Origin of the sequence: Acetobacter sp. DmW_043, from assembly GCF_002153485.1 — a bacterium.
Taxonomy (GTDB): domain Bacteria; phylum Pseudomonadota; class Alphaproteobacteria; order Acetobacterales; family Acetobacteraceae; genus Acetobacter; species Acetobacter thailandicus.
The window spans coordinates 1-115343 of sequence record NZ_JOMN01000027.1 but is presented as its reverse complement, the minus strand read 5'-3'; the positions used below and the strand labels follow the sequence as shown (position 1 = coordinate 115343).

The following is a 115343-nucleotide window of genomic DNA, read 5'->3' as shown; positions in this document are numbered from 1 at the left end:
GGTTGAAGCCGTGACTGAAGCAGATATCTGCCGTGTTGCCACGCGTCTCTTTACACAGGCACCAACACTGGCAACTCTGGGGCCTATCTCGCACGTTCCCTCATTGCACAGCATTACGGAGGCCCTGGCCACATGAGTGCAAATACGCTTGATACCCTCTCCGACCTGGTCCGCCGGGCTATAGCAAAAGGAGCAGACGCTGCTGATGCTGTGTTTGCCTCAGGCACAGCCGTTGCGACAGGTGTACGTAACGGCGTAACAGAAGAGCTCGAACGCTCAGAAACAACTGACCTTGGGCTGCGGGTTTTTGTTGGTAATAAAGCCGCTATTGTCTCAGCCACCACTCTTGAACCTGCGCGCTTTGACAGCCTGGCAGAACAGGCACTGGCCATGGCGCGGGTTCTGCCAGAGGATCGCTTTGCGGGGCTGGCTGAAAACAGCCTCAGGGGTGTTTATAACACCAATACTCTTGACCTCGCTGACACAGCAGAGCCTGACACAAAGACCCTGCTTGAACGTGCGAGAGAAGGTGAAGAGGCTGCTCTGGCAATTAAGGGTGTAACAAACAGTGCCGGCAGCCAGGCGTCCTGGGGGCGCTCGCAAATTGCACTTGTTACCTCACGCGACTTTGCCGGCACTTATACCCGCACGAGCCACGGCACTTCTGTTTGCGTGCTGGCTGGTCAGGGCGAGGATATGCAGCGCGATTATGACTATCACGGCACTGCACATCTGACTGATCTTGAGAGCGCCGCTGCACTGGGCAAAAAAGCCGGAGAAAATGCCGTAGCAAGGCTGAACCCTGTGCGCCCGCGCACCGGGCATTACCCGGTTGTTTTTCACCCGCGGGTTGCCAGCAGCTTTCTGGGACATTTTATCGGAGCCGTGAATGGCTCCTCCATTGCACGCGGCACCTCTTTTCTGAAAGAAAAAATGGGCCAGCAGATCTTTGCTGATAATGTGACCATCACTGACGACCCCGCCCGCCCGCGCGGGCTGCGCTCACGCCCCTTTGACGGCGAAGGGCTGAATGCCGGGCTGCTGACACTGATCGAAAATGGTGTTCTGAAAAGCTGGGTGCTTGATTCACGCAGTGCCCGCCAGCTTGGCCTGAGCAGCAACGGGCGCGCGGCGCGCGGCACATCAGGGCCACCCTCACCCTCTGCGACGAACCTGGCTTTTGGCCCGGGGGAGGTCTCCCCTGCTGCACTGATTGCTGATATTAAAGAGGGCCTCTACATCACTGAAATGATGGGCTCTTCTGTTAATGCACTGACGGGGGACTACAGTCGCGGAGCATCAGGCTTTATGATCCGTGACGGGCAGATTGCCGAAGCTGCTGCAGGCTTCACTCTGGCAGGTAATCTGACGGATATTTTCGCCTCTCTGGTTCTTGCTGACGATCTGGTATTCCGTTTTGGTACCAACGCCCCCACATTAAGAACCGATGCTCTGAATATCGCAGGAGCCTGATTTGTGGAGACACGTGATACCGTGAAAAAGCGTTACCTTACTTCTGTTCTCACTGCCATTCTGACCGTGGGCCTGCTGGGAGGGCCGCTCGCATATCATGCTGATGCCCGCCCGGGTCAGGGCAGCTCGATGGGAAGCCGTGGGAGCCGCACCTGGAGCGCCCCGCCTTCAACCCGTACATCCCCTTACACCACGTCACCCATGGAGCGTTCGGTTACACCCCGCACCCCTGGCTATAACACACAGGCACCTTTTGGTGGCAGCGCTCCTTATCAGAGTATGCGCCCGCGCCACCCCTTTATGACAGGGCTGTTTGGCGGCTTCCTGGGTGCAGGACTGTTTGGCCTGCTAAGCGGCCATGGTTTCTTTGGTGGTATTCACAGCATATTCAGCATGTTTGGTCTGATTATTCAGATCATGATTGGTGTCTGGATTGTGCGCTGGCTATGGCGCAAATTCGCTGGCAACTCAAACAACAGACCTGTCAGCGGGTTTACACCTCCGTCATCAGGTGGTTTTCCCCCTGCCTCCGCAGCACCGCAATCAGCACCGCTCGACATTGCTGGCAGTGATTATGAGGCCTTTCAGCGTATTCTGCTCGATATCCAGCAGGCCTGGAACCAGCAGAACATTATTGCCATGCAGCAGATGGCAACGCCTGAAATGGTATCTTATTTTAATCAGCAGCTTTCTGCCCTGGCCTCTCAGGGGGCACGTAACGTTGTCTCTGACGTACGCTTTATCCAGGGTGACCTGTCAGAAGCGTGGCGTGAGAACGGCATGGACTATGCCACCGTTGCAATGCGCTATAGTCTGATTGATCTGACCACAAATGCTATGGGCCAGGTTATTGAGGGCAGCTCAACTGAGCCTGTCACTGTCACTGAAGTATGGACTTTCACACGTCCGTCTCGTGGTGGCAGCTGGCTGGTCTCTGCCATTCAGCAAACCGGGCAGCGCTGAGATAGCCAGACAGCTAATACGTAAAGAAAAGGCGCCTCCGGTTTTTACCAGAGGCGCCTTTTTTAATGCACTGTCTCTGAACAATATCTCAGAGATGAATAAGCGTCAGCCCATACATAATGCCTGTAATAACAGCCATAAAAATGAACATGCCTTTAAGGCGGCCTTTCTGACGGCGGTTTTTCTCAGCCTGTTCCTGCTGGTTCAGCGCAGCTGTATCATTATTCATAAGCCAGTCCATCCCGTTACAAAGTGATCAGCCAGCAGCCCACAGAACAGCAGAAATAAGTAGAGCAATGAAAAACGAAAAGAGATCCGTGCTGCTTTATCGCCTTTGAGGCTAACACCCTGCTCATCCTGAGGTTCGAGCAATACTCTGACAGCACAGGCAACAAACCCCAGCCCCAGAACCACTGCTGTCACGGTATAAACCACACCACACAAATGCATAAACGAAGGAATAAGTGAGATACTCAGCAACACCAGAGTATAAATAAATATCTGCCAGCGTGTATGGCGTGCGCCCTTAACCACCGGCAACATTGGAATACCAGCCCGCCCGTAATCTTTGCAGGCATAGAGCGAGAGCGACCAGAAGTGAGGTGGTGTCCAGAAGAAAACAATAGCAAACAGCACAACAGGCAGAACAGTCAGGTCCCCTGTTACCGCAGCCCAGCCGATCATGGGAGGGAATGCGCCTGCAGCACCACCGATAACGATATTCTGAGGTGTCGAGCGTTTCAGCCACATCGTGTAAATGACGGCGTAAAAGAAAATAGAGAATGCAAGAATACCAGCAGCAAGAGCGTTCGTTGCTATCCACATCAGGCAGACCGAAAAGCAGGAAAGGCCGATACCGTAACTCAGCACCTCCTGCTCAGGAATACGCCCGCCAGGAATGGGACGGGTAATTGTACGCTGCATAATCGCGTCAATGTCGCGGTCATACCACATATTAATTGCACCGGCAGCGCCAGCAGCAAGACAAATGCACAGGATGGCAACAGCAGCTTCAAAAAACGAAATTTTACCAGGAGCGACAATAATGCCCGTTGCACCGGTAAACACTACCAGAGAAATAACACGCGGTTTAAGCAGTTGTACCCAGTCTTTTGCCGTTGTCCCCACACGGTCAGCACGAAACCTTATACGCTCTGGTTTTGTCGCAGCCTGTACGATTGTCTCACTCATGAATAACAGCCTCCGCTTTTTTGCTGAACGCTGATGTCAGAAAAAAACTGCTCTCATCAGCCGGCCTATTACGAACAAAGCTCAGGCCCATACAGGCAAGAAAACACAAAGCAGAAAGTGTGAAGAAGACACCGCTCCAGAGCTGACTGGCTGCGAAAAAAGCCGGCACAGCCAGAGCCATCGCGACAGACATTGTCACAAAATGCATGACAGCCAGAGAGCGCGGATACCACCGCTGACACCCCTCACCCCGCCAGAGATAAATGCCACAAAACACAGCATATAATGCGCCAGCCTGAAGAGCGGGGTGGAGACCCTCTCCCTGCATAAACTGACTGACCCAGCCGGCACCAACCAGGAGCAGAAAGCCTAGTCCCCATAAAACAGGCACTTTCAGCTCAAGCCTTACACGCCATGCTGCAACTATCCATAACCCTGCGAGCAGGATCGAGCCCAGCGTTGCGATATTAAGAACCATATCTGAAAAAGGCAGCAGATGTGTCAGAGCAGAAACATAAGCCTGCCCGGGAAAAAGAACTGACCTTACCCACAAAACAGTACTGAACATGGCGGTACCAGCCATAACAATCACAACAGAACGCAATGGAAGGCTGACAGTGCGGGCCACGGCTTCAAACACGATACCAAAACCGGAAAGAAGAATGACGACACTTAATGGCGCAGCAAAACCTGCCAGAGCTGAAAGAGAGACATTCTGCCCTTCAGGCACATAATGGCTCAGCGTGGCGGCCAGCACAGGCACTGTAAAGAGTAAAACGACAGAGGCCAGCATCTGCCCCCAGACAAAGGGAGTAAACCGCCGGCTGCCTGAAGCATCGGCACAGCTGTCAAAAATAGTTGCAAGAAGCACCATGGCACTCAGCAATGCACCAGCACACCAGGTAATCATGGCCGCTACAGTCCACGATGTGCCCACCAGCATAAGACCGGCTGCCACCATACAAAGACAGGCCACGCCGTTTAAGCGCGGAGTAACAACCTGTTTCTGCCCCAGCGCGGCGGGGAGCCAGGCCGTACCAAAACCACCCACAAGGGCAGGCACCACGACAAAGAACAACATGAGCACAGCATGATAATGCTCAAGAACATTAAGGAAGCCTGACACGGGCAGCATACCAGCCAGCTGTAGTGACGACACCCCTCCGCCTGCCAGAGCGGCGCACGCGGCCAGGAAAAAATAAAAAACTGCAATTTTATCTACAGATGCCTTACGCTGCACCATGCTTCTGCGCCCTTTAAAACTCTGAAGTTCTGCCTCTCCTTTAATCACGTTCGCCGGTCTGCTGCAAAGCAACTCCGATATGCAAAATATCCGGGGAAAGAAATTTCACAGCCGAACGTGAAGAGATACAGAAGCTTCAGTCTTCAACTCAGATATTATCCAGTGACACAAGCGTAAACAAACCAGCGGGAGGAACAGGCTGTATGTGAGCACGTACAAGGTCTTCTGCCGGGAGAAGAGATTCCATAGCAAAATCAGGATGCCAGCCCAGAGAACGGGCAGCACGGGCCATGCCCCGCTCAACAGCACCACGCAGACCAGCAGGGGCAAGAAAGTGGTTTACGAACAAAATATAACCGCCCGGTTTAACAACCCGTTTCAGCTCACGCAGTAATTTACGCGGATGGGGCACGACGGAAGCAACAAACATAGCCACAGCAATATCAAACGAATCATCTTCAAAAGATGTTTCTTCTGCGTCCATTTCAAGCAATGCATTCACATTTGCCAGCTTATCGCGCTTTGTACGCTCGCGCGCTCTCTCCAGCATATCACTTGAGAGATCGATACCCGTGATCAGCTTCTCTTTATTGTAGTGAGGCAATGCGAGCCCGGTACCAACACCCACCTCAAGCACTCTGGTGCCAGGCAGACGATTAACAGCCTCAACGGCGCGGCGACGGCCAAAACCCGATACGCCCCCGAACACTGTGTCATAAACACCGGCCCAGCGCCGGTAAGCAAGCCTGACTGCATCAGCATCAAGCGAAGAACGAGATGGTGGCGGATCATCATTATGATGCTCTGTCACATACTGAGGCGTAACCTCTCTTACGCTGGCTTCACGCCCGCCGACGCCACTTTCTTCAAAAGACACTAGTCTGCTTCCTCTTTATGATTAAACATAAGACACTTTCATTGTGTCCTGAGCGTTAAATTTATATATCTTGTCCACGTCCAGTTTAGCTGGCGCTATTACCACAAGTCGAGAAACATGATAAAATTCATTCTAATTCTGGTCGCTGTTAGCAGCTGGTCATCTATTTTCATATACTTCTGGCGCGCGCAAATTTTCGCATGGCTCGATAACCGTTTTGGGAAAACCGTAACCCCGAACCATCATATTGAAGAAACAGACGAACCAGTCGACTATGATGCCCCCCTTTTTCCGACACAGAAAAAGCCTCAGCCAGAAACGGAAAATGAGAATGACAGCTCTGCCCCACCTCCGTCCCTGCATTCGTGATCTGTTAACGCTCCCCTGATTCTGCCCCCAGCTTTGTCTCAATGCAGTCCCATATCAGCGCGGCTGCATTCACACCGTCAAAACGTGCAAGTTCCTGCAGCCCTGTAGGGGATGTAACATTAATTTCGGTAAGATAGTTACCAATAACGTCAATACCCACAAACAACAGCCCGTGCTCTTTTAAAAAAGGACCTATGGTGGAGCATATCTCACGGTCTCTTTCTGTCAGACCAATTTTATGCGCCACACCACCAACATGCATATTAGAGCGATGATCCTCTGCTGATGGCACCCGGTTGATCGCACCCACCGGCTCACCATTAACGAGAATAATACGCTTATCACCCTCTTTAACAGCGGATTCATAACGCTGAATCATCAGAGGCTCACGCGAGCGCACAAAATGCATCTCCAGCAATGCATTGAGATTCTGATCATCTTCGCGAATACGGAAAATACCACTCCCGCCGTTACCAAACAGCGGCTTAACAATGATATCGCGCCACTTTGCCCTGAAGGCACGGATTTGCCCGATATCCCAGGTGACCAGAGTCGGAGGCATCAGCTGCGGAAAATGTGTCACAAGCAGTTTTTCGGGAGAGTCTCTGACCCAGCGCGGATCATTAACGACCAGTGCCCTGCCAGGACCGGTACCGTGAACATGATCAAGTAAGTGAGTGGCCGTAATATAGGCCATATCAAAGGGAGGGTCCTGACGCATCAGGATCACATCCATGTCTCCGAGATTTCGGCGAATCGCCTCACCAAAGCTGGCGTGATTACCTTTTTCGCGTCTGAGTGTAACAGGCCGGACGGAAGCACTGACCTGCATTGCTGCTGTCCCCCGGTCTGCAACACCCTCCTCAAGAGCGAGGGTGGGCACCTCATAGACAAACAGCCGGTGCCCGCGCGCCTGGGCCTCAAGCATCAGTGCAAATGTTGAATCCCCGTTGATATCAACATGCTCCAGAGGATCCATCTGGACTGCAACATCTAATGATAAAGCCATAATACGCTATATTCCCCGTTCGTAACAAAAGAACACTCTCAAGACTAACACCTTCTGACAACCTGTCACTCAGAGACCGGCAAAACAAAACTATCGCGGGCCAGAGCGCCCCCTTCACAGTTCAGCTTTACCTTATAGACAGAATACGTATCAGCAATAACACCCTGACGCGAACGGATGATGTCTGGCAGAGATGACAGGACTGAAAAATAAGCAGGGTCGGGCTGATCATGGCGCCTGTGACTGCGTACAAGATACCCTTCCCCGCACTGTGCCTGAGGCAAACCAAAAACTGACCAGCGCGGATCAACACCGATCACCACCCTGCTGTGCGGCAGATAAAAAGCCAGTTCGGCCGCGACACTATAGTCATCAGCGATGAGAGGAGCATCTGCCGGCACGTTTTTTGCAACATGCTGCCCCCACTCACGCCACCCGCCCATTTGCCTCAAGGTCACATCCGCGTGTGGTGACAGTCTGAAAGGCGAAAAAAAGGCCTGAAGCAGAATACAAAGCGTCAACGCTCCACCTGTTGCTGCCGCTGCTTTCCACCAGCGCCATACTGGCAACGTGCCGGCAAGACAGAAAAGAGGATAAAGCACGACAGGCCAGTTAGCCTGTACCCGTGCACCAAGCGCGTGCTGCACGAACACGCATAATGGCACCGCAAGCATAAAAACCCACAAACGCGACAGAGCATCTTTCTGCCTGATAAGCAGCCAGGCGCCATAAGCAAAAAAAAGAAAAATAAGAGGAGAAGCCAGCCCGACCTGCCCGCCAGCTAACTCACCTGAATAAGTCAGCATTTTTGCAGGCTGCCAGTCCCCGGTGCGTCCGCCCTGTCTTATGAAGCTTACCCAGTGATGGGTCATGTTCCACCACACAACAGGGCTGATTAATACAGCAGCAAACAGGCCACCAGCCCAGGGCCATACAGACCTGAGCCACTGACGCCCGGATTGTGTAACAAACAGCCAGATTACAAGCCCTGCAACAGGCAGTACCGCTGTGTATTTACTGTCAAAGCTTAACCCTGCACTAAGACCCGCAACGAGCCACCATCTCCCCTGCCCAGTGGCAAACAAGCGTGTCACAGACCAGATCATTACCGTAATAAAAAATAAAAGCGGCGTGTCGGGGGTCATCAGAATAGTGCCTACACCCAGAGCAACCGTCCCGTTTAGCAAACACGCAGCACACAAAGCTGCCCTGCAGGCCTGCTGCGGTGAACCACCCCGAAAATAAACCCATCCCTCAGCAGACCTAGCGAGCAGCACCGTACCAGCAGCGGCAGACACAGCCCCCATAAAACGCACACCACAGGCGTTATCACCCAGAAGCATCATACCCGCACGAATGAACAGGGCGACCATGGGCGGATGGTCAAAATACCCTGCGGCAGGAAGGAGAGCCCATAGCCTGTAATAGGATTCATCAGGTGTAAGCGGCAAAAAAGCTGCAATAACCAGACGAAACAACGTCAGGCATATGAGTGCCACAGCCCATTTATGCCACCAGATTCTGCTACGCACAGACCTTATGCTCCTTAGCAAAAATATTTATGAGGCATAGCCGCTACGCTTTTCCCGGGGCTGAGGCAAAAGGCACGCCGCATCTGTCAAGGCTCGTACGAATCGTTTGCAGAGTTTGCACACGAATAACATGCGGGGCTTCGGTCAGCCTGCCGGTCAGAACATTTTCATGAGCGGCATCACGAGCAATCAGACGCACCATAAAATCGCCACCGCCTCGTATCATGTGACACTCACGGACCTCTGGCCAGCTGGCCATTTCCTGCTCAAAAGCAGATAAAACCACTTCTTTCTGACTATCCAGACCTATCAGGGCAAAAAAAGTAATCGGCCAGCCCAGCATCACCAGGTCAGTCTGTGCGTGATAGCCACTGATAACACCCAGCTCCTCCAGACGTCTGACACGACGCAGACACGGGGGCGCTGAAATACCCACACGGCGGGCCAGATCAATATTTGTTATACGTCCATCCTGCTGCAATGCGGCAACGATGAGCAGATCAACCGGATCGAGTTCGACCACCTGGCCCCTTCCATTCTGTAACTGTTGTTTTTACAAACATCATCCAACCAAGACTATATCTCATGCGCTAAAACGATACCTGAACACAAGCGGCCTGTTTTACGACAAACTTTCACACACCATATTGTCTGAATGTTCTTTCTTCTTCAGAACCGTATCCACTCTGATTTTTTACCTGCTCACTGAAAGGTCTGCTTCCTTATGTCTGAAACAATAACCACTGATCTACTGGTAATTGGTGCTGGCCCTGCCGGTTATACCGCAGCCATTTATGCCGCACGCGCCAGCCTGAATCCTGTTCTGGTTGCTGGCCTTCAGCCAGGAGGTCAGCTCATGATTACAACTGATGTTGAAAACTACCCTGGCTTTGCTGAAGCTGTTCAGGGTCCATGGCTGATGCAGCAGATGGAAGCTCAGGCTGCAAATGTTGGCGTAAAGATTGAGCATGATCTGATTACATCTGTTGATTTTAAATCCGGCTCGCCTTTTCACATGGTCGGAGATTCAGGCACCCGTTACATTGCCCGCTCCGTTATCATTGCTACAGGCGCTCAGGCGAAATGGCTTGGTCTGCCCAGCGAGAAAAAATTACAGGGAGCCGGCGTTTCAGCCTGCGCAACCTGTGATGGCTTTTTCTATCGTGGCAAAAAAGTTGCTGTCGTAGGTGGTGGTAATACTGCCGTTGAAGAAGCACTCTATCTCACGCACCACGCTGCGCATGTCACTCTCATCCATCGTCGTGACACCCTGCGCGCCGAAAAAATTCTTCAGGATCGCCTGTTTAAGCACCCTAAAGTTTCCGTTCTGTGGAACTCTGAGGTTGAAGAAATTGAAGCCAGCGGCACACCTGCCGTCGTTTCAGCCGTCAAACTGCGTAATACACAGACAAATGCAACAGAAACACTTGCTGTAGACGGTGTATTTATTGCTATTGGTCATGCCCCGACGACGTCTGTATTTAAAGATCAGCTTAAACTGGATGCTGAAGGCTATATTGAAACGACTCCTGGCACGACCCGCACCTCGGTCCCCGGTGTTTTTGCCGCAGGCGATGTTCAGGATAAAGTGTACCGCCAGGCTGTTACTGCTGCGGGAACAGGCTGCATGGCCGCTCTGGATGCGGAACGTTATCTTGCAGAAATATCTGTTTTATAATTCAAACCTCTCTTGACCCGAAAGAGCAATTACTGCACCTAGAGACCCACGAGGTATGTATTTACCTCGTGTGTTTTTAATATCATTGCAGGAGGCATGCGTGGACTGGGATAAGCTCAGAATTTTCCATGCGGTAGCCGAAGCCGGTTCTTTCACCCATGCGGGTGATGTTCTGAACCTTAGTCAGTCAGCGGTTTCGCGCCAGATTTCAGCACTTGAAGACGTCCTGCAGGTTCCTCTTTTTCATCGCCATGCACGCGGCCTCATCCTGACAGAACAGGGTGAAACACTGCACAAAACAGTGCGAGATGTCTTTTCAAAACTTGAAATGACACAGGCTTTGCTAACAGAAAGCAAAGAAAAAGCCGCCGGACGCCTCCGAATTACGACGACAACAGGTTTTGGCACCTGCTGGCTTATGCCCAGACTGCAAAAATTTATGTCGGCAAACCCCGAGATAGATATCTGCCTGATACTGGAAGATAACGACCTCGACCTGGGCATGCGGGAAGCTGATGTGGCCGTGCGTATGCACGCTCCGCGACAGCCTGACCTGATACAGCGCCATCTTGCTGATTTTCATCTGCCTGTTTTTGCCGCTCCGGAATATATTGAAAAATACGGAGAGCCAAAAACGCTTGATGAGCTTGTTGATCATCAGATTGTTGCTTTTGGTGAGCACCATCCACCGGTTGCTGATATTAACTGGCTCACCACATATCTGGAAACAAAAGGGCTTAAAAAGTCAGCTCGCCTGGAAGTGAACAGCATGGCCACAATGGCCTCAGCCATTGCTTCTGGCCTGGGTATTGGATCTATTCCAACCTATGCTGCAAAAGAATTTCCAAATCTGGTACAAATTCTTAAAGACATTCCATCTCCGACGGCCAACGCTTATTTTGTCTATCCTGAAGAACTGAGAAGTTCAAAACGCGTCGCTGTATTTCGTGACTTTCTTATGAGTGAACTTGGCATTCGCTGATCTGAAAATAGTATTCCGCATCAGCTTTGCTTACAGCAACCGTGCGGAATACATCACATTTAAAAAATCCCATTGTCAGTAAAAATCCTGTTTTTTCTGAAGAAGAAAATTTTTCAGAAAAACTGCGCAATCGTGACGACAGGTTACGTTAAATACGTCCGTCTTTAAAATGTGTACCTGCGAAAACAGGCTACAAACTTATCATTAAGACGATGATACCATTATGGCAGCCAAATGCTCATGACGATCTGGCATGACCACCCGATAAAAGGCACCCATAAGTTCCGAATTTTCACGACATGGAAGATTAAATTCCCACAATAATAAAATTTTATTAATAAATACCTTTAAAAGGCATTTTTTATATAGTCTGCAACAAAGGAACGTAAAAAATTCTTTGTCAAACCATATGTATAATATAAAACAGATACAAATAAAAAAATAAAAATAAATTAAGTTTGCGGCTGCTTATACTTAAAATATACACAAAAGAAATATTAATATTTTTTTATTAAATTTTATTTATTCAAATAAAATATTCAAGAAAACTCCCCGGTTTTTGCTAAAAAAAAATGTATTCGCTGCTTCATCTTCTGATTTTTTCTATTCACAAGAAAAAATAGATTCGATATACACTCGTTTCTATATTCACCTCATACAGTATACGGATTGACCATGTCAGAAACTCAAACTTACCCGGTTATTCTTGACCTTGTTGCAGAGATTGTTTCTGCACAGCTTTCAAATAATCAGACAGATCCTGCGACCATCCCTGCTTTAATTAAAGATGTGTATCAGGCTCTGAAAACAGCTGACCAGCAGCAGCCTGAGCCAGAAAAGCTGCAGCCTGCAGTTCCTATCAAACGCTCTGTTTTCCCTGACTACATTGTTTGCCTGGAAGACGGTAAAAAACTGAAAATGCTCAAGCGCCACCTGCAGAGCGCCTACAACATGACACCAGAGCAGTACAGAGAGCGCTGGAACCTGCCAACAGACTACCCTATGGTTGCTCCTAATTACGCAGAGCGTCGTTCAACACTGGCTCGTGAAATTGGCCTTGGCCGTAAAATCCACGCGACGACAGAAGGCGAAGACAGCGCAGCACGTGCACGTCGCGCTAAAAAATAAAATCTTAAATCTGCCCGAAATATATCTTATTTTTTTATATATTTTGGGCAGACGTTTATTGTTCTTTTGATTTTATACAAAGAATACTGTAACAAAGCGCTGTAATGTGCAGCGCGAACACTAAGTAATGTTAAGTTTTTCTTTCATTTCTTTAGAATTCCCTGCTCATACGGCGCTTTTGCATAGGATTAAGTGAACTCCGAAGGTTAAATATGACAAGATCTGAACTAATTAACGCTCTGATGAGAAAAAATCCGCATCTGCCGGTCAAAAGTATTACTCTGATTGTTAATGCGGTCTTCGGGTCTATAGCGAAAAGCCTGTCTGAAGGTAATCGCGTTGAACTGCGCGGGTTCGGAACATTTTCCTTTAAAACACGCGCACCAAGAGTCGGAAGAAACCCAAAAACCGGCGCACAGGTGCAGGTCGCTGAAAAATCCATTCCCTTTTTCAAAACCGGGAAGGAACTTCATATCAGAATTAATAAGGATCGCTCCTGATACCCCTATCATCCGGCAGAGTAATTATCCTTTAATAAAGTAAAAATACTCTGCAAGATTCTCAAATAAAAGCCGGACTCTTACTATTCCCGACTTAATTAACTCTTCATACTGACTCTCCGACGTACAGATGTTAAAATACTGGCAAAATCAGCCAGTTTGAAGAAATGCAGAAATATCGCGTAAATAACAGACCCAAGGCTGACCATGCCACATAGCCAGATTACCCTGGTCAGAAACATTGATGGAAAATGCAACAAAGAAGACGCGCACACTAGCCCGGCAGCCATACCCGCAGCTGAAACGCAGGCAAGAAGCGACGTTCTCTTTGTCTGAAAATCCAGAGTCAGCGCACCACGTTTTTTAAGAAAAAAAGCCAGAAGAGATACATTGAGAAAAGCTGCAAGACTACTGGCGAGTGGCGGCCCCATATAAACAAGAGGTTTCATTAATAGCAGATTAAAAATTAAATTAATAACCAGGACCAGAACACCAATATACACAGGCGTTTTTGTATCGCCTCTCGCAAAAAATGCCGGAGACAATACTTTGACCATTACGAACGCAGGCAACCCGATAGCATAGGCACATAAGGCCCGTGCTGAGCGCAGGGCATCCTGATCGGTAAAAGCACCATGACTAAACAAAACGATCATAATAGGCCCAGACAACACCAGAAGCCCCGCCACGGAAGGTAATGTCAGCAACAAAACATAACTCAGCGAACGGTTTTGTGCATGATGCGCTTTAGCATGCTCTCCGGCAGCAAGATGTCGCGTCAGAACAGGCAGAAGCGTCGTACCCGCTGCCGCACCTAAAACACCAAGCGGCAGCTGATTGATACGATCTGCAAAATACATAAGCGAGACACTACCGGAAGGCAGAAGCGTCGCAATAATCGTATCAATTGTAAGATTAATCTGCCCGACACCACTTCCGACCAGGCCAGGCACCATACGCCTGATAAGCAGTCGCATACGCGCCGTCATACGGGGCATAAGTGGCCACAACCCGCACCCAGCCTTATGACAGGCCCACAACAGCAAACCAAGCTGCACGACACCAGAAGCTGTAACGCCCCAGGCCGCAGCATATGCAACATTTGGCATAAACGGCGATACAAAAATTATCGCGACAATACCTACGAGGTTGAATGTAACATAGGCTGCTGCGGCAACGCTAAATTTATGTAAACTATTGAGAACACCGGCAACCAGAGCCGCAGCACAAATAAGAACAAGATAAGGAAAAGTAATACGGCTCAGTGCAATACCAAGGTCGTAACGGTAGCCATCCGTCACGAAGCCGGGTGCTATAATACGCACCACTTCAGGCATAAAAATTTCGCCAAGAATACATAAAAAACATAACCAGACGAGCATACCCCCAAGTGCACGACGCGCGAATTCACGTGCCTCCACAGGGCCTTCTCGGGTCAGAACTGATGAGAAAAGCGGAACAAAGGCAGCATTAAAAGCCCCTTCACCAAAAAGTCGCCTGAACATATTCGGTAAGCGAAAAGCCACCTGATATGCATCCTGCAATGGGCCCACACCCATAAATGCAGCAAGCAGCTGATCCCGAACCAGACCAAGAATGCGACTTAGCATTGTCCAGCCACCAACAGTCAAAAGATTTTTCAGCATAAACCCTGTTTCTCAGACATCTTAAGGAGAGGCGATTAATTAATTTATTCTCTGTGAATAACGCCTGAGTGACATTATACACTCATTCTGGCACCGTGAAGGCCAGACAGAGGTCTATCGAAGCAAGACAGGGAGTTTCTTAGGTAATGTCCGACAACAAGCCCGGTGGTGCTCCGACAACAAGACTTCAAAGCTGTACTTTTAATAAACAAAGCCACCGGTCAAAAAGAGGGCAGGAAATTGCACGTGCCTGCCTGACATTGTTTATTATTGTTGCTGCGTTGTGTACAATTCAAAGTTTTCTGCCCTCACTGATATGGGGGAGCGTCTTTGCAATAGCAACGTGGCCTCTTTATACACGCGTCAGATCTTTATGTCCTCAAAGCCTTAGATCTGTCATTCTTCCCTTAGTCTTTACTATAGTTATTGCGCTTATTTTTATTATTCCTTTCCTGCTTATTACACTAAAAGCTGTCAAAGAAGCTCAAAGTGCTCTGGCATGGTTTGAAGCGGCAAGAAACTCAGGAATACCATTTCCTCAGGCACTGTCACATTTGCCCTATGGTGAGAAATACCTGGCACCATGGTGGCATAACCATCTGAGTGATCCGCAAAACGTTGCAGACTTTGCTTACTCTCTCAACAGTAAAGGAATGGCAGTAACCAAAGCGCTTGGTGCACAGGTAGCGCATCGTGGAACATTATTCTGCTTTTCTATTTTAACGCTGTTTTTTTTATATAAGGACGGCAATGCCGTCATTCATCAGTGCCGCATTGCTTCACGTCGTGCTTTTGGCCGGCGCGGTGAAATTATTGCCCGGCAGATTGTCGCCTCAGTTCATGGCACTGTTCAGGGGCTGGTGCTGGTTGGCATGGCTGAAGGTGCATTCATGGGCGTTATATATTATTTATGCGGCGCTCCACACTCTGCCCTCTTTGGTGTCATTACAGCCGTTGCTGCAATGCTACCCTTCTGCGCCGCTGTTGCAATCGGCTTAGTCTCTCTTATTCTGCTTAGCAAAGGGGCTGCACTGGCTGGTATTATCACCTTTTGTATGGGCTTACTGGTGATTTTTGTAGCGGACCACTTTGTCAGACCCTTCCTTATTGGAGGAACCACAAAACTACATTTCCTGTGGGTTCTTCTGGGAATCCTGGGAGGTGCCGAAACGTGGGGGCTGCTTGGTCTGTTTGCCGGTCCCGCAGTAATGGCAGCACTCGACCTGGTATGGAGGCGCTGGTCGATGAGCAGCTCTCGCTCAAAGAAACATAATCATTTTTAATAAAGAGAATTTAAGGTGCTTTTTACGCACCTTATAAACCGGGAAAACGGATATCGGGCAGGCGGGATTCGAACCCACGACCCCCAGTCCCCCAGACTGATGCGCTACCAGACTGCGCTACTGCCCGTTTCCCGGTGAAAGAGTGTTTAGCAGCCTCTGCACAGAGACACAAGCAACTACAGATACTTTTCCTGCAAAAAAATATCTCTCATCGCCTCAAGTTCGAAAAGCAAACTAGTCAGCTCATGTTTAACGCGCTCATTCACCCGACGTAGCTCTCTGTTTATGTCATCAGAATGATCAGAAACACTCGCATTATCTACATGTGAGAACGATTCACCTTCTGAAAACTGAGAGGCTCCAGCTTCATCAGACATATGATCTTCAGCAGCAAGCCCCTTATGCCAGACTGACACGCCGCCAGAGAGTGATGAATGTGCTGTGTGCTCTGCATCCGTCATGACAGGAGCTGTTCTGGCAACCTCAGAAACTTCTCTGGATACAGCAGCGGCTTGCTCTTTATCTGTTTTTTCTGTCGTTTCAGAAGAAACAATTGTTTCCTGCATTGCAGCATCAGAAGACGTAACAGGATCATTCTCTGCTGACTGAGAAATATTGCTGCCCGCAGCTTCAGGCTGGCTCTGAGCAGAGACCTTAGCCTCTTCCTCTGCCAGGATGCGCTGGACTGCTTTGACAGTATGGCCATCCCGATAAAGAAGCTGTGAAATATAACGCAGGAGCTCAAGATCCTGCTTACTGTAATAACGACGGCCACCAAGCCGTTTTAACGGCCTGACCTGCTCAAAACGAGTTTCCCAGAAACGAAGAACGTGCTGAGGCACATGAATTTCGTCAGCTACTTCACTGATAGTCGAAAACTCACCGCCTGCTTCAAATTCACTCTCTAAAAAATTTTCAGAATCCGATACAGAAGGCAGCTGGTTTTCGTCAGTCATGAGCATCTTCCGCAAAGTTCACCTCTGCCTCATGATTAACCTGAGCACGAAGAAGCTGACTGGACCGGAAAACAAGAACAGAGCGAGGAAGAATAGGCACCTCCTCCCCTGTCTTAGGATTACGTCCGCTTCTCTGGCCTTTTTGTCGCACAGAGAATGTACCGAATCCGCTAATTTTAACACTTTCGCCCTGCTCAAGTGCAGAGGCTACTGTTTCGAGAACATCTTCAAGCACGGCAGCTGAGTCTCTGCGAGACAAACCGGCTTCCTGACAAATGTTTTCAACAAGAGAGGCGCGTGTAATTGTTTCCATAAGTATAGATTAACATATTACCAGGAAACGTCAATTACTCTGTGGTATCTGCCTCTCTTTTTATCTGAAAATTACATACGCGCCAAAGCAGAGCCCCACGTTAAACCACCACCAAGGGCTTCCATCAGAACAAGTTCACCCTTTTTAATACGTCCGTCACGTACAGCCTCATTTAACGCAAGAGGAATCGACGCAGCAGAAGTATTAGCGTGCCTGTCAACTGTCACGACAACCTGTTCAGGATTTAGTCCTAATTTTTTGCCAACACCCTCAATAATGCGGATATTCGCCTGATGCGGAACTAACCATGCAACATCGCTGTAAGAAAGACCTTCGCTCTCAAGCGCTTCATCAACAGAAGAGGAGAGCTTAGCAACAGCATGCCTGAAAACATCCCGTCCGCTCATCTTCAGGTGCCCACTCATATGCGGCCGCCCTACAGCACCATCGACATAAAGAAGGTCACCCTCTGCACCATCTGAGTGAAGATGCGTCGACAGAATACCTGACTCGCCAGGCGCGTCAGTGCCGGAGACAAGCACCGCACCGGCACCATCACCAAACAGCACACAGGTTGTCCGGTCGGACCAGTCAACAATACGGGAATACACTTCGCTGCCAATAACGAGCACATTACGTGCCTGACCTGAGCGGATAAAAGAGTTTGCCATAGCAAGAGCGTAGACAAAGCCTGAACATGCTGCCGCTATATCAAAGGCGAAGCCCTGCTTCATGCCCAATGCAGCCTGAACCCTGACCGCAGTAGCAGGAAAAGCCTGATCTGGCGTTGACGTTGCCACAATTACAGCGTCAACCTCTGAAGCTGACATACCGGCATAGGCCAGTGCAGCCTCAGCAGCGCTGGTTGCCATGCTGGCCGCTGTATCATCAGGCCCGGCTATGTGACGGCGTTTAATACCAGTGCGTGTGGTAATCCACTCATCTGAAGTATTTAATTTTACAGCCAGTTCATCGTTAGTGAGGACACGTTCTGGAAGAAAGCCCCCAAAACCAACCAGGAGCGCGCGTTTTGCCATTTCTGCCTTCTACTCACCGGCACTGTTTTATTGTCTGCAACGACCGGGCTATATTCATTATCATTCAGGTGTCATTAAAATTAAAATAAACAGCCTTCTAAGACTCATGAGACTGTCGTTGTGCCATAAGAGCCGTCATATGCTCCAGGCGTTCACGAATACTTGCATTAAAATTATGCGTAACCATGTCCATCGCGACATCAACCGCACAGGCGAATCCTTCAGCATCTGTGCCGCCATGAGATTTAACGACAACGCCGTTAAGACCCACAAAAACTGCGCCGTTATAACGACGCGGATCGAGCCATTCTTTCATACGCTCAAGACCGGGCCTTACCAGAAGATACCCAAGCCTGGAAATAAGATTGCGGTTAAACACCTGGCGCAACAAAGCCGTTGCCATTTTCATGACACCTTCGCCGGCTTTCAGGGCAACATTACCGCTGAAGCCGTCGGTCACAACGACGTCAACTTTACCAGATGTAAAATCATACCCCTCAACAAAACCAGCGAACTGATCAGCGAGAGGGCTTTCACGCAGCACCTCAGAGGCAATACGAAGTTTCTCATCGCCCTTCTGATCTTCTGACCCTACGTTCAGAAGGCCTATACGCGGCGCGGGAAGACCGAGAACTGTTTTAGCAAAAATATCGCCCATTACGGCAAATTCGACCAGGTTACGCCAGTCACAGCTAACGTTGGCACCCAAATCAAGCGCGACAAGGTCACCCTTAACCGTCGGGCTCACAGCCGCCATTGCCGGACGGGAAACACCAGGCATCGTTTTTACAACAATTTTTGCCAGTGCAAGCATCGCACCACTGTTACCAGCGGAGACCACCCCTTTAGCCTGACCATTTGCGACTACATCCATCCCCAGACGGAGAGAAGATTGCCGCAGACGCAAAGCCGCAGTCGGCTTCATATCCATGGGCACAGACTGCTCTGTATGCAAAATCGTACAGATTGCCGCAGCCTTAGGGTTAGCAGCCAGTAAAGGAAGCAGCTTAGATTCGTCACCAATCAGCAATATCCGCATATTACGGTGACGATCGGCAGCGATATTGAGACCAGCAACCACGACTTCAGGACCTTTATCTCCCCCCATCCCGTCAATAGCCAGACTGTACACCTGACTGTCTTCGGGGGAATCAATCCCTGAATTTTCCTGTCCGCTCATACCGGTCCCTTTATCATAGTCGAGAAATCTACCCCCGCCATGTTTTGCTGCATCTCTTCGCACCAGAACAGGAAGGGGAAAAACACCTGACTAAAATCAGGCACGCACAGCAACTTTAAGTGCTTTTCCTGCTGCAATAACTTCACGACCATCGTAATGGCCACAATGACTGCAGATATTATGAGGGCGTTTCAGTTCGCCACAGTTTGAGCATTCTGCATGAGCTTCAACACGCAGTGCCTGATGACTACGACGCATACCACGACGTGATGGCGAGGTTTTTCTTTTAGGTACAGCCATTTCCCGGCTCTCTCCAGATATTTCTTTTTAAACACCTGCAACGGGGTTAACCGTGCAGCACACAAAGCAGGCCATTAGCCAGACCGATGGGGCGCTGTAGCAGACAGCTTGTCATTTCGCAAGCTTCAGCTGGCTTTCGCCTGTATATTCACTTCTTTTTCTGTCGCAATTCCTGTAACGCTGCGAACGGATTAATACGCTTCTCTGATACGGGTGCTGCCTGCACTTCCTCCTCCGGTATAATTTCTTCCGGAAGAACACTATCCGGCTTATGCGGATAAGCAGGAAGTTCAAGTGCAAACTGCTCTATAGTAGCCTCACCGAGGTCAATATTATTTCCTGTATAGGGAATTTCGTCTTCAACATCCAGTTCCAGCGCCGAACTTTCAGTAAAAAATTCTTCCGGAACAAATTTTATATTAAATGATGCTGTCAGTACATCTTCAAACGGTTCAAGTGTAACAACGCAGACATGCTGAAATTTAGCTGCCAGAGCACCCTGGGCCACAACATTGTTCTGGTCAGACGACACCAGGTTATACCTGCAGCGCAACATCGTTACATCAGGCAGGTTCAGACGTCTGGCTATAAGCCTGCATTCATCCGCCGTTGCTTCAACTGTAATTTTCAGCCCGTTACTACCGATTCGATTAACAGCGATATGCCGTGAAAATTCAGATTTTGGAGTCACAAAATAATCTCCTGCTTCCTTACCTGATCAGCCCCCTGCTGTTACAGCAACAGGCAGCACAACCAGAAATAGATCCCGATTATTTTATATTACTGCATTCCACCCGGCATATCAGCCTGACATCAGAATATTTTTTACACGGCTCTCTGATAAAGCTGCCTCACAGCACATCGCTGGTCAGGCTGCGTGATCCGGTCAGTTCAGGGAGACAGGCGCTTTTTTTCATGGTAGTAAATTCAGCACGATATATTTATATCATTACCATTGTAACAACGCACAGGATATCAGACTGAACCATGTTGCCGCAGCGCCCCTTCATCACGATGCGTCTTCGTAAGGCTGTCAGCCTTATCGCAGTTCTGTCTCTTGTATCCGGCTGCTCTATTTTTAGCCCCACACCTGTGCCTCGTGGTTCACTCGTTGAAGCTGATGATTATGACCAGCTTATACCAGGCAGCAGCACCCGTGCTGACGCTATCGACCTTATGGGGTCACCTACAACCCGGGGTGCCTTCGACGATAACACCTGGATTTATATCTCGATGACAACCTATCTGCGTCCGGCAAATTTTCCCGGAATTGATAAACAGCAGGTTGTTGTTCTGAACTTTGACAACGATGGTAAACTAAAAACTTTGCGTACTCTTAACCGCAAAGATGCCCGTCCTGTGTCTATGATCAGTCAGGTCACCCCCACTCCCGGCACAAGCATTAATATCCTGCAGCAAATTCTGGGGAATGTCGGACGATACAACCCCATGCAAAACCTTATGGGCACAGGCAGCGCCACAGGTCAGAGTCAGGGTCTGGGCAACAGCAACTCCGGCCCGGGACACTTCGGCTCAGGCAACACGCTCTGACATCGTAGTCTTTTTCGTTTTCTTTACCAGGGCAGGAGGATACTTACTCTCAGCCCTCCGCCCGGGGCGGTATCGAGCTCCATATCGCCGCCATGTGCACGTATTATGTCGCGCGATATCGTCAGCCCCAAGCCTGTACCGCCACCTTTTCCACTTTCAAATGCACGAAAAACGGTGTCACGAAGCTCCGGGTTAATGCCTTCTCCATCATCATCAGTCACAATGCAGGCGCCAGCGGGCGTTGCATAAGCTGTCAGAGTGACTGCCCCCCCATGCCGACGTGCATTATCGAGCAAATTCATCAAAGCCCGACGTATAGAATCAGGGCGTATGACTAAAAAGACCCCCTCCTCCACCTCCAGCCCCTGAAAATGCGTACCAGCCCGACGTGCTGCAGCGACAACATCTTCAAGATAGGGCCGTAACTCTGTACGCTGAGGTGTTTCAGCCCCCTCTCCCCGGGCAAAAGAGAGGTAGCTGTCAATCATATGCTCCATCTCATCAACATCACCGATCATATCATCAATATCCGGAGCGACCTGGGCAGCATCTACCTGACCGGAACGGGGCAGCATTGCGAGAGACAGGCGAATACGTGTAAGTGGCGTGCGCAAATCATGCGATACTCCGGCCAGAACACCGGTTCTTTGTGAAATGAAACGATAAATCCGGTCCTGCATCCGGTTAAACGCAACAGCGGCTTTTCGTACCTCCTGGGCGCCGTATGGCCTGATTGGCCCGACATCACGCCCGAGGCCAAACTGTTCAGCTGCATAAGCGAGACGACGAATAGCCCTGACCTGATTACGCAAAAACAGGCTGGCCAGCAAAAACAACAAAAACGAGCTACCTGCTGTCCATGACACAAACAGCCATAACTGCCCCATATCAAGACGCTTACGCGGCACCTGGACTTCTAAAATACCATCACTGAGCTGAATAAAAACAAATACTGTGTGCCGGTCCGTATGCCAGTCAATAAAAAGCGGATGGTCAACGCTGCTCTCAAGAGCATGGGCAAGATTTTCATCCATCGGGCCCATAATATGATTAGTACCAACGCGTGTCAGCTGAAATCCTGGCTTCCATATCTCTATCAGATGCAGCTGATCCTGTGCCTGATTAACAAACCACTGCTTGTCACTTTGAGAATGCAGCCTTTCCAGAGTTTTAAGAGAGAGAACGATTTCAGAGGCAACAGAATCTGACAAACGGCGTGAGGCAACGCCAAGAAAGTTACCATAAAACAGCCCCTGCGATATCACCTGCGTCACCAGAAGGGGTATCAGCACAATAAGCAAAGAGCGCCCCAGCATCGAGCGAGGCAAAATACGCCTGATGCTTTTTTCAACCCGGGGGGATCTGAGCCATTGCTTATATGTCACGCAACCTCTCTGAAAGATGCCACTCTATGAAAGACCAGGCTTAAGAACATACCCCCGCCCACGAATAGTGTGGAGAAAGCGTGGCTCACGCGGGTCTTTTTCTATACGACGCCGCAAACGTGTAATCTGCACATCAACAGCACGCTCACCTATATCTGGCATTTCAAGCGCCTGAGCAATTTCCTCACGGGAAAACACTCTGTTTGGCTGTCTGGCCAGAACAGCTAGGAGAGCGCCCTCCCCGCCTGTCAGATGAATATTACCCTCAGGACCACACAACAAAGCACGCACAGGGTCAAAATCCTTATCCCCCAGACGTACAATCCGCAACTCATCAGAAGCACTCTGCGGGAGATGACGGCGCAGATGTGCCCTGATACGCAGCAGCAGCTCCCTAGGCTCAAAAGGTTTGCCCATATAGTCATCTGCTCCGGCTTCAAGGCCGGTAATACGATCGGCGGGCTCACCCCGTGCTGTCAGCAAAATAATCGGAAAGGACAAACCCTGCTGACGAAGAGAGCGCGTCAGCTCAAGCCCGCTCTCACCAGGCATTGTGACGTCGAGCACCATAGCGTCAGGCTGAATACTCTCAAGGGCCTGGCGCGTTTCTGCCGCATTTGACGCAACACTGACACGCAGCCCATGCTCAGACAGATAACGCTGCAAAAGCCGCCTGAGGCGTGCATCATCATCAACCACGATAATGTGAGAGGCTTCCTCTCTCCCGGTAGAAAGATCAGAGAGACTATCCACTCACCGCACCCTTTTTACGTGTGATCTCATCATCTGACATTAAACTACGGCTACTTTCTGAAAGCATACCCCACATAACACGCCGAAACCCTTCAACCGCGGCTCCGCCCGCATCACGATAAGCCGCGACAAGCCGGCCTCTGGCAACTGAAAAAAGTTCCGCTTCCACCCTCTGCCCCTTTTTGCTCAGCGTTAACAGCTTTTGCCGTCTGTCACGCCGGGAGGCTGTCGTATCAACATAGTCCCGCTCATGCAGCTCGGTCAGCGTACGGGCAAGACTTTGTTTGGTGACACCAAGAATATCACGCAGCCGGCTGACAGTCACACCCGGACTAAAAGCAAGCACCTGCAGCACACGATAATGCGCACGCCCCAGGTCATATTCTTCAAGAAGAGGAGCAATCGCTTCAGCAGCATCACGGTTTGCCAGGAACATGATCGTCTGAGCATGTCTGATCTGCTCCTCCCTGAGAAACAGAAGACCCGAGCCTGCTTCATCAACCGGGCGATAACCATTCATACAGAGGCTGTCTCCCCATTTTCTGCCGGGGAGGCGCTGCGAGCCGTTTTACTGCCTTTTTTCATAAAAAACTCACTCAGACGCGCCTTTATCTGCCCTGTTTTCAGAACTGCTGCCAGACGGCGGTCAATAAATGCCACCATATCTGCGTCACTTCCGCCACGCGAGAGCCAGTATAATAAAGATACGGCATAAACATGGCTTAACGTCAGGCGTTTGGTGACAAATGTCAGGCCTGATGACATATCATCAGCCCCCTGCCAGATTGCATTCACTGTACGCATGAGAGAACGTCGCAAAACCTGAATCCCCCCCGGCGTAACCAGTAAAGATCGTAATGCGGCACGGGCTGCATTTCTGCGGCTCTCATCGCCCGGCAAACGACATAAAAGTAACTGCCTGACCCGGCGACTCAGACGCTCTTCCCGGATATCAAAGGCAGCATCAAGCATTTCCCGGTCACATAAATCAGACCAGGCTTCGATCATCTCAGTTACCCCACCGGGAAAAAGAAGATCGGCGTCATCTCCGGCCACGTCAGATAAAACAGACAGGCTCCACCCGCGCGTTCCGGCCTGCCGTGCAAGTTTACGCAATGCCTCATCCCGCAGGGGATCATGCTCAGGCAAAGAAGGGGTACTGGCTGACGCTATACCGGCAACAGCGAGTAAAACAGCCTGCCTGATCTGCGCAGAGGAAACAAAATTCATGTCCGCACTCCATATTTTACCATCTCGGCCTCATAACCAAACCGGCCTATATCCGTCATCCGCATTGGATACAGGATACCATCAAGATGATCCATTTCATGCTGCATGACATGGGCACGAAAACCTGATGCCACGCCTGCAACAGGCTGACCGTTGCGATCGTAGCCTGTATAGCGCACCCGTTTATAACGCGGCACCTCACCGCGCATACCGGGGATAGATAAACACCCTTCAAAACGCGGTATCATCTCATCATCAACAGGCTCAAGAGCCGGGTTAATAATTACCTGCACGGCCAGTGGCGGGTCTTCCTCCCCCTCGCTGCGTACTTCAGGCACCGAATAAAGAAACAACCTCTGCGAAACATGCACCTGGGGCGCCGCCAGGCCAACACCACCGGCATCAGCCAGAGTTTCTGTCATATCATCTATCAGTTTCTGTAACTCAGGGGCACCAGGATGAGCGACCTCATCAGCACGCCTGAGAAGTACCGGGTGGCCCATGCGGGCTATTTTGAGAATGGTCACGCTGTTCTGATCTCCCACCGGAAAATATTTTTTAAATGAATATGATTAAGAAGAAAGAACGATTTGTATTTTTACACAAGCCCATGCTATACGGTCTGCCAGTATCAGGAATCGGCGTGACGCCCTGCGTCTGCCTTCTTTTATTTATACACACTAAAGCCGGAAAAACCGGGTTTTTTGAAACAGGGGTTAGTCACCAAGTGCACGTTCTCGTCCGCGATAATAATGTCGACCAGGCTCTTAAAGCCCTCAAGAAGAAAATGCAGCGCGAAGGCATTTTCCGCGAAATGAAACTTCGTCGTCACTTCGAAAAGCCATCAGAGCGCAAAGCTCGTGAGTCTGCCGAAGCTGTACGTCGTGCACGCAAGATGGAGCGTAAGCGTCTGGAGCGTGAAGGCTTCTAAGCCTCCGCACAGATTACAGCGCAAAGCCGGGCCTTCCCTCAGGAAGCCCGGTTTTTTTTGTGCCTGCCCCCCCTGACTAAACAGGAACCCAGGCCCTGAGAAGCCAGGCTGACCCTATACCGATCAGCACCGTATAAAACAGGGAGAACCTTAAGGCTGCCAGCATGGTGACGCCAAGAGCCAGCAGATCAGCCACTCGCCCTGATGCAAAATCAGGCGCCAGTACCGAAATAAGAATACACCCCGGAGCAACCTCCATCATACGCGCCACACGTCGTGAAACAGGGTAACGGCTCAGAATAAGATACCCTCCGATACGCGTGCTGTATGTTGCCAGTGCCATGAATATTATTGTCAGAATAATCATGCCCGTGCCTGCCACCATGCCAGAGTTAAACCAGCAAGTGCACCACATGGTACATACCAGCCTTTTGGAAGATACAAATAAGCTGTTATCGCCACAGCAAGGCTAACGACCCAGGGCAGACCTGAAAACAGCAGGCCTTTCCACATACCCTTCAGCAATACAAAAAATACAGCCGGAAACGCCATATCAAACCCGTAGCGTGTAACATCACCCAAAACCGGCCCAAGGAGAGCCCCCGCAAAGGTTGATAACACCCAGTTAAAATAAAGCATGCCAGCCACACCAGTATAATATGGCAGACTAAAACCTCTTTTTTTACAGTCTGACAGACTCAGTGCCCAGGCTTCATCACACATAAAAAATAGACAAACCAGGGCCTTAAACCGTGATAATTTGTTCAGATAAGGCGCAAAAACAGCCCCCATAAGCAAATGCCGGCTGTTAATCAGAAATGTTACACTCACAATAAGCAGTATATGCGGTGGGGATGTCCATAACCCGATCGCTGCAAACTCTGAACCACCACCAAAATTAAGACCCGTCATCACCGGCACCTGCCAGGATGACAGATGTTGCATACGAGCCTGCGCGCCAAGCACCAGCCCAAAGGGAATAAAACTCATTGCAACCGGGAACGAAGTACGCACAGCCCGCCAGAACTCAGATGCGGCTCCCGGGGGGGCATCATCAGCACATGTATTCACACTCATCACCATAAAATAAAAGCAGCCGAATGTAGCGATAAAGACGTAAAATGTGCTTTCAAAAAATACTTATAAATCTTCTTAAATTAGAATATTAAACTCTTAATTCTTTTATAAAGAGCATAATATGCCATACTCTCCCGATGAGATAGACAGACGAATTTTAGTCGCCCTGCAACGTAACGGGCGTATCAGCAATATCGAGCTGGCCCGGGAAATTGGTTTAACCCCAACCCCCTGCCTGCGCCGTGTGCGCCAGCTTGAAGAAGCCGGTTTAATTGATGAGTATGTTGCTCTGCTAAACCCCGTAAAAATGGGATTTACGACCACGGTGTTTGTCCGCGTCTGGCTTGATGCGCAGGATGAAGATACTGTCAGCCACTTTGTAAAAGTCATTCAGGCCTCACCTGAGGTCGTTGAATGTCACTTAATGGCGGGAGACTGTGATTTTCTGCTGCGTGTTCTTGTTAAAAGTCTTGAGGCTTACAGGCATTTTCAGTCAGAATATCTGGCTCGCATTAAAGGCGTACGCAGTCTTAAAACAGATATTCCCATGCAAAAGGTCAAGCTTTCATGGAAACTGCCTTTATAAGCGGTAAAACCCCTCTCCCTCCGAAAGGGAGGAAAGAGGGGGAAATAAAATTTACGGCTGATCCATCAGAAACTGAGACAGATAAACAAATTCAAGCGCACGCTCCTGCGCAACTTCAGGCGCATTTACTGTGCCCGAGTGCCCGCCCTGAATATCTTCATAATAATAAAACTTTTTACCCATACTCTGTAGCTTCTCAGCGAAACGACGAGCATGTACCGGGCCAACACGATCATCACTGGTCGAGGTAAAAATAAAGGGCACGGGATAGGTCACATCAGCTTTCAGTGACTGCAACGGAGAAATTTTACGCAAAAACTCTGCTTCCGATGGCACTGACATAGAACCATATTCCCCAACCCATGAAGCACCGGCTGACATGGTTTCAAAATGCTCCATATCGAGCAGCGGCACACCAATGATCACAGCTTTCCATAAATCAGGATGCTGCACCATTTCAGCTCCGGCCAGCAGGCCGCCATTAGAGCGGCCACGAATACCAAGATGTTCTGTTGATGTAATGCCCCGGTGGATGAGATCTTTACCAACGGCCGCAAAATCATCATAGGCTTTCATCCGCCCTGATTTACGTGCCACCTCGTGCCATTTTGGCCCGAACTCACCACCGCCACGAATATTGGCAACGACATAAACACCACCACGTTCAAGCCATAGCAGGCCCGTTTCGGGTGCATAAACAGGCGTGTAAGAAACCTGGAAACCACCATAAGCCGTCATTAATGTCGGGTTTTGGCCATTCATTGGCATGTTACGACGATGAACAATGAAATACGGCACTTTCACACCATCTGTCGATGTTGCCCACAACTGCTCTGTTTCAAGGTCACTCGCATTAAACCGGGCGGGCGCTGCTTTCACCTGGCGTGGCTTTTCATCTCCCTGCACAAGCCAGAGTTCGCGTGGCTTAATATAGCTTTCCACACTCACAAAGGCTTCATCTGACTGCGTGCTGGTCGCAGCAACATGCACCGAAGCCATATCTGGCAGGTTAAGCTGTTCACTCTGCCATGGTTTACCGGCGCAGGCACTTTTGAATCGGGCAGCGCGACCGCGCACATTATCAAGGAAGCTGATCAGAACAGCATTTTTAGTAACACCGATATCCTCAACAGCCTGAGTGGCTGATGGGGTAAAAACAATTTCGGCGCTCTGAACGGTATTCTCCGGGTCAACAGAGACCACACTGCCGGCAGGTATAGTTGGAAGACCTTCGCGCTTCCAGTCTTCATTCACAGAGAAGATCAGACGACCATTCAGCAACCCCTGCACGTCAGCCTTTTCTGGTATGCTCAGCCAGTGCAGCGTATTACCGTCAAGCACAGCAAAACGCACTTCAAAGAAAGTCACCCGACGAGAAACAAGCACCAGGCGGTGCCCCTGGCCATCTGTCAGAGCAAGTGTTTCAACGCTGATATCAGAAGGCTGGCCACGATAAACCTCCTGCGCATGTGCCGGAGACTGCCCCCGCTCAACCTTTTTAACCACAAATGGATAGCCTGACGCTGTCAGGTCTGTTCCTTTTCCGTCCCAGTCACGTGCAAGCAGAATAGTATTATCATCAAGCCAGGTTGCATTCTGTTTTGAACGGGAAAATTCAAAACCATTCTCTTTAACAAACTGACCTGTCTTTGTATTAAACTCGCGCAGCGTTACGGCATCTTCACCACCATCTGACAGCGCAATCAGACATTTCTCATCTGCCGGGTTAAGACAGCTGGTTCCCTGAAAAACCCAGTTTTTATGGTCCTGCTTTGAAAGCGCATCAAAATCAATTTTTGTCTGCCATGACGGGTCAGAAGATAAATAAGACTCAAGTGTAGCCGCCCGCCATATACCGTGGGGGTGCTGCGCATCCTGCCAGAAATTCCAGATACCACCGGCAAAAAAATCAGGTGAAGGCAATCTGTCTGGTGCCTGTAAAACACTCAGTGTTTTATCGTAAAACTCCTGATAGCGTTTATCTTTTTCAAGCTCACTGGTCGTTTTATTATTCTGTGCCCTGACCCATTCAAGAGCTTTAGCACCGTGAATATCACTCAGAAAAGCTGTGTTATTTTGCTTATTTACAGCCTGTGTCGCAGCGCTGCATGGCACAGTAGCGGCAACCGCCAGAACAGACACGGCAGATGCCAGCAACCAACCTCTTAAATTCATAGAACACCCTTTTCTCTACACCGGCAATAAAGCCCTTATATGCAAAGGAAGAATGTAACAGCAGCAGAATGATTGCAATAACTATGTCTGCTCTGCGTTTAACGTCTCAAGGACGGAAATTTTAAAATTCATTTTAAATAAAAAAGCTGACTTCTGAAATAATGAATATTTTCAAAAGCCAGCTTTATCAAACACGTTAGATTTTATCAGGCCGCAGCATTAAGGGCTTCAATAATAGCTTTACCCATTTCTGATGTACTCACAGCTTTCTGCCCGGCACCAGCGATATCAGCCGTACGCAGGCCACTGGCCAGAACAGCGGAGACTGCGTTTTCAATCTCCTGCGCAGCATCCTGAAGGTTAAGTGAATAACGCAGCAGCATGGCAAAAGACAAAATTTGTGCAAGCGGGTTGGCAATACCTTTGCCTGCAATATCTGGCGCACTGCCATGAATAGGCTCATAAAGCGCCGGGAACTTCCCGCTTTCATCAGCAACACCCAGTGTCGCTGATGGCAACATCCCCAGGCTGCCTGTCAGCATAGAAGCAAGGTCTGACAACAGATCACCAAACAGATTACCCGTGACAATCACATCAAACTGGCGCGGATTTCTGACCAGCTGCATAGCACAGTTATCAGCCAGCATATGAGACAGCTCAACGTCCTGATATTCGCGGGCATGCAATTCGGTTACGACCTCTTTCCACAAAAGACCGCTTTCCATCACGTTGCATTTCTCAACTGAGCAGACACGACCCTGACGCTTCCGTGCCAGATCAAAAGCAACACGGGCAACACGCTCAATTTCAGATGTTGTATAAACTTCTGTATTGATTCCTTTTTTACTGCCGTCAGGCAAAGTCTCGATACCGCGCGGGCTGCCAAAATAAATACCGCCGACACTTTCACGTACAATCATGATGTCGAGACCCTGCACAACTTCAGGGCGGAGCGTGCTGGCATCAACCAGCGCGTCAAACACCTGAGCCGGACGCAGGTTAGCAAATAAAGCCAGCTCCTGACGCAGTTTAAGAATAGCCAGTTCAGGCCGCTTTTCAAACCCGACATGAGCCCAGCGCGGGTCACCAACTGAGCCGAACAAAACTGCATCAGCCGCCCATGCTTTCTCAATCACCTCATCACGGATCGGCACACCATATTTCTCAAGTGATGCCCCCCCAACCAGGTCTTCTGACACCTCGAAAGAAAGACCGCGCTTCTGTTCAAGCCACGTCATGATGTGGCGCACTTCCTGCATCACTTCGGGGCCAATTCCGTCACCAGGCAGCACAAGAAGCTTTTTAGGTGATTGAGCAGTCATGAACTTCTCCAGTCAGTAAGTCAGTCTATAGAAATTGTAGGAACCCAAGGGCGGTCGTGAGCAACCTGCTCTTCATAGGTGTCGATACGCTTTTCATGCAAAAGAGTCTGGCCAATATCATCAAGGCCCTCAATCAGCATGTGTTTACGGAACGGGTCGATCTCAAACGGAATTTCTTTACCATCCGGGCGAATAACAACCTGACGTGGCAAATCAACAGTCAGACGGGCGTTGCTGCCCATACGGGCATCTTCCATCAGGGCGTCGCACAGCTCACGCGGCAGGCATATCGGCAAGATGCCATTTTTAAAGCAGTTATTGAAAAAAATATCCGCAAAAGATGGCGCAATAACACAGCGAATACCGAAATCAAGCAGGGCCCAGGGCGCATGTTCACGTGAAGAGCCGCAGCCAAGGTTATCATGCGTTATCAGAATTTCTGCATGACGCCATGGCAGCTGATTGAGAACAAAGTCAGGGTTTTCTGTACCATCAGGATGATAGCGCATGCTGTCAAAGGCATGTTTACCAAGCCCGGTACGCTTTGTTGTTTTAAGAAAGCGGGCAGGAATAATTTTATCGGTGTCGATATTAGCTTCAGGCAGTGCTGCTGCTACTGCCGATAAAGATGTAAATTTTTCCATCAGATCAGCTCCCTCACATCAGTCAGGCATCCGGTCACAGCTGCTGCTGCTGCCATAGCCGGCGAGAGCAGATGTGTACGACCAGCCGGACCCTGACGTCCTTCAAAATTACGGTTCGAGGTTGAAGCACAACGCTGCTGCGGTGTCAGGCGATCAGGGTTCATGCCCAGGCACATTGAGCAGCCAGCCTCACGCCATTCAAACCCTGCATCAAGGAAAATTTTATCCAGCCCTTCCTGCTCAGCCTGCTGTTTCACCAGACCTGACCCGGGCACAATCATGGCACGAACACCCTCTGCCACCTTACGGCCGGCAGCGACATGAGCAACGGCACGCAAATCTTCAATACGGCTGTTAGTACATGAACCAATAAAGACAACATCGACAGGCACACCAGCTATAGTCTGCCCGGCTTCGAGCCCCATATACTCAAGCATACGACGACGCTGCACTTTCACAGCCTCATCTGTTTCCTGCTCGGGGTCCGGCACTGTGCCGGTAATAGAAACAACCGTTTCAGGGCTGGTACCCCATGTCAGGGACGGTGCGATATCCTCAGCGCGCAGCGTTATTTCTTTGTCAAAATGCGCACCTTCGTCAGAGGCAAGCGTGCGCCAGTATGCAACAGCCTTGTCGAAATCATCGCCTTTAGGAGCAAACGGACGGTTTCTGACATACTCAAATGTCACATCGTCAGGAGCAACCATGCCTGCACGTGCGCCCGCCTCAATCGACATGTTACAGATCGTCATACGACCGGCCATATCAAGACCACGGATGGCTGAACCAGCAAATTCAATAACGTGACCCGTGCCACCTGCTGTGCCGATATGCCCGATAATCGCAAGCATAATATCTTTAGCCGAAACGCCGTTGCCTGGTGTGCCTTCAACCGTCACACGCATATTTCTGGCCGGACGCTGCAAAATAGTCTGCGTTGCCATTACATGCTCAACTTCTGACGTACCAATACCAAAAGCAAGCGAACCCATAGCACCATGGGTGGAGGTGTGAGAATCACCACAGACAATAGTCATACCAGGCAGAGAAATGCCCTGCTCGGGGCCAACAACATGCACAATGCCCTGACTGGCAGAAAGCAGCGGAAAATAGGGAACACCGAACTCTTTAACATTACGTTCAAGCGTTTCGATCTGATTACGGCTGTCTTCTTCTTCAATCGGCTGGCTACGGTCAGAAGTCGGCACGTTATGGTCTACCACAGCGACCGTTTTTTCAGGGTGACGCAAACGGCGCCCGGCAAGACGCAAGCCCTCAAATGCCTGAGGGCTGGTCACTTCATGCACAAGGTGGCGGTCGATATAAAGAATAGAAGTACCATCGGGCAATGTCTCGACAACATGATGATCCCAGATTTTGTCGAACAGCGTACGCGGCGCCATGGTCCTTCCCCTTTTCGTATACCGGCCTGACTATTTCCGCAGCACCCGAGCTGCCCTGACCGGCCTTATCGTTCGTTTCTTATATGTGCCTTTTTATGTCCCGGCTACAGACAGAGCAGAGATAAAAAAGCGAATGTGAGCTGTCTGTCAGTTTTTTAATATGACCATAAAAAAACCCGGCTGCAAAACGCGGCCGGGCTTTCTCATGCAACGAAACTGACTGGTTACAGTCTGTTTCAGCTGGCAGCAGCAGGTGCCACCACGTCACGGGGACGTTCTGCAATACGAGCAGACTTACCGCTACGGCCACGCAGATAGTACAGTTTTGCACGACGCACTTTACCACGACGTACAACTTTAATTTCTGCAATGATGGGCCCATAAAGCGGGAAAATACGCTCTACGCCTTCACCGTTAGAAATTTTACGCACTGTGAAGTTGCTGTTCAGCCCGCGGTTAGAGCGTGCAATCACAACACCTTCGAATGCCTGAACGCGCTTACGCTCGCCTTCGACAACATGCACAGAAACGCGAACCGTATCACCGGCTGCAAATTCTGGCACAGGGCGTGCTGCTGTAAGACGTGCAATCTCGGCAGCTTCATACTGCTGAATAATATTCATATTCCGTAATCCTTCCTCAAACCCCGGTTTAGCCTGCCTGGCCGGACATTCCGGCAGCAGTCTCATTTTTTTCTCTGCGAGCCAGCCAGGCAGACCACAGGTCCGGCCTTCTTTCCCGCGTTGTCTCTTCAGCCTTTTTCTGCCGCCAGGCAGCAATGGCAGCATGATTACCAGAAAGCAGAACATCCGGCACTTTACGCCCCTGCCACTCAGCAGGACGTGTATAATGCGGATACTCCAGCAGACCGTCGGAAAAACTTTCCTCAACCCCGCTCTGGTCGCTGCCCATCACACCAGGCAGCAAACGCACACATGCATCCAGAAAGACCTGAGCCGCTGCTTCCCCACCCGACAGAACATAATCCCCGACAGAGACCTGTTCCACATTGTGGGCTTCAAGCACCCGCTCATCCACACCTTCAAAGCGGCCACACATCAGAACAACACCCGGAGCACCGGCATAACGGACAACATCTTTCTGACGCAGAGGTGTCCCTCTGGGTGTCAGAAAAACCCGGGGAACATCCGCCGGGGCGTCAACAGCCGAAAAAGCTGCATCAGCAACATCTGCCCGTATAACCATACCTGCACCACCACCAAACGGCGTATCATCCACCGCACGGTGCCGGCCAAGCCCACACTGACGCAAATCATATGTGCTGCATGACCAGGTTTTGTTCTCAAGCGCACGACCTGCAAGAGAGATACCCAGCACACCCGGAAACGCTTCAGGAAAAAGCGTCATAACCGTAGCCTGCCAGGTCATACCTGCTGCTCCGCTGACCGTCCCGAAACACCCTGCCCTTCTTCGCCTGAAACCTCAGCAGGACGAACAATACGAACTGCCCGCGCGGCAAGGTCAACCTCAGGCACACAGGCACGGGTGAAAGGGATAATCAGACCACCTTCAATCTCCAGGCTGGCACCACCACCGTAATCATGAACCATCAGGATACGCCCGAGAGAAACTGTACCTTCCCAGGCCTCCATTCCGATCAGATCTGAATGATAGAACTCTTCCTCTTCTGTCTCGGGCAAAAGATCCCGGGAGACATACAGGCGCGTATTAACCAGAGCCTGCGCTGCTGTGCGATCAGATATCAGGTTGCCGCGTGCATCACGCAGCTCCGCAACACCATCAGCACCACGCCAGCGCAAAGACCATGACCGCCCCTGCTCGTCCTGAAGAGCCTCATACTCCTCCAGTGTTGCAGGGTCATCTGCATAGCTATGCACACGCACAAGGCCGCGCACACCATGAGCTTTCCCTATAACACCAATTAATATGAGGTCTGAACGCATAATCTGCTTTGCTCGTTTTCAGACTCAGGCTGCTGCAGCAGCTTTAGCAGCAGCTTCAGCGCGTGCCTGAGCTTTTTTCTTTGGCGCAGACTGTTTTGGCTGCTCAGCGTAAGCTGGTTTTGGTGCCAGACCAGCATGACCCAGGAAACGGGCAACACGGTCAGTTGGCTGTGCACCCTGTGACAGCCAGTGCGTGATGCGCTCGTTAATCAGACGTACGCGGTCAGCGTGCTCTGATGGCAGCATTGGGTTGTAAGCGCCAACTTTTTCGATAAAGCGACCATCGCGGGGTGAACGGCTGTCAGCTACTACAATGTGGTAGTAAGGACGTTTTTTTGCACCAGCGCGAGCAAGGCGAATTTTAAGACTCATTCAGACTTCTCCAGATCTATACAAATTCAGACAAAAACAAACTGATCAGCGAAAGGGGCGACCGCCACCACCAGGTGGACCATTCCCCATTCCTTTCGGCATGAGCGCAGATAAGCCCTGGCGCATAAGACCTTTCACGCCCAGCTTGCTAAAACGCTTCATCATATCGGACATCATTCCAAACTGCTTGAGCAGCTTATTGACATCCTGAACTGTCGTCCCTGACCCGGCAGCAATACGTTTTTTACGTGACGCCTTGATAATAGCAGGCGTTTTGCGCTCTTTTCTGGTCATGGAGGAAATAATTGCAAGGTGTTTATTAAGAATACTCGTATCGAGCTCCTTATCACCCATTGCTTCTTTAACTTTGTTCATACCTGGCAGCATGCCCATGATGCCGGAAATGGAACCCATTTTGCTGATCTGACGAATTTGCGAGGCATAATCGTCAAGATCGAACTTACCGGCCATCATTTTTTTGGCCAGGCGTTCGCCCTCTTCATGATCGAGGGTATCAGCCGCTTTTTCTACCAGGCCGGCAATATCGCCAAGGCCAAGAATACGGCCGGCAACACGCTCAGGATGGAACTCTTCCAGAGCATCAAGCTTCTCACCAGATCCCGTCAGTTTAATCGGTGCGCCGGTAATTGCCTTCATAGACAGTGCAGCACCACCGCGTGCGTCACCATCCATTCGGGTCATGACCACACCGGTAACACCGACTGCCTCGTTAAAGGCTTTGGCTGTATTCACCGCATCCTGACCGGTCATGGCGTCAACAACCAGCAATGTTTCAGCCGGGTTTGTCACCGCACGCACCTGACGCACTTCATCCATCAGCACTTCATCGATGGAGAGGCGACCAGCCGTATCAAGAATAACGACGTCAAACCCTTCGAGGCGCGCTGTTTCCATTGCGCGACGCGCAATATCAACAGGACTCTGACCAGGGACAATTGACAATGACGGTACTGCCGCCTGCTTTGCCAGCTGTTCAAGCTGAAGCTGCGCGGCTGGCCGCTGGGTATCAAGCGAGGCCAGAAGAACTTTTTTACGCTCGCGGTTTTTAAGCCAGAGAGCAATTTTACCTGATGTCGTAGTTTTACCGGACCCCTGCAAACCTACCATCAGCACCGGAACCGGCGGGACAGCATTCAGGTTGAGGGGAACTGCACCGGCACCACCAAGTGCATCAATCAGGGCATCGTTAACGATTTTCGCAACAGCCTGACCGGGAGAAATGCTCTCAAGCACCTCGGCGCCGACTGCCCGCTCTTTTACTTTATTAACAAAGTCACGAACAACAGGAAGCGCCACGTCTGCATCCAGCATAGCCAGACGCACTTCGCGCATTGCCTCTATAACGTCCGCCTCAGACAGCGCACCACGTTTGGCGAGTCCGTCAAAAACTCCGGATAGCCTGCCTGAAAGAGCCTCGAACAATGGCCTGTTACTCCATGCAAAAATCCACCACTGCGCGAACACTCGCGGAGTGGTGGTCCTGTGATTTAACAGAGGGGTTAAGCCACCCCCCCGAACAAGTCAAGAAAAACTATATATTATTTTGTTACGTCAGGGTGACGCAGCTGGTGAAGCTGATCCATCAGAGCGCGCTCTTTCGTTTCGCGGTCTTTGATTTGTGTCAGCTGCTCAGGGGTCAGCACATCATGGATCTGCTCCATCACATCGAGATGCTGCATATCACGCTGCGCACGAATTGTTGCCAGCTGCTGCTGCAATGACGCAATTTTATCACGATCAAGCTTACCTGGCTGGCTCAGCAGGTCCTGGATCTGTGTATGAAGATCACGCTCAGACTCACGGCTCTGGTCACCTTCCTCCTGGTTATGTGCTTTTTTGAAAATAGCATCAATCTGCTTATGCTGTTTTTTCGTCAGATCAGCACCCATGAAAAAATCAGGACCCGGGCCAGGGCCCATGCCATGATGCATCATGGGAGGCGGACATGCCTGAGCAGAGGCAGACTGCGCAGCCAGAGCAAAACCGGAAACAGCAAGAACTGCCAGAAAACCTTTTTTGAATGTCATGAAACCCAAAGCCTTTTCTTTAATATTCTGTCTGATTACAAAAACATACTTACATATCTATCAGAGCAGAACAAATATAAACATGAAGCCTGAACAGGTTATCCCATAGCATATACAATAGCGGCAACAGGAATAAGAGGCAGCGCAAGCCATGCGCCCATGGCGCATTTCGCAGAAAAACGAACGAAACGCTCATTTTTATTAAAAACCACCGTTAAAAACCTCCCTTTGCCAGTCACCTGATAAGAAGGGCAATTTTCTGCCCTGATTTCTTATGTAAGAAGCCGGAAAGGCAAATTCATGGCAGGTTTTTAAAAGTTTGCTTCATTTTTGACACAACAGACTTCTGAACCTCAGCACATCAGCAACATCACGAACTTTTGCTGCCATGCGGTCAGTAATTGCGATATCTGCTCCCCAGCGTTCCATCTGACTTTGCTCATCAAGCATCGCACACTTCACCAGAGCTTCTGCATCCTCGTCACTTTTTAATGCAGCCAGACCCAGAACAAGACTCCCCAGCACCGGCACAGCAACAGCAAGCACTGTAAGTTCAGCAGGCGTCATGCTCTCCAGAGCATCCCTTAAAGCTTTCACGGCTTCAGGGGGCTGCGTAATCGGCATAATCCCTTCCGTTACCTGAAGGCTGGCACCAAAAGTACGGGCACACCAGCTCAGCCACCTCCCCCACTGCTCCTCCTGGAGACGGGAAAGCTCCGACCAGTTATCTGCACGGTAGCACAGCAGGTCACTATGCGCATAAGCCAGAAGAGCCTCTGTCATCCCCTCACGCTCAGCAGGCACACGCTCAGTCATGGTGCCACACAGGCCGGTCAGGGGCAGTTCATCAACGTGAAACAGCTCGCCCGGCCCTTTCCCGGCCTGACGCCACTCCGCAGCCAGAGCCTCAGCCAGAGGCTGAGCGGACACATGCAGCAATGTCCGGCCCGGCAGCCTGAGAGGGCGACCGTCAAGATGGATTACCCAGCCATTATCCTGAGGCACAACATCAACATCTTTCCAGAAACGTTTTTTCATTCCGGACTGTGTATTTTGCTGATTGTTACTCAATGGAACAGCCCCAGACCACGCAGCATGTTCATTACTTTTCCGCCTTTTTCTTTCGCTGGCGGAGCTGGTTCCGGCCCGGCTTCACCTTCCCGTGCGGAAGACAGCAAGGCAGGGCAGCTATCATCCTCTCCGTCATTTTTACCAATCGTCAGCCCATAACGGCCGCTGCTGTTTGGCTCCATTTTAATAACAGGATTGTATGATGAGCCGCTGACAAGCACATCAGATTCAGCCGAATTCCCGGCCAGCATCAGTGTTGGTGCAAGGTGCAGGTCGAGATCTGTCGTGTTCAGGTTAACGGTACCATGACCATGCAGTGACAGAAAACGACTTTGCAACCCAAGCAGGTCAATTGTCGCCACACCGTCAGCAAGCTGCATATGCGTACCAAAGCAACGTACAGAGACCTCCTGCTTCATCGGGATTTTATTCATCGTCAGAGAAGACAGGATTTTGCTCCCCACCTTACCATCGACAACTGAAATTCCGACATGCCCGGCTGCTGTCTGACGCAAAGCAGACATATCACGCCCCCGCGCACTGACTGTGCCAACAACAAAAGCTTCACCCTTTAACCAAGACTGAACCCCCATCCATGCATCCACAACCTGCAAAGGCAGCACAACCGGGTGAGCACTCAGCTCAGCTGCCGGTATCTCCTGCGTGACATCATAAACAAAACGGGCTGACTGCTGCACGCCGCTGCCTCTGGCCTGAATGGGGTCAGCAACAAGGTGGCCATTATTATTAACGACATGCGCAGAAAGCGCCTCCCAGCTTTGCCCCGCCCACGCAACGCGAGCAGCACTCACGTCAAGCTGTGCTGTCAGGTTACGCACAATATTTGCAAAACTATGAACCTTCGTCAGCTCAAGTGTCTCATCCGTTTCAACATGACCTTTGACACTCAGCCCGTCAAAAACAGGCTGAGACGGCCCCGTTGCCAGATGCTTCAGCTGCCCCTGAATATCAAAGGCTGAATGCTGCCCGCCCAGTTCGCCTGTAAAATGAACACCTGCATCAGAATCAGTAAGTGTCAGACTGACAGGCATACTGCTCTCAGCAGGGGCATGAAGCCAGGTCATAATCTGCTCAGCCGTACCAACTGTTCCCTTCAGCTCCAGAGAAGTGCCCTCCACTGTACCGGCAAGATCAAGGGCAACAGGAGAATCGCTCTGGGCCGCATCAAGAGTGAGGTGCTCCAGCACAACATCTTTTTTGTAAGGGCGAAGATCAAACGTACCGGTATGAATATGGAAATTCTGCAACTGAGGAATATCAGCCTTCCCGCCGATCATACCGTTAACAGAAATATTCTCTGCATGCGGCAAACCAGCACGCGGGAAGAAAGCCTGCACTGCCTGCAGCTGCCCCAGCGACCCGCCAAAACGCAGCGCATATTCACGTTGCTCAGGCTCCCCCGTCGTCAGGGTACCGTCAATATGCGCCAGACCTGCTGGCTGACCATCAACTGAAAAAGCGGCTTTTATCTGCACCGGCATCTGTGTGGCAGGATGCGGGAAAAGACGGCCGGTCTGGCCATCAACTGAGAGTTTCCCTTTGTTCTTCAGCGCATCTAAATGAAAAGATGGCGCATCAGTATCGAGAGCACCAGCCTCAAATTTTTCAACAGGCAATTCACCTGACCGGTGTTTAAGCTCATCCTGCCATTGCAGGTCCCCCTGGGTCAGCTCCAGGTTTGCAACAACGATATCCCAGTTCACTCTGCCGCCGGATGCAGCCGGCGTCGCTTCTTCCGGTGTGTTCTGCTGAGGATTAAAATGCCAGTTAGACTGACCATCCTCATCACGGTGCAGCATAATCTGCGGCTGCGAGATGCTGACATTGCTGAACACCACACGATGCTGAAACAACGGTAAAACGGAGAGCCGAACACGTACAGAAGCTGCGCTGAACATATCGTGCGCATCACTTCCAGGATCTGAAAGATGCACCCCCTGCGCCTCAACCCAGGGAAATGGCAGCAGCCAGACATGCAGCTGATCAATAGTCAGGTGGCGGCCTGTTTTTTTCTCAACAGCACTGACAATGCGCGTACGCAGCCAGCCCGCATCCTGCGTTGCTGAGATAACACATCCGCCTCCGGCAAGGACAATCGCTGCACCAGCCAGCAGACCCAGTTTTGTTTTCAGCCGCATATTTTTCTCTCCTGTCTGTTCTTCTGCTCTCCCGTAGCGCGTGAGTTACCGGCTCCGGCGGGAGGGGCCGGGCGTTGAACCAGCAACAAAACCAAGACTGCGAAATGTCTCCTGCATATGAGGAGGCAGAGCCGCACTCACCACGAGACGCCCACCGGCAGGATGCGGAATATCCAGCTCACGCGCATGCAAATGCAGCTGGTCAGCAAAACCATCAACGTGTGCTGCTTCACCCCCATATTTAGGATCACCCATAATAGGCGTGGTCAGCGATTCACAATGCACGCGCAGCTGATGCGTGCGCCCTGTCAGCGGTGACATCTCAAGCCATGAGAACTTACGGGCTGCGGCATCCACTACTTTATAAACTGTGCGGGCAAACTGCGCTTCTTTATCCTTACGGTCAGCAGCAACCATAATCGCATTAGGCCCCATACCCAGCCTGACCAGAGGCTGGTCGATCTCACCCTCCTGCGGGTCTGGCCGCCCGACAACAACAGCCCAGTATGTTTTTTTAATATCACGCCCGCGAAAGGCCGCAGCAAGTTTTGCGGCAATACCGGGCGAGCGGGCCAGCAGCAGGATTCCTGATGTATCACGGTCAATACGGTGCACCAGGCGCGGGCGCGGGTCATCCCCCTCACGCAGACCATCAAGCATCATATCAACATGCTTTGTAATACCTGGCCCGCCCTGGACTGCGAGGCCCGCAGGCTTATTGAGCACAATAACCTGCTGATCCTGATACAGCACCATGCCTTTAATTTCGCGCACCAGACGCTCATCAAGCGGCGGACGCTCATCACGTACGGGCCGTGCAGCCGACGAGACCGGAATGGGAGGCACGCGCACAGCCTGCCCGGGCTGCAAACGCGTTGATGCCTCGGCACGTTTACCGTCAACCCTGATCTGCCCGGTACGGCACAGCTTTTGCAGCGCCCCCTGCGTCAGATGCGGGTAATGACGACGAAAATAGCGATCAAGGCGAATATCGGCCTCATCTTCGCTGACAGTAAGAATAACAACACTCATGAGACGATATTTACGACTGACGTCGTTCCCGCAAAGAGGCCCACGTTTCAAGCCGGTGCCGAACCTCGCGTTCGTACCCCTTACCTGTAGGCCGGTAGAAAATCTCGCGCTTCATACCATCCGGAAAATAATTCTGCCCGGAAAAACCTTCTTCGGTGTCATGATCATACTCATAACCCTTTCCGTAGCCGATATCTTTCATCAGACGGGTTGGCGCATTCAGAATATGCGCAGGCGGCATAAGGCTGCCTGTTGCCCGGGCAGCACGACGCACCGCCTTATACGCTTTATAAACAGCATTAGACTTCGCTGCTGTTGCCAGGTGCACCACCAGCTGAGCCAGAGCAAGCTCCCCTTCGGGTGAACCAAGCCGTTCAAACGTCTCCCACGCCGCAATTGCCAGAGGCAGAGCATGAGGGTCTGCCATACCCACATCCTCAGCAGCAAAACGCGTAAGACGCCGGGCTATATAGCGCGGGTCTTCTCCCCCCTCAAGCATACGCGCAAACCAGTATAACGCAGCATCGGGGTCAGAGCCCCGCATCGACTTATGCAGGGCAGAAATGAGATTATAATGCTCCTCTCTGTCCCGGTCATAGAGCACAGCACGGCGCGCCAGCAGCTTTGACAGCCCCTGCGCATCAAAGGGCACATCTGGTTTTTTCAGACTGAAAAGCTGTTCTGCCATATTGAGCAGATAGCGACCGTCCCCATCAGCCATCGCCCGTAATGTCGCCCTGGCCTCTTTCGTGACAGGCAGATCGCTCTGCATTTCTGCCTCAGCACGACACAGCAGAGCCTCCATAGCTGCATCATCAAGGCGATTCAGAACCACGACCTGACAGCGCGACAACAGGGCTGAATTCAGCGCAAATGAAGGGTTTTCAGTGGTCGCCCCGACCAGCACAACAGTACCATCTTCAACCACGGGCAGAAAACCGTCCTGCTGAGCACGGTTAAAACGATGTATTTCATCGACAAAGAGCAGCGTGCTCCGCCCGCCCTCAGCTATATGCCGGGCCTGCTCAAATGTTTTTTTAAGGTCAGCGACACCTGAAAAAACAGCAGAAAGCTGCATAAACCTGAAACCACCTGCCTGCGCCAGCAAACGCGCTATGGTTGTTTTACCAACACCTGGACCACCCCACAGAATAAGACTGGAGAGAGAGCCACGTTCAAGCATACCCCGAAGAGAGCCATCAGCTCCCAGCAAATGATCCTGCCCGACCACATCTTCCAGCCTTTTTGGGCGCAGGCGATCGGCCAGCGGCTGCGCAGGAGCAGACCGGCCGGACGACCGCTCTACCCCGGCTGACACCGAAGGCCCGGCCTCAGGAGCTGCCTGACCAAATAAATCCTGCGGCATGGATGATGCGCTCTGCTCTGCCATATCCTCTTATCCTGCACCTGCCTGCCTGTACACGAGATGTGTATCAGACAAGAGCTGTGCCTTAACTATCATAAAAATTACTCTTCCGGCTGAGCCGGAAGTGTGAAGAGATCAGACGATACAGGCAGGTTTTTCTGCATATCTGATAATGTGACATGGGTTTCGTGCCCCTGTGCATCGAGCACACTCCATGAACTTAAAGAAACCGGCTTTTCATTAAATACCAGAGTGAGGCTGCCATCCTGCGGAGAAGAGGTGCGCACGACTGACACCTGGATCTGCCCTCCCTCTGCGTGGAAACCTGTCACCGTCACACCATCAGAGAAACTGATATGCCTGCCCAGCAATAACCCAAGGGGAGTACGCTCAACCGGGATCACTGTGGTCTGATCGAGCTGATTATCCCGAAAAACGATTTTATTGTCATTTGCCACCATCAGAATCGGAGAGGGCGGATCATACGCCAGGCGCATCTGTCCCGGACGCTTAACCCATATTGTGCCTGAAGATATTTTTCCCTCACCATCAACCTGCTGCATATGCGCCTTAAATGTTGAGGTGCTGTTCATCACGCTTTCTATACGCGCGAGCCAGGCCCGGTCTGCCGCTGTCAGCGGAGCGGCCTGCACCTCATCACCTGCGCTGCTACTTCTTACGGAAGAAGCAACCGGCGACTGCGCATATGCTACATCACCAGCTGCTCCGCAGCCGGCCAGCATCAGGAGGGACAATAAAAAGCGATAATGAACCTGTTTCATATGTATATGCTTCATCCCGGTTATGGTGCTGATCTTAGCCTGAGACATCAGTCTGTTATTTTACGCTGAAAGCGCCCCTGCAAGCAGTGCCAGCGCTACAGTAATACCAATTTCACGATTAAACCGAAACTGTGCAAGACACAGAACCGGATTATGCGGGCTTACGCTCCAGCCCTGACGTACCATAAGCGCCACAGGCAGCACAGCAAGCGGCCAGAATGCCGGCCCGGTGTGAGACAACACTGCAGCAACTGCAAGCAATACTGCGCTGATACCATAACATGCTACGATAAACCCGCGGGCTTTATTGACCCACAGACGTGAGGTCGATTTTACACCAATACGCGCATCATCTTCCATATCCTGGAAGCCATAAATTGTATCAAAGCCAAGCTGCCAGAAGATTGTCGCCGCATAAAGAGCCGCCTGCGCCCAGGACAATTGCCCGGCGGCGGCGGCGTATCCCATTGGCGCACCAAATCCAAAGGTAAAGCCCATAACGAGCTGAGGCCACCAGGTAAAACGTTTAGCCAGCGGATAGAGTGCGACCAGTATAAGAGAGGAAGCACCAAGAAGCCATGAAAGGCGATTCAGCTGAAGTAAAACACCAAGACCTGCCAGCAGTAACAGCATAAGAAACACTGCTGCCTGCTTCATGCTCAGCGCACCTGAAGCCAGCGGCCGCCCTGCTGTGCGCGTAACCTTACGGTCGATATCGCGGTCCCACATATCATTTACGACACAGCCTGCAGCCCGCATAACCAGACTGCCAATGCCAAACAATATGATGAGACGCACACGCTCACCCAACCCGACATGCTGCGGCAGAAGAATACCCCACACACCGGGCAAAAACAAAAGCCAGGTTCCAACAGGGCGGTCAAGCCGTGCCAGCAAAGCATAAGGGCGCAGTGACGGCGGCAGATACGCTATCCACCCTGTCGTTTTAATATCGGTATGGGAAGACCCTGCTGAAACAGACACGAAACGCTTTAATCCTCAGACTGGTTTTTAAAGGATGAAAGAGGTATGCCACAAATATCACCAGAGCACGAAGCCCTTATACTCAACAAAGCCTCCTTCAGTGTCCACTTTGCATCCGTTCAGGAAGCCATGAACAGCTATATTCACCTCCCCCGCCTCTATCTGACACCCTCACCCCAGCAGCCCGCCGGAGCAGGCGCACAGTTTTTGCTCGACCCGGCACAAGCCCGCTACCTTGGTACGGTTTTACGTAAGAAAAGCGGAGATTCCCTGCGGGTTTTTAATGCAGAAGCCGGCGAGTGGCGCGCCGTTATCAGCACACTGAACAAAGACAAAGGGAGCTTTGTGCTCGAAGAGCAAATGCACCCCCCGCACACTCAACCAGAACGCACTCTTGTTTTTGCCTTGCTTAAACGTGATGCAACAGATCTGGTCATCCGTATGGGAACCGAGCTGGGTGTAACGCATTTTCAGCCAGTTATTACCGAACGCACCAACACCCACCGTGCCAATACAGACCGGCTGAATTCTATTGCCCGCGAAGCTGCAGAACAATGCGAGCGCCTTGACCTGCCTCTGGTTGCTGAACCCTGCCCGCTGACCTCTCTCCTTGCCTCATGGCCTTCTGATAAAAATCTGTTCGCAGCCATTGAGCGCACCGAAGATCGTGCACCTGGTGCCTCTTTACAGCTTACAGCTGCCCGCGCAGGTGATGGCCTTCTCATCGGGCCGGAAGGCGGACTAAGCGATGCAGAATGTCAGATGCTGCTTGGTCGCACTTTTGTTACGCCTGTCTCTCTTGGTAAGCTTGTGTTAAGAGCTGATACAGCTGTGGTATCTGGCCTGACACTTATGAGCACCCTCTTGCGCTCAGCGCAGGATCAGTCACTATAGTCTTTTTACCCGTTTGCGCACTTTCATAAGTTTACCTAACAAACAGTGAGCCCTTATGCCTGTTGACCAAGATAATACTGTGCCCGCCCGCTCTGTTTCACAGCTGGCTGAAGTTCTGGCCAAAGGCTGCAAGCCGCGCGACCTCTGGCGCATTGGTACAGAGCATGAGAAATTTGGCTTTGTTCGCCCTGAAGCTGTAAGCGATGATGCTGCCCCGCAGGCAGGCAGGGCAGCTTACAGCAGCCCGCCTTATACCCCCGCTGGCATTGAAGATATGCTTACCGGCGTGCAGGCCAGTGAACCTGACAACTGGAAACCTGTTCTCGATGCCGGAAAAATTATTGGCCTGACAGGGCAGAATGCCGCCAGAGGCTCTGCCATATCGCTTGAGCCGGCCGGCCAGTTCGAACTGTCTGGTGCACCGCTGGAAACACTGCATCAGACAGCGCAGGAACTCAGTGAACATTATGAAACTGTACGCCCGCTGGCGCGCAGGCTGGGTCTTGGCTTCTCCCCTCTGGGCTTTCACCCGACAGCGTCGCGGGCTGACCTGCCGTGGATGCCCAAATCACGCTACAACATCATGAAAAACTACATGCCCAAAGTCGGAACAATGGGCCTGGACATGATGCAGCGCACCTGCACTGTGCAGGTTAACCTTGATTTTGGCTCTGAGCAGGACATGGTGCGCAAAATGCAGGTTGCCATGGCGTTACAGCCGGTTGCAACCGCTCTGTTTGCGAACTCACCGTTTGTCGAGGGCAAAGCTACAAAATTCCTCTCCAACCGTGCGAGAGCATGGACTGACACTGACAATGCCCGTGCCGGCATGCCAGCCTGTGTCTTTTCAGACAATTTCAGCTTTGAAAGCTACGTTGAGTGGGCGCTTGACGTGCCAATGTATTTCATTATGCGTGATGGCAAAATGCGTGATGTGTCAGGCCGCTCTTTCCGTGCATGGATGAACGGAGACCGCCAGGATGGTCTGGAGGATGTCACCCCGACCCTCAGTGACTTTGAAGACCACCTGACAACAGCTTTCCCTGATGTGCGTCTTAAACAGTTCCTGGAAATGCGTGGTGCAGATGCCGGTTCACAGGAAATGATGCTCGCTCAGTCTGCCCTGTGGGTTGGCCTGCTCTATGATGATGCAGCCCTTGAATCAGCCTATAAGCTGGTCAAAATGCGCCCATGGGAGGATTACGTGAAGATGAGAGCTCTTGTGCCTGCACAGGCTCTCGACACGCCGTGGGGTGAAGGAACTGTGCGTGACCTGGCTGCACAGATGATCGCCATTGCAATGGATGGCCTCCAGGCCAGAGGCAACGTGGATGAAGAAAGCGGCGTCGATGAATGGGTTTATCTCTCACCACTGACCTCTCTGGTCGCCGGGGCACCCACACAGGCTGAACGCTGGCTTGAGCGTTACTACGGAGCCTGGATGGGTGATGTCAGCCGCATCTTCCTCGAAAGTGAAATCTGACTACCTTTTTTTTGTTAAAAGACGACTTGCACTTAACGCTGCGGCCAGAAGCGCGACACAGGCCGCAGCAAGCAGACAGGCATGAGTGCCATTGCTTAAAAACTGCGCAAAAAATGCGGCAACACCCATAGCACCAAATGTCTGCCCGGCCTGCCGCGCGACCTGCACCATACCACTTGCACCACCAGCCCGGCCACCGGGGGCTGCAACCATCATGGCACGGTTATTGGGCGGCTGAAAAAAACCAAAACCGTAACCAGCTATAAATATACGCCACACAATATCCCACACAGCAGGGTGTTCAGGCAGCATCCACAGGCAGAAAAAACCAAATGAAGTCATGCTCAGCCCGATGGATGACAACAACCCTGCAGACACCGTATCTGTCACCCGCCGGATAAAGGGGGCCGCACAGATAATGCCAATCGGCCAGGGAGTAATTAAAAGCCCTGTTGCGGATGGGGAAAAGCCAAGCCTGTCATGCAGCATAAAAGGCATTGAAACGATAAAAAAATTAGAGGCCACAAAACCACAAAAACCTGTAAGAAACGCTACGGTAAATTCAGGCTTCTTTAACAGATCAACCGGAAAAATCGGATGAAGCACATCAGCTTCATGGATCACCAGCAGCACCCCGGCAAGAATACCAGCAGCAAGCAAACCGCAGGAGAGAAGAATGTTCTCCTGATGCGCCAGACCGTCGCCCCCCATCACAATGGCGCCAAAAAAGACAACACATAAAAAGCTGCCCGTAAGGTCAGGGTTTTTACCACTGCGTGGCACATCAGGCAGAGCAATAAACGCCATTATAAGTGCTGCAATGCCAAGCGGGAGATTAATCCAGAACAGCCATGGCCATGACGCTACGCTCAGAATAGCCGCAGCAGCCGTTGGCCCCAGGGCAACCCCTACCGCTACAACCACACCATTCAGCGCAATGCCCCGCCCTATTTCAGCGTGGGGGTAAATAAAGCGAATGAGAGCAATATTTACGCTCATGATACAGGCACCGCCAATACCCTGCACAGCACGGGACACAGCCAGCACAGGCAATGATGTTGCCGTAGCACACAACACGGACGAGGCCATAAATATGACAATACCGACCTGACACAGACGGGCAAACCCCACCCTGCTTCCCAGTGCTGCCAGGGGCAGAAGAGAAACCAGACTGGAGAGCTGATAAGCATTAACCACCCAGATAGCTGATGAAGCTGACGATTTCAGGTCTGTTGCAATATTGGGCAAAGCCACATTGGCAATTGCATAATCAAGAAGGGATAAAAGAACCGAGAGTGACACAGCAAGCACGGCGAGCGTACGCGCCGACCCATAAAGTCCCTGCCTCTCTTCACCTGATGACACCAGCTGAGGTCTTTGCACAGTTTCAACCATAGTGTGAACAAACCTCTTTATGTTTTAACACTCTCTATACGCTGTTATGCTATGTGCCACTCTTCACGACCTAGCGAAAGACCAGACTAGAATACTCCTGTTTAACCCGGCACACCTTCTGCTTCCCAAAAGAGGAAACTATTTTAACTGCTCTTTCTTCTCTCTGATGATCTCCACTCTTGACAGAGCGGCTATATACCCATCCAACATGCCTGCTATGACACCTTTACTCGCTACCGGCCTCACCTCATCCGCCATTGTTGCTCTGATCGTGCTCATCGGCTGGGTGCGCCTTAACCCATTTATTACACTCTTTGTCGTTTCCATCGGTCTGGCAATGATAACAGGCATGCCTGCTCCTGCCGCTATCTCGTCATTCGAGGCGGGCATGGGCCATGTCCTCGGGCATGTTGCCGGTGTCATTGCAATGGGAACTATGCTTGGTAAAATTCTGGCTGAAACCGGTGGTGCTGATCAGATCGCCCTGACTATCTCGCGCATTGCCGGTAAAAAACGCCTGAGCTGGGCCATGATGGTTATAGGCCTGCTTGTGGGCCTGCCTGTTTTCTTCGAAGTCGGCTTTGTGTTACTTATTCCGCTGGCTATGATCCTGAGCCGACGCAATGATATTGCCCTGACACGGCTCGCCTTTCCTATGGCTGCAGCTTTATCTGTGACCCATGCGATGGTGCCGCCTCATCCTGCAACGCTGCTTGCCTGCACAGCCTACCATGCCAATACCGCACGCACCCTCTTCTGGGGGATCGTTATCGGCACACCCATCGCAGCTATTGCCGGCCCCGTTTATACCCGCCTGATTGTCCCCTGCCTCGGGCATGTGGAGCCAAGCCCTCTCGAAGATCAGTTTACTCATGCACGGGAGAGCAAGAAGCTACCTTCTTTCCTGCTCTCCAGCTTCACCCTTCTTGCTCCGGTGGCACTCATGCTGGGCGGAGCCATGGCAGATTTCATCTGGTCACCAGGTTCCTGGATTTATGATCTGCTTCATTTCCTTGGGAATATGGACATCGCCCTGCTGGTCGCGACCCTTCTGTCATTCTGGCTTCTGGGCAGTGTGTGCGGTTTTTCACGCGAGACTATTCTTCGCTTCTCTAACGAGTGCCTTGCTCCGACTGCGACCATCATGCTGCTGATTGGCGCAGGTGGTGGCTTTGGGCGCGAACTGATCGACAGCGGACTTTCACACGCTATTACCGACATGGCTCTTAACGTGCATGTACCCCTGATTGTTCTGGCGTGGCTCCTGGCTTTACTCGTCCGCGTTGCCACCGGCTCTGCCACAGTTGCCACCACAACGGCATCGGGCATTGTCGGACCAATACTGGCGACAAGTCATTCGGTCTCGCCTGAGCTGCTGGTGATCGTCACCGGTGCGGGCTCGGTTGGACTTAGCCTGATGAATGATGCGGGTTTCTGGCAGATGAAAGAATATCTGGGGATGAACCTCAAACAGACACTCAAAAGCTGGACTGCGATTGAGAGCCTTATTGCTGTTCTGGGGTTAATGATCTGCTGGCCACTTTCGTGGTTTATTCACTAAGAGCAGAACTCTGGCCGCACCAGGCGGCCAGACAGACGTCGCTTTAAAATTAACGACGCTTCTGATCAGCGTATGGGTTTTTGGTCCCACGCAGCTGAAGACGTACTGGCACACCTGGCAGATCAAACGTCTCACGCAGGCCATTAACCAGATAACGTTTATAGTCATCGGGAAGCAGTTCAGCACGGGTACCGAACAAAATAAACGTAGGCGGACGAGACTTTGCCTGCGTCATATAGCGCAGCTTAAGACGACGACCATCAACCAGTGGTGGTGCATGACGCTCAAGCATCCCCTCAAGCCAGCGATTCAGTGCACCGGTTGAGATACGGGCATTCCATACCGTACAGGTCTCACGCACGACAGGAAGCAATCTGCCCACACCCGCCCCCGTCAAAGCCGAGAACGTCACAACAGGTATACCACGCATCTGTGTCAGAGAGATACTCAGACGGTCAAGAATGGCCTTGCGGGTCTCATTCCGGTTTTCAACAGCGTCCCACTTGTTCAGTGCCAGAACACAGGCACGCCCTTCACGTTCAATCAGGCGGGCAATCTGCAGGTCCTGCTCGTGCACTCCAAGGGTTGCATCGAGAACCAGAACAACAACCTCTGCCATTTTCAAAGCTTCAATCGAAGCTGATGTTGACATCTTCTCGAGCGATTCATCAATACGGGCTTTACGACGCAACCCTGCCGTATCGACAATTTCAAACTCTTCGCCGTTATCATGGAGCAGAGCCGAAATAGAGTCACGAGTCAGGCCTGGCTCAGGTCCGGTAATCATCCGCTCTTCGCCCAGCAGGCAGTTCATCAGTGTCGATTTACCTGCATTGGGACGGCCAACAATAGCAATACGCACAGGACCGGGAGGCCGTTCTGGCAGAACGTATTCCTCACCCTCTTCCGGCTGAACCTCAGGAATAATTTCCGGCTCGAACTCCGGTTCTTCTTCTGGTGGCTCTTCAGGCAGATGATCAACAATTTCGAACATCAGGTCAGAGAGACCTTCACCATGCTCTGCTGAAACAGGAACAGGTTCGCCAAGTCCCAGAGCATACGATTCCATAACTGAAGCCGCGCCGGAACGCCCCTCAGCTTTGTTAGCTACCAGCAAAACGGGCAGGTTCTGACGACGCACCCAGCGGGCAAAATGCTGGTCAGCAGGTGTAACCCCTGCACGGGCGTCAATGCAGAACAAAATCAGCGCAGCCTGTGCCACAGCCTCTTCAGAGGAAGTGCGCATACGCCCGAACAGCGTTTCAGGAGCGGCCTCTTCAAGGCCTGCCGTATCAATCAGGCGGACTTTACGCCCGCGGATAACAGCCAGCCCTTCCTTACGGTCACGCGTGACACCGGGGGTATCAGCAACCAGAGCCTGCCTGCGCCCTACCAGACGATTAAAAAGCGTTGATTTACCAACATTCGGGCGACCCGCGATAACAACAACGGGTAAATCTGCGGTCGGTAACGGTGCTACCGGGCGCATAGGTTTACGACGATCAGCCATAAGAACGCAGCTTTCCGTCATTTGTAATAATCAGCATTTGCTCATCAACAACAATCGGAGGCACATAAGAGACATCTTTCGATGCCTCTACTTCTATGAGCGCTCCGTTTACAGGGTTAACTCTGACAAAACCATTTTCAACCAGAGTACTCATACAAATCAGCTGACCACCGGCCATAACCGGACCAATCCAGCTGATAATATCTTTACTAACTTCAACACGACGAAAACGCCGCAGCTGCGTAATCCAGCGCACATGCCCTGACAAACGGTCAATACAAATCAGCTGCTCATCAAGCGAGAGAACATACAGCCAGTCACCAACACAAAGGATGCTGTTCTGACTGGCAATAGCGGATTCCCACAATCTGCGACCTGTACGAATATCAACCGCAACCAGAACCTGCGCCATGCTGACAGCATAAACCACGCTATCAACAATAACGGGCAACCCTCGGACACAGGAGAGGTTAAGCGTACTGGCCTGACTGTTTACGTCGCCGAGCATATCACTCCAGACAACCTCACCGGTCTCAGCACGAAAAGCTATCAGCTCACCGCCACCAAAACCCGCAATAACAATGCCATTGGCATAAGCCGGGGCTGGCTGACCAAAGACCGTTGTCTCGACCTCTGACGCAGCATAGGTCCATATCTGCCCGCCGTTTTTCGCATCAAGTGCGTAAAACGTTTCATCAAGTGCGCCACAAAATAAACGACCATCAACCAGGGTTGGTGCAGAACGCCCGGGGGCTGACAGGGCCGCACGCCACAGTGGTTTTCCGGTTGTAGCGTTTATCGCTATAGCCTGGCCGATGCCACACACGGCATAAACCGTATCGCCGTCAACAGCGAGACCACCGCCAATGTTGCTGGATTTGGAACGTGAACCAGGATTAAACGTCCAGATATGTGTCATACGCGGCCAGGCGTAAGCACGAATAAAGCCCTGGGCATCCATAAAGAACAGACGGCCACCTTTTATCACAGGCGGGGACTGAATAATGCCTCGTCCAAACGAACCAAGAGCAGCCCATGCAAGCAGGTCAGGCTCTGAGATACCGGCACCGACATCTTTAGCCCAGCGCTCATTCAGACCATGCCACACATAATTATCACTGACATGAGAAGGCTGACGCCCGACCATCTGCCAGTCGTGCACCGTAACAGCGGGCGGCAAAGAAATCGGGTTATGATCTTCCCGGTCAACAGCAAGCTTTACACCTGAAGATAAAACATCGGTTCTGTGCCCGACCAGAATAGGCTTCTCGTTATCTTCAAACATGCTGCATCCGGCCAGAAACGGCAAAGAGGTCGCAGCTGTCAGCAACGACCTCCGGTTTATCTGACCTCTGGACCGACGAGCGGTGTCTTTTTTACGCATAAAATCCCTCACCCTGCCGGAGCCTCAATTACCTCAAGCATTGCCTGAGCCCGGCTCCTGACACCTGATGGTATAGCCTGATCTTCTGCCAGAGCCGCAAATTTTTTTCGCGCCGCGTCTACTTTCCCTTCTCTCAGGTCAAGGATAGCAAGCGATTCACTGGCAAGAGCAGACCACGGTTTATCTTTACCTGACAAAAGAGAAAGACGAGAGCGCAGCATAGCCGGATCCCCGTCATCCACCTGGCGCTGACACCACAGCAGGCTGGCCAGGCTACGCAAAAGCGGGTCTGCCCGCTCGTCATTCTGTACAAGATCCCAGGTCGTCAAAGCAGCTTTTATGTCTCCCTGAGCTGCCTGAACCCCACCTTCCTGCAGGCGGGCAAGGGTTTTTATCCCTTCCGGACTTGTCGTCGCAAGCTTACGCAAACTAATCAGACCTGCCTGCGCTGTCTCTGGCAGAGCAACCGGACCGGCTGAAGACGGAGAAATATGATCAGTCTGCCTCAGAGCGGAAAGGTAAATACCAGTTTTTAAGAGCAAATCAGCGTTTTTACCTGACACACGCCAGGACCATGCAACGCCTGCGGCAACGGCAAAAACCGCAACGACTATACCAGCGCCGGCATAACGGCGCGCGATCTTACGCACACGTTCAGCTTTTAAGTCGTCCTCTACTTCTCTGAAAACATCCTGTGCCACGTTTTAAGCCTGATCCCGTTATGCTGATATACCATGAGTTGAGCGGTTCACGTTTCTGCCCTACATCTGCACGACATACAAGATGTCAGAGCAAAAACACTCTCAGCTACTGTGTATTACTGACACAGCAGCTTCTGATTGAAAAGAAAGTGCTACTTCACTCATGTAACATGATAAAAATTTAATTGCTGCTGAATTTTTTACTACCAGCTTTCAGGACGGTGGATATCTGAGCAAAATGTCCGGCAATACGCTTTTGCACAAGCTGGCTGCCCTCATGCACATGAGTAATACGCTCACGTGCCTCATTGCTGATCGCATTTTCCTCTTTACTGGCAGCTTTAACAACACAGCTGTGATAGATTTTTGCCGCCTTCTGATATTCTGTCGCCTTATCTACACTGGCATTATACCTGGCAACTGTAGACACATCGAGCGCAGGCATAGCCGGCTCTGCACCACATGAGGCAGGAGCTGTCCACTCTGCGGCCTGGGCTGCCGGCATAACAGATAAAGCACAGGCTGCAGTCACTGAAAACAGCCACAGATTCGTCTTCATAACTCTTTGTTCTTTCTTCATTCCTCAGGGCGATACCCGCCTCTGTGATGTTAAACATACATTAAAAATCACAGATTGCTCAGCCTTCTCTTACAACAGTCTGTTCTGTTTATAATCCTGGCTTGGAAAAGTGCTGACCTGCGTATAAGCACAGCTATATGCGTATTCTTTTTATCACAGCAACGCGACTGGGTGATGCCGTACTTTCTACCGGCCTGCTTTCTCACCTTCTGACTATCTGGCCAGATGCACAGTTTACGGTAGCCTGCGGACCTGTGGCAGCCGGACTGTTTGAGCACATGCCGCGCCTGCAGCACCTCCATATCATGACAAAACGCCGTTATGACCTGCACTGGTTTGATTTATGGAAAGCCTGTGCGGGTCATAAATGGGATATAACGGTAGACCTGCGGGGATCAGCTGTTACTTTTTTACTTCGCTCAGGCAAGCGTTACATTATGCGCGGAGGACGGCGCCCCGGCCTGCGCACCGAACATCTGGCGCAGGTGCTCCGCCTTTCGTCTCCCCCCTCACCTGTTATCTGGACCAGCGAAGCAGACAGGCATTACGTAAATACTTTTCTGCCTGCTCACACGCCATTAATTGCACTCGGCCCGACAGCAAACTGGAGTGGAAAAATCTGGCCGGCTGAAAACTACCTCCCTTTGTGGAAGACACTCTCAGAACGTTACCCGCAGGCCCGGCCTGTTGTTTTGTATGGCCCCGGCCCACAGGAACAGGCACTTGCACAACCTCTGCTGGATACACTCCCTGGTGTCATTGACGCTGGCGGAAAATTTTCTCTTTCACAAACTGCCGCTATCCTCATGCGCTGCAGGCTGTATATCGGCAATGATTCGGGGCTGATGCATCTTTCCGCAGCTGCCGGAACGCCGACACTGGGGTTATTTGGCCCGTCCCGCGTTTCTGAATATGCCCCTTCGGGCCAGCATACCGCCTGGGTTGTCGCTGATGGCCCTGAAGGGCATGCTCCTATTACCGGCCTTTGCGTAAGCACTGTAACCGAAGCTGCTCTGACCATGATGGACTCTTTGCCCTTATGACCTCTCCCACAGCAAATAACGGTCCCCCGGCCTCTTCTCTCCGCGTTGCACACGTCATGGCGGGGGCAGTCTCTGGCGGCGCAGAGTTATTTTTCGAACGGCTGTCTGTCGCGCAGGCGCAGGCGGGGCTTTCGGTTCTGCCCGTTATCAGGCGCGATGAAGCACGGGCAGCGCGCATGACGGCCGGCAATCTGCCACCGGTGCAGCTGGGTTTTGGCGGGCTGACCGACTTTAACACACGCCCGCAACTACGCAGACATCTGACAGCCTTTAAACCGCGTGTGACTGTTGCCTGGATGAACCGTGCAGCAAGATTAACGCCTGTCGGAGACTGGATTCTTGCCGGCCGCCTAGGAGGTTTTTATAATCTTTCTTACTATAAATCCTGCGATCACCTGATCGGCAACACACATGGTCTCGTCACATGGATGAAAGAACAGGGCTGGCCGGCAGATCGTGTACACTACCTTCCTAATTTTGCAGACGATCTGACGAACGTCCCTGCAACACGCCCGGCAGGCCTGCCTGATAATGTTCCGTTTTTTCTGGCTCTTGGCAGATTACATACGAACAAAGCCTTTGATGTACTCATCAGAGCTATGCGGCACCTGCCGCATATTCATGGTGTTATCTGTGGTGAAGGCCCCGAGCGCCAGGCTCTTGAAGATCTGGCCCGTAAAGAAGGCGTTGCAGACCGCCTGCTTATGCCCGGCTGGGCCACTCAGCCTGGCGGACTGATCAGGGCCAGCTCTGTTCTGGTCTGCCCGTCACGCCATGAACCTTTAGGCAATGTCGTTATCGAAGGCTTTTCAGCTGCCAGGCCTGTTGTGGCCGCGGCATCACAGGGACCGTCAGAACTGATACGTCATGGCGAAAACGGGCTGCTCGCCCCGGTGGAGGACGACCGTGCCCTGGCTGAGCAGATCGCCCGCGCTATGGAGGACAAAATTCTCGCAGAGCGGGTAGCTCTTGCCGGACGTGAAGATTACGATAACATTTTCTCCACCGGGCCTGTTCTGTCTGCCTGGTCTGATTTTCTGAGCACAGCGGAAAAAGCCTGATGTGTGGTATCGCCGGCATTGCCTATAAACCTGACGCAACTCCGGTTGCGCAGGACACCCTCAATGCTATGGCTGCTGCCCTGCACCATCGCGGGCCAGACGGCACTCATTTTGCCCGTATGCCACGCATTGACCTTATTCATACCCGCCTGTCGATTATTGACCTCAAAGGCGGCGACCAGCCTCTGACCACAGGCACCGGCACACTGGTTGCCAACGGCGAAATCTATAATGACCTGCATATCCGCCAGGCTTTTGGCAAGGATCGGTTTAAAACCGGCAGTGACTGCGAATCGCCCCTGGTCATGTGGGAACAGACCGGCGCTGATTATACTGCCTGCCTGAGGGGCATGTACGCCATTGCGCTCTATGACAGTTCACGCGACCTGCTGTTACTCTCGCGCGATCCGTTTGGTATTAAACCCCTTTACATCACAGAAGGTGAGTTTGGCGTTGCCTTTGCCTCAGAACCCGAAGTGTTATTACAGGCAGGGTTTGTCGCACGGGCTGAACGCACAGACGCTCTCCACGAACTGCTGCAGCTTCAGTTCACAACCGGACGGAATACATTATTCGAGCGTATTCAGCGGGTTATGCCTGGCGAGACACTGCACATTCAAAGCGGGCGCATCATTAAACGACAAACGCAGCCTGCTCTGCCCAGGGCCTCTTCCCTGACGCCCTTCACATCTGAATCAGAAGCACTGGCAGCGCTCGACCAGGCCCTGATGGATAGCATTGCTGCTCATGAGCGTTCAGATGTACCTTTTGGCCTGTTCCTTTCCGGCGGCATTGATAGTGCCAGCCTGTTAACTGGTATGAGGCGCCTGAATACTTCAGAAAAATTACGTACATGGACAGCAACCTTCTCTGGCAGCACTGCCGCTGATGAATCTGACATCGCCCGTGAACTGGCACAGGCAGCACAGGCAGAACATGAAACAGTCAGCATCACAGAAGCCATGGTATGGCAGCACCTGCCAGCCATAGTTGCCTGCATGGATGACCCCGCGGCTGATTACGCTATTATTCCCACCTGGTTTCTGGCCCGCAAAGCAGCTGAAGAGGTACGCGTTGTCCTCTCCGGGGAAGGTGGCGATGAACTGTTTTGTGGCTACGGGCGTTATCGTTCAGCCACGCGCCCATGGTGGAGAGGCAAACGCCCGATGTGGCGCAAAGGTATGTTTGACGGACTTGATGTCTTACGTGCATCTCCTGCAGGCTGGCGCGATGGAATCAGCCTGACCGAAGGCATGATACCTGCACCACCATCTCCTCTTTCAGCTGTGCAGAGCGTTGATGTTGCTGAATGGCTGCCTAACGACCTGCTGCTGAAGCTTGACCGCTGCCTGATGGCTCATGGCCTTGAAGGACGAACTCCCTTCCTCGACCCGGTTATTGCTGCCTGCGCCTGGCGACTGCCTGACACACTGCGTGTAAATAAAAACAAAGGAAAATGGCTGCTGCGCCGCTGGCTTGAACAGCACTGCCCGGCAGCCCGCCCTTTTGCTCCCAAACAGGGCTTTACAGTTCCTGTCGGCCACTGGATTGCACAACAGGGACAAAGGCTCGGTGACCTCGTTGCCAGGCAGGACAGCATTCAGGCCATTGCACATCCTGACCGTGTGCGTGCTTTGTTTAAAGAAGCTTCAGGCCGAAAAGCAGCCCCCGCAGCATGGACCCTGCTTTTTTACGCCCTGTGGCACCGCACCCACATACGTGCCCTGCCCTCCCAGGGTGATGTTTTTGAAACACTAAGTGCCTAAGTTAACACAACATATCCATCAGGGAGAGAGCAGTATGTCATCCGCTACACCCTCACACCTCGTACGGCTAACAGGCCGGACGGTTATTAAAGTCTCAGGCCCTGACCGCATTAAGCTTTTGCAGGGGCTGATAACAGCCGACCTCACAACACTCTCCCCCGAAACGCCGGCTTTATGGTCAGCTATTCTCACCCCGCAGGGCCGCTGGCAGGCTGATTTTTTTGTTATTCAGGACCCGGACGACACATGCCTGCTACTCGACTGCGCTGCAACACAGGCTGAAGACCTGAAAAAGCAGCTTTCACGCTTTAAACTCCGCTCGGATGTACAGCTTGAGCTGACAGGCCTGACAGTCTGTGCCGCATGGGGCAGCAGGCCCGCCGCAGACATTGCCGAAAATGCTGTTGTATTCGCTGATCCACGCAGAGCTGAGGCCGGATGGCGGCTGATTGATGCCCCGCCTGAAACAGCTGAAACAGCAACAGAAAGCGATTACAACCTGCACCGCCTGGCACTCGGCCTGCCAGATGGCGTGCAGGACTGCGAACAGGGGCGCACCCTTGCAGCTGAAGCCAATATGGACCTGCTGGGTGCTTTGTCCTGGACCAAAGGCTGCTATATGGGGCAGGAAGTAACCGCCCGCATGCATTACCGCACATTGCTCAAACGTCGCCTGGTGCCTGTTGCCGCAACGCATCCCCTGCCTGCACCAGGCACGCCTGTTTTTGCAGGTGAGGCAGAAGTTGGTACCATGCGCTCATCACAGGATCATATCGGCCTGGCTCTTCTTAAAGTTTCAGCTCTTGAACACCCCCTCACCTGCGATGGTATCACGCTGACACCCCGCCCGACGGAATGGCTTAAACCCGCTATTGACGCCCTCTCTTCTTCGGAAAACTCACAACCATGACCCGCAAAGCACCTGACGCACAGACTCTCAGCCTGATGCTTGATAATGTTAAATTTGATAGTAATGGCCTTATTGCCGCCATTGCACAGCAGCACGACACCGGCGAAATTCTGATGCTCGCCTGGATGAATCACGAGGCTCTTGAAGAAACTCTGCAAACCGGCCGCGTATGTTACTATTCACGCAGCCGCCAGGATCTCTGGCGTAAAGGCGAAACTTCAGGCCAGACCCAGCAACTGATTGAAGCGCGCCTTGACTGCGATGGCGACGCTGTTCTGCTGCTTGTCGACCAGACTGGTGTTGCGTGCCACACAGGCCGTAAAAGTTGCTTTTACCGCTCGTTCGCAGAGGATGGCCTGAAAGAAATCAGCAAGCCTGAAATCGACCCCGGTCAGCTCTATGCCAGACCACATAAACATTAAAACTAACGCTTTATCCTGACACTCAGCGCGGTATAATTTTACCGCGCCTGACCAGCAGGGTCAGCACCTCCTGGGCGGCGGCGTCAGCCGGCAGGCGCCCCTCCGGCCCTTTCAGGCTATTGATAACCTCTTTAAAAGCTGCTTTTTGCCTCAGAGCAACTTCGGGCTTATCAAAAAGACGCTGTACAGCGCGAGCCAGAGTGTGCGGGTTACATTTCTCCTGTAACAGCTCAGGCACAATTTCCCGCTTAGCGAGCAGATTGACCATAGCCACATAAGGCACACGAATAAGCCTGCGCGCCATCATAGCCGTAAGCGGGTTAACCCGATAAGTAACTGCCATTGGCACGCCTGCCATTGCCAGCTCAAGTGTTGATGTACCTGATTTTGTTAAAGCGGCGCCGGCAGCTGCAAAGGCATCATGTTTATCTTCAATATCCGTCACAATAACCGGCTTTACCGGCCATTGTGCTGTTTGATGCAGGACTGTAGCAGCCACGACAGGAGAAACCGGAATAACCGGCACCACATCTGGCATCATACGCTGTAAAAGGGTCAGCATTTTACCCAGCACTGGCAACAGGCGGGGCACTTCGGAGCGACGGCTGCCGGGCATCAGCACCAGTACGCGGGCACTCTCTGAAAGCCTGTATTTCCGACGAAAATGCTCAGCATCTCCCTGACAGGCAGAAGACTGAATAACCGGGTGCCCGACAAAACGAGCCACTAAGCCATGCTGCCTGAAAAAGTCCTCCTCGAAAGGCAGAAGGCACAGAAGTTCATCCCACAAGCCTGGGAATTTTTTCACCCGCTTTTGTCGCCAGGCCCATACCTGCGGAGCAACATAATGCACACGCAAACAGGCCTGCCCTGCAATACGCCTTAACAGACGCAGCGCAAAACCAGGACTGTCGATAGTAATAACGAGATCGGGTTTCTGGCGCGCAACATCTTCAACAGCCTGATCAAGACGAGCAGAAAGGGCACGAACACGCGGCAGAATTTCAACCAGGCCCATCACTGCCAGGTCACGCATAGGGAAAAGACTTTGAAGCCCCTCCTCCTCCATGCGTGTGCCACCTATTCCGACAAAACGCACAGCCGGCGCATAAGCCCGCAGGGCAGACATCAGACGGGCGCCGAGCACATCTCCACTGGCTTCACCGGCCAGTATCCAGACAAGAAAAGGGGTGTCACTGCGTATCATAGCCATACTCCCCCAATAGAACACTCCTCCTATCCGGCGCAATCACCATCAGAAGAGCGCAGCACTCTGAAACTGACACCAGTTGCAAGAGCGATAAATACAAAGGCTATAAGGCCATCAAGTCTGCTTTCAGGAAAAAGCGGGATGACGAGGAACAAAAAACCCATCAGCAGAGCTGAAATACTGGCCAGCAAGCCTGTCGCCCTTAGTGCCTGAGCACGTGAAAGCCGCAGACAGGACAAAGACACCATAAAATAAACGAACAAAATTAATGTACCTGAAGCCCCAAGCAGAATCGCATAGACATGTGAAGGAGACCAGACAGCGGACAACACTATCAGCACTTCAAACACTGTACTCAGGGCAACGGCCCGTAATGGCACCCCATAACGTGAGGAATAAGCCAGCCTTGCCGGTGCACAGCCCAGGTCTGAGAGCTCGCGCAACACGCGTGACACAACGTATTTCGATGAATTAAGGCAGGAGATCACCGCCACAAGCGTCATGATAATGACCGCAGAACCAGCGAACGGGAATGCCAGATAATCCATCACCAGCAAAAATGGCGAATGGCCCGAATGTACGTCAGTCCAGGGTCTGAGACACAAAATAACCAGTACTGACCCCAGATAGAACAGTAAAACCAGAAACGGAACACGCAGAACTGTACGCCGGATATTCTTCTCAGGCTCATCACTTTCAGCAGAGGCAACAAAAGCTATTTCACAACCGGTAAAAGTCTGCACGATCATTGGCACAACAACCGGGACAGCCCACAGGCCAAAAGGAAAAAAACCGCCATGCCCCATAAGATTTGCGTGAACCAGATTTACGGAATCAGGTGTTTTTGCAAACCAGTAAACGCCAAGGCCGACAAATAATGTCAGACTCAGTAATTTGAGCACTGACAAAATTACCTCACTTTTCCCATAGGCCCGCACAGGCATGGTATTAAGTAAAAGTGCGAGAACAATCAGAGCAGCAGACCCGGCAAAAGCCGGGATAGCAAACAGGTCATTGAGGATCAGCCCCCCGGCAACAGCCTGCGCCCCTCCGGTTACGACCCACAGAAAAGCATAGCTCCAGCCGGCAACAAACCCGCTTCGTTGCCCAAGAACACCCGAAATATGTGAAATAAACGACCCCTGCCCTTTGTGATAACGGGCCAGACGCCCGAGCAAAATCATCACAACCCAGACAAGCGCACCAGCCAGCAGATAAGAGGCAAGCACAGAAGGCCCGGCGGCAGAGATTGTCGCAGAAGTACCAATAAAAAGACCAGCGCCAATAATGCCGCCAACAGAGATCATAGAAACGTGCCAGTCAGCCAGTTTCTTCTGTGTTACATCTGAAGAAACCGGGCTTTTACGCACGACAGTCACTGTCACAAAACGGGTTTATCTGCCGGACCAAAAGGCTTGTCTCCCAGAATGGTAATGCGATGCATAATACGGCGACTGGGCCGGTAATCATCCGTCGCATAATGTTGTGTGATGCGGTTATCCCAGAATGCGACATCACCCGCACGCCAGGACCAGCGCATATGAAATTCAGGACGCGCCATATGACGAAATAAAAACGCCAGTAATGCTGCACTTTCCTCAGCATCAACATCACAGATTTCTGTCGTGAAACCCTCATTAACAAAAATGGCTTTTTGTCCGGTTTCAGGATGCACACGAATAACCGGATGTTCAACAGGCAAATGGCTGTTGCGAATTTCAGCCCAGCGACGACGTTCCTCCTCCGTTCGTCCAAAACGTGACAAAGGAAAGGACCGTGTAAAATCGTGCAATGCGGTCAGATTGTCCAGATGGACTTTCATAGGCTCTGACAAAGCATCATAGGCGGCTGTGCCACTGGCCCATAGCGTATCTCCGCCTATTTCAGGCAGGTGGCGGGCGACCAGGATGGCCCCCATAGGCGGTGTCTCAGAAAATGTGACGTCTGTATGCCACAAGGCATTATCTTTCAGGTCATTCTGAGCAGTATCAAGCACAATGGCCTCAGGCACATCAGGCACCGTAGGATAAACAGGATGCCGGTGCAGCGAGCCAAATGCCAGACCAAGGTCACGATGCTGGCGCGGTGTAATTTCCTGATCACGAAAAAACAGCACCTGATGCTGAAGCAAAAGACCACGAAGAGAGGCGATATCAGAGACAGAGAGCGGCTTATGCAGCTCCACGCCCTTAACGACAGCACCAATATGAGATGACAGGCGTTTGACCTGCCATTTCTGAGCTGCCTTGTCTGTAAAGTTATTCTGATAAACTGCTAACGCCATCATACTCATCCTTCACGCTGCACATTATGAGCACACAGAATGTTTCCACGATTTTTGCAGCATATTACAGAAATCACATAAAAAACAACGAAATTAATTCGTTTATTTTTAATATACGTTTTATTTTGTGTGATATTTATGTTTCACTGCCTTATTTATTTATTAATCAAACTTACGATGATCATGTTTATATCTAAAAATTCAGGGCGTCTTATGCTAACCGCAGTGGAATTCGCCCTTATGTTTTACCCAAAGGTTTTCGCATGAAAATTTTCTCCTCAGTCAGATGGCTGCCGGTATGCGGCATATTTTTCCTGGCCGAGACACATGCTGCGACCTTACATACAGGCAACACATCTCACCCCGCTCATACCGCAGCACCCAAAAAGAAAAAAAAGGGAACCGCCCCGGTCGCTCAGTCTGAAGAACTGGCTGTAAGCGGCCGCCATATTCTGCGCTCTTCACAAGTAACGCTCAGACACCAGATTCTTGAGCAGCAGGTACCCGGCACCAACCCCCTTAAAACTCTGGCGCAAATGCCCGGTGTGCAGTTTCAGTCTGACGATCCGCAAGGTCTCGACACTTACTCTAACCAGCTCTACATGCATGGCTTCCAGCAAACGGCTATTGGTATGACCCTTGATGGTATGCCGCTGGGTGAACCTACTTTTCGTAACTATAATGGTCTGAACCCTATCCAGGCCATTTCATCTGAAAATGTTGAACGCCTTGATGTTACCCAGAGCGCCGGAGCTGAATCATCCGCCAGCACCAACAATCTGGGGGGCACGATCAACTATGTCTCCTCATCACCGCGGGACAAAATGGGTGGGCAGATTAACCAGACCTTTGGCAGTAATGCGCTATACCACTCTTTTTTCCGTTTTGATTCTGGCAGACTGAACGACAGCGGCACAAAATTTTATGCCTCTTATATGCGTAACCAGACAGATAAATGGAAAGGCGGCGGTGACCAGTTTATGCAACAGGTCAACGCCAAGCTGGTACAACCCATTGGCAGGCAAAGCCAGGTGTCAGCCTTTTTTGACTGGGACCAGCTACAAATGGTCAACTACCAGGATTATACGCCCAACTGGCTGAAGAATAACGGCTATTATATTGATAATTTTTATGGGCTGCCTAACGCCTGGCAGAATGCCTATAACGCTTCGGAAGGAAAATTTCCGGCATCATATAAAAATATTAACGACCCGAAAGATGCCTCTTATTATGACAGCACAGCGACATCAGGGGATTACTTTGGCGGGGTAACAGCTGACCTGCTGCTGACAAATAAACTACGCTGGAAAACCACATTTTATGGCCATGAGGAAACCGGGCACGGCACCTATGCCAACCCTTACGCCTGCTCAAACCCCACAGCCAGCCCCTGCCCGGTTGAAGACGATAAAGTACGCCTTAATGGCGGGCGTATTTTTGAACAGGTGCGCAAACCCTATATCGAGCGTTATGGCATTCTTTCATCATTTAATTATTCTATAGGACATCATGCCATTTCAGCTGGCGTATGGTATGAAAACAACCATTACTCAAGCTTTGCCTATGCGTATCAGCAGCCTTTGCCTGGTGAGGGCTCTCCCCTGAACCCGTTTGGCAGCTTTAAAGGCGTACCCAGACGTACCCTCTGGGGTCAGCAGTATAATACCAATACATTCACGGCCTTTGTGCAGGATACCTGGCACCCTGTACCGTCACTTGCTCTGCATTTTGGCTTTAAATCTATGCAAAATGTCACACGGGTTGGCGATGCACAAAACTGGAGCCTGATGTACCCCACTCTCACCAGCAGCCAGAGCCTGACAACAGCTTATGCTTTTCTTCCACATATCAGTGCTGACTGGATTTTCCTGAGAAAACACCAGATTTTCTTTGATATTTCTAAAAATGCCCACGCCTATTCTCAGTCAGGCTATAACTCCAGCAACGCGCCAATGGCCGTCTCACAGGCAGCCTATAACGCGACAAAGGACTCTCTGCGTCCGGAAACTGCATGGACCTTTGCCGCTGGCTATCGCTATACCGACAAAATTGTTCAGGCCAGTCTGTATCTTTACCGGACAAACTTTAACAACCGCCTGCAACAAATTCTTTCAAACACAGGCAGTGGTGCCCTGCTCTCAAACACAACGGCCACAGTGCAGAACGTAGGCGGTGTCACCATGAATGGTGTTGATGCCGGCATTACAGTTATGCTGGCTCCGCGCCTGGCACTGTTTAACAGCGTAAGCTACAATCATTCAGTCTATGATCAGAACATTTCAAGCGGTGGCAAAACCTATAATGCAAAAAACCATCAGGTCGTTGCCTACCCTAAATTTATGTATAAATCGCGCCTCTCTTACGAGTATCACAGCATTGAAGCCTATGTTGATGCGCAATATTACAGCCGCCGCAGCTTTGACTATGTTGGTGACTTCAAAATGGCTCCCTACTGGATGAGCGATCTTGGTCTGTCTTATACCCTTCATGACATAGGCCTTAGCTCAAAGCGTGCGCTTAATGTGCATAAGATCGTGTTCTCTTTTAACATCTATAATCTGTCAGGCACGAAATATGCCTCAACAATGGGGCAAAACGGTTTCACGATGGATAACTCAAACAACAGCGCTTTTAACAATCAGTCCATTCTGCTTGGTGCTCCGCGCCAGTTCTTTGGCTCCATCCGCGCTGAGTTCTGAGCCGCGCTATAGCTGAACTATACCCTCACACACCACAGGCTAACGTGCTGAGGGTATTCGGCTCTTACATTCCTGGCTCTGTCACGATAAACTGTTCGCTCACCCTTTTTTAATAAACAGAACAGTATCGTCTTTGAGACAGAAAGGTTTTGTGTGACCGTTAACCAGTACATCCGGGAATGGACAGACAGTCCTGTCAAAAACATTCTTGCCGGCATGGTGGGAACCTTCGCTCTTATTCCTGAAGTTATCGCTTTCTCCTACGCTGCAGGAGTTGCCCCTGAGGTCGGCCTTTTTGCCTCCTTTGTCATCAGCATTGCCATTGCCATAACAGGCGGCCGGCCCGGTATGATTTCGGGCGCGGCAGGTTCAGTTGCTCTGGTCGCAGCCGGCCTAGTGCACAGCCACGGCTTTCAGTATCTGCTGCTTGCCACCGCCCTGGCTGGCCTTATTCAAATTCTTTTTGGCGCGCTAAAACTACAGAGCATGATGCGTTTTGTTTCGCGCGATGTTGAGAAAGGATTTGTCAACGCGCTGGCTATTCTGATTTTTTCAGCCCAGCTGCCACAAATGATCCATGTCAGCTGGCAGACCTATGCTCTGATCGCGCTGGGGCTGGCGATCGTCTATCTTCTGCCGAGAATAACAACTGCCATCCCATCCCCTCTTATCTGCATCCTGGTACTCACAACAGTAACAATGGTCTGGCCGATGCCGGTTCACGTCGTTGCAGACCTGGGTGCCTTACCAAAAGGTCTGCCTGCCTTTACTCTGCCTGCTGTGCCCTGGTCGTTAGAAACTTTGGAAATAGTGCTGCCATATTCTGTGGCAATGGCCATGGTGGGTATTCTTGAATCTTTGCTGACCGCCACTGTTGTTGACGAAATGACAGACACTCACAGCAATAAACGAATGGAATGCACCGGGCTTGGGATTTCAAATATTCTCGCAGGCCTTTTTGGCGGCATGGCTGGCTGCGGTATGATTGGTCAGACTGTTGGCAACCTGCGCTATGGTGGCAAAGGCAGACTTTCAACCTTTACGGCTGGTGCTTTTCTGCTTCTTCTGCTGGTAGTTTTTCACGATTTCGTTGCAAAAGTGCCCGTGGCTGCACTGGTTGCCATTATGATCATGGTTTCTGTCAGCACGTTTTCATGGTCATCTCTTAACGAGCTTATACGTCACCCCCGCCTCTCCTCAACTGTTATGCTGGTTACTGTGGGGGTTGTTATTCTCACGCACGACCTTGCAGCCGGCGTTGCCTGTGGCGTGTTGCTGAATGGTTTGTTTTTCTCATTTCAGGTGATGAAGCTTTTACATGTCACCAGCCAAACCAGTGCCGATGCACAAACCATAACATACTATGTTGCGGGACAAATCTTCTTTGCTTCAACTGACATTCTTAACGATGCCATAGATTTTCAGGCACCGGAAAGCACAATTGTGCTCGACTTAAGTCAGGCAAGAATATGGGATATAAGTGCGGCGGATACAGTGGAGAAAATTGCAGCCCGCCTGCGAGGCAGAGGAAAAACGGTCACATTTATCAATGTTGACCAAAGCTCTGCGGCTCTTCTGAGAAAAATCGCGTAACCAACACTAAAAACTACTTTCCCCGCTTTATAACAGCGGGGAAAGTATAAAAACTTACTTTTTCACCGGTGCTGCAGCAGCAGGCGCAGCTGCTCCCGGAGGAGGTGCTGCCGTAATAAATACATTATCAGAGATGAAAATAATGCCATTCAGGATATCTGAAATCGCATCCAGAGCTTCCTTGCTCTGTTTCGCTTCAGCGAAAACTTCAGCGCGGTGCAGACTGGCAAGAGTATCGTTCAGAGGTGCCAGAGCAATCATCAGGTCACTGTCCTGACCGACCACCTGAAATACCTGTGCTGCCTGATCCGTCTGACCAGCTTTCAGCTTATCGTTAGCTGATTTAACAGCCTGCTGTTTTTCAGGCACCAGCGTATCATCAACAACAAACTGACCACCAACGGGGATCCAGGTTACTGTGCCGGTCGTGCTTTTATGTGCAGGTGCAGCCACATGACCTGAAGCGGCCGTCAGCTGTTTTTCATCTGCAAGAAATTTTTTCTCTGACAGACCCGCAGCCTGCAGGTTTTTCTGAGCATCAGCCAGAAGAGGAAGAGCTTCGCTGGTTTTTCCCTGGTTCAGCAGAGCCTGAATCTGGAAAACATCAGTAAGAGTTTTCTGTCCCTCGCCGGAGAGGCGTTTAAGAGCGCGCCCGGCTTTATAATTTTCCCAGTCGTTATGCAGTGTATCGGCATGGACTACCGGTGTCATCAGAGCAAAACCAGCAAGACCAGCAAGCAAAAATTTCATTCGCATCGTAATACTTTCTGTCAGGATGTCTAATCAAAAGAAACATATCATCTGCAATGAGCAGCATGGACCCCCTCACCTGCAAATGCAAGCCTGCCGCTCATCTCTTTTGTCGTCATATTTGTTGTATCACAGGCTGTTATTTTCTTACATTCAGGCACGGCGCGGGGTGCGACCTTTCCTGATCAGACGAAAAGACAGGAAAATACAAACCAGAGCAGCATACACAAAAGGCTGCACATGCCACGTTTTAAACGCGATCATATAATGGATACTGGCCAGGATAGCCGCACCATACACCAGACGATGCAAAGGCCGCCACCAGCGCCCCAGTGCCTTTATTGTTTTACGGGTTGACGTCAGCGCCAAGGGTAACAAAATTAAAAAAGTCAGCAAACCAAAAATCAGAAAAGGGCGTGTTGTGACATCACGCCACAAAACATGCGTATCAACATGTCTGATCACAACCACATAAAAGAAAATATGTAGCGCAGCATAAGTAAACGCCAGCAGGCCCAGCGGCCGGCGCCAGAGCATAAGATCAACCCCTGCAAAGCGCTTTAGCGGCGTAATTGCGAGGGAGAGCAGTAAAAAACGTATCGCATAACGACCAAAATCATGCAGGCAGTAGTGTGCAGGGTCAGGCCCCAGATTGCCCATAACACCGGCTGTAAGGTCAAACACGAACGGAGCCAGAAAAAACAGATAAAGCAGCACCTGCCTTTTAACGGGAGTAAACCCGTTTTTTTGTCGCGAAGAGACTGACCGCCCTGACATCACCTAAAAATCCTTATTCAGATCCATGCCTTTATAAAGCCCGCTTACCTGCTCTGCATATCCGTTAAAAAGCTGAGTGGGTTTACGTGCTGTATAAAACAAACTCCCCTGCCCAATAATCTGCTCACTTGCCTGGCTCCAGCGCGGGTGATCAACAGCAGGGTTCACGTTGGCATAAAATCCATATTCATTCGGGGCCATGACGTTCCAGCTTGCAGGTGGCTGTTTATCGGTGAGCGTAATGCGCGTAATCGACTTGATGCCTTTAAAACCATATTTCCATGGCACCACCAGCCTGACAGGCGCGCCGTTTTGTGCTGGCATCGTCTGCCCATACACACCAGTTGCCAGAATAGTTAACGGATGCATTGCTTCATCAAGCCGCAGTCCCTCAGTATACGGCCATGTCAGAGAAAATGCCCCGCCTCTCTGCCCTGGCATCTGCTCAGGCCTGACAACAGAGGTAAACGCAACGTAACGGGCTTCGCTTTTAGGTGAGACTGCACGCAACAGCGCACCAAGCTCAAACCCGTTCCACGGAATAACCATCGACCAGGCTTCAACACAGCGCATACGATACAGGCGGTCCTGCTGCCCGAACTGACGGATCAGTTCATCAATATCCCACACCTTCGGGTGGTCAACCAGCCCGTCAACCTGCACACGCCAGGGCCTTGAAACAAAATCACCTGATAAAGCTTCAGGATCAGATTTATCCGTCCCGAATTCGTAAAAATTATTATAATGCGTAATATCATTCAGCGATGTCGGCTTATCAGGCGCAGGCCAGCCCCGCCCGTCGATCTGCCCTGCCTCTGCTGCCAGAGCAGAATAAGGCGACACACCGGCTGCTGCCACGCCCATAGCTGCTGAGGCTATCATTTTTCTGCGAGAAAGAAACAAATGACGCGGAGTGATCTCTGAAGGGGCTGGTCGTGGATAGCGATAGACTGTCATAGTTCATTATCCCTGCTGGATAGTCGCCCGGTCGTCAGTTATGGGCATACCGGCGCATATTACCATAATGCTCGTGAAGACATATAAAGATAAGGAACACAGCGCATGGCACACTCTCAGACTATTGGGTTCATTGGCTTTGGTGCAATGGCCTGCCGTATGGCTGCTCACCTTAAGCAGGCCGGATATGGCATTATTGCCTACACGCCCTCTGGCAAAGGGGGCGATGGCTCAGTCTCTTTTTTACCTGCTCCGGCAGACGTCGCCCGTAACGCTGACATAGTTTTAGTGTGCGTACCTGACGATGAGGCTCTTGCCGCCTCTATGTATGGAGAAAACGGGGCACTCAGCGGTATTAAAAAAGGGGCATTACTGCTTAACACGAGTTCTGTCTCTCCCGAAGCGACAACCAGATTGTACGAATCTGGCCAGGCAAGTGGCGCGGTTGTCATAGACTGCCCGGTTTCAGGCAGCACACCCGAGGCTGATAAAGGCGCACTTGTTGTTCTTGCCGGTGGCACAGACGAAGAACTGGCCCGTGCGAAACCAGTTTTTGACATCATTGGTAAAATTACGATCCATGCCGGCCCCGCCGGCAGTGGTGCGCGCCTCAAACTCGTCATTAACGCCATTATGGGTGCAGGCCTTGCTGCGGTTGCAGAGGGTATTGCTTATGGGCTGGCAGCAGGCCTTGACCGGTCGATGCTGTTTGACGCGCTTGATAATGTGGCCGTTATTTCGCCGCACCACAAACGCAAAATCCTCGCAGCCAAAAATGGTGACTTCTCACCTCAGTTCCCTGCCCGCCTGATGCAGAAGGATATGCGCCTGTTTGTGGATGCCGCTGCACGCGAGGCTGTGCCTGTGCCAACACTGGCAGCTGTTACGCAACAGCTCTCACTGACAAAACGCGCTTCGCCTGATTCAGACTATTCTGCTCTGATCGGCATTATGGAGCATATGACGGCCAATGATGCCTGAACGGCATTAATAATCCTGCTGGTCAGGTTTTGTTGCCTGACCAGCGTGTTTTCAGGCCGGCTGCAATAACGGCGCATTTATCCCCAAGGCCTCTGGGGCGGCCGGCCTGATTACTATCACGCTGCAGGTCACGACGCGCCAGCACGGCTGGCAATGCAGCCTTTGCCGCAAGCGACCCCCTCGCGATTTTCTGCTCTGCCTCAGCCAGAAACACAAGGCCTGCCTGCCTGAGCCCATCAGCCTCACCAGGAAAAAGATAACGCCCGCCCGCCTTTTGCAGCACCGGCCAGTGGCGAAGCATTGCCCCTGCACCATAAGCTGCACCACATGCGGCAAGACCGTCGAGCGTCTCTGCATCTGTAATGCCCAGCGCCTCACCCACAGCGCGCTGAAGGCCACCACTGCCTTTGAGCATCATCGCAGCCCAGGATGACGGATCCCCTTCTGCCGACAGTTCACTTTCCCTTGCCTCCAGAAGGTCCGTAACTGTTTCGGTGCGAAATTTTTTTGCCTGCAGGGCACTGAGCAACAGCGGAGCCAGTTCGTGCTCAGGCGGACGGGTGCCCTCAAGCACGTCACGCCACCACTGCAACCTGATATAGGCCGCCATCGGGCCTGCAATCGTAGCTGAACGACCAGGCACAAGGGCTCTGGTTATTTCGTCATGAAACGCAAGGAGCAAAAAAATATTCTGCCGGGCAGGTTCCGGCAAAAAACTTGCACATAAGGCACGATCCGGGTCAGCTTTAAAAACGTATTTTTCAAAAGTCTGAACACCCTGCATAGATCGCACACCACGCTTTGTGACCGGTACAGGTCATTATGAAAAGATAATAAATAATATTCGACAACGCTGTGTGACATACGCTGAAACGAATGAAAATGCCGTATTTAGCATAAGCACAACTGTGTGAGGCAGGGTTCTGAGGGGCACACTAACCAGGACTGTCCCTTGACGTGTCAGCCTCAGCTTCATAGCTCTGTAGTCACGGCACTCCGCCGTCCTTCATTTTGACGGAGTATAAAATAATGGCTTTCGAACTGCCAGCTCTTCCTTATTCCCCAAATGCGCTTGCTGCTCGCGGCATGTGCCAGGAAACGCTTGAACTGCATCATGGCAAGCACCACCAGGCATATGTAACAGCTCTCAACAACTTTGTTGAAGCCAAGCCTGAACTTAAAGGCAAGTCTCTGGATGAAATCATCCTGGCTGTTAAAGGCGATGCCGCACAGGCTCCTGTATTTAACAATGCTGGTCAGCACTGGAACCACATCCTGTTCTGGCAGAACCTTTCTCCTGCCGGCGGCAAAGTACCTGCAAAACTGGCTGCTAAAATTGCCAGCGACTTTGGCAGCGACGAAGCTTTCCGTGAGCAGTTCAAACAGGCTGCTATTTCTCAGTTCGGTTCTGGCTGGGCATGGCTTGTTCTGGGTAAAGACGGCAAACTGGCTGTAACCAAAACAGCTAACGGCTCAAACCCTCTGGCCGAAGGCCACGGTAAAGTACTGCTGGGTCTCGACGTATGGGAGCACGCTTACTACCTCGACTTCCGCAATCGTCGTCCTGACTACATCACAAACTTCCTCGACAAACTTGCTAACTATGAGTTTGCTGAAGCACAGCTGAACGCTGCGTAAAATACAGAGGAGCTTCCTTTAAACGGGAGCTCCGCTGCACCTGCCTCCGTAAAGTCAATACTTCACCAGCCGTTCACCGGGCCTGTGCAGAACCGTTGTAAAACAGTTTTTCAAAAGGAACCCCTGGTACTGTGTCTGTTCTGCATTTTAAAAAACATACTGAAGATCGTCCTCTGGCCGGGCAGCCACGCCCTGACCGCCCCCTGCACTGGAAGCTTTATGGATGTGAAAGCCTCGCCACTGCGGTTCTGATCATCTGCGGTGTTGTCTCTAATACGCTCCTTCTCTCGACACATATTCCCCTTGGCCAGCATCTGGCCAGCCATGCCGTGTTGCAAACAGCATTATGCGGGCTGTGCTTTGGCCTTTCAGGTGGCATTGCAGCTTATACGCGCTTTGGCAAAGTCAGTGGTGCACACCTTAACCCTTCTGTTTCGCTCGCGTTTTACATGTATGGCCGCCTCACATGGATCGACACACTGGGTTATATTCTGGCGCAGCTTATCGGGGCCTGTTTGGGCATTGCGCTGCTTATGGGAGCCGGCGCGCTGTTTCCCTTCTGGGACAGAGCGATGGCAAGTGTTAGCTTTGCCGCTACAATGCCTAACCCTGATGTCTCGCTTTTATGGCCCTTTATGTCAGAATTTGGCACAACCTTTTTACTGGTCATTATGATCATCTGGCTTCTGGGGCACCCGGCTCTTAAATATTTTTCACCATGGGCTGCCGGTTTTTTCTTTTTATTTATGAACCCGGTTACCGCCTGGCTCTCTGGCAACAGTACGAACCTTGCCAGAAGTTTCGCGCCAGCTCTGGCTTCCGGGCAATGGCATCATTTCTGGATCTATCTGACTGCCCCTTTTATCGGTGCAATCTGCGCGATGCTGCTGATACGTATTGATCTGTTTGGCAAAATACATCTGGCAGAAGCACGCCTGGTCAATTTTGGGCATCACGGCCGGGTACCCAGATTTTCAGACCCTGAGCATAAATCTCCGCCACCTGTTACCCAGCCCCCGGGTTAAGATACAGTGCTTTTCACATTACGGCTGAACAGTTAAGAAAATCACTGAGAATATGATCTGACTCATAAGGCACCTGACAGAAGGGAAGTTTATCTGCTCCCCTCAGGTGCCGCTTTTATATCGTGCTGACCTGAAAAATTTCACCAGAAAAAAATAGTGCGCTTATAGCTCACCAAACCAGTTTTTTCTCGCATAAATTGTTAGAAGTCACTTCATATGGCAGCACCAGAAAACACCATTTATGTTAAGAAAATCCATGATGAATGTCATCAGCTCTGACAGTGACACTATACCACTCTGCAACATTCCCCTTTAAGAAACCCCTTATAAATTCATAAAAAATACACTCAGGTTATCTGACATTACAAAGATTTTTATGACAAAATATAATCAGGCTTTCAATAAACAAACATTTTCAGTAGTGTAAGATTCTCCGCAACCAAACAATTACATCGTGCGGCTGATTATCTTCATGGCCTTTTCTGGAGCACTGATATGATTGCCGCCTCCTCTCAGGAAACGTTAAGAAAAAACCAATATCCACTCATGGAAGACAAAGGGATAGGCTTTATACTCGCATTCTGCGCAGGTCTGATGAATGCCTGGACTTTTTACCATGCACAGACCTTTGCTACCGTGCAGTCGGGTAACGTCGTGCAGGTTGGGTATCGCCTGGTACAGGGTGACTGGTCTGCCTTCTGGTTTGCCTTTGGCTCTGTTATTGCTTTTGGTCTCGGCTCCGCCTTCTGTGGTGTTGTCATGACGACACTTCTTTCAAAAGGGCGTAACTTCACAATCATTGTACTATGGTGTGAGTGCCTGGGGCTGGCACTGATCAGCGCCACAGCTTTTTATGGTATTGTTCGCCCTGAAGTGCTGGCACTGGCTATCAGCTTTGTTGCCGGTATGCAGGGCAATGCTTTTCATAAAGATCATGGCATGCTCTACGGCAACGTCGCAGTTACCTTTGTTGTGCAGATGGCCTTTAATTTTCTGGCACAAAGTTTTTTCAAAAAAGACGGCATCAACGGTGAACCCAACCTGATGTGGTCAGGCATTTTCTTTTTTGTTTTATTAGGATTTGCCTCCGGAGGTGCTTTAGGTTTCTACATCGATAAAATAGTTAAAGATAATGCTTCTTTAATTATCGCAACGTTTTCTCTTCTTTTAGTTGCTCTCATAGCAAAAAATCGTCGGAAAACTTCAGATCCAACGTCAGGGGCCACGTTCGTATAAATAATCAGGCCTCTTTTTCCTGTCATTTCTCACCTGAAAACAGGTCTGCAACCCCGTTACAGGTCACATCGTAAAGGATTATCTTCATGACAGAACTCAAACAACCAGTCAGAGGTTCTAAAGGCGCTGATATTGCAGGCCCGCGCAACCCGGAAGTTGAACTTCAGAACCCGGATATTTTCCTGCCGCCTGCGACCGATAACGGAGGCCTGCCCAACCTGAAATTCCCCTTCGCGATGGCACATAACCGCCTGGAAGATGGCGGATGGGCACGTGAAGTCACATGCCGTGAAATGGGTGCTCTTAAAGAGCTGGCTATCGTCAACATGCGCCTCCCCCCCGGCGTTGTACGCGAAATGCACTGGCATAAAGAAGCTGAGTGGGCTTATGTGCTGAAAGGTAAAGTGCGTTTTTACCTGATTGATGACCAGCGTCAGACACTGATTGAAGATCTTGAACCTGGGGATCTGTGGTTTGCACCGGCTGGCTTCCCTCACGCTATTCAGGGGCTGGAAGAAGGCACAGAGTTCGTTCTTGTTTTCAATGATGGCAATTTCTCCGAAAACCAGACACTGCTTGTTACAGAGCTGTTTGCCCACATTCCCCGCGAGGTCCTGGCAAAAAACTTTGGCCTGCCAGAAGCCGCATTTAACAATATTCCTGCCAGCGAAAAATATATTTTCCGTCAGCCTGTTCCCCCGCCGCTTGAGCAGGTGCGTAAAGAACTGGGCGCCGTAACCTATACTGATAAATATGTTTTCCGTGCCTCTCAGGTGCCACCGACTGCCTATCCGGGTGGCGCAACACAGGTTGTCGACTCACGCAATTTCGATGTTACCAGCCTCGCTGCACTTTTCATTGATCTCGATCCTGGCGCTCTGCGCGAGGTTCACTGGCACCCCGATGCTGACGAGCTGCAATATTATATCAGTGGCAAAGCGCGCATGACGGTATTTGATGCGGTTAATAATGCCCGGACCTTTGACTTCGTCCCTGGTGATGTCGGGTATGTGCCAAGAACATTAGCGCATTATATTGAAAATATTGGCGATGAGCCTCTGCGCGTCATCAATGTCTTTCACACTGATAAATATAAAGATATTTCGCTCAATAACTGGCTGGCTCTGACCCCGCCTCACCTGGTTAAGGGGCATCTTAACGTTGATGATAACTTCATTAAAAACCTCAGGCAAACGCGCCAGCCCGTTGTTAAAAAATAATATTTTTTAACGCATTAATACTGCCATCCTCCAGCCTATATAGCAGGGTGGCAGTATTAAATAATTTCACTCAACACATTAATATCAATCAGTTTCATATTTTTTAACATAAATGCCTAAAATATTAACATTTTGTTCTTACAGCTCTTGATTGTTGAAATGAGGGTGCCAATCTCTGAGTATGGGTGAAGCATTCATCCCCTCACTGCCTTACCGGGGTGAGAAACGGCCTTTAGTTGCCTGAGATAAGAGGGACAAGAGGAATATTATGGATATTGCAAAATTTACTGAACGGTCAAAAGGGTTTTTACAGGCTGCACAGACCATTGCTCTGCGTGATTTTAACCAGCAGCTGACTCCTGAGCATCTGCTCAAAGCAATGCTTGACGACGACGAAGGGGCAGCTTCTGCCCTTATCCGCGCTGCTGGCGGCAACCCTGAACAGATTAAAGCCTCGAACACCGAAGCCCTGGCAAAATTGCCTCGTGTAGAAGGTGGTGGGGCGGGCCAGCCACAGGCCACGCCTGACCTGATTCGCCTCCTTGATGACGCTGAACAGGCTGCTGCAAAAGCAGGTGACTCCTTCGTTGCCCAGGACCGGCTCCTTGTCAGCATTGCCGCATCGAATACAGCCGCAGGCAGGGCTTTGCAAAAACACGGCGCCTCTGCCTCTGCGCTTGAAAGTGCCGTCGCGGCAATCCGCAAAGGGCGCACCGTAACCAGCGAAAATGCTGAAGCCGGCTTTGATGCGCTTAAAAAATATGCACGTGACGTCACTGCTGTTGCACAGGCAGGCAAACTCGACCCGGTTATTGGTCGTGATGAAGAAATTCGTCGCGCCATTCAGGTTCTGGCCCGCCGCAGCAAAAACAATCCGGTTCTGATCGGTGAGCCAGGCGTTGGTAAAACAGCTATTGTAGAAGGGCTTGCCCAGCGTATCGTCAATGGTGACGTGCCTGAAGCCCTTAAAAACAAAAAGCTGCTTTCGCTTGATCTGGGCGCTCTGGTTGCCGGCGCGAAATTTCGTGGTGAATTTGAAGAACGCCTTAAAGCTGTACTGAAAGAAATTGAAAGTGCCGAAGGCGAGGTTATCCTCTTCATCGACGAAATGCATACCCTCGTTGGCGCCGGGCGGACCGATGGCGCAATGGATGCCTCGAACCTGATCAAACCTGAGCTGGCTCGTGGCACGCTGCATTGTATCGGCGCGACAACACTGGATGAATATCGCAAATATATTGAGAAAGATGCCGCACTTGCCCGCCGCTTCCAGCCGGTTTTTGTGGGCGAGCCATCAGTGGCTGATACCATCTCTATTCTGCGTGGTATTAAAGAGAAATACGAACTCCATCACGGTGTAAGAATAACCGATGGGGCTATTGTTTCTGCCGCAACCCTGTCAAACCGCTATATTACTGACCGTTTTCTGCCAGATAAAGCAATCGACCTGATTGATGAAGCTGCCAGCCGTCTGCGGATGCAGATTGACAGCAAACCTGAGAAACTTGACGAACTCGACCGTCGTATCATCCAGCTCAAAATTGAGCGGGAAGCTTTGCGTAAAGAGGATGATACAGCCAGTAAAGAGCGTCTTGAAGCTGTTGAACTGGAGCTGACTGAACTTGAAGAGCAGTCAGATGCCATGAGCGCTACCTGGCATGCAGAAAAAGAACGTGTTCAGGCTGTGCAGAAGCTGCAGGAGCAGCTTGACCAGGCACGCTCTGACGTTGAGGTCGCACAGCGCACAGGCAACCTCGGCAAAGCTTCTGAGCTGATGTATGGTGTCATCCCTGACCTTCAGGCAAAAATTGCCACAGCCCAGCAGGAAGAAGCCGAAAGCAGCAAAAGCGATCTCGTCTCGCAGGCTGTTACTGACCAGAGCGTGGCGGCTGTTGTCTCGCGCTGGACTGGCGTGCCTGTCGACCGCATGCTTGAAGGTGAACGTGCCAAATTGCTGCGTATGGAAGATGAACTGCGCCGTTCTGTTATCGGTCAGGAAGCCGCTCTCAAAGCTGTTTCTGATGCCGTACGGCGTGCTCGTGCAGGCCTGCAGGACCCTAACCGCCCCATCGGTTCGTTTTTGTTCCTTGGGCCAACCGGCGTAGGCAAAACCGAGCTTTCAAAAGCTCTGGCGCGCTTCCTCTTTGATGATGAAAAAGCTCTGCTTCGCATTGATATGAGCGAATTCATGGAGAAGCATGCTGTCTCACGTCTGGTCGGTGCCCCTCCGGGATATATCGGCTATGAGGAAGGTGGTGTGCTGACAGAAGCTGTGCGCCGCAGACCTTACCAGGTTATTCTGTTCGACGAAGTTGAAAAAGCTCATCAGGATGTCTTTAACATTCTGCTGCAGGTGCTTGACGACGGCCGCCTGACAGATGGTCAGGGACGCACAGTTGATTTCCGTAATACAATTATCATTCTGACAAGCAATCTCGGGTCTGAACTGCTGGCAAACCAGCCAGATGGTGAATCAACTGACCTTGTTCATGCCAGCGTGATGAAGATTGTACGCGATCACTTCCGCCCTGAGTTCCTCAACCGTCTGGATGAGATTATTCTGTTCTCACGTCTGCAAAAAGCAGACATGGCTCAGATCGTTGATATCCAGATTGCACGCCTGCAAAAGCTGCTTGATGACCGCAAAATAACGCTGTCTCTTGATAATCTGGCTCATGCCTGGCTTGCTAACGAGGGGTATGACCCGGTCTATGGTGCGCGCCCGCTTAAACGGGTTGTGCAGCGTAGCCTGCAAAACCCTCTGGCTGAGCTCTTGCTTCAGGGTAGCATTCATGACGGGCAGACTATTCCTGTCTCAGCGAATGGTGACAGCCTGCTGATAAACCATGAGAGTGCGACAAAGATTGACGCATAATCCGGCGGCTTTGATATAAGTCTGCGACGGGGGAGTGAAAGCTCCCCCGTTTTTTTATATAAATCAGCCCGCAAAAGGAGAATAAACAATGACTGAACCGGCATGGCTTCTCTGGGCGCGTGATATTCAGGCTATTTCTCAGACAGGCCTCACTTATGCCAAAGACCCGTTTGACCGCGAGCGATATGAAACCTTACGTAAGCTTGCCGCACATATCATGGCCACAGGCTGTGATGACTCTGAAGTAAAGATCGCCTCTCTTTTTGCAGGTCAACAGGGTTATGCCACGCCTAAACTCGAAGTGCGGGCGGGTATTTTTGATGAGCAGGGGCGTATACTGATGGTACGCGAAATTCTCGATAAAAACCGCTGGACTATTCCCGGAGGCTGGGCCGACACAAACTACACACCTGCTCAGAATGCCGCAAAAGAGGTCTTTGAAGAAACAGGTTATGAGGTAAGAATAACCAGACTGGTTATGGCACTCGACCGCAGTACGCAGCAGCATATGCCACCTGAGCCCTTCAGTGTTACCAAACTTTTTTTTCTGGGAGAAATTACCGGAGGCCAGCCTGCAACCAGCATAGAAACCAGTGAAATACGCTTTTTTGCACAAAACGAAATTCCGGCAGATTTGTCTGAAGGACGTGTCCTGCCAGGACAGATTAATAAACTCTTCCGCTTTCATACCTGCCCGGATCTGCCGGCAGAATTTGACTAAACCAGTTTTTCCTGAGCCAGCCGTTTTTCAATCATTCTGATAATAACAAGAAGTGTAAAATTAACCGGTACAGCAATACCATACTCACCGGCCTTTCTCACAATATAGCCATTAATAAACTCAATTTCGGTCGCCCGCCCTTTCATAACATCCTGTGCAGCTGAAGATTTCTGCGTGGGCATATGCTGTATAATCTGGTGGAGCCTCTGCGTCATATCCGCAGGGAGTGTCACTCCGCAGGCCTGGGCAACAACACGGCATTCTTCCAGAACCATCTGAATTACAGCACCCGCACCGTCTGTTTCCCCAAAAGCCGCATAAGGCATCAGGGTAATGGCCGAAAGGGCATTATATACGCAGTTTACTGTCAGCTTTTCCCATAATACTGATGGTATATCCTGCGATATCTCAGCCTTCAGGGGGGCTGCACGGTTTAAGGCCGCAGCTGCCAGCCTGCTCCCCTTGCCGCTTCCCAGCATAATATGATGACCACCACGGTGCACAACGTGGCCAGGTTCAACCCTGTCAACAGCAATATAAAGTGCAGAGGGTAAAACCTCGCGGCCAGTCAGTTCACTCAGCTGCGCTGCAGTATCGACACCATTCTGCATGCTCAGAATAACTGTATCTTTACCGAGCAGGCTCAGCACCAGCGGTGCAGCAGCTGCATTATCTCCGGCCTTAACACTGACCAGAACCAGATCGGCTACAGGAAGGCACTGACTGTCAGAAACCGCTTTAAGCCGGATAGTGTGTTTTTTACCACCCTCTTCCAGCAAGATACCACGGGCCTGAATAAGAGCAGACTGCGCAGGTCGGGTGACCAGCGTCACGTCATAGCCTGCCCGCGCCAGGAGGGCACCGCTATAACATCCTACCGCCCCGGCACCGACAACAGCTATTCTCACTTGTGACGATCCGGCTACGGCACTTCAGCCAGAATGTGACGAAACTGCATTTCAAAACGTGCGCGATCCTGTGGCTGTAAACGTACGGTCAGTGTCATACGTTCCTCACCATCTTCACGTTCTGTGACCTCTCCATGCTGATACAACCAGGCAGAGGCCGCGCCCTCAGCCAGAGGGATCTCATAACGCACGAGGATCATAGCCGTTGTGATATGCCTGTCGATCAGTGCCATCAGCTGTGGCAGGCCATCACCCGTTATGGCTGAAATCGCAACCGTCTCTTCTGTTTCAGGAAAAGCCTCGGGCCCACCCATAAGGTCGGCTTTGTTCATCACCTCAATGGTACGATTGCTCCAGTCGGGCTCTATCATCCCACTCTGGGCCATACCATTAAGTACGCCATAAACGTCTTTTTTCTGAGCAGAGCTGTCCGGATGGGCGATATCACGTACGTGCAAAATAATATCAGCTTCAGACACTTCTTCCAGCGTTGCGCGAAAGGCAGCTATCAGCTCGGTCGGAAGATCGCTAATGAAGCCCACCGTGTCAGACAGGATAACACGCCGGCCAGACGGCAGGGTAATCGCCCGCATCGTCGGGTCGAGCGTTGCAAACAACTGGTCCTGAGCATAAACAGCGGCGCCGGTCAGGGCATTAAACAATGTCGATTTACCGGCGTTCGTATATCCGACAAGAGCCACAACAGGAAATGGCACTCTCTTGCGGGCCTGCCTGTGCAGCCCCCGGGTGCGGCGTACCTGCTCGAGTTCTTTTTTTAGCCTGACGATCCGGTCACCGATCATACGACGATCAGCTTCAACCTGTGTCTCACCAGGGCCACCAAGAAAGCCAAACCCACCACGCTGGCGTTCAAGGTGAGTCCATAACCTGACAAGACGTGAGCGCTGGTATTCAAGGTGCGCCAGCTCGACCTGAAGCGTCCCTTCCTTTGTTGCAGCTCTCGCACCAAAAATATCAAGAATCAGACCCGTACGGTCAATAACTTTACAGCCACATTCACGCTCAAGGTTACGCTGCTGCCCTGGCGTGAGACGGGCATCAATAACCACAACATCAATACGGTCAGCCTTAACTGCCTCTTTCAGAGATTCAACCTGACCAACACCCAGAAGAGTCGCTGCCCTGCGGGTGCGCAGCAGTAAAACCGCCTGCCTTACAATAACCAGGTTAATAGAAGCAGCTAACCCCACAGCCTCATCGAGACGTGCTTCAGCGGCTCTGACGTCCTGCTCCTGAGTGGCACGCAGCCAGGGCAGAATAACAGCGCCGCGTACGGCTGCGGGTTTTGTTTCAGAGGAAGTCGTCACGCAAAAACATTTCTTTATCAGAGGATACAGGTTCTTCTGCCGTTTCAAAAACATTCACCGGCACAGAGGGCATAACTGTGCTGATCGCATGTTTATAGATCAGCTGTGTCTGATCATCACGCTTCAGAAGAACTGTTGTTTCGTCAAACCACGTAATATTACCCTGAAGTTTGACACCATTCACCAGAAAGATTGTCACAGAGGCGCGTGAACGCCTTATCTGACTTAAAAAAGCATCCTGCACATTGCAGCCAGTTTCTTTTTCCATTTTCAGAGGCCCTGTTCTCTTTTTTTATTATAACCCTGGAAACATTTTCTTTATCATGACAGCTCTCATGCTGATCCACGATCTTCTGATGTTACACCAAGTTGTTTCAGTTTGCGATGTAAAGCACTACGCTCCATCCCAACAAAAATCGCTGTACGACTAATATTTCCCCCAAAACGAAGTAACTGCGCCTGCAGGTACTGTGTCTCGAACATATCACGCGCCTCACGTAACGGCAGGCTCATGACATCTGCTGAGGCATCGAATTTTAGCAAAGCCGGCGCCCCCTCCCCCACCGTTGAGGGAAGCATTTCTGCACGGATAGGCTCTGTCGTATTTCCCGGCAGCATGATCAGCACACGCTCCATCAGGTTGCGCAGCTCACGAATATTGCCCGGCCACTCATAAGCCTGTAACGCAGCTACAGCATCGGCAGAAAGCTCACGCTGAGGCAGCCCTGCAAGCTCTGCAGCCCTGTGCAGAAAAAGCATCGCCAGACCAGGAATATCATCCCGTCGCTCACGCAGGGCCGGCATGCGCAAAGGCACAACAGCCAGACGATAATACAGGTCCTCACGAAAACGCCCGGCTGTAATACCAGCCTGCAGGTCACGGTTCGTCGTAGCGAGAACACGAATATCAACTTTCACCCGGGTGGAACCGCCAACCCGTTCAAAAGTCTGATCCTGCAAGGCTCTGACAATTTTACCCTGTGTTTCGAGCGGCATATCTGCCACCTCGTCAAGCAGCAGAGTACCACCATGTGCGCGCTCAAGGACGCCAATACGCCGACCGGTACCATCGGCTGCGCCTTCTATGCCAAACAGCTCGCCCTCAAAACGTTCGGGCGCCATAGTCGCGCAGTTAAGCACAATAAACGGACCATCAGCACGCCGGGAACGGGCGTGGATCATACGCGCGGCAACCTCTTTCCCCGCACCTGGGGCGCCCGTAATCAATACTCTGGAGCCTGTAGGCGCAACACGCTCAATCTGACTTCTGATAGCCGCGATCAGAACGCTGTTGCCAAATAACTCAGCTTCCTGCCCTGCACGCAAACGAAGCTCTTCATTCTCTTTGGTAAGACGTGCAGCCTCGATAGCCCGCCGGACAACAACCAGAAGACGATCAGCCTGAAAAGGTTTTTCTATAAAATCGTAAGCACCATGCTGAAGAGCTGCAACGGCTGTCTCAATGGTGCCATGACCAGAAATCATAATAACCGGCACTGAAGAATCTTCGGCCTGTAAGAGACTGAGAATGCCCAGCCCGTCGAGTTTTGACCCCTGCAACCACACATCCAGAATAACCAGAGCTGGCCTGCGGCTACGAAAAGCCTGAATGGCAGCATCAGAATTACCTGCGACCCGGGTTGTGTACCCTTCATCTTCAAGAATCCCCTCCACCAGCATTCTGATATCGGGTTCGTCATCAACAATCAGGATTTCATGAGCCATAAGAATCTTTCACCGGTAAAATCAGAGTAGCCACAGTTCCTCTTCCCTCTGCTCGGTCCTGAAGGTGTATAAGACCTCCATGATCTTCCATAATTTTCTTGACTATTGCCAGCCCCAGCCCCGTCCCTTTGGCCTTATGAGTTACATAAGGCTCAGTCAGACGGTCCCTGTCGCCGGAGGGAAGTCCCGCACCATTATCTATCACTAAAATCTCAACCGTTTCTGCTTTCATTTCGATAGCAACACATATCTCACCTGCTCCACCTTCGTCTTCTTCATTATTATCAACATCGCCTTGTTTTGGCGTCATGGCAATGGCATCTGCCGCATTCTGTAAAAGGTTAATCAAAGCCTGGCTGATCAGACGGCGGTCACAACGCACAACCGGCCCCCGCTCAGGCAAAGTGACATTGTAGGTGATTTCTACATGCGCATTACGCTGAAGAATCAAAACCTCACGGATAATACGCGACAAATCCTCATCACGCATGGCTGGCTGCGGCATACGTGCAAATGCCGAGAACTCATCCACCATCCGCCCGATATCACCGACCTGACGCACTATAGTGTCAGCACATTGCGCAAATGTCTCCGGGTCAGATGTAATTTCTTTCAGAAAACGACGCTTAAGTCGTTCAGCTGCGAGCTGAATAGGAGTCAGGGGATTCTTGATTTCATGGGCGATACGCCTTGCGACATCCGCCCAGGCGGCTTTACGTTGTGCCTGCTGAAGCGCTGTAATATCATCAAACGTAATAACGTAGCCCTCTGCCACCTGATCACGCATCTCGGCGCCAACCCGTACAAGTAATGTACGCCTTTTAGCGGGCGGCCCGATTTGCAGCTCACGTGTAATAACATTTTCTGTCGTACTGCCCACTTCTGATAAAATCTCAGAAAATTCAGGCACACGGAGCGAAAGCGGCTCTCCGATCGCATTCATCATATCTGTTTCAAGCAACAGGCTGGCCGCACGGTTAGGCAGCTCAATACGCTGCTCAACATCAAGGCCGATCACCCCGGCTGACACACCGGACAAAACGGCTTCAGTAAAGCGGCGCCGTTCATTAATCTGACCATAAGCTACCATAAGTTCAGCACGCTGACTGGCAAGCTGCTCTGTCATGCGGTTAAACGCACGTGAAAGACTGCTGACCTCATCATCACGGTCTGCCTCAGGCACATGTACGGCAAGATCCCCTTCACTGATCCTTCTCGCAGCAAGAATCAGTAAACTCAGTGGCCGGGCAATCTGATTCGCCAGAGCCAGGCCGATCAGGGCCGCAGCAGCCAGGACAAGTAATGCAACAAGGGCAAAAATCAGAATAAATGTCAGCTGAATTTTGGCTTTATTGGCATTAAGACGTCTGTAGTCAGCCAGCACCCCTTCTGTCCGGTGCATATGCTCAAGAATACTCGGATCCACCAGGCGGGTAATAACAAGCATCAGAGCGGGTGTCTGCGAAAGTTCAACCACAGCTCTAACTGTTCGCTGGTCAGGTGAATCGAGAATAGCCACATCACTGGTCCGCGCCATCGCTGTCGCAGCTGGCGGAGGAAGGTCTTTCTGGTATCCTGTGCGGCTCATCAGCCCGCCTGCCGCCACAACCTTATTCGTAATCGGGTCATAAACCAGTGCTTCAGTCAAACCACGAATTGTGGCCTGACTATCAAGCATCTCACTCAGTTCGCTGCTATTTTGCAAAAGGTTCATACCATTTGCAGTCAGCTCATTTTGTGCGCTGGTAATATAGTTTGCCAGAGAAAATGCATCGGTGCGGATATTGGCATTATGTTCTTTAAGGTAGCCCCGCGAGACTTCGAGTGCCTCATTCAGTGCTGTATTTACACGGTCGGAAAACCAGATCTGAATACCAAAATGAAAAAATAAAGTTGCAAAAATCCCGACAACCAGTGTTGGTGCAACAGCAACAATACCAAATAACGTTACAAGCCTGACATGCAGGCGCGCTCCTGCCAGCCCTTTGCGATGTTCCATCAGCATGGGGCCGGCACGCATCAGTAAAGCCGCCAGTAGCAGACATAAAACAAAAGCGTTGAGAATAACGACAAGCGGCTCAATGACCATATAGTGCCCAAGGGACATGCCCGCAGACAGCACCACAAATGTCGCAAGCCCCAGGACAAGAGCCAGAGCTGCAAGCGTCAGAGCAACGCTTTTCCGTTCAAGAGAGCGCAAAAGCCATATGAGGCGCGTTTTAAGCAGCCATTCATGACAATGAGAGAGCCACTGTTTCATCAGAGAGTATCAGCCCGGAAACCGGATAACAGGGATTTCAAGCTCTCGTATTTTTTTACGCAGTGTATTGCGGTTAAGCCCCAGCATTGTAGCAGCCTTTATCTGATTACCGCGCGTTTCGGCTAATGTCAGCTGAATAAGAGGTTTCTCTACCTCTGAAATAACCCGCGCATATAAGTCATTCACAGGCACTCCCTCCCGTTCAGCTTTCAGATAGTGCAGGATATAACCTGAAATGACATCTGAAAATGACCCATTATCATCAGATGCATTTATTTCTTCCCCCGTATTATTCAGCGTTTCTGAAAGTGCTGCTTCAACAATATCGCGGGTAATCATATCATCCGGATAAAGTGTCAGAATACGGCGGACAACATTTTCAAGCTCACGCACGTTACCAGGCCAGTGTAACCCCTGCAAACACGCAAGCGCCTGCGTATCGAGTTCAGATGACTGGTTTTCTGACTGATAACGGGCAAAGAAATACGCCACAAGCGATGCTATATCTTCAGCCCGTTCACGCAACGGCGGCAAATAAACAGGAACGACATTAAGCCTGTAATATAAATCCTCACGAAACAGGCCGCTTCGCACAGCCTGGCGGAGATCATAACGCGTAGCTGTAATAACCTGAGTATATCCAGTAGCATGGGATAAACCCGCTGCCGATGCGGCTTCCTGCTCATGCAAAAACTGTAAAAGACCAAGCTGAAACTCTGAAGGAATTTCACTGACTTCATCAACAAATAAGGTGCCGCCCGTTGCCTGTTTCAGGCAGTCACGCCAGTCGCCATCCTCACTTTTGCAGAGCTCAGAGCTTCCGGCTGAAGATAAGACTGTTTTATTAACCGTGACAAACGGCTTATCTCTGCGCGCACTGTTATCATGCATCAGGCGTGCCAGAAGCGCCTTACCTGTGCCGCTTTCACCCGTGATAACAACAGGCAGACCTGACATTTTAAGCCGGCTTATCATCTGACGCACATTTTTAATGGCGACAGATTCTCCAACCAGTCTCTGTTCGGGCAGATTATCGCCAGAAGACACATCACCCGCTGACAATGCCGGAGATAAAAGTGCCGACCTGACTGCCTTAAGCATATGCTCAAGATCAAAAGGCTTAACAAGATAATCAGCTACACCACATTGTGCCATCTGCACGGCTGTCATTGCCGACTGGCTTGAGCCTATAGCGATAAGCGGCAGATCAGGGCGAGCGGCCCTGATACGCTTCAGAAGCGTCAGGTCACTCGCGTCAGGCAAAGTCACATCAGCTATAACAAGATCACCCTCTCCGTCCTCTGCCCACTGCAGAACAAGAGTTGCATCAGAGGAAAACTGCACCTGATATCCGGCCCGACCCAGAGCCTGCCCCAGAACGGTACGAACTGAGCTGTTATCATCTGCAATAAGAATGGTGGGAAGAGAAGGCATAAAGGTTCAGACACTCAGTATTTTATATTTTCATCGTCACGATAGCAAAAAAAACTACTTTTGCGACTCTGAAGCTGCAGGCAGGTAGATTTTAATTTTTGTGAAGTTATGACGACTTTCTACGTCTATCATGCCACCGTGATCATCTGTGACCTTACTGGCATAAGCCAGATGTAAGCCATAATCACCCGCCTCTTTATCTGAAAATGGTTCAAATAAATGGTTGCGCGTTGTCTCGCAAACGCCGGCTCCCGTATCACACACACTCACCACCAGGGGCAAATGCCGCCAGCGCGACGTGCCGGGCAAAATACGTCCGACCCCGGGCTCATAGCGTGTCTCGAGAATAATTTTTCCGGCACCCTTATTGCGCCTGACAGACTCAGCTGCATTTTTCAAAAGATTCAGAAACATCCGTTCAAACTGATCACGACTTCCCCAGACATAAGGCAAAGACGGGTCATAATGCTCTGAGATTATAATTTCAGCCGCAAAATCTTTCACTGCCAGCTGTCGCACATGTTCAAGAATACGATGTACATTAACAAGCCGGTATTCAGATGATGTTTCAGTAAATGCCGACAAACGCTCAACAAGAGCGTCAATCCGGTCAACATCATCGCAAATCAGCTTTGTCAGCTTCACATCTGTTGCAGCAACATTTTCTGACAAAAGCTGGGCTGCTCCTCTGATCCCGGAAAGAGGATTACGTACCTCCTGCACCAGCACATCTGCCAGACCCGAAATACTACGGGCTGCCGAGCGCAAAAGCGTTTGCTGATCGAGATTCCTCACCATCGGAGACGTATGAAACGTCAGCACTACCGCACCCTCACGGTCGGGCACATCCGAAGCAAATACTGTAACGCCTTCATAATGAAAACGGTGAGAGTGAAAGGTCAGGTCATACTCTGTAATTCTGCAATGCTCTCTGCGTAACGCTGCAACGAGTTCTAACAGAGGATGATCCTGCCCTGTCAGCTCCTGCAGCGTCCGCTGACAAAGCTGACGACGCGAGGTTGCAAAAAACTCTTCTGCTGCTGCGTTAGCAAACGCTATCTCGTTCTCTGCTCCCACCTCGAGCAAAGGAACGGGCATAACATCAAGAAGATAAGCAGCTTCAGCAGGCGTTCTGATCTGGTCTCCGGCCATTCCCGTTCACACAGCCCGCATCATGCTTATGCAGCACATGTGGTTAGCTCTGCATGACGCGAGCTTCTCGGCTCCCGGACAGCATTAGTGTCAATCATATGATCATAAAATTCAGTAATCATACGAATAGCTTCAGGTGCATTATCCACACGGTTAAATGCTGCTCTGAACCCGGCAGAGTGTCGCAGACCTGCGGAATACCAGGAGACATGTTTGCGCGCGAGCCTGAGCCCGGGACGTTCACCAAAATGCTCAAGCATCATATTGTAATGCTGAAGGACAATAGCTTTTTCCGCCGGCAATGTCGGGTCTGCAACCTCCTGCCCGTAACGCAGAGAGTGCGCCACCTGTGCCAGGAACCACGGGCGGCCATAACAGCCACGACCGATCATCACACCATCTGCGCCTGACTGAGCCATAGCTTCGCGGGCATCATCAGATGTCAGAATATCACCATTAACAATAACCGGGAGTGTAACAGCCTCTTTAACTTTACGCACAAAAGCCCAGTCTGCTGTCCCATTGTAAAACTGCTGACGTGTGCGGCCATGCACAGTCAGCATTCTGATACCTGCTTCCTGAGCGATACGACCCAGAACGGGAGCATTGAGACTCTGATGATCCCAGCCCATACGCATCTTCAGGGTTACGGGCACATTAACAGCTTTAACTGTTGCCTCAAGCAGACGCGCCGCCCCTGCCTCATCACGCATCAGCGCTGAGCCAGCCATCTGCCCGACAGCAACCTTTTTTACCGGGCAGCCAAAGTTAATATCAATCAGATCAGCGCCACGGCCTACGGCAATACGAGCGGCCTCGGCCATAGCAACGGGGTCACACCCGGCAAGCTGCACAGCATTAGGACCGCCTGATTCAACAACCTCTGCCATACGCAGTGTATTGTCATTCTCACGCACCATTGCCCACGAAGCAATCATTTCAGAAACAACCAGCCCTGCCCCAAGCTGACGGGCCAGCTTACGAAACGGCAGATCTGTCACACCAGACATAGGTGCCAGAATAACCGGCGTCTCAATAAGGACACCACCAAGATCAATAGGACGTAACATCGGGCTGCTGCCTTGCAAACTTAGTCTACCACCGGCCTCAGGGGCCAGCCTAACACATCTTATTCGGGAATAAGAACAGAAACCGCCGCGGTGCAGGCAATACCTTCTTCACGACCGGTAAAACCCAGACGTTCAGATGTGGTTGCCTTAACTGATATGCGGCTGACTTCAACCTCGAGCAGTTCTGCCAGCCTGGCCCTCATAGCCTCAGCATGCGGGCCAATTTTCGGGCGCTCACAAATGAGTGTCAGATCAACATTGACCAGCCTGCCGCCACGATCGCGGATACGCTGCCCTGCATGAATTAAAAAGCGTGCACTGTCAGCATCTTTCCACTCATTCTGCGAAGGTGGAAAATGACGACCAATATCACCCTCAGCCAGGGCACCATAAATAGCATCACACAAAGCATGAATGCCCACATCAGCGTCTGAATGGCCAGCAAGACCTTTCGTGTGTGGCACAGTAATACCACACAGGATAAGAGGCCGCCCCTCTTCAAAAGCATGCACATCGTAACCCATGCCCACACGCGGCAGAAGGGTCTGGCCTACCAGTCGTTCAAGACGCATGAGATCATCCTTATATGTCAGCTTGATATTATCTTCATCACCACGCACCAGAGCAACCTTCAGGCCGGCATCTTCAAGCAGCCTGGCATCATCGGTGGCATCTGTTCCGGCTGCGGCACGGTGCAGATCGAGAAACGTTTCGAAATGAAAGCCCTGCGGGGTCTGAGCACGAAATAAATGCTCCCGCGGCACGGTGTCTGCAATCAGACCGCCATGCTCGCGCTTCAGCGTGTCGGCAACAGGCACGGCAGGTATTGCACCGGGTTTATCAGCCAGCGCCTGCACAACAGTATGAATAAGTGTCTCTGTAACGTAAGGACGGGCCCCGTCATGAACCAGCACGACGTCAGGGCGCCGCTCTGCCGGGAGAGCAGCAAGAGCCTCAAGACCAGTACGAACGCTGGCCTGCCGGGTTGCGCCACCATCAACAGGAGGGAGAACATCAAGCCCGTCGAGCACTTCGCTCAGCCGGGCTTTGTCACCCACAGGCAGAAGGCAGTGCACATGAGGCAACAATGCCCTGGCGGCATGCCAGATGACCGGAGCACCGGCCAGCTGAACATACTGCTTAGGCGTTTCGGACCCGCCTGAAGCGGTATAGCGGCTGCCGGAACCGGCAGCGAGGAGAATAGCAGCAATACGCATGATGGCGAGGAATGCGGCCTGAAATGTTCCACGTCAAGAAAGAAAATAACATACCGCACCCCCGCCAGGCCTCTGCCCCTCAGAGAGCGAGGGTCATAGCCAGAGATAAAACCGCAGCATCTTTGTAGCGCGTGGAGCCACCGAGATGATTCACATACTGAAAATCAGGTTGCAGGTTAAACCCGGTCAGGACATGGAAAGTATAAAATGCTTCATAAATCGTCTCATGCCCCTGGATGCCGTAGGGAGCGCCAAAATTCCAGCCAGGCAGCGCCTGACCGGCTGCAGCTGCTGCCTCCTGAGCGCGGATAGCTGAGCGGCTGAATGAGGCCCACTGCACATTAATACCCCAGCTATCAAGCGGCCTGTGCCAGTACCAGCCGGTATCAAGAATAGCACCGACAAGATGATTATTAATCTGAGAGGTTTTACCACTGGCCCAGTTATAATAACCCGCCAGAACCAGACCATTCGAATCACCCTTGCCATGACGCAGCAGCATCTGGTCAGCCATAACCCAGATTGATTCCTGACGACCATGAAAGTTCTGTGTCGGGGCGCCGAGGTTAGTACCTTTTGTATAACCTTCATAAAGGCGCTCATAGCGGGAGGTATCATACATACCGCCAACCTTGTAATGGCCGATCAGATGATTACGGCCAAACTCAGGAATCCAGCCCACTTCATATTCGGTGCTGACCTGTGAAATCCCACTCTGCGCCCATGACCAGCCGGAAATGCCACCGTTATAGCTATGAGGAGAAACCGCAAAAGCGCCACCCATAATATAAACATCAGGGCGTGGCATATAACGAACAACACCGCCGGCATTACCTGAAGGCCAGTCACGGCCACCGTTCAGATATTTACCTGGTGTTACATTACCGCACAGCCAGACGTTCATAAAGCTACAGACCCATGGAGAGTTGTTAAAGAACGTGCCTGGTGGAATCCAGCCGACAGAAACATCAAGGCGGTTCTCAAACATCGATTTTTCAAAATAAGCCCAGACCAGATGCGCAACAACGTTACCACGTGCGCCATAAATCTGCTGCACCTGGTTACCATTATCCCCCATCAGGCGACTGAGATTCTGCCCGTTACCATTCACAACCAGCATGTGCAGCCACAGGTCACGGGACCATTCACCGGCATTGAGCAATTTTTCAAATTGCAGATCAAGCGTAGAACCAACCTGCCCGGCAAGAGTATGTGACTGACGTTTACCACCGACAGGGTTACCGGAAATGCCTTCATAAATATTCACGGCAAAGTAAATACCATGCTTTTGCAGCCAGGGCTGCGCGCCCCACCAGTCACCAAAGGCATGAGTTGTGCCGTAAGGCGCACCAAAAGAAGGAGGACCATAAGGTGAACGCAAAAAGCCAGGAATCGTTGGTTTGAGACGAAACTCGCCCAAAGCATATTTCTGTGCCTCGTCGGGTTTCACCGTCTGATCGACAACCTTCTTACTGACAATGGAGGAGTTTGTGGCAGGGGTACCACCCGCATCAGGAAGGGCATCGGCAGCATATGAAGATGAAACGGCAAACAACGACAACGTAAAAATTACGTATGTAACACAACGCGAAAAAGAAACTGACAGACGGGGGAACAAAAGAAACCTCTTTTCGTTGAAAATTTGAAAAAAAACTCAAAAACGCGTTGCTATGTATGACCATCAGAAACTGATCGTCTTATAACTGAGAGAACCAGCACTCAGCCCTGCTACATACTCAGACCTCCGACTTAGGTGAGATAAGAACAAACATGCCTTCTGAAGAAAGGAAGGCACAGTAAAAACAAGAACATCCGCAGCCGGAGCCGCGGGAAAACCAGCTTTTACTTACCAGGCCACTACAGTTCTGCCTGAAATAAACACAACCATAAAAAGCCTCTTTTTTTTATTTTTTCCCAAATTCTCTTTTAGAGAAAAGGCACTTTTTTCTGGTAGACAACACCTATTATGTAACAAAAAAATATAAACTTTACAAACTTTCTTCCTGAATTTTTTTTCTCATATCCTGGTTATATATTTTCATAGCCTCGAATTTAATCGGGAAAGGTACGGCAAGAAAATGAATGAAGCCACGACGTTCAGAGGGAAATAATGCAAGATTATTTTCTTTTATTCTGTGCAGCGTGACCGCCTGGCCGATCAGTTCAAAGCGACGGATATTTGCTTTCAGGAAAATATAATTAGCAAGGCACTGGTCATAACCTATGAACGGGCGGTCCTGCCCCGTCTCCTTCCGGTAAGCCTGAGCGACCTGCATAATCAGCCTGGCGTACTCACATGCTACAGAGCTATTACCATAACCTATTGATCCGGATGAAAAACCTCTCTGATGGCGATCAAACTCCATGCCATCAGCCTCCATCATGCGCCAGCCATACCAGTGACCTGATGAATTATCATTCCCTTCATTCAGCCGGCCTTCAGGTGCGACATGAATCGCCGGTGAAAATGCAAGATCAACTAAAAGTGATTCAACCGGTTTGTTACATAAGATATCGACATCAAGATACAACAGCGGCTGCCGCGACTGAAAAAAAGCCCGATCGTAAAATCTGAAACGGGACAGGTAAAAATCTACCTCGCTGTGACAATCATCCAGCACTTCTATAGAAAAATCACCTGTGAGAGGGAGTTCCCGCTTCATCTGTTCAAGACGCGCAACACCGGCACTGTTTGTAAAGACAGCAATATCCCCCTGATACTGCCCGATATCGAGCAGTGAGCGTAAAGACAGCTCCAGAGTGTCAAAAACAATATCATCGCCAAATGCAGCATAATAAATGAGAGGGTTAAAAAGCTGCAGTTGTATAAATTTCCACCTGTCTGCAAGAAAATTCAGAGTACGCAGCGAACCAGGATTGCTGCCGCATGCTTCGGGAGGCAAAGCCGCCTTCTCCACGACTTTACCGTCAACAGAAAAATGCTCTGAATCCAGAACCTCAACCGAGGCAAAACGGACCGGAGATGTTGCCAGCCAGCGATATTTTTCAAGAACAGACTGCACCATCATTATAACTTCATAAAATTGAGGAGGATGCCTTTTTACGCAATAAGAGCATGAGCTGTCATGCCTTTTTGATACCTCTGATCTCTAACGTATCCTGATCCGAGCGTATCCAGCCCCCAAGTGTTTCAGTTACCTCAGGCAGCAGCAGTTTATTACGCCCTTTCAAAGCACATTCCCACACATATGCCACCCGCCACCCCATCTCCCTCAGAACCGCCAGCACACGTGCATCATTCAGTTCATTTTTCGTAATCTTCTCACGCCAGAACGCCTCACGCGAAGCTGGCCATTTAAACAAATAACAGTCATGGTGATGCCAGAAGCACCCATTCACCATAACGACAGCCCGATACCGCGGAAAAACCAGGTCAGGCCGCCCCGGCAGAGCTTTAACATGAAGTCTGTACCGCAGCCCCGCCTGCCAGAGCGCTTTACGAATAATGAGTTCAGGCCTGGTGTCACTGGCACGAATAGCGGACATATTACGACTACGCGTTACCTTATCGTGCACATCTGCCATAATACTCTGCCTGTCATTCAGCTCTGGCCAGCCGGATAATATGAGGCTGCATTATCCGCGCAATGGCAGAAAAAACTGGTACGGCAACAGAATTACCAAATTGTCTGTATGCCTGCGTGTCAGATACAGGAATATTAAAGGTATCCGGATATCCCATCAGCCGGGCACACTCCCGCGGTGTCAGACGGCGTGGGTTTTTGCCTGGTCCCCGCTTAATAAGAATTTCTGATCCATCCTTATAATATCGGGCAGACAACGTGCGGGCCGTATCATCAGGACCGACCAGACCAAACCCAAAACCATTACCTGCGGCTTTATGTTTTGCTGCATAATTTTGCAAATACAGCCACAGACGGTCAGTCAGAATGTATTTTTTATCAACTTTAGCGTTAGCACCAGACGTATAAGGCAGTTCAGCTTTTTCCCTGCCGCTTTCATCATGCAGTATACTCTGTAAACGCACGCTCCCTTTCTCTGGCAGTTTAAGGGCATCCCATGAAAAAGGCACTTCCTCACGAAAGCCGACAATAGCAATGCGTTCACGGTGCTGCGGCAAAAAATGCTTCGCATCAATTACCCGATACGACACATGATACCCAAGCTCTTCACGCAGGGTTTTCATAATGACGGCAAAAGTATTACCCCGGTCGTGACTTTCAAGATTTTTCACATTCTCAAGCAAAAATGCAGCCGGGCGCTTATCACGAATAATGCGGGCAACGTCAAAAAACAGCGTCCCCTGGGCATCACAGGCAAAGCCGTGACTACGCCCCAGCGAGTTCTTTTTCGAGACACCGGCAATAGAAAACGGCTGGCATGGAAAACCCGCAACCAGCACGTCATGTGCAGGAATATCAGCCGTATCTATCTGAGTAATGTCACCATAAATCTGCCCGGCCTCAGGATAGTTCGCCTGATATGTCTGCCGGGCAAACTTATTCCATTCAGAGGTAAATACACATTCGCCACCAATGGCATCAAAACCACGCCGCAAACCGCCAATACCGGCGAATAAGTCAATAAAAGTAAATGAGTCATCTAAAGAACTATCGTGACTCATAATACCTCTTAATCTTTTTATATTTTAAAACCTGACCGCAAGCTTATATCCGCAGCGCCCCTGTGTCACGCAAGAGATATCACCCTCGCGGGGTTACTGCGGCATATCTTTCGTAACATCAAAGTGATACTAGTCAGATCCTGAGAGCAAAGACAACATCTGCACCTCCATGCCACTCTCACATCTTTCTGTCTGTACGCTTTGAAAGACTACCTGTGACACGCACCTCACCATCTGCTGCTGATCTGCCCGTATGGCAACGCCGTACCGTTATGACCTGTGCTCTGCTGGGTCTGGTACTCGCTGGTATTGATGCCGCTATTGCCAATATTGCTCTACCAACCATTGCAACTGACCTGAATACCGGTGTCGGCCCGGTGACCTGGATCGTCAACGGATATCAGATTACAGCTGCTATATTTTTGCTCCCGGCTGCTGCATTGGGTGAAACACGAGGCTTACGGGCTGTTTACGCATTCGGGCTTGGACTGTTTACGCTGGCTTCACTAGCCTGCGCGCTCTCCTCAACTCTGCCACTTTTGCTGCTCTCTCGCGTGGCTCAGGGGGCAGGCAGTGCCTTTATGGCCGCCCTGAGCGGGGCCATTGTGCGCAAAATAACGCCCCCGCCCCTCTTACACCGCGCATTTACGGCAGTCGCCTTATGCGTCGCTCTCTCAGCTGCTGTTGGGCCGACGCTGGCCTCAGCCATTCTTTCTGTCGCGTCATGGCCCTGGTTGTTTCTGGTTAATCTGCCCATCGGCATCGTAACCGTGTCACTCTATCTTTATGCCGCCCCCCGCCATCAGAAACAGGCTAAAACCCAACGTTTTGACTGGACAGGTGCCCTGTTTAACGCAGGAGCTCTCGGCCTTGGTGTTCTGGCCGTTGATGCTCTGAGCGCAGGAGCACATAAGCTGGCTGAACTTGAAGCCGCCCTTTGCATAGCCAGCACCATTGCTCTTATTTATCATCAGCGCAAACAGCCTCACCCGCTCCTGCCGCTCGATTTACTGCGCATTCCTTTATTTGCTCTCTCTATTGCTGCTTCAGTCTGTGCATATGCGGCTCAGATAATGGCTTATGTGTCCCTGCCCTTCTTCTTTGAAAACTTTTTTCACTATAGTCCGGTTATGACTGGTCTGCTGGTTACTCCATGGCCGCTTCTTGTCGCCTGTGCAGCGCCCGTCTCCGGCCATCTGGCCAGCCGCCACCCGGCTTCACTTCTCAGTAGTGTAGGCCTGGTTTTACTGGCCTGCGGCATTGGCAGCCTCGCAATGATGCCAGCAAACCCCGGACTGGCAGATATACTGCCACGCATGGCCATATGCGGCATTGGTTTCGGGTTTTATCAGACCCCTAACAACCTGACTGTTATGACAGCAGGCCCGGTGCATCGTAGTGGTGCCGCAAGCGGTATGATGGCTGTGGCACGCACAATGGGCTGGTCACTCGGTTCAGCACTGGTGGCTCTGATTTTCGATTTCGACAAAGCCAGCCCTGATGGTGGCACACGCACCTGTTTGTGGGTGGCTATGGGCATTGCTTTGCTGGGCGCAACAGTAAGCGTGGCACGCAGGTCAGTGCGCAAGGCATCGCACTGACATTTTGCTTGCCTGAGTGTACTCAGGCAACTCTAACCACAACCCGCCCTTTGACCTGACCATTCAGCAGCTTTTCAGCCTCAGACACAGCCTGCGATAACGATATTTCAGTCGTTACACTCTCAAGCTTTGCAGGATCTGTCAGTGCTGCAAGATCCTGCCAGGCAGCAAGACGCTCTGATTGAGAGCAGTACACACTATCAACACCAGCCAGAATAACACCGCGCAGGATAAAGGGCGCCACCGTGGCCGGCAGGTCCATACCAGCGGCAAGACCACAAGCCGCAACAACACCAGATGACTGCATAGAAGCACAGACTGCAGCGAGCATCTTCCCGCCTGCCACGTCGATGGCACCTGCCCACCGCGCCTTTTCAAGCGGGCGAATTTGCCCTTCAAAAAACTGCCGGGGGATCACGTTACAGGCTCCGAGAGAGAGCAGTGTATCTTTTTCTTCCATACGCCCGGTCACAGCCGTCACGTTATAGCCCAGACGAGCCAGTAACATAACGGCCACGCTGCCAACCCCACCTGTTGCCCCGGTGACCAGAATATCACCACAATCGGGTGTCACACCTTGCTTTTGCAACATTCTGACACACAGCATAGCGGTGTAGCCGGCCGTACCCAGCGCCATAGCCTGACGCGTTGTAAACGCTGAAGGCAAAGGCACCAGCCACTCACCAGGCACACGAGCAAGACCAGAAAAACCGCCCCAGTGCTTTTCGCCGGCACCCCAGCCGTTGAGAATAACCTTTTGCCCCGGGCTGAACCTCAGGCAGGAGGAGTTTTCAACTGTGCCTGCAAAATCTATCCCTGGCACTATCGGAAAGCTACGCAAAATCGGGCCGTTGCCTGTCAGAGCCAGGGCATCTTTATAATTCAGAGCTGAATACTCGATACGAACTGTCACATCACCGGGTGGCAGTTGCTCCTCACTTAACTGGCGCAACGCTATACTCTGGAGACCGTCCTCTGATTTTTCAGCTAACAACGCGTCAAACATGCCACCACCTGTATCATTTTATGAGAACAGCAAGAGTAGCTGAAGAGGAACTACGACATCAAATAACGAGCGCGCGTTCATTGCAAATGAGATAATCAGAGCAAAAAATATAATATTCCTATAACTGGCCAGATTCTGAAATAGATTATAAAAAATGAAAATTGCGCGCCCCAGAAGGTGTTATGCACTTTGCGTGAGCACTCGGGCTGCGTTTTTCAGTATGAAACCTGCGAAAGCTGTAGTGTAATCGCGGCGAGTGTTGAAGCGCAACGCTCGTAGTCTTTCACAAGCCTGCTGCACCGCGTTGCCCACGCGAATGATCTCTCCACGATCCATCGTCGGGGCAGCAGCACAACACCCCGTTTTGTCTGAGGCCGCCTGACGATTTCGAGAGTAGTATTCTGCTCTTCCGCTCCTTATATCCGTGCCAGACAGGGTAAGCGCATACCTTATACACCATAATTTTTATGACGTTGCAGGCGTAACTTTACGAAGCTGGAGGTAATTATTTCCATAATAAGGTAAATCAATTTCTGTATGCGAACGAATAATGACATTCCACTGATCAGAAATGGTTTTTTCAAATACCATATGTGTTTCTTTACCATCTGAAGAATCATCATCTTTAACAACAGCAAGGCGATGGCTACATTTTACCTTTTCATAAGTTATTTTTTCTGGAAATTTAGGTAACCCATCAAACATGCCAGGTGTTAATCCACCGATACCTTCAGAAAACACTGCTTTAAAGCGCCCTGTGCTATGAGTAACGCTTTCTACCTCACATCCAAAATCTGTCAGCAGCAATTGTCGGGGAGTAATCGTCATGTGTTTTCCAGGATAATACTGGTACGGATCAAAGTAAGTTCTATCCATACCTCTGGCCTGATAAACGTGAGTAACGACCCATTCCCCCAGCATCCATTCCGGCAGAGTTTTTGTTGTAACAGGCGCTGCTGTGGCTGACTGAACTGCCAGCAGACTGCATGTCAGAGCGAGTGCAGCACGCAGGTAAACGCTCATCCTCTGCTCCTTATGTCCGTGCCGAACAGGGTGAGCGCATCCTTATACATCATAATTTTTATGACGTTGCAGGCGTAACCTTACGAAGCTGGAGGTAAGTGGCGCCATAATAAGGAAGATCAATCTCAGCATGTGAGTGAACTATAATATTCCATTTTACAGGTATAGACTTTTCAATATGCTCTCTTGAAACACTTTGAGAGTCATCATCTTTAAAGATAACAAGACGATGACTACATTGTACCTTTTCATAGGTTACTTTTTCAGGAAATTTAGGTAGTCCATCATAATCAGTAAACGGTGGCCCGCTTACACCATCAGTAAATACTTTTTTAAAGCGCCCTGTACTATGAATAACGCTTTCTACTTCGCATCCAAAATCTCCTAAACGCATTTGTCCTGGAGCGACAATCAGGTGTTTTCCAGGGTAATATTGTTTTGGATTAAAGTCAGTTCTGTCAATACTTTTTGCCTGATAAACATGGGTTACGACCCATTCCCCCAACATCCATTCCGGCAGAGTTTTTGTTGTAGCAGGCGCTGCTGTGGCTGACTGAACTGCCAGCAGACTGCATGTCAAAGCGAGTGCAGCACGCAGGTAAACGCTCATCCTCTGTTCCTTAATAAACCGGGCGTCACATCGAGCATCAGCTGAATCTCCCATGCTTTACCGAGATTTTTGATCTGATATTGCGCGTCGGTCAGCATTTTTGTTTCTCTATCTCTGCGAAAAGCTATACCTCTGCCGCCCGCTATTAAGGTCAGCCAGCTCGATACAGCAGAAACAAAATCAAGATGGTTAATATCGTTGTTGCAGCCATAAGTGCCATAGCGTGAGGTGTTCCAGGCAAGGCTTAACAGCGCATCAAACTCATGCTGAAACAGTCTGCTCTGAAGTGAAACAGGTAAATGCTTCACAACCAGTGCTTCATATTTTGGAACAACTTTATAAAAAACAGCAATCTGCTCGAAAGAATTTAATGTAACTTTATCTTTATTCTGAGCAACGAAATTTTTGGCATCAATACCAAAAACTTCAGCTCCTCCAGCAATAATAATTGCCATCATATCAGCAACGCCGGAACTAGTTAGATCATCTTTAACGTTATTTAATTTTCTGTGTCCCATATCGTAGCCCGGACCAATCGTAACACCACTGGCTGCATTGCCCGGCCAGTAAAGTTTTGAACCATCCCCTTCTTCACCCAGAACAAAATTACGCCCTTTCAGTGAAACTCTCAGGTCAGATCGGGCAATACCTCCCAGAACATCTGCTGTATCAGCCACCAGAAAGCCGATCCGCATCAGAATAGAAAGAGCTTTTATAAGATCATCAGCCGTTGCTTTGGCAGCCGGTGGTGCCGCACTGGTATAAACTGCGGGGTATCCCTTAAAAAAATCTGGCCAGAGCTGTGCCTGATTTTTCCAGACATCTGCGGCATAGGTGTGGAGTTTTTCATCAGCCCCATACCCAACGACAGCGCCGGCAAGAAAGCTCATACGGTTCGTATCTGGTATACTACCAGCCTTACGTTTAACCGGTGGCACATTGGTAACTGATGTGAGCTTCAACACGCCCTTTTCCAGAAGAGTTTCTTCAACGGGAACAGAGGAAGGTGTTGGCTTTCTGGCTGCTGGTGAAGCAGGGTTTTTTGGCATGATTCACACTTCAGATAAAAAATTCACTAATCGGAGCTTATATCACATTAATTATATTTAACGATCGTTTTTTATTTTTCCGGGGCCGTGCCAGTGGAGAGAGCGTTACCCCGTTCAATATACTAACAGGTCCTGAATCTACCTGTTTAGTCCCGGGGTTTGATGGGTTGCATTGATAACGAAACACTCTGACTCTGAAGTCCAATATAAGGACCACCCCGACCACCAGCGGGCAATGATTACCCGCCGAGCCGACCTCCGCAACCTTGAACACCGCCGCATCATGACTGCGGGCAAAACCCTATCCGTTTCCAAAACGCAACCTGCAGTCAGAGATACGATTGGCCGCGGCGAAAGCGCGGCTGATGACCCGACCAATATCATCGGGCTGTTGAAAACGAACAGACGGAAACTACCGTCAGGCTGGTCTTCCAGAAATGGTGGGACACGATGCCAGAGACTGAACGGAACCGACTATGGATTGCGGACATGAATGTATGAGCACACCGGTCATATCGTGTTGCGACACGTCATCTGTCTTTGAGCTTTGCGAACATGTTTTCAATGAGATGGCGTTTTTTATACAGATGCCAGTCGTAGGGCGGCTTTGATTTCCGGTAATTCTTCAAAGGGATCAGGCGGTGATATTCCGGCCATCCACATGCGGAGCCTCACGCGCCAGCGGGAAAAACGGCTCGATCCGTCATCTGGCGCTCAGAAAGCAAAAACAACTCACTCACAGACCTGCCCTCCATCGGTAAATCTGTGAATCACAACAGCCCGCTCAGTTCAATGGATTAACAGACCCTGAGCCTGGTCGCTTAATGTTGCACGACGCAGGCAGGCGATGGATTATCTGCCAGCAAGTGCCTGTTAACTGCTTGAAAAGATTGGCGCGCCCTAGTGGATTCGAACCACTGACCCACAGCTTAGAAGGCTGTTGCTCTATCCAGCTGAGCTAAGGGCGCCCGGCAGGGCAGCTATACTACCCTGAAATAACAGACCATTATTCTAGTAAATTAATGGGTCCAGTTTTCAAGACGATTATATGCAAAATTATCTGCATAAATTTTAGGAGAACGAATTCTCTGTGCTGTTTTTTCTATCTCTGCATGAATACCATGACGTTCAGCGTAAGCAACAGCCTCTTCACAGGAAACGAAATAAAGCCTGATCTGAGAGATGGTGTCATCTGTACTGCCATTCCACCCCATAAGCCTGCTACGCAGCCTAGGAGCACTTTGCCCGTATTCAAGGATCCACTCCTTCGTGCCAGCCACTCCTGACTGACCTGCGGGTTTGGCCTGCTTATAAATCCGTGCTGGCATAATCATGCCTCCAGAGAGATATGGTCGGGGCGCCCGGACTCGAACCGGGGGCCTCTTGTACCCAAAACAAGCGCGCTACCAGGCTGCGCCACGCCCCGAACTGAGGCGGAACTTAGGGGGGTTTTTCGCAGCTGGCAACCCCAAAAATGAAAAAATTAAATCTTTTTTTCTAAAGAGCGTTCTGCAAGTGGCGCAACAAACAGCGGGGCCGTATCCCAGGGGAAAAGAACCCAGGTCTCCTGCGGTACTTCTGCAATGAAATGATCTGTCAGAGCCCGGCCATCCGGCTTAGCATAAAGGCAGGCAAAAACTGCTTTTGGCAGGCGCTCTCTCACCACACGAGCTGTCACCCCCGAATCAACCAGATCATCAATTATCAGAAAACCTTCCCCGTCACCGGCTACACTGGCTTCTTTAATGATCTGAGGTTCACCACGGTTCTCTTCATCGTAGGTTACCACAGAAATCGTATCAACCAGACGGCACCCAAGCTCACGGGCAACGATAGATGCCGGTATCAGTCCCCCGCGTGTCACAGCAATAATCCCCTTAAAGGGCATTGAGGGCACCAGAGCTTCAGCCAGCAAACGCGCATCTCTGTGCAGCTGGTCCCATGTTACTGTGACATACTGAATGGCCATATGATGGGTAATCCTTATATTTCATGACTTACGATACTAAGACTATACTGTAATACAGATTATTATGTAAAAATCACATCATCATATTCTGTTTGTTCCTGCCGTTAAAAGCAAAGTAATACCATCATCATGACAGCATATAACCCGGCGCACCTGACCGTGCTTGACCACCCTCTTATCCAGCACAAGCTGACACTTTTACGCAGAGCCGATACCTCCACTGCCAGTTTTCGTACCCTCGTACGGGAATTAAGTCTGCTCATGTGCTATGAAGCCACGCGCCACCTCCCTCTTGAAACGGTTGAAATAACAACCCCTCTTGAAACCATGCTCAGCAAACAGCTAGCCGGCCCGGCTCTGTGCTTTATTTCCATCTTACGTGCAGGCAACGGATTGCTTGATGGCATGCTTGATCTGGCACCATTTGCAGCCGTTGGTCATATTGGCCTGTACAGAGACCCCGAAACATTAGAGGCCGTTGAGTATTATCTGAAACTACCGGCCCGTATCTCCGACCGTCTGTGCATTGTTGTTGACCCGATGCTGGCCACAGGGCACAGCGCAGCAGTTGCCCTGACACGTCTCAAAGAAGAAGGGGCAAAAAATATTCTTTTTGCCTGCCTGTTATCTACCCCTCATGGTATCGAACACCTTAAGAAAACACACCCCGATGTATCAGTTATAACCTGCGCAACAGACCCTGGGCTTGACGATCATGGCTATATTCGACCTGGACTAGGAGATGCTGGAAATCGCCTGTTTAAAACACGATGAATAAGAATTATTCTATAAATTTACTTTGACTTCCAACTATAAGAAATATTAAACTTTATCCATCATATCTGTTTTTATGCGGTGAAATGATGGATAACTTTCAAAAGCCGGAAACCACGTTCACTCGTAAATCTTTTTGTTATCCATCAGCTGCAAAAGCGATCATCTCCGGGTATAAACGCCACTTTATCCCTCTCTCCCTGCTGGCTCTGAGCGCGTGCCATACCGGCGATCAGTGCAAGGTTTCCAGCTTCGGAGACCTGATCGTCATCAACGATGAGGAATCTCCTGTTATCGAGGCCGAAATCAACGGCCATAAAATAGCACTTATTGTCGATACAGGTGCACAGGGCAGCATTTTATGGCCAGGAGAGGCTAAAAAACTCGGTCTTGCCGCTAACTCAGAGCGACTCTATTTGCGCGGCTCAGGAGGCTACACATCAGCAGGAACTGCGGTCGCCGATACAATTCACCTGGGGAGTGCAGCAGCGACTAATGTATCTTTTATGACTACAGGAAAGACATCAGCTACCAGAGTTATTAATGGCAGGCCTGTTGTCGGGCTCTTTGGCAATGACTTTTTATCAAATTATGATGTTGTCTTTAACCTGCCACAGCATCGCATGAATTTATATACTTTCAGCGGATGCAAAGAGGACTACTTACTAAGCTGGTCTGGCTGGTCTGGCGAGTTTTTTAAGGTCAGAATTAACCACCCAAGAAATGATAAGAGAAAAACTGCCGTTCCTGTTAAGATCAACGGCCATGAATTTGATGCTGTTCTCGACAGCGGCGCTGCCACAACTTTGATCTCACGTGACGATGCTCTGAAAGCAGGCATAAGCAAAAACGATCTTACCAATGACCAGACCATAGATGTCTATGGCATAGATCAAACTAAACGCACAGGCTACCTGCATCGTGTTAACAGCCTGGAAGTAGGACCTTTTATTTTCAACAACCCTGAAATTCTGATTCAAAAAACGCCGACATCACTCCTGGGAGCAAATTTTTTACGCACTCACAGAGTGTGGATACTGCGAGCTCCTGATTATATTTACATTCAGCCTGCAGAACCGCTGTCTCTCCAGAATATTAACCCTGCAACACAACAGGAACATACCCCCTGAAACCGGCCATAGTTTAAGCCGCGTAAAACTATCATCCCTGGCATAACCACGGCCCCCGTCTGCCTGGGGTATTCTCATGATTGCGTAATTTTTCCCGATATGTAATATTATAACATAACATTCGTGAGGATGTTATAAATTATAATGGCGTGAGTATATATTCTTTGTTAAGAAATGCCCTGCGCAAACCGGTGGTTCCCGCAAGGGATGAAAAGGGAACGCAGTGTGATGCTGCGGCTGTCCCCGCAACTGTAAGCGGTAAAGCAGACATGCAGGGACACACTGTCCGGTCACTGGAGTTTACTCTCCGGGAAGGCTCGCTGTCTGCTCATGACCCGCAAGCCAGGAGACCTGCCACCACACACAGTCACAGACGAAGCGAATGGTCGGGGATATGCCAGACGCAGCTAACCATGCTCACCGTAGTGACGCGTACGAACCAAGGCCTGTACTCTTTATGAGGCACTTTTCTTTGTCTAAGGCGCTGCCACTTGCGGCAGCTGCTGTTTTCTACCCGTCTTTTTCTTTCGCTGCCCCTCAGGAAGACAAAAACCACCAGCAGAACAAGGCTGAGCATATTACCGTACACAGCCGGTCACAGCCGCTTAAAGAAACACCTGCAATTGGCGGCAAACTCGGCCTGTCCATACAGCACTCTCCTGCCACGATTGATGTCATTGACCGCTCAGTCATGAACCAGCGCGGCTACGCCCATGCGGAAGAGGCTGCAGACAGTGCGCCTGGCGTATCATCCGGTGGCTCTCCAGGCAGCCCGGCACAGTTTGTTATGCGTGGTTTTTCGGGCAATCAGATTCTTATGCTGCGTGACGGCATTTATTACGGCCCGACCACAATGGTGAACCGGCCACTCAACACCTTTAACCTGCAAAGTGTTCAGGTGCTTCAGGGGCCGTCATCGGTACTTTACGGCCAGGGTGCTGTAGGTGGCACAGTCGATATGCGCACACGCGACCCGGCTTTTGACCATGCTCATGCCAATGCTCTGGTATCATACGGCAGCTTTAACACCTGGAATGCAGGCATAGGCGGCTCTGTGCCGGTTACGGATACACTGGCTATTCGTACAGATTTCAGCCGCACATCATCAAACGGTTATGTCAAAGGCGCTGATCCGCACAGTAACGATTTTACAACCACACTGATCTGGAAACCAACCCGCAAATTCTCGGCCCGTTTCAGCATTGATTATCTGACGGACAGACTTTCAACCTATTACGGCACCCCTCTGGTCCCTTTATCAGAAACCGGCGGACGCGCTAGCGGGCTTTTACACTCATCACAGGGGCTGGGCATCACCCGCTCTTCCATGTGGCATAATTATAATGTCAAAAATCCACAGGCCAGTTCAACTAACGTAACCCCTACCCTGCACCTGCAATGGCAGCCGACAGAGCATATCACATTTCACAACAAAAGTTATTTTGTGTATGCCAAGCGCCGCTGGAACAATGCTGAAACTTACAGCTACATCTCATCACCAGGAGCAACTGACGCAGCAGGCAATGCGATTGCCCCCGGGCGGGTCGGGCGCGACCGGTTTTATGTTTATATGAACCAGCATCAGGTGGGAGACACGCTCGACGGCACCTTAGACTTCTCACTGTTCGGGCTTAAGAACCGCCTGGTTGTAGGGGGGGATGCCTACTATATCCGCCTCATCCGTGACAGAGGCTTTCCTGATGCAACCTATGCAGACAGCGTTGCACTCGACAGCTCAAATACCGGCCCGACTGCCGGCTTTGCCGGAGAATACCCCTCGCGCAAATCCCCCACCACGATGATTGATGCCGCCGTATTTATGGAAGATGTCATCACCGTTACCAGTAAACTACGTCTGGTGGGTGGCTATCGCTATGACTGGCTGCATCTTGACCGCCAGAACTATAACCAGAACGGGTCATTTAACGCAGCAAGCAGCTTTAAAAAGCTTTATAATCCGTCAAATTTTCGTATTGGCCCGGTTTATGACCTGACAAAAAATATCAGCATTTACGGTGTGTTCACCACAGCTGATGACCCGCCAGGCAGCAATATTTTTCTGGTTAATAAAGGACAGTTTAACCGCCTGAGTCATACGCGCCAGGGTGAGATCGGTGCCAAAGGCAGTTTCTGGCACGGACGCTTTACATCTGCCATCGCGTTTTATGATATTCGCCGCACGCATATTCTGGTCGCTAACGGGCAGGATTCTGTCACGACAGCAGGCGGGCAGAAGTCACGCGGCCTCGAATGGCAGGGTAACCTGGTGCTTAACCCGCACTGGAACATTTCAGGTAACGTCGCCTACACCTGGTCACGCTACGGTTCTTCCTTCTACCCTTCAGCCGGAGTCAACGCCTCAGGCAATGCCGTGCCAAACGTGCCTGCTGTCACAGCCAATTTGTGGGCTGTATGGTCGCGTGTTGAAAACCTGCCACTCGATCTGGGAGCAGGCATGCGTTACATTTCCTCGCGTAAAGGCGACTATGCCAACACACTGACCCTCAAAGACTATGCCCTGGTGAACGTTTTTGCAGCATGGCATGCGTATAAGGGTGTAACTGTATATGGAAGAATTGATAACGTGGGGAACAAGCACTTCATTCAGTGGGCTTCAACTGACTACCCCTCTGAAGTGATCCTCGGTGCCCCCCGCTCATTTTCTATCAGTGTGCAGGCTGGTTTCTGACCTATGCCAGTTCCTGCTCTTCAGGCTGATGCTGTTACACATTCTGTGCTGCCAGAAAAAATCAGCCTGATCGTAGCCAGACATGAACATATTGCTATTGTCGGCCCTAACGGGGCCGGCAAAAGCACCCTTCTGCGTCTGCTGGCAGGTCTTCTCACTCCCGAAACGGGGCAGATATGGCTTAAAGGCCGGGCACTCTGCACCTTATCACGCACAGACATAGCGCAGCATATTGCCTGGCTTTCACAAACAGACAGACCCGCCCCCGAAATTATAACCCGTGATTATATCGCACTTGGGCGCCTGCCTTTTCGTCATACCTCACAGGCAAAGCAAGACCACGCAGCCATCAATACAGCCATTGAACATTGTGAGGTTGCTTCATTACTCGACACACCTTTTGGAAAACTTTCCGGCGGAGAGCAGCAGCGTGTCATGCTGGCACGCTGCCTGGCGCAGACACCCCAAATTTTATTACTGGATGAACCGACCAATCATCTCGACCTTGCTGCACGAAGCCGCTTTCTGAAACTCCTGGCTCAGCTACCCTGCACAGTGATTGCTGTTTTACACGACCTTGCTCTGGTGCCTCAGTTTGCTCAGCGCATAATTCTGCTTGATAAAGGGCAGATCATACTCGATGGCACTACAGAGGATGTTTTATTTTCGCCTCAGCTTCAGGCAGTTTTTCAGCTGAGCGTAGAAAAGGTGAGCCTGAAAAATGGCCAGAGCACTTTTGTTTTTACGGCGCTGCCTTCATGATCCGCTCATTTCTGCTCAGCCTCATAACAGTCAGCCTTTTTGCAACGACAACGCAGGCTACAACCTACCCCATAACGGTACAAAGCTGCGGGCAGCCAGTCACCATCACCCACCGGCCTGAGCATGCGGTCATTCATGATATTAATATGGCTGACATGGCCTTTGCCCTGCACCTGCAACCCTATATTGCAGGGTTTAGCGGTCTCTCCGGCTGGAACAAGCTCACACCAGCATTTAAAAAACAGCAACAAAACATTCCGGAAATTGCACCACGCTACCCGACTATGGAACAGCTGCTGGCAGCCAAAACAGACCTGTTCTTTGCCGGATGGAATTACGGTATGCATCCGGGGGGCGACGTAACCCCTGAAACACTGGCCGCGCAGGGTATTCCCACCCTTGTGCTCTCTGAAAGCTGCTTCAGAAACGGACAGAAACCTGCCCCGGCAACGCTTGACCTTTTATACCAGGATGAACTGCGGCTGGGGCAGGTTTTCGACCGTGAAACCGAAGCACAGGCACTCATTACGGGCTGGAAAAAACGGGTTACAGCGGTGCAGCACCGCCTGAAAAACACCACTCCATTACGGGTCTTTTTATATGACAGTGGGCTAAGCACACCTTTTACCGCCGGCGGGTATGCTCTGGCCTCCACCCTGATCAGTATGGGAGGCGGAGAAAATATTTTTAAAGATCTGCCAGCCAGCTGGGGTAATGCCTCGTGGGAAGCCGCAGCACTCCAGGACCCTGAAGCCATTCTGATTATCGATTACGGCCAGAACCGGCAAAATATTTTTAATTTTTTGCAGCACCACAACCTGATGTCAGAAACACAGGCCATTAAAAACCATAAAATTCTGTTTGTACGCTATGATGAAATGACCCCCTCACCTTACAATATTGATGCAATCGAAAAAATTGCTGCTTTTTTACATCCTGATGTAAAACTCTGACATGACCTTACGTTTTTCGCTCGCTGCTGTTTTTATGTTTTGCCTTCTTGCAGCAGGTGAAATGATTTTGGGCAATGTCACACTCTCATGGCACTCCCTGGCCCAGGGATTACTGGAAGGGCCATTCAGCCATCAGATCACAGCCCGTATTTTATGGCTTTTTCGTCTGCCCCGTTTGCTTCTGGCTTTTCTGACCGGCGCTACCCTTGCCGCAGCTGGCGCACTACTGCAAACGGCCACCCGCAACCCACTGGCCGACCCTTTTTTGTTTGGCCTTTCAGCCGGTGCCTCAGCCGGTGCCGTTACTGTCATCATCTTTATGGGTAATATTGCCGGAATATGGACAACAACAATGGGGGCAGCAGCAGGCGCACTCTGTGCCACAACCCTGCTTCTGGCACTGATAACCCGTTCTGCTCACAGCCTGCCACCGCAAAGGATCATACTGACAGGGCTTGCTGTCTCATTTCTTTTTACATCTGTGACAAATTTTTTGATTTTTCAGGGCGACAGAAATACCGCTCAGTCAGTTCTGTTCTGGACATTAGGAAGCTTCTCCGCCGCATCATGGTCTTCACTGCCCGTTGCGGCACTGGCTCTGCTCCTGATCTGCACCTATGGAGCCCGTTTCCGTAAAGAGCTTGATGCTCTGCTGGCTGGAGAAGACACAGCAACATCACTGGGCGTAAATGTACGCACCCTGCGACTCAGCACTCTGCTGTTATGTGCACTTAGCTGCGCCATGACGGTGGCTTTATGCGGGCCTGTTGGCTTTCTGGGCCTAGTTGTACCGCACCTGGCACGCTTCATGACGGGTAATACGCTGAAGCATATGTTTTTTCCTGCCGCTATACTGGGTGGCCTCACCGCTATGCTTGCTGACCTGCTGAGCCACAGCCTATTTGCAGCTCAGGAGATACCAACCGGCATCCTTATCTCAGGTGCCGGGGCTTGTTTCTTTTTGCTCTATTTACGTAAAATATAAAAAACCTGCATTCCTGCACGGCTTACTCTTTAAGACTCGTAACAATCTCTGCGCCGTTCGCCAGCGTTTTATGCACCGGGCAGAGATCTGCAATATCGATAAATCTTGCACGCTGCGCATCGTCGAGTTCACCCTCAAGGGCAATGGTACGCTCAAAAATATGACCTGAACCATCGGGCTTCTTTTTACAGGCGACAAAAGCTGACGCACGATAAAGATTATGCTCTTTCTGCGTGGCATACATACGTAATGTCATCACAGTGCAGGCAGCCAGACCCGCTGCAAGGAAATCATAAGGTGCCGGGCCTGTATCATTACCTCCAAAGGACAGGGGCTCATCTGCCAGAAAATAGTGCTTACCGCTTTGCATCTCCAGCTGAAATGGACCCATACCCGTTTCAGCAGCGCTTACACCTGGCACCCCGGTCTCAGCTGGCAGAATTGCCGCCTCAGGCAGATAACGCTGCCCCCACACTGACATGATGCCTGCAACATAATCGACGTCAGCATGATCTGAAAATCTGTAATCAACATTATCAAGGGCAATAAAACTTCTGACCTGCGTTGAATCCTGAGTAACTGAGGCAACACCATCAGCATCAGGTTCATCCAAAATCAAAACTGGCTGAGGCACCTCTTTTAAATGTGTCAGTATATCCTGGCGCAGAGCATGATCTGTATCAACAGGCAGATAAAGCAGAGAAACGGCCTTAATAACCTCATCACTGATGGCAGCTGCGTCGAGCACTGTACCGACTGCCAGGCTATGCCCGGCGAGCATGAAGGGCTGCATACCCATTTCGGTCATTGCGGTCACAGCACGTAAAATATCTTCTGTTTTTTCTATAATGGCAGCACTCAGGCACACAACACCTACCCCTGCACGCACAAAACTTCGTGCAATACCAGAGATAACCTGGCCCTGTTTTTCTGTATCAAAACAATGTACGAAAATAATATAACCACGCACATCTGAGTGTGGCCGCTCAAGACTGGCGGCAAGCATTTCTCCCGATGAGCCCTGAAATTTAAAAACCTGCTTTAACATTATTATTTCCCTCACATAAAAATAAGAATTGTTTTTCTAATATTCACAACTCTGGTCTGTTTTTCTTATTAGGGAAAGAGGGTTAAGCCTGAAAAATTGCATAAAAAAAGGCGCCCCCGATGACGGAAGCGCCTTTTTAAATAAAACGGTAACCGACGTTATCAGGCGTCTGTCAGGCTTTCAGCCACGATTTCACGCAGTTTACCATAAATATTACCATTACCGGCAACAATGAAGATATCATCTGGCAGATCATCAATATCTTCACCTGCCGGATTGGTCGCCTGACCACCAGCCTCACGCACGATAAGAATACCGGCAGCACAGTCCCATGGTTTAAGACCAAACTCCCAGAAACCTTCATAACGCCCGGCAGCAACCCATGCGAGGTCAAGAGCAGCAGCACCAAAACGACGGATACCTGCAACGCGTGGCATCAGGTTACCCATCACCTTAGCGAAAGGTAAACGCCGTGAGGCAGGCACTTTTGCAAACGGAATACCGGTAGCAAAAAGTGATTCTGACATTTCCCGACGCGCTGACACACGAATACGACGCTCATTGAGAAACGCACCTGAGCCTTTTTCTGCATGGAACATTTCGCCAGAAGCAGGGTTGTAAACAAGGCCTGCTGCCAGCTCGATTTTACCATTTGGCAGACGACGCTGAAGGCCAATAGAAATAGCCCAGTGAGGAATGCCATGCAAAAAGTTGGTTGTGCCATCGAGCGGGTCAACCACCCAGCGCCAGGTCCAGTTATCTGTCCCTGAGCTGCCTGATTCTTCCATCAGAAAAGCATAACCAGGCCGTGCCCGGTCGAGCTCTTCACGCAGAATTTGTTCTGCACGAAGATCTGCCTGTGAAACAAAGTCACCAGGCCCTTTGATGCTGACCTGAAGCTGTTCGACTTCGTTAAAATCGCGCAGAAGACGCCTGGCTGCTTTCTGGGCGGCTGCCTGCATCACCGTCATAATGGGGGAAAGTCGAAGAGCCACTCTGCTGTGTCCTGCCTAAAAGAAAGAAATATCCGAAGTTAGTTTTTAGCGCGCTCAACGTAAGTCGCGTCTTCTGTTCTGACCACGATACGCTCACCAGCTTCGATAAACGGCGGCACCATGGTCTTTACACCATTTGACAGCTTAGCCGGTTTATAAGACGAGCTGGCTGTCTGACCTTTAACAACCGGATCAGCTTCAACCACCTCGAGAGTAACCTGAGGAGGAAGATCAACACCAACCGGGTCACCTTCAACCAGATGCAGGTTAATAGTCATATTATCCTGCAGGAACGGTGCCTGATCGCCCAGAAGGTCAACAGAAATAATAAGCTGCTCGAAAGACTCGGGGTCCATCAGCACGAGAGAGTCGCCGTCTGTGTAGGAATAGAGATACTCTCTGTCCTCGGTCATCAGACGCTCAACGCTGTCAGCTGTACGCCAGCGCTCGTTCGTTTTATTGCCGGTTTTAAGGTCGCGCATTTCAACCTGAATGAATGCACCACCCTTACCTGGGGTAATAATCTGCTGTTTCAGTACCGTCCAGCGACGGCCGTCATGCTCAATGACCTGTCCGGCCCGGATCAGGTTTGCCTGCTGTTTCATAACACGTCCCTGAGTGGATCAATGTGAGTTAGAGTTTGGGGTTCTACAACTCTGACAACGCCAGAGCAACCCGAAGAACACTTAAAGACGATATAAATGCAATTTTCTTGCATCAGGTGACTAGACAGACGGGTAAAGTCGTGATTATAAGACGGCCAAGGCGAAAGCAGGAAGGGTGGCCGAGTGGTTGAAGGCTCCAGTCTTGAAAACTGGCGTACGGGCAACCGTACCGTGGGTTCGAATCCCACCCCTTCCGCCATATTCTTAAAAAGTGAAATGTAACGCCTGCTATGCACCCGTTACATTATGCCTCCTTAAATATTAAGCCGATAATTAATCCACCCTGGTTCCGCCTCTTTGTATTATCAGATCATATTCATATTAAGATTCTGCCATATTCAGCTTTCAAAGCAAAAGATCTGCTTACGAAAAATAGTTTCGCACGCAGGATCAATCCTAACCGCTTAACGTAGCAGCAGTGCATTACCCAAAAGCAAAGCCCCCTTATAAAAGGGGGCTTCTTTATTTTTAACCACGCATAATGTTTCGTATCTCTTTTCTCTCAATATAATATTTATGAGATGATAAAATATCTATTTTTACAATCTTCATTTTTCCACTAACACCTGACGGCAGATCAATTGCAGCGAGCCCCGTTGTCCAGCGCCCATCACCCCCTTCATATACTGACCATCCCGACAGCTCTTTATCTTCAAGATGCTCATTAACAATCAAAATTTCATTATCATTCAGAACTTCTATATCGCCAACCCTAACCCCGAGTTCGCGCCGGTCATCAACAAATGGCCCAATTGTATCAGCCGGTCGTGAAGCCAGAGACGACAGATACACCCTGGAAACCTCATTCCTTATTGTAAAGAAGACATGCACACCGTCCTTTTTAAAAGGGTAAGTCATTGCACGCGTAACCGGATCATAAAGATATAAATCGGGATTAAGCGTTGTCTCCGCCTCTGCCTGCACTTGCCTGGCGTGACAATTGTTCAGAATTTTTCTGAATACAGGCTCAACAAGTTCACGATGCGTAGCCAGAGGCGCAGCTGCATCTTCCAGCCAGCTTTTAGGTCTTTCAAAATACCCCTGAACAACGCCGGCGTCGCTCCCTCCCGGATTACTGAAAGAATTTTTATTACCCGTATTCAGATAACTCTCTGTCAGCGCACCATTCGCATCAATAACAGCATGCTGCTCTGTTTCAATGTGATAATAGTCATACTGATTTATTTCCAGATCATAATAAATATTCACACCATTAACAAGCATACGAACCGGTATAAAATTCCCGTCAATAAAGAGACTATGCTCTGGTGTAACCAGAAGATCTTTAAAAGGCACACCTTCTGCCAAGGCATCTTTTTTAATACAAACAGGATATCCGGCGAGGTCAGGATATTTTTGTGCAATTCTTACATTATGGTGTTTCCTGCCAACCCATTTTACGGTCTCCTCAGCAAAATTTCCATCTGCCTGCCGAACCATTATTTTATCGCCAGCTTTAATTTCCTCAACTTTTACATAACCAGAGGCCATCTGAATGAGCGTTCCAGCCAGGAAACAAATCTCCAGGTCGATATAACCATTATCAAGCTCAAGCAATGTATATCCCGTTGAACCAATACCTGGAATATTCAACGTAAATGTTGTGTCACCCACCTGCAGTGAAATGGTATTATTGCTAGTCAGTGTAGCTTTAGTGCTTGTAAATGGCCCTTTAAAAATAATGTGGTCATAACCCGTACCCCACCCGGAAAATGTCTGAGAAACCGTCGACTTACCATCAACAACATCGTCACTCAGAACAACGTAAGAAGGATGCTCCTCACTCCCCGAGAACGTAATCGTACCTGTTCCGTTGTTACCAGCCAGTTCAAGCGTACCATCCTTCCCAATATTAGCAGTGCCCACCATGGTTGCGCCGCTACTAAGCCCTACAGTTCCACCGGAAATTGTTGTCGTACCAACGGTCCCGCCGGAGGATACATAAGTCGTACCCCCATAGTTAGAGAGAGTATTTACAACCGTCGAAGGACCACTAAGAGTTGCTATACCGCCACCACTTACAATCAGAGCCCCGCTGGTCATTCTGCCATAGGCACCAAGAAACAAGGATCCTCCCGAAGCAACCGTCCCAGAACTCAGGAGGTTGGAACCACCAGCAGAACCTGTCGCACTCAAAACTGCACCAGAACCAATAAAGGTATTGCTCACAAAATTATTTCCGGCACCGGCAGAAACCAGCTCATTGGCTACATTAATACCGGAAATAGTATTTCCACTACCAATAGTGAATGTCCCACCAGAACCTGTAAAACCACTACTATATATAGTATTTCCGTTACCAATACCAATAACACTATTATTGGCACTAACCCCATAAATACTATTATTATTTCCGTAAGTGACATCAGAATCATCAAGGTCAGTGCTATAATAAAATGTATTATTATCCGCCACGGCTCCGCTTACTATATCCACAAGCCTTAAGTCATTATTATAAACGGTATTCTGAGAGCCAAAGCTCAGCGTGCCACCTGAAATAGTTACGCCATTTGAAAAGCTATTCTGATTTCCTATGGTTGTCTGTTCAGGATCTGTTATTATAAGACCGCCGTTATCAACGCCCGGGTTGGTAATAGTATTATTATTTCCGATATAAACTGACGTTGCACCGGAAACAGTCATTCCGGAACTGATTGTGTTATTTGATATTACATTAACGTGCTGTGATCCATTACCACTTATAACCAGACCGCCGCTAATAGTGTTACCACCATTGCTGCCATCCATATCAAAGTCAGCATTTGAAACCACAACACCACCACTAATAGTGTTGTATTTATAAACACTTACAGTATTTGATCCATCACCGTAAACAAAAAGACCTGACTGAATTGTGTTGCCGCCAGCAACTTTAGCACCCCCATCTATGTTTACATTTCCACTATAAACCCTAACTCCACTAAGTATAGTATTGAAATTACCTATATCAATATAATTACTTCCATTGCCTGAAAATACGATCCCATTAACAATTGTATTTCCACCATTCAGGCCGGTAGCAGAATCATATCCTGACATAACCAGATTGACATCAGAAGTAATAATAGCACCAGAAATTGTGTTATCAAAACCTACATCAAGAGTATTTTCACCGGTCCCGTTAAAAACTATTCCACCACTAATAGTATTACCATTACCAGAGCCATTAATGGCAATATCTGCGTTTTCGCTAGGGCCTGTTAGAACTTAATCCAGTCTGCTGTTGCTGCGATATGGATGACGGCAAGGAAT

The 115343-nt window shown here is 50.6% G+C and carries 108 protein-coding genes, 4 tRNA genes, 1 pseudogene and 1 riboswitch (1 of these 114 running past the window's edge); of the genes and pseudogenes, 37 read left to right on the top strand and 76 right to left on the bottom strand.

The genetic code is table 11. The features are described from left to right. The 3 genes in view from HK11_RS08835 to HK11_RS08825 are tightly spaced (at most 21 nt apart) and all read left to right on the top strand, a layout consistent with a single transcriptional unit that may run on beyond the window. Window positions 1-136: the 3' end of a pitrilysin family protein gene (locus HK11_RS08835; protein ID WP_086554980.1), read on the top strand. It extends 1130 nt beyond the left edge of the window; the window shows 136 of its 1266 coding nt (coding positions 1131-1266); its start codon lies off the left edge, out of view; its stop codon occupies window positions 134-136. Then, window positions 133-1473 (top strand): TldD/PmbA family protein, encoded by a 1341-nt coding sequence (locus tag HK11_RS08830; protein WP_086554979.1) that lies wholly within the window; start codon window positions 133-135, stop codon window positions 1471-1473. Before HK11_RS08835 ends, HK11_RS08830 begins: the two co-directional genes overlap by 4 nt. A gap of 21 nt (window positions 1474-1494) precedes the next feature. Beyond that, a complete protein-coding gene (locus HK11_RS08825) occupies window positions 1495-2436 on the top strand; it encodes a TIM44-like domain-containing protein (RefSeq protein WP_086555044.1) in 942 nt (313 codons plus the stop codon). An 88-nt stretch (window positions 2437-2524) separates the two neighbouring features. Here HK11_RS08825 and HK11_RS12475 read toward each other — a convergent pair whose 3' ends face one another. From HK11_RS12475 to HK11_RS08790, 7 genes are all read right to left on the bottom strand, one after another. Further along, window positions 2525-2665 carry a hypothetical protein gene (locus HK11_RS12475; RefSeq protein ID WP_198943244.1) on the bottom strand — a complete coding sequence of 47 codons (141 nt, stop codon included), beginning with the start codon at window positions 2663-2665 and terminating at the stop codon, window positions 2525-2527. Continuing rightward, window positions 2662-3627: a heme o synthase gene (locus HK11_RS08820; protein ID WP_086554978.1), complete on the bottom strand. Its 966-nt coding sequence runs from the start codon at window positions 3625-3627 to the stop codon at window positions 2662-2664. The genes HK11_RS12475 and HK11_RS08820 overlap by 4 nt, the downstream gene beginning before the upstream one ends. Continuing rightward, on the bottom strand, window positions 3620-4870 hold the full coding sequence (locus HK11_RS08815; RefSeq protein WP_143216374.1) for a cbb3-type cytochrome c oxidase subunit I: 1251 nt from the start codon (window positions 4868-4870) through the stop codon (window positions 3620-3622). The genes HK11_RS08820 and HK11_RS08815 overlap by 8 nt, the downstream gene beginning before the upstream one ends. A 148-nt stretch (window positions 4871-5018) precedes the next feature. Further along, the gene (locus HK11_RS08810; RefSeq protein WP_086555043.1) at window positions 5019-5681 is read right to left on the bottom strand and encodes a class I SAM-dependent methyltransferase; all 663 of its coding nucleotides are present in this window, start codon (window positions 5679-5681) and stop codon (window positions 5019-5021) included. 439 nt (window positions 5682-6120) lie between these two features. Continuing rightward, window positions 6121-7125, bottom strand: coding sequence for a glutathione synthase (gshB, locus tag HK11_RS08800; RefSeq protein ID WP_086554975.1), 1005 nt, complete (start codon window positions 7123-7125; stop codon window positions 6121-6123). A gap of 65 nt (window positions 7126-7190) precedes the next feature. After that, complete coding sequence (locus HK11_RS08795; protein WP_086554974.1) at window positions 7191-8657, bottom strand: glycosyltransferase family 39 protein; 1467 nt, start codon at window positions 8655-8657, stop codon at window positions 7191-7193. A gap of 43 nt (window positions 8658-8700) precedes the next feature. Beyond that, window positions 8701-9180, bottom strand: coding sequence for an Lrp/AsnC family transcriptional regulator (locus HK11_RS08790; protein ID WP_086554973.1), 480 nt, complete (start codon window positions 9178-9180; stop codon window positions 8701-8703). A 201-nt stretch (window positions 9181-9381) separates the two neighbouring features. On the opposite strand from HK11_RS08790, the gene trxB reads away from it, so the two are divergent. The 4 genes from trxB to HK11_RS08770 all read left to right on the top strand — a co-directional run bounded on the left by trxB (window position 9382) and on the right by HK11_RS08770 (window position 12945). Beyond that, window positions 9382-10335 (top strand): thioredoxin-disulfide reductase, encoded by a 954-nt coding sequence (gene trxB / locus HK11_RS08785; RefSeq protein WP_086554972.1) that lies wholly within the window; start codon window positions 9382-9384, stop codon window positions 10333-10335. Window positions 10336-10435: 100 nt separating this feature from the next. Further along, complete coding sequence (locus HK11_RS08780; protein ID WP_086554971.1) at window positions 10436-11317, top strand: LysR family transcriptional regulator; 882 nt, start codon at window positions 10436-10438, stop codon at window positions 11315-11317. A 675-nt stretch (window positions 11318-11992) separates the two neighbouring features. Continuing rightward, entirely contained in the window at window positions 11993-12445 is a 453-nt protein-coding gene (locus tag HK11_RS08775; RefSeq protein ID WP_086554970.1) for a MucR family transcriptional regulator, read from the top strand. A 212-nt stretch (window positions 12446-12657) separates the two neighbouring features. Further along, window positions 12658-12945, top strand: a complete 288-nt coding sequence (locus HK11_RS08770; protein ID WP_086554969.1) for an integration host factor subunit beta — start codon at window positions 12658-12660, stop codon at window positions 12943-12945. A 98-nt stretch (window positions 12946-13043) separates the two neighbouring features. On the opposite strand, the gene murJ is transcribed toward HK11_RS08770, so the two are convergent. Further along, entirely contained in the window at window positions 13044-14591 is a 1548-nt protein-coding gene (gene murJ / locus HK11_RS08765; RefSeq protein WP_086554968.1) for a murein biosynthesis integral membrane protein MurJ, read from the bottom strand. Window positions 14592-14737: 146 nt separating this feature from the next. Between murJ and HK11_RS08760 the strand changes: the two genes are divergently transcribed. Next, the gene (locus HK11_RS08760) at window positions 14738-15874 is read left to right on the top strand and encodes an AI-2E family transporter (protein WP_086554967.1); all 1137 of its coding nucleotides are present in this window, start codon (window positions 14738-14740) and stop codon (window positions 15872-15874) included. Window positions 15875-15927: 53 nt separating this feature from the next. Here the strand turns inward: HK11_RS08760 and HK11_RS08755 are convergent. The 7 genes from HK11_RS08755 to HK11_RS08725 form a co-directional block, all read right to left on the bottom strand. Continuing rightward, window positions 15928-16001, bottom strand: a tRNA-Pro gene (locus HK11_RS08755). Window positions 16002-16050: 49 nt separating this feature from the next. Further along, window positions 16051-16830 carry a MerR family transcriptional regulator gene (locus HK11_RS08750; protein WP_086555042.1) on the bottom strand — a complete coding sequence of 260 codons (780 nt, stop codon included), beginning with the start codon at window positions 16828-16830 and terminating at the stop codon, window positions 16051-16053. Next, window positions 16823-17143 carry an integration host factor subunit alpha gene (locus tag HK11_RS08745; RefSeq protein WP_086554966.1) on the bottom strand — a complete coding sequence of 107 codons (321 nt, stop codon included), beginning with the start codon at window positions 17141-17143 and terminating at the stop codon, window positions 16823-16825. The genes HK11_RS08750 and HK11_RS08745 overlap by 8 nt, the downstream gene beginning before the upstream one ends. A gap of 71 nt (window positions 17144-17214) precedes the next feature. Next, window positions 17215-18180, bottom strand: coding sequence for a beta-ketoacyl-ACP synthase III (locus tag HK11_RS08740; protein WP_086554965.1), 966 nt, complete (start codon window positions 18178-18180; stop codon window positions 17215-17217). Between the two features lie 97 nt (window positions 18181-18277). Beyond that, window positions 18278-19360 (bottom strand): phosphate acyltransferase PlsX, encoded by a 1083-nt coding sequence (gene plsX / locus HK11_RS08735; protein ID WP_086554964.1) that lies wholly within the window; start codon window positions 19358-19360, stop codon window positions 18278-18280. A 96-nt stretch (window positions 19361-19456) separates the two neighbouring features. Beyond that, window positions 19457-19660: a 50S ribosomal protein L32 gene (rpmF, locus tag HK11_RS08730; RefSeq protein ID WP_025825885.1), complete on the bottom strand. Its 204-nt coding sequence runs from the start codon at window positions 19658-19660 to the stop codon at window positions 19457-19459. A gap of 148 nt (window positions 19661-19808) precedes the next feature. Continuing rightward, a complete protein-coding gene (locus tag HK11_RS08725; protein ID WP_086554963.1) occupies window positions 19809-20351 on the bottom strand; it encodes a DUF177 domain-containing protein in 543 nt (180 codons plus the stop codon). Between the two features lie 323 nt (window positions 20352-20674). Between HK11_RS08725 and HK11_RS08715 the strand changes: the two genes are divergently transcribed. Further along, window positions 20675-21211 carry an outer membrane protein assembly factor BamE gene (locus tag HK11_RS08715; RefSeq protein ID WP_233127711.1) on the top strand — a complete coding sequence of 179 codons (537 nt, stop codon included), beginning with the start codon at window positions 20675-20677 and terminating at the stop codon, window positions 21209-21211. Between the two features lie 23 nt (window positions 21212-21234). Here the strand turns inward: HK11_RS08715 and HK11_RS08710 are convergent, their stop codons facing one another. The 5 genes from HK11_RS08710 to def all read right to left on the bottom strand — a co-directional run bounded on the left by HK11_RS08710 (window position 21235) and on the right by def (window position 25106). After that, window positions 21235-22527, bottom strand: coding sequence for an ATP-binding protein (locus HK11_RS08710; RefSeq protein ID WP_086554960.1), 1293 nt, complete (start codon window positions 22525-22527; stop codon window positions 21235-21237). Between the two features lie 93 nt (window positions 22528-22620). After that, window positions 22621-23349, bottom strand: coding sequence for a response regulator (locus HK11_RS08705; RefSeq protein ID WP_086554959.1), 729 nt, complete (start codon window positions 23347-23349; stop codon window positions 22621-22623). After that, window positions 23342-23869 carry a MarR family winged helix-turn-helix transcriptional regulator gene (locus tag HK11_RS08700; protein ID WP_086554958.1) on the bottom strand — a complete coding sequence of 176 codons (528 nt, stop codon included), beginning with the start codon at window positions 23867-23869 and terminating at the stop codon, window positions 23342-23344. The genes HK11_RS08705 and HK11_RS08700 overlap by 8 nt, the downstream gene beginning before the upstream one ends. Next, window positions 23866-24579 (bottom strand): rpsU-divergently transcribed protein, encoded by a 714-nt coding sequence (locus HK11_RS08695; protein WP_086554957.1) that lies wholly within the window; start codon window positions 24577-24579, stop codon window positions 23866-23868. The genes HK11_RS08700 and HK11_RS08695 overlap by 4 nt, the downstream gene beginning before the upstream one ends. Next, window positions 24576-25106: a peptide deformylase gene (def, locus tag HK11_RS08690; RefSeq protein WP_086554956.1), complete on the bottom strand. Its 531-nt coding sequence runs from the start codon at window positions 25104-25106 to the stop codon at window positions 24576-24578. Before def ends, HK11_RS08695 begins: the two co-directional genes overlap by 4 nt. A 200-nt stretch (window positions 25107-25306) precedes the next feature. Between def and rpsU the strand changes: the two genes are divergently transcribed. Then, window positions 25307-25510, top strand: coding sequence for a 30S ribosomal protein S21 (rpsU, locus tag HK11_RS08685; protein ID WP_006557524.1), 204 nt, complete (start codon window positions 25307-25309; stop codon window positions 25508-25510). Window positions 25511-25586: 76 nt separating this feature from the next. Here rpsU and HK11_RS08680 read toward each other — a convergent pair whose 3' ends face one another. Both HK11_RS08680 and HK11_RS08675 read right to left on the bottom strand, forming a co-directional pair. After that, window positions 25587-25877 (bottom strand): AzlD family protein, encoded by a 291-nt coding sequence (locus HK11_RS08680; protein WP_086554955.1) that lies wholly within the window; start codon window positions 25875-25877, stop codon window positions 25587-25589. Beyond that, entirely contained in the window at window positions 25874-26581 is a 708-nt protein-coding gene (locus HK11_RS08675; RefSeq protein WP_198911772.1) for an AzlC family ABC transporter permease, read from the bottom strand. The genes HK11_RS08680 and HK11_RS08675 overlap by 4 nt, the downstream gene beginning before the upstream one ends. Before the next feature lie 127 nt (window positions 26582-26708). Here HK11_RS08675 and HK11_RS08670 point away from each other — a divergent pair, with 127 nt between their 5' ends. Further along, window positions 26709-27173 (top strand): Lrp/AsnC family transcriptional regulator, encoded by a 465-nt coding sequence (locus HK11_RS08670; protein ID WP_086554953.1) that lies wholly within the window; start codon window positions 26709-26711, stop codon window positions 27171-27173. Window positions 27174-27224: 51 nt separating this feature from the next. Here HK11_RS08670 and HK11_RS08665 read toward each other — a convergent pair whose 3' ends face one another. From HK11_RS08665 to ubiA, 16 genes are all read right to left on the bottom strand, one after another. Then, window positions 27225-29348, bottom strand: a complete 2124-nt coding sequence (locus HK11_RS08665) for a prolyl oligopeptidase family protein (protein ID WP_086554952.1) — start codon at window positions 29346-29348, stop codon at window positions 27225-27227. Between the two features lie 206 nt (window positions 29349-29554). Further along, window positions 29555-30670, bottom strand: a complete 1116-nt coding sequence (gene leuB / locus HK11_RS08660; protein ID WP_086554951.1) for a 3-isopropylmalate dehydrogenase — start codon at window positions 30668-30670, stop codon at window positions 29555-29557. A gap of 20 nt (window positions 30671-30690) precedes the next feature. Further along, on the bottom strand, window positions 30691-31314 hold the full coding sequence (gene leuD / locus HK11_RS08655) for a 3-isopropylmalate dehydratase small subunit (RefSeq protein WP_086554950.1): 624 nt from the start codon (window positions 31312-31314) through the stop codon (window positions 30691-30693). Then, window positions 31314-32717: a 3-isopropylmalate dehydratase large subunit gene (gene leuC, locus HK11_RS08650; RefSeq protein ID WP_086554949.1), complete on the bottom strand. Its 1404-nt coding sequence runs from the start codon at window positions 32715-32717 to the stop codon at window positions 31314-31316. The genes leuD and leuC overlap by 1 nt, the downstream gene beginning before the upstream one ends. 236 nt (window positions 32718-32953) lie before the next feature. Continuing rightward, a complete protein-coding gene (rplS, locus tag HK11_RS08640) occupies window positions 32954-33340 on the bottom strand; it encodes a 50S ribosomal protein L19 (RefSeq protein WP_086554947.1) in 387 nt (128 codons plus the stop codon). Between the two features lie 28 nt (window positions 33341-33368). After that, a complete protein-coding gene (trmD, locus tag HK11_RS08635; RefSeq protein WP_086554946.1) occupies window positions 33369-34106 on the bottom strand; it encodes a tRNA (guanosine(37)-N1)-methyltransferase TrmD in 738 nt (245 codons plus the stop codon). Further along, window positions 34103-34642: a ribosome maturation factor RimM gene (gene rimM / locus HK11_RS08630; RefSeq protein WP_086554945.1), complete on the bottom strand. Its 540-nt coding sequence runs from the start codon at window positions 34640-34642 to the stop codon at window positions 34103-34105. The genes trmD and rimM overlap by 4 nt, the downstream gene beginning before the upstream one ends. A gap of 24 nt (window positions 34643-34666) precedes the next feature. Next, complete coding sequence (rpsP, locus tag HK11_RS08625; protein WP_086554944.1) at window positions 34667-35014, bottom strand: 30S ribosomal protein S16; 348 nt, start codon at window positions 35012-35014, stop codon at window positions 34667-34669. Between the two features lie 45 nt (window positions 35015-35059). Continuing rightward, window positions 35060-36457, bottom strand: coding sequence for a signal recognition particle protein (gene ffh / locus HK11_RS08620; protein WP_086555041.1), 1398 nt, complete (start codon window positions 36455-36457; stop codon window positions 35060-35062). Between the two features lie 116 nt (window positions 36458-36573). Further along, window positions 36574-37062 carry a Spy/CpxP family protein refolding chaperone gene (locus HK11_RS08615; RefSeq protein WP_086554943.1) on the bottom strand — a complete coding sequence of 163 codons (489 nt, stop codon included), beginning with the start codon at window positions 37060-37062 and terminating at the stop codon, window positions 36574-36576. Window positions 37063-37386: 324 nt separating this feature from the next. After that, on the bottom strand, window positions 37387-38100 hold the full coding sequence (locus tag HK11_RS08610) for an ATP12 family chaperone protein (protein WP_086554942.1): 714 nt from the start codon (window positions 38098-38100) through the stop codon (window positions 37387-37389). Between the two features lie 29 nt (window positions 38101-38129). Beyond that, on the bottom strand, window positions 38130-40292 hold the full coding sequence (locus tag HK11_RS08605) for an AsmA family protein (RefSeq protein WP_086554941.1): 2163 nt from the start codon (window positions 40290-40292) through the stop codon (window positions 38130-38132). Between the two features lie 45 nt (window positions 40293-40337). Continuing rightward, the gene (locus HK11_RS08600) at window positions 40338-41324 is read right to left on the bottom strand and encodes an RluA family pseudouridine synthase (RefSeq protein ID WP_086554940.1); all 987 of its coding nucleotides are present in this window, start codon (window positions 41322-41324) and stop codon (window positions 40338-40340) included. 10 nt (window positions 41325-41334) lie between these two features. Next, window positions 41335-42714: a replication-associated recombination protein A gene (locus HK11_RS08595; protein WP_198943243.1), complete on the bottom strand. Its 1380-nt coding sequence runs from the start codon at window positions 42712-42714 to the stop codon at window positions 41335-41337. A 77-nt stretch (window positions 42715-42791) separates the two neighbouring features. Then, entirely contained in the window at window positions 42792-43472 is a 681-nt protein-coding gene (locus tag HK11_RS08590; protein ID WP_233133401.1) for an outer membrane lipoprotein carrier protein LolA, read from the bottom strand. A gap of 60 nt (window positions 43473-43532) precedes the next feature. Then, complete coding sequence (gene ubiA / locus HK11_RS08585) at window positions 43533-44456, bottom strand: 4-hydroxybenzoate octaprenyltransferase (RefSeq protein ID WP_086554938.1); 924 nt, start codon at window positions 44454-44456, stop codon at window positions 43533-43535. A gap of 129 nt (window positions 44457-44585) precedes the next feature. On the opposite strand from ubiA, the gene HK11_RS08580 reads away from it, so the two are divergent. Beyond that, window positions 44586-45350 (top strand): 16S rRNA (uracil(1498)-N(3))-methyltransferase, encoded by a 765-nt coding sequence (locus tag HK11_RS08580; protein ID WP_086555039.1) that lies wholly within the window; start codon window positions 44586-44588, stop codon window positions 45348-45350. A 55-nt stretch (window positions 45351-45405) separates the two neighbouring features. After that, window positions 45406-46833, top strand: coding sequence for a glutamate--cysteine ligase (locus HK11_RS08575; RefSeq protein WP_086554937.1), 1428 nt, complete (start codon window positions 45406-45408; stop codon window positions 46831-46833). Here HK11_RS08575 and HK11_RS08570 read toward each other — a convergent pair whose 3' ends face one another. After that, window positions 46834-48228 (bottom strand): MFS transporter, encoded by a 1395-nt coding sequence (locus HK11_RS08570; protein WP_086554936.1) that lies wholly within the window; start codon window positions 48226-48228, stop codon window positions 46834-46836. Between the two features lie 217 nt (window positions 48229-48445). Here HK11_RS08570 and HK11_RS08565 point away from each other — a divergent pair, with 217 nt between their 5' ends. Beyond that, entirely contained in the window at window positions 48446-49789 is a 1344-nt protein-coding gene (locus HK11_RS08565; RefSeq protein ID WP_086555038.1) for a gluconate:H+ symporter, read from the top strand. Window positions 49790-49838: 49 nt separating this feature from the next. On the opposite strand, the gene der is transcribed toward HK11_RS08565, so the two are convergent. From der to HK11_RS08540, 4 genes are all read right to left on the bottom strand, one after another. After that, window positions 49839-51299, bottom strand: a complete 1461-nt coding sequence (der, locus tag HK11_RS08560; RefSeq protein WP_086554935.1) for a ribosome biogenesis GTPase Der — start codon at window positions 51297-51299, stop codon at window positions 49839-49841. After that, window positions 51292-52683, bottom strand: coding sequence for a PQQ-like beta-propeller repeat protein (locus HK11_RS08555; RefSeq protein ID WP_086554934.1), 1392 nt, complete (start codon window positions 52681-52683; stop codon window positions 51292-51294). Before HK11_RS08555 ends, der begins: the two co-directional genes overlap by 8 nt. An 8-nt stretch (window positions 52684-52691) precedes the next feature. Then, a complete protein-coding gene (locus HK11_RS08550) occupies window positions 52692-53384 on the bottom strand; it encodes a hypothetical protein (RefSeq protein ID WP_086554933.1) in 693 nt (230 codons plus the stop codon). A gap of 181 nt (window positions 53385-53565) precedes the next feature. Further along, window positions 53566-53943 carry a hypothetical protein gene (locus HK11_RS08540; protein ID WP_086554931.1) on the bottom strand — a complete coding sequence of 126 codons (378 nt, stop codon included), beginning with the start codon at window positions 53941-53943 and terminating at the stop codon, window positions 53566-53568. 158 nt (window positions 53944-54101) lie between these two features. On the opposite strand from HK11_RS08540, the gene HK11_RS08535 reads away from it, so the two are divergent. Genes HK11_RS08535 through hisI form a run of 5 tightly spaced genes read left to right on the top strand, consistent with a single transcriptional unit; the run spans window position 54102 to window position 59166 of the window. Next, complete coding sequence (locus HK11_RS08535; protein WP_086554930.1) at window positions 54102-55007, top strand: glycosyltransferase family 9 protein; 906 nt, start codon at window positions 54102-54104, stop codon at window positions 55005-55007. Continuing rightward, a complete protein-coding gene (locus tag HK11_RS08530) occupies window positions 55004-56068 on the top strand; it encodes a glycosyltransferase (protein ID WP_233133400.1) in 1065 nt (354 codons plus the stop codon). The genes HK11_RS08535 and HK11_RS08530 overlap by 4 nt, the downstream gene beginning before the upstream one ends. Further along, on the top strand, window positions 56068-57834 hold the full coding sequence (asnB, locus tag HK11_RS08525; protein WP_086554929.1) for an asparagine synthase (glutamine-hydrolyzing): 1767 nt from the start codon (window positions 56068-56070) through the stop codon (window positions 57832-57834). Before HK11_RS08530 ends, asnB begins: the two co-directional genes overlap by 1 nt. Before the next feature lie 34 nt (window positions 57835-57868). Then, the gene (locus HK11_RS08520; RefSeq protein WP_086554928.1) at window positions 57869-58744 is read left to right on the top strand and encodes a folate-binding protein YgfZ; all 876 of its coding nucleotides are present in this window, start codon (window positions 57869-57871) and stop codon (window positions 58742-58744) included. Next, window positions 58741-59166, top strand: a complete 426-nt coding sequence (gene hisI / locus HK11_RS08515; RefSeq protein WP_086554927.1) for a phosphoribosyl-AMP cyclohydrolase — start codon at window positions 58741-58743, stop codon at window positions 59164-59166. The genes HK11_RS08520 and hisI overlap by 4 nt, the downstream gene beginning before the upstream one ends. Window positions 59167-59188: 22 nt before the next feature. Here the strand turns inward: hisI and lpxB are convergent, their stop codons facing one another. The 3 genes from lpxB to tauD are packed head-to-tail and all read right to left on the bottom strand — an operon-like array spanning window position 59189 to window position 62663. After that, on the bottom strand, window positions 59189-60373 hold the full coding sequence (lpxB, locus tag HK11_RS08510) for a lipid-A-disaccharide synthase (protein WP_086555036.1): 1185 nt from the start codon (window positions 60371-60373) through the stop codon (window positions 59189-59191). 29 nt (window positions 60374-60402) lie between these two features. Continuing rightward, window positions 60403-61761 carry an amino acid permease gene (locus tag HK11_RS08505; RefSeq protein WP_233127708.1) on the bottom strand — a complete coding sequence of 453 codons (1359 nt, stop codon included), beginning with the start codon at window positions 61759-61761 and terminating at the stop codon, window positions 60403-60405. Beyond that, window positions 61758-62663 (bottom strand): taurine dioxygenase, encoded by a 906-nt coding sequence (tauD, locus tag HK11_RS08500; RefSeq protein WP_369822939.1) that lies wholly within the window; start codon window positions 62661-62663, stop codon window positions 61758-61760. The genes HK11_RS08505 and tauD overlap by 4 nt, the downstream gene beginning before the upstream one ends. Window positions 62664-62923: 260 nt before the next feature. Here tauD and HK11_RS08495 point away from each other — a divergent pair, with 260 nt between their 5' ends. Together HK11_RS08495 and HK11_RS08490 are read left to right on the top strand one after the other, a co-directional pair. Further along, on the top strand, window positions 62924-65359 hold the full coding sequence (locus HK11_RS08495; RefSeq protein WP_086554925.1) for a TonB-dependent receptor: 2436 nt from the start codon (window positions 62924-62926) through the stop codon (window positions 65357-65359). Between the two features lie 153 nt (window positions 65360-65512). Next, complete coding sequence (locus HK11_RS08490) at window positions 65513-66952, top strand: SulP family inorganic anion transporter (protein WP_086554924.1); 1440 nt, start codon at window positions 65513-65515, stop codon at window positions 66950-66952. Between the two features lie 54 nt (window positions 66953-67006). Here HK11_RS08490 and HK11_RS08485 read toward each other — a convergent pair whose 3' ends face one another. The 3 genes from HK11_RS08485 to msrP all read right to left on the bottom strand — a co-directional run bounded on the left by HK11_RS08485 (window position 67007) and on the right by msrP (window position 69436). Continuing rightward, window positions 67007-67708 (bottom strand): YfdX family protein, encoded by a 702-nt coding sequence (locus HK11_RS08485; RefSeq protein ID WP_086554923.1) that lies wholly within the window; start codon window positions 67706-67708, stop codon window positions 67007-67009. 147 nt (window positions 67709-67855) lie between these two features. Further along, window positions 67856-68479: a sulfite oxidase heme-binding subunit YedZ gene (locus HK11_RS08480; RefSeq protein ID WP_086554922.1), complete on the bottom strand. Its 624-nt coding sequence runs from the start codon at window positions 68477-68479 to the stop codon at window positions 67856-67858. Between the two features lie 3 nt (window positions 68480-68482). After that, complete coding sequence (gene msrP, locus HK11_RS08475) at window positions 68483-69436, bottom strand: protein-methionine-sulfoxide reductase catalytic subunit MsrP (protein WP_086554921.1); 954 nt, start codon at window positions 69434-69436, stop codon at window positions 68483-68485. A gap of 105 nt (window positions 69437-69541) precedes the next feature. On the opposite strand from msrP, the gene HK11_RS08470 reads away from it, so the two are divergent. After that, window positions 69542-70417 carry an NAD(P)-dependent oxidoreductase gene (locus HK11_RS08470; RefSeq protein ID WP_086554920.1) on the top strand — a complete coding sequence of 292 codons (876 nt, stop codon included), beginning with the start codon at window positions 69542-69544 and terminating at the stop codon, window positions 70415-70417. Window positions 70418-70439: 22 nt separating this feature from the next. Here the strand turns inward: HK11_RS08470 and HK11_RS08465 are convergent, their stop codons facing one another. Next, the gene (locus tag HK11_RS08465; protein WP_086554919.1) at window positions 70440-71201 is read right to left on the bottom strand and encodes a squalene/phytoene synthase family protein; all 762 of its coding nucleotides are present in this window, start codon (window positions 71199-71201) and stop codon (window positions 70440-70442) included. A gap of 245 nt (window positions 71202-71446) precedes the next feature. Here HK11_RS08465 and HK11_RS08460 point away from each other — a divergent pair, with 245 nt between their 5' ends. The 6 genes from HK11_RS08460 (at window position 71447) to HK11_RS08435 (ending at window position 79132) form a co-directional block, all read left to right on the top strand. Then, window positions 71447-72055 (top strand): superoxide dismutase, encoded by a 609-nt coding sequence (locus tag HK11_RS08460; RefSeq protein ID WP_086554918.1) that lies wholly within the window; start codon window positions 71447-71449, stop codon window positions 72053-72055. Between the two features lie 131 nt (window positions 72056-72186). Continuing rightward, on the top strand, window positions 72187-73080 hold the full coding sequence (locus HK11_RS08455; RefSeq protein WP_086554917.1) for an MIP/aquaporin family protein: 894 nt from the start codon (window positions 72187-72189) through the stop codon (window positions 73078-73080). Between the two features lie 495 nt (window positions 73081-73575). Beyond that, window positions 73576-74316, top strand: a complete 741-nt coding sequence (locus tag HK11_RS08450; protein WP_086554916.1) for a YoaK family protein — start codon at window positions 73576-73578, stop codon at window positions 74314-74316. A gap of 86 nt (window positions 74317-74402) precedes the next feature. Beyond that, complete coding sequence (locus HK11_RS08445) at window positions 74403-75536, top strand: cupin domain-containing protein (protein WP_086554915.1); 1134 nt, start codon at window positions 74403-74405, stop codon at window positions 75534-75536. A gap of 268 nt (window positions 75537-75804) precedes the next feature. After that, a complete protein-coding gene (clpB, locus tag HK11_RS08440; RefSeq protein WP_086554914.1) occupies window positions 75805-78411 on the top strand; it encodes an ATP-dependent chaperone ClpB in 2607 nt (868 codons plus the stop codon). A gap of 88 nt (window positions 78412-78499) precedes the next feature. Next, window positions 78500-79132, top strand: a complete 633-nt coding sequence (locus HK11_RS08435; protein WP_086554913.1) for an NUDIX hydrolase — start codon at window positions 78500-78502, stop codon at window positions 79130-79132. Here the strand turns inward: HK11_RS08435 and HK11_RS08430 are convergent. From HK11_RS08430 to dcm, 13 genes are all read right to left on the bottom strand, one after another. Continuing rightward, window positions 79129-80040: a ketopantoate reductase family protein gene (locus HK11_RS08430; protein WP_086554912.1), complete on the bottom strand. Its 912-nt coding sequence runs from the start codon at window positions 80038-80040 to the stop codon at window positions 79129-79131. The two genes, HK11_RS08435 and HK11_RS08430, sit on opposite strands and share 4 nt — an antisense overlap. A 14-nt stretch (window positions 80041-80054) precedes the next feature. Further along, entirely contained in the window at window positions 80055-81368 is a 1314-nt protein-coding gene (gene hflX, locus HK11_RS08425) for a GTPase HflX (protein WP_233127709.1), read from the bottom strand. Then, entirely contained in the window at window positions 81352-81636 is a 285-nt protein-coding gene (hfq, locus tag HK11_RS08420) for an RNA chaperone Hfq (RefSeq protein WP_086554910.1), read from the bottom strand. The genes hflX and hfq overlap by 17 nt, the downstream gene beginning before the upstream one ends. Before the next feature lie 65 nt (window positions 81637-81701). Beyond that, complete coding sequence (locus HK11_RS08415; protein WP_086554909.1) at window positions 81702-83093, bottom strand: sigma-54 dependent transcriptional regulator; 1392 nt, start codon at window positions 83091-83093, stop codon at window positions 81702-81704. Further along, the gene (locus HK11_RS08410) at window positions 83083-85353 is read right to left on the bottom strand and encodes a PAS domain-containing sensor histidine kinase (protein WP_086554908.1); all 2271 of its coding nucleotides are present in this window, start codon (window positions 85351-85353) and stop codon (window positions 83083-83085) included. Before HK11_RS08410 ends, HK11_RS08415 begins: the two co-directional genes overlap by 11 nt. 9 nt (window positions 85354-85362) lie before the next feature. After that, on the bottom strand, window positions 85363-86787 hold the full coding sequence (locus tag HK11_RS08405) for a sigma-54 dependent transcriptional regulator (RefSeq protein ID WP_086554907.1): 1425 nt from the start codon (window positions 86785-86787) through the stop codon (window positions 85363-85365). A 54-nt stretch (window positions 86788-86841) separates the two neighbouring features. After that, on the bottom strand, window positions 86842-87939 hold the full coding sequence (locus tag HK11_RS08400; protein WP_086554906.1) for a nitrogen regulation protein NR(II): 1098 nt from the start codon (window positions 87937-87939) through the stop codon (window positions 86842-86844). A 26-nt stretch (window positions 87940-87965) separates the two neighbouring features. Beyond that, window positions 87966-89009, bottom strand: a complete 1044-nt coding sequence (gene dusB / locus HK11_RS08395) for a tRNA dihydrouridine synthase DusB (protein ID WP_086554905.1) — start codon at window positions 89007-89009, stop codon at window positions 87966-87968. A 59-nt stretch (window positions 89010-89068) separates the two neighbouring features. Beyond that, a complete protein-coding gene (locus HK11_RS08390) occupies window positions 89069-90226 on the bottom strand; it encodes a bifunctional 2-C-methyl-D-erythritol 4-phosphate cytidylyltransferase/2-C-methyl-D-erythritol 2,4-cyclodiphosphate synthase (protein WP_086554904.1) in 1158 nt (385 codons plus the stop codon). Window positions 90227-90305: 79 nt separating this feature from the next. After that, window positions 90306-91844, bottom strand: coding sequence for a carbohydrate porin (locus HK11_RS08385; RefSeq protein WP_086554903.1), 1539 nt, complete (start codon window positions 91842-91844; stop codon window positions 90306-90308). 370 nt (window positions 91845-92214) lie between these two features. After that, window positions 92215-93255, bottom strand: coding sequence for a hypothetical protein (locus tag HK11_RS08380; protein ID WP_086554902.1), 1041 nt, complete (start codon window positions 93253-93255; stop codon window positions 92215-92217). A 55-nt stretch (window positions 93256-93310) separates the two neighbouring features. Further along, complete coding sequence (locus tag HK11_RS08375; protein WP_086554901.1) at window positions 93311-93772, bottom strand: very short patch repair endonuclease; 462 nt, start codon at window positions 93770-93772, stop codon at window positions 93311-93313. Window positions 93773-93785: 13 nt separating this feature from the next. Continuing rightward, window positions 93786-94832 carry a DNA (cytosine-5-)-methyltransferase gene (dcm, locus tag HK11_RS08370; RefSeq protein ID WP_086554900.1) on the bottom strand — a complete coding sequence of 349 codons (1047 nt, stop codon included), beginning with the start codon at window positions 94830-94832 and terminating at the stop codon, window positions 93786-93788. A 215-nt stretch (window positions 94833-95047) separates the two neighbouring features. On the opposite strand from dcm, the gene HK11_RS08365 reads away from it, so the two are divergent. Further along, window positions 95048-96433 (top strand): MFS transporter, encoded by a 1386-nt coding sequence (locus tag HK11_RS08365; protein WP_233133399.1) that lies wholly within the window; start codon window positions 95048-95050, stop codon window positions 96431-96433. Between the two features lie 22 nt (window positions 96434-96455). Here the strand turns inward: HK11_RS08365 and HK11_RS08360 are convergent, their stop codons facing one another. From HK11_RS08360 to HK11_RS08340, 5 genes and pseudogenes are all read right to left on the bottom strand, one after another. Next, window positions 96456-97439: an MDR family oxidoreductase gene (locus HK11_RS08360; protein ID WP_086554899.1), complete on the bottom strand. Its 984-nt coding sequence runs from the start codon at window positions 97437-97439 to the stop codon at window positions 96456-96458. A gap of 180 nt (window positions 97440-97619) precedes the next feature. Then, window positions 97620-97852, bottom strand: a pseudogene (locus HK11_RS08355) (transposase); the annotation flags it as partial. 52 nt (window positions 97853-97904) lie between these two features. Further along, complete coding sequence (locus HK11_RS08350; RefSeq protein WP_086554898.1) at window positions 97905-98462, bottom strand: hypothetical protein; 558 nt, start codon at window positions 98460-98462, stop codon at window positions 97905-97907. 58 nt (window positions 98463-98520) lie between these two features. Next, a complete protein-coding gene (locus HK11_RS08345; protein ID WP_086554897.1) occupies window positions 98521-99072 on the bottom strand; it encodes a hypothetical protein in 552 nt (183 codons plus the stop codon). Then, on the bottom strand, window positions 99069-100121 hold the full coding sequence (locus HK11_RS08340; protein ID WP_086554896.1) for a hypothetical protein: 1053 nt from the start codon (window positions 100119-100121) through the stop codon (window positions 99069-99071). Before HK11_RS08340 ends, HK11_RS08345 begins: the two co-directional genes overlap by 4 nt. 235 nt (window positions 100122-100356) lie before the next feature. Here HK11_RS08340 and HK11_RS12345 point away from each other — a divergent pair, with 235 nt between their 5' ends. After that, window positions 100357-100614, top strand: coding sequence for a hypothetical protein (locus tag HK11_RS12345; RefSeq protein ID WP_158092808.1), 258 nt, complete (start codon window positions 100357-100359; stop codon window positions 100612-100614). 398 nt (window positions 100615-101012) lie between these two features. Here the strand turns inward: HK11_RS12345 and HK11_RS08335 are convergent. The 4 genes from HK11_RS08335 to gpt all read right to left on the bottom strand — a co-directional run bounded on the left by HK11_RS08335 (window position 101013) and on the right by gpt (window position 102090). Then, a tRNA-Arg gene (locus HK11_RS08335) sits at window positions 101013-101089 on the bottom strand. Window positions 101090-101140: 51 nt separating this feature from the next. Then, the gene (locus tag HK11_RS08330; protein ID WP_086555033.1) at window positions 101141-101449 is read right to left on the bottom strand and encodes an ETC complex I subunit; all 309 of its coding nucleotides are present in this window, start codon (window positions 101447-101449) and stop codon (window positions 101141-101143) included. 21 nt (window positions 101450-101470) lie between these two features. Next, a tRNA-Pro gene (locus tag HK11_RS08325) sits at window positions 101471-101547 on the bottom strand. Window positions 101548-101604: 57 nt separating this feature from the next. Continuing rightward, the gene (gene gpt, locus HK11_RS08320; RefSeq protein ID WP_086554895.1) at window positions 101605-102090 is read right to left on the bottom strand and encodes a xanthine phosphoribosyltransferase; all 486 of its coding nucleotides are present in this window, start codon (window positions 102088-102090) and stop codon (window positions 101605-101607) included. A gap of 129 nt (window positions 102091-102219) precedes the next feature. Between gpt and upp the strand changes: the two genes are divergently transcribed. The 6 genes from upp to HK11_RS08290 all read left to right on the top strand — a co-directional run bounded on the left by upp (window position 102220) and on the right by HK11_RS08290 (window position 109383). Continuing rightward, complete coding sequence (gene upp, locus HK11_RS08315) at window positions 102220-102864, top strand: uracil phosphoribosyltransferase (RefSeq protein ID WP_086554894.1); 645 nt, start codon at window positions 102220-102222, stop codon at window positions 102862-102864. Between the two features lie 86 nt (window positions 102865-102950). Further along, on the top strand, window positions 102951-103994 hold the full coding sequence (locus tag HK11_RS08310; RefSeq protein WP_086554893.1) for an aspartyl protease family protein: 1044 nt from the start codon (window positions 102951-102953) through the stop codon (window positions 103992-103994). A 175-nt stretch (window positions 103995-104169) separates the two neighbouring features. Beyond that, a riboswitch (cobalamin riboswitch) is annotated at window positions 104170-104368 on the top strand. Window positions 104369-104451: 83 nt separating this feature from the next. Next, on the top strand, window positions 104452-106683 hold the full coding sequence (locus HK11_RS08305) for a TonB-dependent siderophore receptor (RefSeq protein ID WP_086555032.1): 2232 nt from the start codon (window positions 104452-104454) through the stop codon (window positions 106681-106683). A gap of 3 nt (window positions 106684-106686) precedes the next feature. Further along, the gene (locus HK11_RS08300) at window positions 106687-107445 is read left to right on the top strand and encodes an ABC transporter ATP-binding protein (RefSeq protein WP_086554892.1); all 759 of its coding nucleotides are present in this window, start codon (window positions 106687-106689) and stop codon (window positions 107443-107445) included. Then, complete coding sequence (locus tag HK11_RS08295; protein ID WP_086554891.1) at window positions 107442-108398, top strand: ABC transporter substrate-binding protein; 957 nt, start codon at window positions 107442-107444, stop codon at window positions 108396-108398. Before HK11_RS08300 ends, HK11_RS08295 begins: the two co-directional genes overlap by 4 nt. A gap of 1 nt (window position 108399) precedes the next feature. Beyond that, window positions 108400-109383 (top strand): iron ABC transporter permease, encoded by a 984-nt coding sequence (locus tag HK11_RS08290; RefSeq protein ID WP_086554890.1) that lies wholly within the window; start codon window positions 108400-108402, stop codon window positions 109381-109383. Window positions 109384-109405: 22 nt separating this feature from the next. Here HK11_RS08290 and HK11_RS08285 read toward each other — a convergent pair whose 3' ends face one another. From HK11_RS08285 to efp, 3 genes are all read right to left on the bottom strand, one after another. After that, complete coding sequence (locus tag HK11_RS08285) at window positions 109406-110431, bottom strand: OsmC family protein (protein WP_086554889.1); 1026 nt, start codon at window positions 110429-110431, stop codon at window positions 109406-109408. A gap of 161 nt (window positions 110432-110592) precedes the next feature. Then, window positions 110593-111402, bottom strand: coding sequence for an inositol monophosphatase family protein (locus HK11_RS08280; protein WP_086554888.1), 810 nt, complete (start codon window positions 111400-111402; stop codon window positions 110593-110595). Between the two features lie 62 nt (window positions 111403-111464). Further along, window positions 111465-112031: an elongation factor P gene (efp, locus tag HK11_RS08275; protein ID WP_086554887.1), complete on the bottom strand. Its 567-nt coding sequence runs from the start codon at window positions 112029-112031 to the stop codon at window positions 111465-111467. Window positions 112032-112200: 169 nt separating this feature from the next. Here efp and HK11_RS08270 point away from each other — a divergent pair. Continuing rightward, window positions 112201-112290, top strand: a tRNA-Ser gene (locus HK11_RS08270). A gap of 269 nt (window positions 112291-112559) precedes the next feature. Here the strand turns inward: HK11_RS08270 and HK11_RS08265 are convergent. Further along, complete coding sequence (locus tag HK11_RS08265) at window positions 112560-115130, bottom strand: Hint domain-containing protein (protein WP_086554886.1); 2571 nt, start codon at window positions 115128-115130, stop codon at window positions 112560-112562. Window positions 115131-115343: the final 213 nt, after the last annotated feature.

Excerpts from the sequence above, each read along its gene's own strand:
- HK11_RS08520 (WP_086554928.1), top strand. The coding sequence starts at position 57,869 with ATGTCATCCGCTACACCCTCACACCTCGTACGGCTAACAGGCCGGACG.
- HK11_RS08760 (WP_086554967.1), top strand. The coding sequence starts at position 14,738 with ATGTCCGACAACAAGCCCGGTGGTGCTCCGACAACAAGACTTCAAAGC.
- HK11_RS08360 (WP_086554899.1), bottom strand. The coding sequence starts at position 97,439 with ATGTTTGACGCGTTGTTAGCTGAAAAATCAGAGGACGGTCTCCAGAGT.
- HK11_RS08600 (WP_086554940.1), bottom strand. The coding sequence starts at position 41,324 with ATGAGTGTTGTTATTCTTACTGTCAGCGAAGATGAGGCCGATATTCGC.
- HK11_RS08565 (WP_086555038.1), top strand. The coding sequence starts at position 48,446 with ATGACACCTTTACTCGCTACCGGCCTCACCTCATCCGCCATTGTTGCT.
- HK11_RS08495 (WP_086554925.1), top strand. The coding sequence starts at position 62,924 with ATGAAAATTTTCTCCTCAGTCAGATGGCTGCCGGTATGCGGCATATTT.
- rplS (WP_086554947.1), bottom strand. The coding sequence starts at position 33,340 with ATGAATATTATTCAGCAGTATGAAGCTGCCGAGATTGCACGTCTTACA.
- HK11_RS08695 (WP_086554957.1), bottom strand. The coding sequence starts at position 24,579 with ATGAATTTTGTTTCCTCTGCGCAGATCAGGCAGGCTGTTTTACTCGCT.
- HK11_RS08485 (WP_086554923.1), bottom strand. The coding sequence starts at position 67,708 with ATGCGAATGAAATTTTTGCTTGCTGGTCTTGCTGGTTTTGCTCTGATG.
- leuC (WP_086554949.1), bottom strand. The coding sequence starts at position 32,717 with ATGGCGCCGCGTACGCTGTTCGACAAAATCTGGGATCATCATGTTGTC.
- HK11_RS08345 (WP_086554897.1), bottom strand. The coding sequence starts at position 99,072 with ATGAGCGTTTACCTGCGTGCTGCACTCGCTTTGACATGCAGTCTGCTG.
- HK11_RS08680 (WP_086554955.1), bottom strand. The coding sequence starts at position 25,877 with ATGATTATTCTGACAATAATATTCATGGCACTGGCAACATACAGCACG.
- HK11_RS08665 (WP_086554952.1), bottom strand. The coding sequence starts at position 29,348 with ATGAATTTAAGAGGTTGGTTGCTGGCATCTGCCGTGTCTGTTCTGGCG.
- efp (WP_086554887.1), bottom strand. The coding sequence starts at position 112,031 with ATGAAACAGCAGGCAAACCTGATCCGGGCCGGACAGGTCATTGAGCAT.
- HK11_RS08410 (WP_086554908.1), bottom strand. The coding sequence starts at position 85,353 with ATGAAACAGTGGCTCTCTCATTGTCATGAATGGCTGCTTAAAACGCGC.
- HK11_RS08300 (WP_086554892.1), top strand. The coding sequence starts at position 106,687 with ATGCCAGTTCCTGCTCTTCAGGCTGATGCTGTTACACATTCTGTGCTG.
- HK11_RS08745 (WP_086554966.1), bottom strand. The coding sequence starts at position 17,143 with ATGGAAACAATTACACGCGCCTCTCTTGTTGAAAACATTTGTCAGGAA.
- clpB (WP_086554914.1), top strand. The coding sequence starts at position 75,805 with ATGGATATTGCAAAATTTACTGAACGGTCAAAAGGGTTTTTACAGGCT.
- HK11_RS08280 (WP_086554888.1), bottom strand. The coding sequence starts at position 111,402 with ATGACGGTGATGCAGGCAGCCGCCCAGAAAGCAGCCAGGCGTCTTCTG.
- HK11_RS08285 (WP_086554889.1), bottom strand. The coding sequence starts at position 110,431 with ATGTTAAAGCAGGTTTTTAAATTTCAGGGCTCATCGGGAGAAATGCTT.
- HK11_RS08435 (WP_086554913.1), top strand. The coding sequence starts at position 78,500 with ATGACTGAACCGGCATGGCTTCTCTGGGCGCGTGATATTCAGGCTATT.
- HK11_RS08770 (WP_086554969.1), top strand. The coding sequence starts at position 12,658 with ATGACAAGATCTGAACTAATTAACGCTCTGATGAGAAAAAATCCGCAT.
- rpmF (WP_025825885.1), bottom strand. The coding sequence starts at position 19,660 with ATGGCTGTACCTAAAAGAAAAACCTCGCCATCACGTCGTGGTATGCGT.
- HK11_RS08450 (WP_086554916.1), top strand. The coding sequence starts at position 73,576 with ATGATTGCCGCCTCCTCTCAGGAAACGTTAAGAAAAAACCAATATCCA.
- rimM (WP_086554945.1), bottom strand. The coding sequence starts at position 34,642 with ATGCGTTCAGACCTCATATTAATTGGTGTTATAGGGAAAGCTCATGGT.
- HK11_RS08350 (WP_086554898.1), bottom strand. The coding sequence starts at position 98,462 with ATGAGCGTTTACCTGCGTGCTGCACTCGCTCTGACATGCAGTCTGCTG.
- HK11_RS08555 (WP_086554934.1), bottom strand. The coding sequence starts at position 52,683 with ATGCGTAAAAAAGACACCGCTCGTCGGTCCAGAGGTCAGATAAACCGG.
- dcm (WP_086554900.1), bottom strand. The coding sequence starts at position 94,832 with ATGAGTCACGATAGTTCTTTAGATGACTCATTTACTTTTATTGACTTA.
- HK11_RS08815 (WP_143216374.1), bottom strand. The coding sequence starts at position 4,870 with ATGGTGCAGCGTAAGGCATCTGTAGATAAAATTGCAGTTTTTTATTTT.
- HK11_RS12475 (WP_198943244.1), bottom strand. The coding sequence starts at position 2,665 with ATGAATAATGATACAGCTGCGCTGAACCAGCAGGAACAGGCTGAGAAA.
- HK11_RS08710 (WP_086554960.1), bottom strand. The coding sequence starts at position 22,527 with ATGCTGGGGCGCTCTTTGCTTATTGTGCTGATACCCCTTCTGGTGACG.
- HK11_RS08530 (WP_233133400.1), top strand. The coding sequence starts at position 55,004 with ATGACCTCTCCCACAGCAAATAACGGTCCCCCGGCCTCTTCTCTCCGC.
- hfq (WP_086554910.1), bottom strand. The coding sequence starts at position 81,636 with ATGGAAAAAGAAACTGGCTGCAATGTGCAGGATGCTTTTTTAAGTCAG.
- HK11_RS08575 (WP_086554937.1), top strand. The coding sequence starts at position 45,406 with ATGCCTGTTGACCAAGATAATACTGTGCCCGCCCGCTCTGTTTCACAG.
- HK11_RS08290 (WP_086554890.1), top strand. The coding sequence starts at position 108,400 with ATGACCTTACGTTTTTCGCTCGCTGCTGTTTTTATGTTTTGCCTTCTT.
- HK11_RS08330 (WP_086555033.1), bottom strand. The coding sequence starts at position 101,449 with ATGCCAGCACGGATTTATAAGCAGGCCAAACCCGCAGGTCAGTCAGGA.
- HK11_RS08415 (WP_086554909.1), bottom strand. The coding sequence starts at position 83,093 with ATGGCTCATGAAATCCTGATTGTTGATGACGAACCCGATATCAGAATG.
- HK11_RS08570 (WP_086554936.1), bottom strand. The coding sequence starts at position 48,228 with ATGGTTGAAACTGTGCAAAGACCTCAGCTGGTGTCATCAGGTGAAGAG.
- gshB (WP_086554975.1), bottom strand. The coding sequence starts at position 7,125 with ATGGCTTTATCATTAGATGTTGCAGTCCAGATGGATCCTCTGGAGCAT.
- HK11_RS08340 (WP_086554896.1), bottom strand. The coding sequence starts at position 100,121 with ATGCCAAAAAACCCTGCTTCACCAGCAGCCAGAAAGCCAACACCTTCC.
- trmD (WP_086554946.1), bottom strand. The coding sequence starts at position 34,106 with ATGACCTGGCAGGCTACGGTTATGACGCTTTTTCCTGAAGCGTTTCCG.
- tauD (WP_369822939.1), bottom strand. The coding sequence starts at position 62,663 with ATGATGGCGTTAGCAGTTTATCAGAATAACTTTACAGACAAGGCAGCT.
- HK11_RS08670 (WP_086554953.1), top strand. The coding sequence starts at position 26,709 with ATGCCATACTCTCCCGATGAGATAGACAGACGAATTTTAGTCGCCCTG.
- HK11_RS08465 (WP_086554919.1), bottom strand. The coding sequence starts at position 71,201 with ATGCAGGGTGTTCAGACTTTTGAAAAATACGTTTTTAAAGCTGACCCG.
- HK11_RS08615 (WP_086554943.1), bottom strand. The coding sequence starts at position 37,062 with ATGACATTCAAAAAAGGTTTTCTGGCAGTTCTTGCTGTTTCCGGTTTT.
- HK11_RS08595 (WP_198943243.1), bottom strand. The coding sequence starts at position 42,714 with ATGGCAGAGCAGAGCGCATCATCCATGCCGCAGGATTTATTTGGTCAG.
- HK11_RS08605 (WP_086554941.1), bottom strand. The coding sequence starts at position 40,292 with ATGCGGCTGAAAACAAAACTGGGTCTGCTGGCTGGTGCAGCGATTGTC.
- HK11_RS08405 (WP_086554907.1), bottom strand. The coding sequence starts at position 86,787 with ATGCCTTCTCTTCCCACCATTCTTATTGCAGATGATAACAGCTCAGTT.
- HK11_RS08460 (WP_086554918.1), top strand. The coding sequence starts at position 71,447 with ATGGCTTTCGAACTGCCAGCTCTTCCTTATTCCCCAAATGCGCTTGCT.
- HK11_RS08775 (WP_086554970.1), top strand. The coding sequence starts at position 11,993 with ATGTCAGAAACTCAAACTTACCCGGTTATTCTTGACCTTGTTGCAGAG.
- HK11_RS12345 (WP_158092808.1), top strand. The coding sequence starts at position 100,357 with ATGATTACCCGCCGAGCCGACCTCCGCAACCTTGAACACCGCCGCATC.
- dusB (WP_086554905.1), bottom strand. The coding sequence starts at position 89,009 with ATGTTACGTCCTATTGATCTTGGTGGTGTCCTTATTGAGACGCCGGTT.
- gpt (WP_086554895.1), bottom strand. The coding sequence starts at position 102,090 with ATGGCCATTCAGTATGTCACAGTAACATGGGACCAGCTGCACAGAGAT.
- HK11_RS08715 (WP_233127711.1), top strand. The coding sequence starts at position 20,675 with ATGCGTCTTCGTAAGGCTGTCAGCCTTATCGCAGTTCTGTCTCTTGTA.
- HK11_RS08445 (WP_086554915.1), top strand. The coding sequence starts at position 74,403 with ATGACAGAACTCAAACAACCAGTCAGAGGTTCTAAAGGCGCTGATATT.
- HK11_RS08400 (WP_086554906.1), bottom strand. The coding sequence starts at position 87,939 with ATGGCCGGAGACCAGATCAGAACGCCTGCTGAAGCTGCTTATCTTCTT.
- msrP (WP_086554921.1), bottom strand. The coding sequence starts at position 69,436 with ATGACAGTCTATCGCTATCCACGACCAGCCCCTTCAGAGATCACTCCG.
- upp (WP_086554894.1), top strand. The coding sequence starts at position 102,220 with ATGACAGCATATAACCCGGCGCACCTGACCGTGCTTGACCACCCTCTT.
- HK11_RS08700 (WP_086554958.1), bottom strand. The coding sequence starts at position 23,869 with ATGAATGGTTATCGCCCGGTTGATGAAGCAGGCTCGGGTCTTCTGTTT.
- HK11_RS08375 (WP_086554901.1), bottom strand. The coding sequence starts at position 93,772 with ATGGCAGATGTGCACGATAAGGTAACGCGTAGTCGTAATATGTCCGCT.
- HK11_RS08480 (WP_086554922.1), bottom strand. The coding sequence starts at position 68,479 with ATGTCAGGGCGGTCAGTCTCTTCGCGACAAAAAAACGGGTTTACTCCC.
- HK11_RS08820 (WP_086554978.1), bottom strand. The coding sequence starts at position 3,627 with ATGAGTGAGACAATCGTACAGGCTGCGACAAAACCAGAGCGTATAAGG.
- leuD (WP_086554950.1), bottom strand. The coding sequence starts at position 31,314 with ATGGAAAAATTTACATCTTTATCGGCAGTAGCAGCAGCACTGCCTGAA.
- HK11_RS08580 (WP_086555039.1), top strand. The coding sequence starts at position 44,586 with ATGAACAGCTATATTCACCTCCCCCGCCTCTATCTGACACCCTCACCC.
- HK11_RS08265 (WP_086554886.1), bottom strand. The coding sequence starts at position 115,130 with ATGTCAGGATATGATTCTGCTACCGGCCTGAATGGTGGAAATACAATT.
- der (WP_086554935.1), bottom strand. The coding sequence starts at position 51,299 with ATGGCTGATCGTCGTAAACCTATGCGCCCGGTAGCACCGTTACCGACC.
- HK11_RS08390 (WP_086554904.1), bottom strand. The coding sequence starts at position 90,226 with ATGCGTATTGCTGCTATTCTCCTCGCTGCCGGTTCCGGCAGCCGCTAT.
- HK11_RS08540 (WP_086554931.1), bottom strand. The coding sequence starts at position 53,943 with ATGAAGACGAATCTGTGGCTGTTTTCAGTGACTGCAGCCTGTGCTTTA.
- HK11_RS08295 (WP_086554891.1), top strand. The coding sequence starts at position 107,442 with ATGATCCGCTCATTTCTGCTCAGCCTCATAACAGTCAGCCTTTTTGCA.
- HK11_RS08380 (WP_086554902.1), bottom strand. The coding sequence starts at position 93,255 with ATGATGGTGCAGTCTGTTCTTGAAAAATATCGCTGGCTGGCAACATCT.
- hisI (WP_086554927.1), top strand. The coding sequence starts at position 58,741 with ATGACCCGCAAAGCACCTGACGCACAGACTCTCAGCCTGATGCTTGAT.
- asnB (WP_086554929.1), top strand. The coding sequence starts at position 56,068 with ATGTGTGGTATCGCCGGCATTGCCTATAAACCTGACGCAACTCCGGTT.
- HK11_RS08470 (WP_086554920.1), top strand. The coding sequence starts at position 69,542 with ATGGCACACTCTCAGACTATTGGGTTCATTGGCTTTGGTGCAATGGCC.
- HK11_RS08590 (WP_233133401.1), bottom strand. The coding sequence starts at position 43,472 with ATGAAACAGGTTCATTATCGCTTTTTATTGTCCCTCCTGATGCTGGCC.
- plsX (WP_086554964.1), bottom strand. The coding sequence starts at position 19,360 with ATGAGCGGACAGGAAAATTCAGGGATTGATTCCCCCGAAGACAGTCAG.
- HK11_RS08740 (WP_086554965.1), bottom strand. The coding sequence starts at position 18,180 with ATGGCAAAACGCGCGCTCCTGGTTGGTTTTGGGGGCTTTCTTCCAGAA.
- HK11_RS08305 (WP_086555032.1), top strand. The coding sequence starts at position 104,452 with ATGAGGCACTTTTCTTTGTCTAAGGCGCTGCCACTTGCGGCAGCTGCT.
- HK11_RS08610 (WP_086554942.1), bottom strand. The coding sequence starts at position 38,100 with ATGAAAAAACGTTTCTGGAAAGATGTTGATGTTGTGCCTCAGGATAAT.
- HK11_RS08830 (WP_086554979.1), top strand. The coding sequence starts at position 133 with ATGAGTGCAAATACGCTTGATACCCTCTCCGACCTGGTCCGCCGGGCT.
- trxB (WP_086554972.1), top strand. The coding sequence starts at position 9,382 with ATGTCTGAAACAATAACCACTGATCTACTGGTAATTGGTGCTGGCCCT.
- HK11_RS08750 (WP_086555042.1), bottom strand. The coding sequence starts at position 16,830 with ATGACTGACGAAAACCAGCTGCCTTCTGTATCGGATTCTGAAAATTTT.
- lpxB (WP_086555036.1), bottom strand. The coding sequence starts at position 60,373 with ATGATACGCAGTGACACCCCTTTTCTTGTCTGGATACTGGCCGGTGAA.
- rpsP (WP_086554944.1), bottom strand. The coding sequence starts at position 35,014 with ATGAGTCTTAAAATTCGCCTTGCTCGCGCTGGTGCAAAAAAACGTCCT.
- leuB (WP_086554951.1), bottom strand. The coding sequence starts at position 30,670 with ATGACTGCTCAATCACCTAAAAAGCTTCTTGTGCTGCCTGGTGACGGA.
- HK11_RS08310 (WP_086554893.1), top strand. The coding sequence starts at position 102,951 with ATGATGGATAACTTTCAAAAGCCGGAAACCACGTTCACTCGTAAATCT.
- HK11_RS08535 (WP_086554930.1), top strand. The coding sequence starts at position 54,102 with ATGCGTATTCTTTTTATCACAGCAACGCGACTGGGTGATGCCGTACTT.
- murJ (WP_086554968.1), bottom strand. The coding sequence starts at position 14,591 with ATGCTGAAAAATCTTTTGACTGTTGGTGGCTGGACAATGCTAAGTCGC.